Below are 115,343 nucleotides of genomic sequence, written 5' to 3' on the forward strand. Positions count from 1 at the left end.
TCGTCTTCACCTTCACCCAGTCGGCCGTCCTCGGCGGCGCCCGCTCGCTGACCGACAACATCGGACTCGTCCGCGCCCTGCACTTCCCGCGCGCCTGCCTGCCGATCGCCGCCACCCTGCTCCAGCTCCGGCAGCTCCTGCTCTCGCTCGGCGTGCTCTCGGTCATCGTGGTCGCCGAGGGCATCCCGGTCACCACCCGCTGGCTGCTCGCCGTCCCCGCGCTGGCCCTCCAGTCGCTCTTCAACGCGGGACTGGCCCTGGGCCTGGCCCGCGTCGGCGCCAGGACCACCGACTTCGCCCAGGTGCTGCCCTTCGTGCTGCGGACCTGGATGTACGTCTCCGGGGTCTTCTACGACCTCTCCCGGTTCACCGTCGGCGCGCCGCACGCCGTCGCGATGATGCTCAACGTCAACCCCGCCCTGGTATATGTCGGTCTGATGCGTTTCGCACTGATCGACAGCGTCACCCGCGAACAGCTCCCGCCGCACATCTGGCCGCTCGCGGTCGGCTGGGCGGCCGTGGCCGCCTGCGCCGGGTACGCGTTCTTCTGGTCGTCGGAGGAGGAGTACGGCCGTGGCTGAACCAACGGACGAGGCAACGCAGGAGACCGCGCTGAACGCCGTCCCGAACAGCGCCAGGGGCCTGGCCCCCGAGCTGGCTGCCGCCCTGGACCCGAAGATCGCCCCCGAGGTCGCCCCGCGCCTCGTCCGGCCCCTGGTGCCCACCGTCATCGTCGACGGACTGCACGTCGTCTACCGCATCTACGGCGCGGGCGCCGGCCGGGGCAACGCGACCTCCGCCCTGCACCGGCTGGTCTCCCGCAAGGCGTCGCCGAACGTCCACACCGTGCACGCGGTCAGGGGCGTCACCTTCACGGCCTACCGCGGTGAGGCGATCGGCATCATCGGCTCCAACGGCTCGGGCAAGTCCACCCTGCTCAAGGCCATCGCGGGCCTGCTCCCCGCCGACCGCGGCCGGGTCTACACCGACGGCCAGCCGTCCCTGCTCGGCGTCAACGCCGCCCTGCTCAACGACCTGACCGGCGAGCGCAACGTCATCCTCGGCGGCCTGGCCATGGGCATGTCCCAGGAGGAGGTGCGCGAGCGGTACGACGGCATCGTCGAGTTCTCCGGGATCAACGAGAAGGACGACTTCATCTCGCTGCCGATGCGGACGTACTCCTCCGGCATGGCCGCCCGGCTGCGGTTCTCGATCGCGGCGGCCAAGAACCACGACGTGCTGATGATCGACGAGGCGCTGGCCACCGGCGACCGCGCCTTCCAGAAGCGTTCGGAGGACCGGATCAGGGAACTGCGCAAGGAGGCGGGCACCGTCTTCCTCGTCAGCCACAACAACAGCTCCATCCGCGACACCTGCGACCGCGTGATCTGGCTGGAGAAGGGTGAGCTGTTGATGGACGGCCCGACCGAAGAGGTCGTCGCCGCCTACGAGGAGCACAGCGGCGGAAGCTGAACCGCTGGTCGCGGCACATGTCGATGCCGTCTGGGCTTGAAGTACGGAGCCCGCTCCTGCATCCCCTCCAGGGAGATCACCGCGCCGGGGCGGCTTTCGAGCGGCCCGTACCCGGCGCGGGTGCGGGGACACCGGTACCCGGACGGCTCGCGGTCACGAGCCGATGTGGTGCCGGCCACTGCGTTCACAGCGCAGTGCGCCACGATTCTCTGCGTCGTCGGCACATTGTCGGGTGTATCCGGGACCAGGAAGCACCTCAAGCCGTCCGTCGCGGTCGCGGCATGTGCGGTCGCGACCGTAACGCTCGCCGCCTGCGGTTCCGGCTCAGGCTCCGGCTCAAGGCGAGCGCAGGCCCGACCTCGTACGTCTTCGGCGGCACGTTCAACGTCGGGCTCAACGACGACCCGGGCAGCCTCTCGCCGCTCACCGGGGTCTCGCTCGTGCAGCGCCAGCTCGTGCCGTACGCCTATGAATCGCTCGTCTACACCTCGGGGGACGGCCAGTCCCTGCCGTGGCTCGCGCAGAGCTGGACACAGACCCCCACCTCCGTGACGTACACCCTCAAGGACGGCGTCCCCTGTTCCGACGGCAGCACGTTCACGGCCGCGACGGCCGCGAACAACATCACCTACCAGGCGGACGCCAAGCACGGCACCTTCTGGCACGGCTCCGACGGCCAGGTGGGCGCGGTCCTGGCAGCCGTCGCCGAGGCGGGTGTGGCCCGCGACCGGATCGCCCTGCACTTCCACGACACCTACGGCCACGCCCTGGCCAACGTGCACGCGGGACTGCTCGCCGGGGTCACGACCTTCGACGCCTCGGTCGGCGGCATCGACGGCTGCCCGCGGGCGGTCAGGGCTGGCGGGCGGTCAGTACTGGTAGAAACCCGCGCCCGTCTTGCGGCCGAGGCGGCCCGCGTCGACCATCCGCTGAAGGATCGGCGGCGCCGCGTACAACGGCTCCTTGTACTCCGAGTACATCGAGTCGGCGATGGCGGCGACGGTGTCGAGGCCGATCAGGTCCGACAGTTTGAGCGGGCCCATCGGGTGCGCGCAGCCCAGCTCCATGCCGTTGTCGATGTCCTCGCGGGTCGCGATGCCCGACTCGAACATCCGGATCGCGGAGAGCAGATACGGCACCAGGAGCGCGTTGACGACGAAGCCGGAGCGGTCCTGGGCGCGGATGGCGTGCTTGCCGAGCACGTCGGTGACCAGCGCCTCGGTCCGCTTGAGGGTGTCGCTGCCGGTGGTGAGCGCCGGGATCAGCTCGACCAGGCGCTGCACCGGGGCGGGGTTGAAGAAGTGGATGCCGATGACCTGGTCGGGCCGGGAGGTCGCCACGGCGAGCTTGACCAGCGGGATCGAGGAGGTGTTGGAGGCCAGGATCGCGTCCTGCCTGCTCACCACCTGGTCGAGCACCCGGAAGATGTCGATCTTGACCTGCTCGTTCTCCACCACGGCCTCGATGACCAGGTCGCGGTCGGCGAACTCGCCCAGGTCGGTGGTGAAGGTCAGCCGGCCCAGCGTCTCGTCGCGCTCAGCCTCGGTGATCTTGCCGCGCTCAGCGGCCTTGCCGAGCGAGTTCGTCAGCCGGGTGCGGCCCAGCTCCAGGGCCTCACCGGTGGTCTCCGCGACCCGGACGTCGAGCCCGGCTTTCGCACACACCTCCGCGATGCCCGCCCCCATCTGGCCCGCGCCGACCACTCCGACGCGCTGGATGTCACTCACTCGTCAGCCCCTGCCGCTTCCGTGCACCGCTTCCGTGTACCGGACAGACGTTACCTGTGTCCGGTACGCGCGGGACCGGCCGGGTGCCGGTCCCGCGCGTACCCGAAGGAGCCGGGGTCAGCCCACGGAGCAGGCGGAACCGTTGAGCGAGAAGGCGGCGGGGGAGGTGTTCGTCCCCGGCGCGCCACCGGTGAAGCCGAAGGTCGCGGAGCCGCCCGCGGGCAGCACCGCCGCGTAGCTCGGCGCCGTGACCGTCACGGCCGCGCCGCTTTGCGTGTAGTCCGCGCTCCACAGCGACGTGATGGTCTGGCCGCCGGCGAAGGACCAGGTCAGCTTCCAGTTGGAGATCGCCGCCGAGCCGTTGTTCTTGACCGTGACCGACGTCTGGAAGCCGCCGGGCCAGGAATTGGTGACGTCGTACGCCACCGAGCAGGCGCCGGAGCCGGGCGGTGTGGTCGGCGGGGTGGTGGGAGGCGTGGTGGGCGGGGTCGTCGGAGGTGTGGGCGGGGTCGTCGGGGGAGTGGTCGGCGGAGTCGTACCGCCGGAGCCGTCCGAGGTGTCGCCGTAGATGATGCCGCGGCCGTTGGTCGCGATGTAGACGCGGCCGTAGACCCGGGGGTCGCCGGTGATCGCGGTGTTGGTCACGCCGTACTGGTGGGCGTTGTCGTTGATCCGCACCCAGTTCGCGCCCGCGTCGGTGGAGCGGAAGATGCCGCGGACGCCGCCGATCTTCGCGCTGGTGTAGAGCGCCTGGTAGGTCGCGCCGGGGGCGGCCTTGCCGAAGCCGATGGTGTCGGCCTCCTGCACGTTGGCCAGCTTGGTGAAGCTCGCGCCGGAGTTGGTGGAGTGCCACAGGCCGTACGCGCCGCCCGTGCTGCCGCCCGCCACCCACACGTCGCCCTCGGCGCCGGGCAGCGCCTTGAGCTTGGCCGCCTCAGCGGGCAGCCCGGTGGCCGCCGTCGCGGCGAAGGTCGCTCCGCCGTCGGTGCTCACGTAGAACTTGCCGCCGTAGACGCCGTAGAACTTCTTCGGGTTGACCCGGTCGGAGCCGATGGCCGCGCCGGTCGGGATGCCGGTGGAGTCGGACCAGGAACCGCCGAAGCCGACCGAGTACTTGACGCCGGTACCGGACGGGGCCCACAGGAAGCGGCTGCCGTCGGCCGCCGCGGCGACCGTACCGCCGCCGCTGACCCCGGACGGGTCGGTGCCCGCGAACCAGTTGGCGCCGTTGTCGGTGGAGAAGGCGACATGCGCGCCGCTGTCCGCGTTGCCGACCCTGACCATGGTGTTCGCGTTGGTGGCCGCGAAGTCCAGGCTCGTGGTGGTGGTGAAGTTGGGCTGGGTGAACATCATCGGGGGCACGGCGGTGAGGTCGGTGTGCCGGAAGCCGCCGATGTCACCGAGCGCGCTGATCAGCGGCGCGCCGGTCGGCGGGCTGATCAGGTCCTGGACCGACGTCTCCTCCAGGCCCTTGGCGTTGGGCTTGACGGTGAACTTCGCCCCGGTGTCCCAGTTGGTGAGGTTGTCGGTGCCGTAGACGGTGGCCCCGGTGCCGTACCACATGCGGTTGGAGTTGAACGGGTCGATCTCCAGCGACTCGGTCATCCAGCCGAGCTTGGGAGTCTCCTCCGGCGGCGACGGGTTGGCGCCCCAGCTCAGCCACGGCGACGAGGAGACGTCCATGGTGTAGCGGTCGGCGCGGTTGGGGTAACTGGTGAAGTCCCAGGCCCGCGTCCAGGTCGCGCCGCTGTCGGTGCTGCGGAAGATCTGGGTGTCGGCCCACCACGAGCTGTAGCCGGTGACCATGATCGTGCCGGGGTGCTGCCGGTCGACGGTCATACCGCTGTAGCCGAAGTACGTGTCCGCGTCCGACATCGGGCTGATGTTGGTCCACGCGCCGGTCGCGGTCGCGTACCGCCAGACCTGGCCCTTGGCGCCGTCGTACGGGCCGCCGGTGTCGCTGGTGGCGAGGTAGAGGTAGCCGTTCACCGCGTCCAGCACGCCCTTGTGCGCGATGTACCCGGTGGGCTGGCCCGCCAGCCGGGACCAGGTGGCGCCGCCGTCGGTCGAGCGGTAGACGGTGTTGGCCTTGTCGGCCACGCCCACGTAAATGGTCTGCGTGGTGGAGCCCTTGGTGCCGGTGCGCGGGTCGAAGGTCACCCACACATCGCCCTGGTTGTCGCTCTGGTAGCCGCTGCTGTCGGACGGATCGGCCACGTAGTTGCCGACGTTGGGGAAGGCGGTGACCTTCGCCCAGGTGACGCCGGAGTCGGTGCTGCGCCACAGCCCGTTGCCACTGGGCGCGGCGAAGTACAGGACGCTGTCCTTGTTGGGGTCGATGGCCAGCCGCTCGCCCATGCCGCGGCCCGGCATGTTGCCGCCGAGTTTGAACGGCAGCGCGGTCGCCGCCCAGGTCGCGCCGCGGTCGGAAGAGCGCAGGATGGCACCGTTGTTGGGGTCCCAGGAGTTGGTGTACATGCCGACGGCCGCGTAGACCTTGTCGGGTGCGAGCGCGTCGGTGGCGAGGCTGACCACGCCGTTCCTGTTCCAGTCGGTCCAGCCCACCGAATCCAGCAGCGGCGTCCAGGACTTGGTGGCCTCGTTCCAGCGGTAGGCGCCGCCGATGTCGGTCCGCGCGTAGGCGAGGTTCTTCTCCGACTGGTTGAAGACGATGCCGGGCACGAAGCCGCCGCCGTCGATCCTGACGTTCTTCCAGGAGTACGTGTCCGCGACGGCGGCCGGTGCGGCGGTGGCCGGGGCCGCGGTGGCCGTGGCGGTGACCGCGGCGACCGCGGAGGCGCCGCCTATCAGGGACAGGGCCGCGACGAGCGCGGCGAGTGGTCTGCGGAGCATGGAAAGGCGTCCTCTCCGTACGGACGCGGGCCGCGCCGGGCCCGCGCGTGCGGGTGGTGGGGGGATGGACGGTGGCGCTATACATAGGAGGTGTGGGAGCGCTCCCAGGATGTTAGCGCCCGCGCCGACGCCCGAGAAGGGGTCGTCAACGCTCCGTCCCGGCGGGGGCCGCGCGAGGGAATGGACCGAACGGCGGGTTGCCCCGGCGCGGGAAGTCACCCATCATCGGCGGATCATGACGGATGATCAGGAGGCACGGATGGACCGGCTCACCCGCAGGACCTTCACTGTCGCGGCGGCGGGCGCGCTGGCCGCCGTCATCCCCGGTTCGGCGGCGCGGGCGGCCGAACCGTCCCGCGCCCCCCAGGGCGCACCGGGTCCCGCGGGCCACGGCGGACCCGGTGGTCACGGCCGCGACCTGCGCGGCATGTGGATCGCCTCGGTCGCCAACACCGACTGGCCCTCGGCCCCCGGACTCCCCGCCGACCAGCAACGTCAGGAATTGCTCGACCTGTTGGACACCGCGGTCGAACGGGGGCTCAACGCGGTGGTGTTCCAGGTCCGGCCGACCGCCGACGCCTTCTGGCCGTCGGCGTACGAACCCTGGTCGCGGTACCTGACGGGCACTCAGGGGCAGGACCCCGGCTGGGACCCGCTGGGCACCGCGGTGCGCGAGGCGCACCGCCGCGGCCTGGAGCTGCACGCCTGGTTCAACCCGTACCGCGTCTCGATGGACACCGACGTCACCAAGCTCGCCCCCACCCACCCGGCCCGCCTCCACCCCGAGTGGATCGTGCCCTTCGGCGGCAAGCTCTACTACAACCCCGGGCTGCCCGAGGTCCGACGTTTCGTGCAGGACGCGATGCTGGACGCCGTCCGCCGCTACCCCATCGACGCCGTCCACTGGGACGACTACTTCTACCCGTACCCGGTCGCCGGCCAGGTCTTCGACGACGACGCCGCCTACGCGCGGTACGGCGTCGGATTCCCCGACCGTGACGCCTGGCGGCGGGACAACACCGACCGCCTGGTGCGCGAGACCGCCGCCAGGATCAAGCGGATCCGGCCGAGCACCCAGTTCGGCATCAGCCCCTTCGGCGTCTGGCGCAACGCCGCCACCGACCCGCTCGGCTCGGCCACCACCGCGGGCGTCCAGACCTACGACGACCTGCACGCGGACACCCGCAAGTGGGTCAGGGAGCAGTGGATCGACTACATCGTTCCCCAGGTCTACTGGAACATCGGCTTCGCGGCGGCCGACTACGCGGCCCTCGTCCCCTGGTGGTCCGACGTCGTCCGTGGCACCAATGTGCGCCTCTACATCGGCGAGGCCCTGTACAAGGTCGGCGTCGCGGGCCAGCCCGACGCCTGGCAGGACCCGGCCGAACTGACCCGCCACCTCGACTTCTGCGCCCGCTACCCGCAGGTCCGCGGCAACATCTACTTCTCCGCCTCGCAGGTCGTCGCCGACCCCTTGGGCGCGATGAGCCTGGTCTCCGCCCGCTACCACCACCGCGGACGCCGCTGACGGCAGGCGGTCGGTCATTCCTGGCCGGCTACGTTCGAGCTGCCTGGTGTCAGCCGCCCCACGGCAGAAGGCTGGATCAGGCGATGCGGGGCCGCGCCGCAGCGCCCGTCCGGCTCACCAGGGTCGGACGACGGCGTCGGTGTCCAACGTCACCGACCCGTCGCGAGCCAGCGTCTGGCCGCTGACGGTCACGCCGGTGTTCACCGTGATCGATGTCGCGGCAAGAACCCTGCCGGCGAAGGCGGTGTCCGTGCCGAGGGTGGCGGAACTCCCGACCTGCCAGATGACGTTGCGGGCCGAGGCGCCACCGGTGAGCAGGACACGGCTCGCGGTCGCGGTCGTCAAGGTCGATCCGATCTGGAAGACCCACTGGGCGTTGCGGTCGCCTAGGGCGTCCAGGGTGACCGTGCCGGTGAGCCCGAGGGAAGAGGCGGCGTTGTAGACGCCGGGAGACAGCGTCAGGCCGCCGATGTCCTCAGGGAGACCGGCGTCCGGGATCCGGCCGGCCGCGGTGGCGTATGTCGCGACGAGGTCGGAGTGGGCCTGGACGGCATCCGGGTCCGAGACGTGGACGCTTCCGTGCACCTGGCCGGGCGGGAATCCGGTGACCGCGACTCCGGGGCTCACTCCGAGGTCGCCGGTGACGCCGGTGAGGCCGGTGTTCGTGACGGTCTGTCCGCCCAGTACGGCGAAGCGTCCCAGGTAGGTGTATGCGTCCACGGCGGTGGTGGTGCCGCCGAGGGTGGTGACGGAGACGTTTGCCGGACCGAGCGCGCCGGCGGGGACGAGGGCGTCTATCTCGGTTTCCGAGGCGACGCGGTAGGAGAGGGCGGGGGTGCCGCCGAAGGTGACGCCGGTGGCGTACGAGAACGCCGTCCCGCTGATGACGACGAGATTGCCGCCGTCCACAGGGCCGGAGTCGGGGGTGACGACGGCGATGGCGGGCGGGGCGAGATAGGTGTAGGTGGCCCCGGACGCGGTTCCGCCCCTGGCGCGCACGACGACCGCGACCGGGCCGGCCGCGAGCGCCGCGGGGACGGTCACGGTGAGTCGGCCGTCGGAGTCGGCGGTGAACACGGCTGCCTGCGTGCCGAAGAGGACTTCGGTGGTGGTGAACAGGCCGATGCCGGCCAGGATCACCGTGTTGCCTCCCGCCAACGGGCCTGCGGGAGGCGGAAGGACGCGGAACGAGGGCGGGCCCAGGTAGTAGAACGTGCCGACGACCCCCGTTCCGCCTGGGGTCGTCACCGAGACGGGGACGGGACCTTGACCGGACGGCGTGACGGTGGCGGTGGTGGAGTCGCTGACGACTGTGAAGCCAGCGGCCGCGCGGGAGCCGTAGCGCACTGCGGTGGTTGCGGTGAAGTGGGTGCCGGTGAGGGTCACCGCATCGCCGCCGCCGGTGGATCCCTGGTTCGGTGAGACCGGCATGGGGACTCCTTGGCTCCGTCGGGGAGACGGACGGGGAGCGATACGGGCCGACTGCCTGCGCACGGCCGTCGCACCTGTTCGTCAAACGAAGTAGCCCACCGGCAGGGGAGTGTGGCAAGGGCCACGGAGCTGCTTCACCCGAAAGGGTAGGAGTGCGGGGATCGATGGGGCCAGCGGGGGCGCACGGACCGCTTACTTCCGCTTGTGGTGGTGTTGACGTGCTCCCCCCACACGCGTTTTCTGCGCTCGGCCGAATGGCTTGCGTACTGTCGGAAACCTTGTGATCACACTACCTGGATGGGTTACTCAGGGTGTCCGTTCCGACGGATATGCGGACTTTCGAACGGATGCGAACGAGCCGCGTTCCTCGGCGTCAATTCACGCCGATATACCGCGTTCTTCGATGCGATGGCCCTGCGGACCCCGCAGGCGGCCGACACCGCCGTGCGGGATTCGAAGCAGAGCCAACGCATACCACCTGGCCAGTGGACACGAGAACCGATTCGCGTCAGTCGAGATGTCCGCGAACTCGACAACCCATCGCTGCCTGCAATGTACCGCATTGCCGGCCAGGAGGTATCTCTCATGCCCATCAGTCCGAACCAAGGATCCAGTGGCGGCGGCACGCTCGTCACCATCACCGGTACGGGTCTCGCCGGCACCACCGCGGTGCGCTTCGGCACCCGGCCCGCCACCGCCGTCACCAACGTCTCGCCCACCCAGGTCACCGCCGTCTCACCCTCCGGCAACGGGGCCGTCGGCGTTACCGTGACCACCCCTGGTGGAACGAGCAACCCCATCCCCTTCTACTACGTCGGGGCCCCGTTCAAGCAGTCGCTGAGCCCGACCTCCGGCTCGACGGCGGGCGGCGGGACGGTGACCATCAACGGCACCGGCCTGTCCACCGCCAGCGGCGTCGCCTTCGGCGCCAACAGCGCGGTCCCGACCGTCGTGTCCGACGGCCAGATCACCGTTGCCGCACCCGCGGGTGCGGCGGGCGCGGTAGGAGTCAGCGTCACCACGGCGGGCGGCACGAACAACGGCCTGTCGTACACCTATGTCGCCGCACCGACGGTGACGACGGTCACCCCCGCGGCAGGGCCGGCTTCGGGCGGCACCACCGTGACCGTGGCCGGCACCGGCCTCACCAGCACGAACGAGGTCACCTTCGACGGGAACCCGGCGCCCTTCACCGTGCTGTCCGACACTGCGGTGTCGGCGGTCACACCCCCTGGTGCGGCGGGCGCCGTCGATGTCGTCCTGACCAACGACGCGGGCAGCGCGACCGCCGTGGGCGCGTACACCTACGTCGCGGGGCCCGGCATCTGACCGCCCCTCAGGGGACAGCCCGAGCCAGTGATCGTCGTCCCACCCGCAGCGGCCACGCCGGCCACACAGGTGGCGTGCCCGCCTCACAAGCCCCCGGTCCGGGAATCACCCCCCGGGCCGGGGGCCGACTCGCCTGACCGGCCGCCACACCCCAGGCCCGACCGCGAGCGTCCCTCCCGGCCCGAACGCCGTGCGTGCGGCGAACGGCGATCGGGCGGATCCGATCAGCATCCCCCGCCCCTCTCGGGGCGGAGCCGCACCCTACGGAGACACCGTGGAAAACAGTGATCGCACAGCACAAACGACACGGCCCAGTGTCGCGGCCGCCGTTCCCGTCCTCAGTTCGGTCGTTCCCAACACCGGTCCCGCTGCGGGCAGTAGCACGGTCACCTTGAACGGCAGCAGTTTCACCGGGGCCACGGCGGTCAGCTTCGGCGCCAGCGCCGCCCTCACCTACGCGGTCGACACCTCGGCGAAGATCACCGCGGTGACCCCGCCCGGCACCGGCGCCGTCGCGGTCACCGTGAGGACGCCCAGCGGCACCAGCAATTCGGTCACTTACACCTACGCGAGCACGCCCTCCCTCAATTCCGTCTCGCCCAGCCAGGGTCCGTCGTCGGGGGGTACCAGCGTGATCCTCGCCGGCGCCGGTCTGTCCGGGGCCACGGGGGTCGCTTTCGGAGTCAATGCCGCCACGGGTTTCACGGTCAACTCCGCGACGCAGATCACCGCCGTCGCTCCGGCCGGAACGGGAGCGGTGCCCGTCACCGTCACCACCGTCGGCGGCACCAGCAACGCGGTGGTCTACAGCTATGTGGCGGGACCGGTCCTCAGCGCCCTCGCCCCGGCTCAGGGCCCCACGGACGCCGGCGCCGGCGTCACCCTCACCGGCACCGGGCTGACCACCACCAGCACCGTGTCCTTCGGTGCCGCGCCCGCCGCTTTCACAGTGCTGTCCGACACCACCGCCGTCGCGCAGGCGCCGGCAGGACCGGCGGGGCCGGTCTCCGTCACCGTCACCACCTCTGGCGGTGTCAGTAACTCCCGTACCTACACGCGTGTCTCGCCCCCCGGCATCTAGGGACGGCGGCTCCGGCGCCCGCAGTGGGACCGGAGAGGGCCGCCTGGAGCAGTGGGGGGCGGCCGCCTCCGCCCACCCGGGTGAACTCTTCGGTCGGATCGGTCGATCGGAGCCGCCGCGCCGCGTGGCAGCGGTATCGGCTCCTTACTGTGGCGCTCCCGGGGCACCGCGGCCCCGGCAGCGATCGATCAAGGAGTCGAACAGTGACACGTTGGAAAGATCGGACGGCCAGGATTCTGGTCGCGTCCGCCGCCTGTGCTGCCGTGGTGGCCGGCGCGTCCCCCGCTGCGGCGGCGGATGTGTCGTCGACCACGGTCCAGGCGTCGCCTTCCACCGCGACGGTCGGGCAGTCCGTCAATCTGACGGCGACGGTGACCTGCCCGAGCGATCCCAGCCCCGGCCTGGGCATGACGTTCTTCGACGCCGGGGACATCCTGGCCACCGTGCCCGTCAGCGCCACGGGTGTCGCCAGCTTTACAGCGAGCCTGACCACCGTGGGTACCCACACCATCACCGCCGCCTACAACGGCAACGACAACTGCGGCGCGTCGAACGCCGTGACGACGGTCGTGATGTCGGCGGTACCGGTCACCCCGACGCAGCCGGGTGGCGGGTTCTGCCTCCTCACCTGCGGCGGCCTGATCAACTTCAGCGCCGGCAACATCCACAACGAGATCAACATCAACTCCTGGAACCGATGAGCACCGGCGTTCCCCGGTCCGGCGACCTCGGGACGCGATCCGTTCGATAGGACCTCTGCGGCGCCACACCTCCGATGCGGTGTGGGCGCCGTGGTGCGCGCGGCCGAGACGCGTGATGAGATCAGCGACGCGCTTACGGCGGTCACCCTCGCGACGCTCCAGCGACAGCTTCGGCTCGCCCGCGTCTCACGGCGAGGGTTCGAGCACATTGCGTATGCGGGTGGCGATGTGCAGGTTGAGGCGCGTCTCGACGTCACCGAGGTCGTGGCCGGTGATCTCGCAGATGCGCTGGAGGCGGTAGCGGACGGTGCTGCGGTGGATGAGGAGGGCCTCGGAGGTCGCGTCGTAGCTGCCGCCGCTCTCCAGATAGCGCGAGAGCGTCGTCACCAGCTCGGTGCGGTGGCGGGAGTCGTAGTCCAGCAGGCGTCCCAGCCATTCGCGGACGAATCGGTCGGCTTCCCTTTCGCCTTCGCCGGTGCCCATCATGCGGCACAGGCCCAGCTCCTCGAAGCCGGTGCTGCCGTACGGGTCCTGGGAACCGCGGCGGACGGCGAGGGCGCGGACGGCCTCGCCGTAGGAGCGCGGCAGATCGTCGACGACCTCGCAGCGGCCGCCGATGCCGATGGCTCCGGCCCCGGTGCCGAGCTCCTCCGAGACGGCCCTGTACAGCTCGCCTTCCGGGGCGCCCCGGTCTCCCCGGGACTCAAGGACGACCGTGGCAGAGCCACGGGAGCCGACGAGTACGTCCAGGCGCAGCCGCCGGGCCGCCCGCGCCACCGCGTCGCCGAGCGCGGCCCTGCCGACCGTCCCGGACCACTCCAGTACGGCGACCCCGTACGGCCGGTGCAGGTCGTGGCCGAGGACCGCTGCCTGGGCGAAGTCGTCGTCGGTCGTCTCGCCCGAAATCAGCCGGTCGACCAGGTCGTGGCGCAGCAGGGGCTCCAGCTCGGCCAGCCTGCGCTCGTGCGAGAGCGCGGGGGCCAGCACCAGGGCGGCCTGTTCGAGCGCTGAGCAGTCCGTTTCCGTCGCCCGCCGGTCGGGGTCGACCAGCGCGGCCACGCCGAGCACTTCCCCGGCCATTTCGATGGGGACGAGCAGCCGGTCCCCGTCGCGGACGGCGCCGGGATGGTGGCGCGCGTCACGGATCAGGGCCTTCCGGTCCCGGTGTCCCTGGGCCGGGCGCGGCCCACTTCCAGGCCGCCCGCAGGGTTCGCCCCCGCCGTGACCCGCCCAGGACCGCGGGTTGCCGAAGCGGTCCTCGGTGAGGACCGCGAATCCCGTATGGTCGTGCAGGGCCTGCAGGACTCCCGTCTCACCGCTGCCAGAGGCAGCGGCCCGGGAGAGCGCGTGGTCAGCGGCAAGTCGTGCGGCCATGGCGGAGACGCTCGCGCCGGGGTCGGCAGCCGGCGAGAGGCCCTCTGCCGTCGGCGGCCCTGCGACCTCCGGCCAATTCCGTGAGCGGGCGCCGACCGGCTCTCCCCGGCGCCCGCTGAGGCGTGCCAGGGCGATCCCGGTCTGCTGTGCGAGCAGATCCGTCAGCGCGGTTTCGTCAGTCGAGGGCGTGGTCGCGCCCCCGACGACGAGATAGCCGAGGCAGTCGTCCCGGTATCGCAGCGCGATGGCCCGCGCCCACCGTCCGTCCGCCCGGTGCAGACTCCGGCTGCGGCCGTCGAGAGCGTCGATCCGCCGGTCGAGCCGATCGGCGGCCACCATCTCAGCGGCTGCTTCGGCCGGGGCTCGGCCGTTGGGGTCCACACCGGGCTCCCGCGCCACGGTGCTCCCCGGTCGGGCGTCGGCGGAGGCAGCCACCGGGCGTGGAGGGCAGCGCCGCGCCGAACCATTGTGGACGGCGTATGCCGCTTCGGCGACGAAGGGGCCGGTGGCGGCGACCGCCGCCATGGCACCCCACAGCACCTCTCGCTCGTCGTCGCCGTCGAGCATGACCGTCACCAGCCGTAGCAGCGCGTGACGTGCGGCCCCCGGCTGCGGCATGGGGTGAGGCGTGTCGGCGGTCGGAAACGGAAGAGCGTCCATCGCAGGTCCATTCGCGGCTCGAATCAGCCCCCTCTCAACGTACGCCGCTCGGCACGGGCCCTCACCTGCGAGCCGTCGCCGCCCCCCGTCCTCGGGGACCGGAAAGGCGGCGCGGATTGGTCATCCCGGGGCGAGGAAGTCCACCGCGTACCGCGTAAGGCTCGCAGACTGTGCGGGTCCGGCGCCGTGCGCCCGGCAGCCCGCCGGCCGGTTTCCGCCTCGCGACGGAGGAGATTCTTATGGCGAAGGCAGTAGGCATCGACCTCGGTACCACCAACTCGGTCATCGCCGTCTGGGAGGGCGGTGAGCCCACCGTCGTCCCGAACGCGGAGGGGGCCAGAACGACCCCGTCGGTGGTCGCCTTCTCCGATGACGGCCAGCGGCTGGTCGGACAGCTCGCGCGTCGGCAGTCGATCCTCAACCCCAAAGGCACCATCACCTCCGCGAAGCGGTTCATCGGACGTCGCTACGACGAGATCTCCGACGAGGCCAAAGCGGTTTCCTTCGACGTGGTCGAGGGGCCCGGCGGGGTGGCCCGCTTCGAGGTGAGCGGAAAGCAGTACGCGCCGGAGGAGATCAGCGCGCAGGTGCTGCGCAAGCTCGCCGACGACGCCGGGAAGTCGCTCGGCGAGAAGGTGACAGAGGCGGTCATCACCGTACCGGCGTACTTCAACGACGCCCAGCGCCAGGCCACCAAGGACGCCGGGAAGATCGCCGGCCTCGAAGTCCTGCGGATCATCAATGAACCGACAGCCGCGGCGCTGGCCTACGGGCTGGACAAGAAGGGCCACGAGACGGTCATGGTCTTCGACCTCGGCGGCGGCACGTTCGACGTGAGCCTGCTGGACGTCGGCGACGGCGTCGTGGAGGTCCGCGCCACTGCGGGCGACTCCCATTTGGGCGGCGACGACTTCGACCGCCGACTGGTGGACCACTTGGCGGACGGCTTCCAGACGTCCGAAGGCATCGACCTGCGTAAGGACCCGCAGGCTCTGCAGCGCCTGTTCGAGGCGGCCGAGAAGGCGAAGACGGAGCTGAGTTCGGTCACCCAGACCCAGGTGAGCCTGCCCTTCATCACGGCGGACGCCTCCGGGCCCAAGCACCTCACCGAGACCGTCCGCCGCTCCACCTTCGAGCAGATCACCTCGGACCTGGTGGAGCGCTGCCTGGAACCGGTCAGGACGGCGATGAGCGACGCCAAGGTCACCGACAACGACATCGACGAGGTCATCCTCGTCGGCGGCTCGACCCGCATACCGGCCGTGCAGAACCTGGTCCGCCGGCTGACCGGCGGCAGGGACCCGAACATGAGCGTCAACCCCGACGAGGTGGTGGCGCTGGGCGCCGCCATCCAGGCAGGCGTGCTCAAGGGCGAGGTCAAGGACGTCCTGCTCCTGGACGTCACCCCCCTGTCGCTGGGCGTCGAGACGGCCGGCGGCGTGATGACCAAGATCATCGATCGGAACACCACCATCCCCGCCCGCCGGTCCGAGACCTTCTCCACCGCCGAGGACAACCAGCCGGCCGTGGACATCGTCGTGCTTCAGGGCGAACGTGAACTGGCAGCCGACAACCGCGTGCTGGGCCGCTTCCGGCTGGAGAACCTGCGGCCGGCCCGGCGTGGGGAGACCCAGATCGAGGTCACCTTCGACATCGACGCCAACGGCATCCTCAAGGTCAGCGCCAAGGACCGGGACACCGGCGCCGAGCAGTCGATCACCATCAGCGAGGGCTCCAACCTCGACCCGTCCGAGGTCGAGCGGATGATCAACGAGGCCGAGAACAACCGCACCAGTGACCTGGCCCTGCGCGAGGCCATCGACGCCCGCAACGATCTCGACGCCGCCGCCTATCAGGTGGAGCGCCGGCTGGACGACCTCGGCGACGCCGCACCGGAGCACGAGCGCGCCCGCGCCCAACTGCTCACCGACGAGGCGCGTACCGCGGTCAAGGAGGAGGCTCCGGCGGAACGGTCCCGCAGCCTGACCTCCGAGCTCCAGCAGATCCACGCGGCGCTGGCCGCCCACGCCGCTGAACCGGGCGGAGCCGGGGGCGGAGCCCAGCCCGGCCAGGGTCCCGAGGGCGGCTCCCCAAGGGGCGACGACGACGTCATCGACGCCGAATTCGACAAGAGCTGAGGCGGCGACATGTCGGACCAGGAACAGACGCGTCCCGCCGAGGACCGCTCCCCGCCCGAGTCCGAGCGGACGTCGCCCGAGCGGAGTGCCGCCCCGCGGACGACCCCGCAGGGCGGGGAAGCCAGGGAGCAGGAGGCGGAATCCACACGCCGCGGCCCCGGGGCGGAGGAGCTGGAGGACCGGTGGCGGCGAGCCCTCGCCGACCTCGACAATCTCCGTAAGCGCTACGCCCGTGAGCTTCCCCGGGAACGGGAGGCCGAGCGGGCCAAGGTGGCCGCTGCGTTCCTCCCGGTCGTCGACAACCTGGAACTGGCCCTCGCCCACGCGGGCGCCGACGACCGCGGCGCGATCGTCAGCGGAGTCCGGGCGGTACGCGACCAGGCCGTCGAGGTGCTGCGAAATCTCGGCTACCCCCGCTACGAGGAGACCGGCGTCCCCTTCCACCCCGAGCAGCACGAGGTGGTGTCCGTGGTGGATGAACCTGACACACCTGCGGGCACCGTCGTCCAGGTGCTGCGGCCCGGTTACGGCGACCCCGGCCACCAGCTGCGGCCGGCCGCGGTAGCGGTCAGCCGCAAGCAGGAGTGAGGCCGCCATGGCAGAGGACTACTACGAGGTGCTCGGCGTCCCGCGCAGCGCCGACGCGGCCGAGATCCAGCAGGCGTTCCGTACCCTGGCTCGCCGCTACCACCCGGACGTCAACCGCGATCCGGCCGCAGAGGAGCGCTTCAAGCAGATCAACGAGGCGTACAGCGTGCTCTCCGACCCCGGCACCCGGTCGCGCTACGACCGTTTCGGCCCGGACTTCCGGCAGATCCCGGAGGACTACGACGAGCGCGTCGCGGCCGGCCAGGGCTTCGGCGGCGCAGCCGGCGCGTACCGCGGCAGTCCCTTCGCAGGCACCCGAGGCGCCGACCGGGCAGGCGCCCGGACCTGGACCGAGACCGACTTCGACGCCTCTGGCGTGGACTTCGAGGATCTCTTCGGAGGCATGTTCGGCGGCCGGGCGGGCGGCGCCGGGCGGGGCAGCCCGATCCCCGGCGCGGACCAGGAGGCCGAACTCACCCTCAGCGTGGAGGAGGCGTACCGCGGCGGCCGACGGAAGATCACGCTCGGCGGGCCCGGCGGGGAGCGAAGTTACGACGTCACCATCCCGGCGGGCGTCGTCGACGGGCAGCGCATCCGGCTCGCGGGGGAGGGCGGCCGGGGCCGCGGCGCGGGTTCCGCCGGGGATCTCTATCTGGTGGTCCGTATCGCCCGCCATCCCCGCTACCGGCTCGTCGGGCACGACGTCCACGTCGATCTGCCGGTCACCGCCTGGGAGGCCGCGCTGGGGGCGACGGTGCCGGTCTCCGGTCCGGGCGGGACGGTCAAGGCGCATGTGCCGCCCGGTACCTCCACCGGCCGGCGGTTGCGGCTGCGCGGCGAGGGGATGCCACGCCCCAAAGGTTCGCCAGGCCACCTCTATGCCGAAATCAAGGTGATGGTGCCGCCCTCGCCCAGCCCGCGTGAACGTGAGTTGTTCGAGGAACTGGCCGCGGTCTCCTCCTTCGACCCGAGGAAGCAGACATGAGAGCCGAACACCGTTCTCCCGCCGAAGGCGCCGGACAGCCCGGCGCCAGGGCTGCTTATCCGCTGGTGCGCGTCTACCGGACCAGTACCAGCCCTTATCAGCTCTCCATGGCCGCAGTGGCCGGCCGCAGCGGACTGCCGCCCGAACTCATCAGGCGCTTCGTGGCTCTCGGGCTGGTCGACGCCGAGCGTGACGCCCGGGGCCGGCTGTGGTTCCGGGCGAGCGCGCCGTCGGCCCTCGCCCGAGTGCAGCGGCTGCGGGACGGACTGTGTCTCAACTACGCGGCCATCGGCGTCGTCCTGGACATGCTCGACCGCATCGAACGCCTGGAAACCGCACTGCGGCGCAGCGAACGAGCCGCCAAGGAGCCCACACCATGGACATGAATCGCCTCACCCAGAAATCCCAGGAAGCGCTCCAGGAAGCGCAGAGCGCCGCGGTCCGTATGGGCCACACCGAGGTCGACGGGGAGCACCTGCTGCTGGCCCTGCTCGATCAGCGGGATGGCCTGACCACCCGTCTGCTGGCCGACGCCGGCGCCGACCCGGCCGCCCTGCGGGCCGCGGTCGAGGCCGATCTCGTCAAACGCCCCCGCACGACGGGTCCGGGCGCAGCCCCCGGCCAGGTGATGGTGACCCGGCGGTTGGCCCGGCTGCTCGACAGCGCCGAGCAGGAGGCCAAGCGGCTCAAGGACGAGTACGTCTCCACCGAGCACATGGTGCTGGCACTGGTGGACGAGGGGTCGACCACCGCGGCCGGCCGGCGGCTCGGCGAACAGGGCGTCACCAAGGACTCCTTCCTCACCGCCCTCACCACGGTGCGCGGGAACCAACGGGTCACCTCCGCCACTCCTGAGGAAGCCTACGAGGCCCTGGAGAAGTACGGGCGCGACCTCGTCGTCGAGGCCCGCGCCGGCCGCCTCGACCCGGTGATCGGCCGGGACGCCGAGATCCGCCGGGTGGTCCAGATCCTCAGCCGCAAGAGCAAGAACAACCCCGTCCTGATCGGCGAACCGGGCGTCGGCAAGACCGCCATCGTCGAGGGTCTGGCCCAGCGGATCGTGCGCGGCGACGTGCCCGAAGGGCTGCGGGACAAGACGGTGTTCTCGCTCGACATGGGGTCGCTGGTGGCCGGGGCGAAATACCGCGGCGAGTTCGAGGAGCGCCTCAAGGCCGTTCTGTCGGAGGTCAAAGGCGCCGAGGGCCGGATCCTGCTGTTCGTGGACGAGCTGCACACCGTCGTCGGAGCCGGCGCCGCCGAGGGCGCGATGGACGCGGGCAACATGCTCAAGCCGATGCTGGCCCGCGGCGAGCTGCACATGATCGGGGCCACCACGCTGGACGAGTACCGCAAGCACATCGAGTCCGACGCCGCCCTGGAGCGCCGCTTCCAGACCGTCCAGGTGGACGAGCCGACCGTCGAGGACGCCATCTCCATCCTGCGCGGCATCCGCGAGCGACTGGAGATCTTCCACGGCGTCAAGATCCAGGACAACGCCCTGGTCGCCGCGGCCACCCTCAGCCACCGTTACATCAGCGACCGCTTCCTCCCGGACAAGGCCATCGACCTGGTCGACGAGGCCTGCGCCCGGCTGCGGACCGAGATCGACTCCATGCCCGCCGAACTCGACGAACTCACCCGGCGGGCGACCCGTCTGGAGATCGAGGAGGCCGCGCTGGACCAGGAGACCGACCCGGCCAGCCGCGCCCGCCTGGAGGACCTGCGGCGTGAACTGGCCGACCTGCGCGGTGAGGTGGACGCCAAGCACGCCCAGTGGGAGGCCGAGCGCCAGGCCATCCGCAAGGTCCAGGAACTGCGCCAGGATTTGGAACGCGCCCGGCAGGAGGCTGAGCAGGCCGAACGCGCCTACGACCTCAACCGGGCCGCCCAGCTGCGCTACGGAACCGTCAGCGAACTGGAGCGCCGGCTGACCGCCGAGGAGGAACAGCTCGCCAACAAGCAGGGGGAGAGCCGACTGCTGCGCGAGGTGGTGACCGCCGAGGAGATCGCCGAGATCGTCTCGGCCTGGACCGGTATCCCCGTCACCCGCCTTCAGGAGGGCGAACGGCAGAAGCTGCTCAAGCTGGACGAGATCCTGCGCGAGCGGGTCGTGGGCCAGGATGAGGCCGTCCAGCTCGTCGCCGACGCGGTGATACGGGCCCGCTCCGGGGTACGCGACCCGCGGCGGCCGATCGGCTCGTTCATCTTCCTCGGCCCGACCGGTGTCGGGAAGACCGAGCTGGCCAAGACGCTGGCCGCGGCGCTGTTCGACAGCGAGAGCAACATGATCCGCCTGGACATGAGCGAGTACCAGGAACGCCACACCGTCAGCCGCCTGGTCGGCGCGCCCCCCGGATACGTGGGCTACGAGGAGGGCGGCCAGCTCACCGAGGCGGTACGCCGCAAGCCGTACTCCGTCGTCCTGTTCGACGAGATCGAGAAGGCGCACGCCGACGTCTTCAACACGTTGCTCCAGGTGCTGGACGACGGCCGGATCACCGACGCGCAGGGACGTACCGTCGACTTCCGCAACACCGTGATCATCATGACCTCCAACCTCGGGTCGCAGTACCTGCTCCAGGACGCCACCCAGGCCGGAGAGATCAAGCCCGAGGCGCGGGCGCTGGTGATGACCGAGCTCAACGGCCATTTCCGCCCCGAGTTCCTCAACCGCGTCGACGACATCGTCCTCTTCCACCCGCTCGGCATCGCGCAGATCGAGCGCATCGTCGACCTGCTCCTCGACGAACTGCGCGACCGCCTCTCCGAGCAGCGCGTCACGCTCGTCCTCACCGAGCCGGCCCGCCACCTGATCGCGGCCGAGGGCTACGACCCGGTCTACGGAGCCAGGCCGCTGCGCCGCTTCATCTCGCACGAGGTCGAGACCAGGATCGGCCGTGCGTTGCTGAGCGGCGAGGCACGCGAAGGCGTGACCATCGTGGTCGACGCCGTAGGCGGCGAACTGACCGTCTCTGTCCAGGACCAGCCGCAGGAGCCGTGATGAGCACCTCTCAGGAAGGCCGCAACGACCGCCCGGCCCGTAACGGCACCACGGGCGCGCAGGCCCGGGTACGGACCGTCGTCTGCGCCAACTGCGGCCGGACCAACCGCGTACCCGCCGCGGCGGACGGCAGTCCGCGCTGCGGAAACTGCCGGGCGCCGCTGCCGTGGATCGCCGAAGCGGGCGACGCCGACTTCGGTGAGGTCGCCGAGCAGGCGAGCCTGCCCGTGCTGGTCGACCTGTGGGCCACCTGGTGCGGCCCCTGCCGGATGGTGAGCCCAGCCCTCGAACAGGTCGCCGAGGACCTCGTGGGCCGGATCAAGCTCGTGAAGGTCGACATCGACAAGTCACCGGCCCTGGCCCGACGGTTCGAGGTCCAGGCCGTCCCCACCCTGCTGATCCTCGACCACGGCAGGCCCGTCGCCCGCCAGACCGGCGCCGCGCCCGCGAACGCGCTCCGCCAGTGGGTGAACGAGTCGCTGTCGACGTCCCCCGGACCGGCCGATCCCGCGACCAGGAGGCCGTGATGACCACTCTTCCCGACCCGCACCTGTCCATGGTCCGGCCCGTGACGCCCAGGACACCGCAGGGCTGTGAGGACTGCCTGCGCATGGGGACTCCGTGGGTGCACCTGCGCCTGTGCCTGACCTGCGGACACGTCGGATGCTGCGACTCCTCACCGATGCGGCACGCCCGTGCCCACGCGGCAGCGGACGCGCACCCGATCGTGCGGTCGTTCCAGCCCGGCGAGGACTGGCGGTGGTGTTTCGTCCACGAGTCGATGGTCTGAGTCGGGCGGGCTCCCACGGCGCCTCCAGCACCGCGTCCGCCGCTGTTCTCCTCCTCTGCCGTACGCGTCCACCGCTGTTCCTGACGAAGGAAGGAACCGTCGTGATGCCGCCCCTGACCCCGACCGCCGACGTTCACGACGCCTACCCGCGCCTGACGGACGACCAGATGGCGCTCCTGGACCCCGCCGGACAGGTGCGGCAGGTCAGGGAGGGGGAACACCTCTTCCGGGCGGGCGAACGCACTGAACAGTTCTTCGTCGTCCTCAGCGGCACGGTGGCCGTGGTCGAAGGCCAAGGCGACCAGGAGCAGGTCGTCCAGTTGCACGGTCCGCACAGCTTCCTGGGCGAACTCGGCTTGCTGGAGGGCCAGACCGCCTTCCTCAGCGCGGTGGTGAGAACACCGGGCGAGGTACTGGCGGTGGGCTCGGCCGCCCTGCGCGATCTGCTCAGCCGCGAACCCGCGCTCGGCGACGTGATCCTTCGCGCCTACCTGCTGCGCCGTACGATGCTGGCCGACGCGGGCACGGGCTTCCGCATCATCGGCTCCGCCTTCTCCTCCGACACCCGGCGGCTGCTGGAGTTCGCCGCCCGCAACCGCCTCCCGCACCGCTGGTTCGATCTGGAGAAGGACACCGAGGCCGAGGCGCTGCTCACGCGTCTTGGGATCGCTCCGGAGGAGACCCCGATCGTCGTCTGGAACGACTACCGGGTGCTGCGCAATCCCTCCAACGCCGCGCTCGCCCGGGTCATCGGGCTGCGCGCCGAGACCGCCGCGAAGGCCGTCTGCGACCTGGCGGTGGTCGGCGCGGGACCCGGTGGCCTGGCCGCCGCGGTGTACGGCGCCTCCGAGGGACTCTCCACCGTCGTGCTGGACGCCGTGGCGACCGGCGGCCAGGCCGGCACCTCCTCCCGGATCGAGACCTACCTCGGTTTCCCCGCCGGGATCTCCGGCATGGAGCTCGCCGAACGCGCCGTCGTACAGGCCAACCGGTTCGGCGCCCGGATCGACGTCCCCGCCGAGGCCACCGGCCTCGAACAGCGCGACGGGAACAGCGTGGTGCGGCTCGCCGACGGCGGCACGGTCACCGCCACCAACGTCGTGGTCGCCACCGGCGCGCGCTACCGGCGGCTGACCGCCCCCGGCGTCGAGCGGTTCAAAGGACTCGGGGTGCACTACGCCGCCACCGTCTGGGAGGCACGGACCTGTCGCCTCGATCCGGTGGCCGTCGTCGGCGGCGGCAACTCCGCCGGCCAAGCAGCCCTGTTCCTGGCACGCGAGTCGCCCGCCGTCCACCTTCTGGTCCGCGGCGAAGACCTGGAACACAGCATGTCCCGCTACCTGATCGACCGGATCGAGCGGCACTCCCGGATCCATGTCCGGCCGCATACCGAAGTCCGCGAGGTGACCGGCGAGGACCGGGTCGAATCCCTCGTCGTCGAGGACAACCGCACCCGCGAGCAGCAGGCGCTGGCGGTCCGCGCCCTGTTCGTGTTCATCGGCGCGCGCCCCGCCACGTCCTGGCTCGCCGACGCCGTCACCCTGGACCGGCGCGGCTTCATTCCTACCGGGCAGGACGTGGTCCACCTGACAGCGGACCTCTGGAATCCCCTCGCCCGCACCCCGCTCGCCCTGGAGACGGGCCTGCCGGGCGTCTTCGCCGTCGGTGACGTCCGCAGCGGCTCGGTCAAACGGGTCGCCTCCGCCGTCGGTGAGGGCGCCATGGCCGTCCGCCTGGCACACGAGCACCTCGGTGAAGTGGGGCGACCTGCCATGCGGTGACGTCAGCCCCGTCCGCTGAAGCGGAACAGATCGTCCCGTTGCCGCTCGTGTCACCAGGACTCGGCCTGTCGGATCAGCATGATCACCTCTGTGAAGAACCAGACGGAGAACACCAGACACGCAAGCCACAGCCCCCACATGACCCAGCGGACGGCGTGCCGTATACGCAAAAGCGGTCCTCGGCTCCCGGGCCTTGACCGCCGCGGACAGCTCGGATCTCCCACCGCTGATTCCCGTTCCCGTCCCGTTCGCCGTCGGCCCGCACCCCTTTGGAGGCGGTGTGACGCAGGGCGCTTTGGCGGGCGTGACACCGTACCGACGATCTCGACGCCGTAGTTGTTCCGTCCGGGCAGATTGTGGACTGTGATGATGATCAGTGTCCACAACCTCCCCGGACGGAACAACAACCTTGTAGCGGCGGCCTCCGATGGCCGTCAGGGCACGATGCGGTCGTTCACGCCGCCGGTCGCTCGTGCCACCACTCCGGGATGGCCCCGAGATGTCCGCTCACGGGCGGGAGTCCCGTGTGCTGCTGCCGCCCGCTGCGGGACATCTCCTCACAGCAACTCGCCGCACCCCACGTCAACTCACGTCAACTGGCGCCAAGGCGACGTCAGCGAGGACCCGTACCGCCTTCCTCCACCACCGCCACCTCGCCCGCCGGCACGGCGACGACTCCCGGCGCGCGGGCGCCGGACAGGAGGTCGGTCCCCGTGGCGGCCACATGCGCGGTCGCCCCGGTGTGGTTGACGGCGAAGAGCCAGGACCGCTCTCCGGAAGGCCCGCTTCTGCGGATGACCTCCACACCGTCGCCGGCCCCCTGGGGCGCGGGCGCGCAACCGGCCTGCGCGGCCCACCGGGGAAGCAGGCGCAGGAGGGACGGGACGTCGGGGCGGGTCGCGAGATAGCGGACGTTTCCGCGGCGCAGGACCGCCGGGCCACCGGCCGCGGGTCCGTCGGTGAAGCGGCACTCCACCTCGGTCCCGGCGTCCGGGACGACCCGCTCGGCCCATACGTTCCCGGTCGAGCCGTCGTCCAGGGCGACGGTTGCTCCGGCCGTGAGCGGCAGGTACTCGTCCACGGTCAGGCCGAGCAGATCGCGGAGCGCTCCGGGGTACGGTCCGGGATGGACGCGGTCGTCGGGGTCCACCACGCCGCTGAAGGGACCGACGACGAGGTGGCCGCCGCCTTCGACGTACGCCTCCAGGGCGCGCGCCGTCGAAGCGGACAGCGCGTACAGCGAGGGCACGAGCAGGAGCCGGTGCGCACCGGGGGCCGGGGCGGGGACGATGTCGCAGCCCAGACCGGCGGTCCACAGCGCGCGATGCCAGGTGCGGAGCGCGTCGCCGCAGGTCAGGTCCGAGCTCGGCCGGTCGGGCAGCTCCAGAGCCCACATCGCCTCGTAGTCCAGGAGCAGCGCGATCGGGGCCGGCGGGCAGGTGCTCTCGGCGACGTCGGCCAGACGCGACACGGCGTTGCCGAGGGCGCTGGCCTCCCGCCAGACCCGGGTGTCCTCGCCGCCGTGCGGGAGCATCGCCGAGTGCCATTTCTCCGGGCCGTACGCGGACTGCCGCCACTGGAAGAACAGCGTTCCGTCGGCGCCGCGGGCGAGGTGCGTCAGGGTGTTGCGGGCCATCTCGCCCGGGACTTTGGCGATGTTGCGGTGCTGCCACTGCACCCCGGAGGTGGAGTGCTCCATGAGCAGCCAGGGCCGGCCGCCGGCCAGGCCGCGGGTGAGGTCGGCGGCGAACGCGAGCTCGGCGGCGCGGTGCGGATCCTCGGACCCGAGGTAGTGGTCGTTGGAGACGATGTCGACCTCCCGCGCCCAGCGCCAGTAGTCGCTCCAACGCAGCGCGCTCGCCATGAAGTTGGTGGTGACCGGACGGCCGGGGGAGTGGGCGCGCACGATGTCGCGCTCGGCCCGGAAGCAGGCCAGGTGTTCGGCGTCGCTGAACCGGTAGAAGTCCAGCCACAGGGCGGGCGGGAGGCGGCTGGTACTGGTACGCGGCGGGGTCACCTGGCTCCAGTCGCTGTAGGTCATGCCCCAGACGCCGGTGCCCCAGCGGTCGTTGAGGGCGTCCAGGTCGTCGCCGTACGTGGTGCGCAGCCAGGTGCGGAACGCCGTCGCGGAGGTCTCGCACCAGCAGTGCGCGTTCCCGTTGGCGTACTCGTTGTTGACGTGCCACATCACGACCGCGGGATGGTCGCCGTAGCGCTCGGCGAGGCGGCGGGTGACGATCGCGGCGCGCTCCCGGTAGAGCGGTGAGGACGGGCAGTACGCCTGCCGCGAGCCGGGCGCCAGCCGCCGTCCGTCGGCGGTCACGGGAAGCGACTCCGGGTGGGCGTGCGAGAACCACAGGGGCGGAGCGGCCGTCGGCGTGGCCAGGTCGACGGCGATGCCCGACGCGTGCAGCAGCTCGACGGCCTCGTCGAGGCCGGAGAAGTCGAAGGCGTCCCGCCGGGGCTCGATCCAGGACCAGGCGAAGACGCCGAGCGAGACCAGATTGACCCCCGCCTCGCGCATCAGGCGGACGTCGTCCTTCCACGTCGCCGCGTCCCACTGCTCGGGGTTGTAGTCGGCGCCGTATGCGGGGCGCGGAACACGGCCCCAGACGGAATGCTGCCGGTCGGGTCGCGACATGCGCGGGCTCCTGAATCCTGGAATACGAAAAGGCGGTGGGGAATGCGACGACGAGTGGGACGAGAGGACGGACGAGAACGGGGACGAGAGCGAGGACGCGTGAGGGCGCGCGAGGGCTCGGTGGGCGAGCGGGGCCGGTGGAGGCACCGGTCCGGCCCCGCTCGGGTCAGGGGCGTACCGGGTGTCCCGTCCCTCACCATTGAGCGGCGAATGCGCTCGGCGACGAGCGGACGAGGCACCTGGAAAGCAATGCGAAAGGCGCCGGGGAAAGCGTCGTGAAAACGCGCGGCACACGTCGTGTCCGGGCGCCGAACGCGAGTGAAAGCGCGGCCGACCCTGCCTGGCCATGACGTCAGGCGCCGGTGAAGTGCGTCGGCCGGTGCGCCAACTTAGAGCGATCACCCAGGGGTGTCAACGCCCGGCGGCGGTCATCCCCGGCGCGCCCGTCGGCCGTACGGGACGGTGGCCGCGAACGTCCCGGGTGACGTCCCGGGGAGCCGTTCCGCCGTGTCCCAGGCGCCGTTCAGGTGGCTGGAAAATCTTCCCGTCACAGTCTTGACCCCTCCCGGCAACGTGCGTACGTTTCCGGATCATACGTAGAAGCAGAGGCCATGACAGCTCAGCCACTCGTGCTCATACGTATGTGCACCCCATTTTGTGCGCTGTATCGCCACTCACGAGGAGCAGGAGTCAGCCATGCCCACCAGAAGAGCCTTTATCGCTCGCGCCGCCGGGGCGGCCCTCGTCATACCGCTGGGGGCGAGCGCGTGTAAGAGCGGTACGGCCGCCACGGGCGGCGCGGGCAAGGGCTCGGGCACGCTGGTCTTCGGGAAGACCGACGGCGGGACGACCTTCATCCGCAACTACAACGTCTTCGGCCCCGCCATCCAGAAGTCGCCCAACGCCGAGATGATCTATGAGCCGTTGGCGCGGGTCGACTACAGCGACGGCGCGAAGGTCAAGCCGTGGCTGGCCAAGAGCCTGGAGTTCGACCCGACGGGCACCACGCTCACCGTGAAGCTGCGCGACGACGTGACCTTCTCCGACGGCAAGCCCATGACCGCCGACGACGTGCTCTTCTCGCTGAACCTCCCGCTGAAGGACCCCAGTTTCAACCTCGGCGGCACCACGTACGACCGCGTCGCCAAGGTGGATTCCTCGACCGTCACGGTGCACTGGCCGCACGCCGCCTTCAGCGAGCTGAGCCAACTCGCCTCCATCCAGGTCCCCGTGGTGCCCGCGCACATCTGGCAGGGCAAGAACATCAAGAGCTGGTCCAACCCGGACCCGGTCGGCACCGGCCCCTTCACCCTGGACCGGTTCGCGCCCCAGCAGATCACCCTGCGCGCGCGGACCGACTACTGGGGCGGCCGGTTCGCCGTGAAGCAGATCAAGATCATTCCGACCAACGGAGACGCCCTGCGGGCGCAGTTGGTGCGCGGCGACGTGGACTGGGCGCTGGCGGCCTGGGGCAACGCCGAGCAGGAGTACACCGCCAAGGATCCCAAGCACAACCTCTACCAGAAGTACGCGACCGGCGGCGCCTACTCCCTCTTCTACAACACCGCGAAGGCGCCCTTCGACAACGTCCACGTACGGCGGGCGCTGGCGATGACGATTCCCCGCAAGGACATCGTCACCACCCTTGAGCGCCCCGGCACCGAGGCCGGCCCGACGGGGCTGGTGGACCAGATCTACGGGGACGTCATCCTGCCCGAGTACCGGGGCAAGGTGCAGCAGGTCGACGCCGAGGCGGCCAAGAGGGAACTCGCCCTCAGCGGCTACGAGGTCAAGGGCGGCAAGCTCGTCAAGGACGGCAAGTCCTACGCTCCGAAGCTCTCGTTCAACCAGGACTTCGGGTGGGACCCCTACGCGAACATGATGGTCCGCAGTTGGCAGGAGCACCTGGGGATCAAGGTCAAGTCGGTCGGCGCGCCCGGGGCCAACCTCTACGAGCAGCAGCAGACCGGCGAGTTCGACCTCACCATCAGCACCTCGGGCGGAGCGGGCGTCGCCGGTGTCTACAGCGCCCTGAGCAGCCGGGCGTTGCGGCCGCTCGGGCAGACGGCCGCCACCAACTTCGGCCGGTGGAAGGACGCGCCGACCGACGCCGCGATCACCGACCTGCTGTCGTCGGCCGACCCGACCGTCACCAAGAGCGCGGGCGGGAAGCTGCAACGGATCGTCGCCGAGCAGGTGCCGTACAGCCCGATCTACAACAGCTACTGGTTCGTCCTGATCAACGCCAAGCGCTGGAGCGGCTGGCCCACCCCCGAGCACTTCTCCTACGTGCCCTTCCCCGGCAACGGTCCCGACGCCACCCTCACCCTGCTCAACCTGAAGCAGGCCACCACGTGACCGCGATCGCCGCCTCCGCCGTACCGGCGGCCGGCCGGTTCCGGATTCCGCGCCGCTGGGGGTTCCTGCTGCGCCGACTGGGCTTCTACCTGGCCGCCACCTGGTCGGCGATCACCCTGAACTTCTTCCTGCCGCGGATGATGCCCGGCGACCCGTCGGCCGCGATCGTCGAGAAGCTCCAGACCGTCAGCGGTCAGCAGATGTCGCCGAGCGCCATGGAGTCCATCCAGAAGGTGTTCGGCAATCCGAACGCCGGTATCGGCCGTCAATACCTGGACTATCTCAGCCAGTTGGCGCACCTCAATCTGGGCGTTTCGATCAGCAACTACCCCACCCCGGTCACCAGCCTGCTCCGGCAGGGCCTGCCCTGGACCATGCTGCTGGTCGGCGTCACCACCGTGATCGCGTTCGTCCTGGGCACCGGCATCGGCGCGATGGCGGGCTGGAAGGCGGGCAGCCGGTTCGACACGATCGTCAGCCCGCTCACCACGTTCGTCTCGGCGGTCCCCTACTTCTGGATGGCGCTGATCGGCCTGTGGCTCTTCGCCTTCCAACTGGACTGGTTCCCGCTGGCCGGCGGATACGACGCCGACCTGACGATCGGCTTCTCGCCGTCGTTCGTCCTGAGCGTGCTGCACTACGGAGTGCTCCCGGCGGCGACCATCGTCTTCTCGGCCTTCGGCGGCTGGCTGCTGGGCATGCGCAACATGACCGTCACCACGGTCCGTGAGGACTACGTCCTGCTCGCCCAGGCCAAGGGCCTGTCCGGCCGCCGGGTGATGCTCCGCTACGCCGCCCGCAACGCGGTCCTGCCGAACTTCACCGGCTTCACCCTGGCACTCGGCCACGTCGTCGGCGGCGCCCTGCTCACCGAGGTCGTCTTCAACTACCCGGGTATCGGCTATCTGCTCTACACCTCTCTCCAACAGCGCGACTACCCGGTGATGCAGGGCGTGTTCTTCCTCATCACCCTCACCGTGCTGCTGGCCAACCTCCTGGCGGACTCCGTGTACGTGCTGCTCGACCCGCGCATCAGAGAAGGGGGGTGACCGGCCGTGCGTACCCTGTTCCTCCGCAGTTGGAAAGTCCGCATCGGCCTGGGCATCCTCGTCTTCTTCCTCCTGCTCGCCGTGTTCGGCCCCTGGCTGACGCACAGCCTGCTCGGCCTGGACCCGCGCGCCAACGACACCACCGCCATCTCCCGGTCGCCCGGCGGCGGACATCCGCTGGGCACCAACCAGTTCGGGCAGGACATGCTCGCCCAGGTCGTGGCCGGTGCCCGCGGCTCGATGTACGTCGGCGTGCTCGGCGCGGTGGTCGGCACGGCGATCGCCATCCTGGTCGGCGTACCGGCCGGGTTCTACGGCGGCAAGATCGACGGCGCCCTGAACTTCCTGACGAATCTCTTCCTCGTCATGCCGACGCTGCCGCTCATCATGATCGTGGCCGGTTACCTCCAGGGCACGGGGCTCACCACGATCGCCCTGATCATCGGCTTCTTCGGCTGGTCGGGCGGCGCGCGCACGCTGCGCGCCCAGGCCATGAGCATTGCCAACCGCGACTTCGTACGCGCCATGCGGATGCTCGGCGAGCGCGGGCGCCGACTGGTCTTCGCCGAAGTGCTGCCGCACCTGACCGGCCTCATCGCGTCGATGTTCCTGCACGCGATGATCGGCGCCGTCATGGCCGAGGCGGGACTGGCCTTCCTCGGCATCTCCGACTCCTCGTCGATCAGTTGGGGGACGATGATCCAGGGAGCGCAGCAGCAGAGCGCGGTCCTGCGCGGCCTGTGGTGGTGGTTCGTGCCGCCCGGCCTGTGCATCGCCCTGATCGGCACCGCGGCGGCGCTGGTCAACTTCGGCATCGACGAACTGGCCAACCCCAAACTGCGTGTCGCCCGCCCGGTGTCCACCCGGCGCACCAGGCAACTGGCGCGGACGGGAGGCGCGGCCTGATGACCGTCCGCACAGAGCCGAAGCACCGGCCGCTGATCCCCGCGGGACAGACCGTCCTCGAAGTCCGCGGCCTGACCGTCGAATACGCCACCGGAGCCGATCCGGTGCGCGCCTGCTCCGACATCTCCTTCACCCTGCGCCGAGGGGAGATCCTCGGCGTCGCCGGAGAGTCCGGCTCGGGGAAATCCACGCTGATCACCGCCCTGACCCGGCTCCAGCGCCCGCCGGCCGTCACCACCGCGGGCGAGATCCTCTTCCACGGCAGGGACGGCGCGCCGCCGGTCGACCTCGCCGCGCTCGACGGCAAGCAGATGCGCCGCTACCGGTGGACGGCCCTGTCCATCGTGCTCCAGTCCGCGATGGACGCGCTGAACCCGGTGATGCGCATCGGCGCCCAGTTCGCCGACGTCCTGCGCGCCCACGACCGCGCGCTGAACAAGCGGGCCGCCTGGGCCCGGGCTGCCGAACTGCTCGGCCTGGTCGGCATCTCCGAGGACCGGATCCGCGACTACCCGCACCAGTTGTCCGGTGGGATGCGTCAGCGGGCCGCCATCGCCCTGGCCCTGGCCTGCGGGCCGGAGTTGGTGGTGATGGACGAGCCCACGACCGCCGTCGACGTGGTCATGCAGCGGCAGATCCTCGCCCAAGTGCTGCGCCTGCGCAAGGAATTGGGCTTCGCCGTCGTCTTCGTCACCCACGACCTGTCGCTGCTGCTGGAACTGGCCGACCGTATCGCCGTGATGTACGCGGGCCGCATCGTCGAGGTGGGCGAGGCCGCGGCCATCTACGGGGCGCCCAAGCACCCCTACACCCAGGGGCTGCGCGACTCCTTCCCGCCGCTGCACGCCCCGCTGCGCGATCTGCACGGCATCCCCGGCACACCCTCCGACCTGCGCCGTCTGCCGTCGGGCTGCCCGTTCCACCCGCGCTGCGCGCGGCGGACGGACGGGTGCGACGAGCGGCTGCCGCTGCTGCTGCCGGTGGGCCCCGAGCCGGGACACGAAGCGGCGTGCCTGCTCAACGAGACCGACGGCGACAACGGAGGCGAGACCCGATGAGCAAGCACATGACCGAGGCCGTATCCGCTCCGGACGAAGAGGCCCGCACGCCCGACGTGGCGCACGAGGCGCCGTCGTATGTACTGGAGGCCCTGGACGTCTCCAAGCACTTCACCGCCCGCGGCGCGCTCGGCCGTACCTCCGTCGTCCGCGCGGTCGAGGACGCCACGGTCCGGCTGAAGCCCGGTCAGATCCTGGCGCTGGTGGGGGAGAGCGGCAGTGGGAAGACCACGCTCGCACGGATGCTGGCCCGCTTCCACGAACCGACGCGGGGCGAGATCCTGCTGCGCGGCGAGCCGGTGAGCCGCAGCAGGCGAGGGCGGCGCGCCTACCACTCCGAGGTCCAGATGATCTTCCAGGACCCCTTCGGCTCACTGAATCCGATGCACCGGGTCCGCTACAACCTCGACCGGGCGCTGCGGCTGCACCACCCGCACCTGTCCGCGGCCGAACGCGAGCAGCGGATGACGCTGCTGCTGGAGAAGGTCAGCCTCACCCCGGCCGCCGAATTCGCCGCGAAGTTCCCGCACGAGCTGTCCGGGGGCCAGCGCCAGCGCGTCGTCATCGCCCGCGCGCTCGCCGTGGAACCCAAGGTGCTGCTCGGGGACGAGCCGATCTCCATGCTCGACGTCTCGATCCGGCTGGAGATGCTCAATCTGCTCCAGCGGCTGCGCGCCGAGGACGGCCTGGCGCTGCTGTACATCACGCACGACATCGCCAGCGCCCGTTACCTGTGCGACGAGATCGCCGTGATGTACGCAGGGCAGATGGTGGAGTCGGGACCGAAGGAGGACGTCATCGCGTCCCCGCAGCACCCGTACACCAAGCTGCTCATCGAATCCTCGCCCGACCCCGAGCGCGGTGTCGGCGACCGCGAGGCGTTCTTCGCGGGCGCCGACGAACTGGGCGAGCCGCCCAGCCTGATCGACCCGCCGGAGGGCTGCCGCTTCCACCCCCGCTGCCCGTTCGCGATGAAGGAGTGCGCCGAGCAGGCCCCACCGGTCACCGACCTCGGCGACGGGCACTGGGCGAAGTGCTGGCTGCACGCCAAGGGCCGGGCCGGGGTGATGGCCGGCACGACACACGCCGCGGCGACCACCGCCCGCCGGGAAGCACTCCAGGGGGCGTGATGACAGGACAACGACGCGGCAGGGCGCCCAACCAGGCGGACGTGGCACGGCTCGCCGGAGTGTCCCAGTCGGCGGTGTCCCGGGTGATCAGCGGTGACGCGGCGACCGCGCGGATCTCGGAGGAGACCCGGCGGAGGGTCTTCGACGCGGTGAAGGAGTTGGGCTACGTCGCCAACCCCGCCGCCCGGGCGATGCGCAATCAGCGCAACAACCTGCTGGGCGTGCACACCTTCGAGCGGGTCTTCCCGCACGCACGCGAGGACTTCTACTTCGAGTTCCTGCTCGGCATCGAGGAGCGCGCGGAGGAGACCGGCTTCGACCTGGTGCTGTTCACCTCCACCGGGGCCGGCGGCGACGGCGAGCGCAAGATCTACCGGGGCGGCACGAACCGGCTGAATCTGGCCGACGGCAGCATCCTGCTCGGTGTGGCGACCGACCGCGGTGAGCTGGCCCGGCTCTGGTACGAGGGGTACACCTTCGTGCACATCGGCCGCCGCGAGGTGCCAGGCGCGGAGATCCCGCAGATCATCCCCGACTACCGGTCGGCCAGCGGACAGATCGTCGAGCGCCTCGCGGACCACGGCCACCGGCGGTTCGGCTACGTGCGCGACTGGCTGGAACTGGAACCGTACGCCGACCGCCGCACCGGCTACGCCGAGGCCATCGCGCGGCTCGGGCTGACGGACACCTCCCCGGGCCACCTCGGCGCGGCCGACCTCGACCAGACATGGCTGGACGAGGTGGCGGACGGCGGCGCGACCGCCATCGTGGTGGAGAGCGTACGGCTCGCGGAGTCTCTGCGTGACGGCCTCGCGAGCCGGGGCCGCAAGATCCCCGAGGACGTCTCCGTCGCCGTACTGGAAGGGGCTTCCGCGGACCTCGCCGGTCAGTGGGCCTCGCTGGAGATCCCCCGCAAGGAGATCGGCCGGATCGCCGTGGACCAGCTGCACGCGATGCTCGACGACCCCGGCAAGCGGGCCGAGAGCGTCCTGGTGCCGTGCCCGCTGGTCCCCGGCGCCACCATCGCGGCGGTGAGCTGACAGGAGCGGCCGCACAGCACGCATCTCACGACAGCGGGCGGCGTCCGTCGATCACGGCTGCCCTGAAGACACCCGGCACGACCACCGAGCCGGAACCGACCGTTCCGACCGGCAGAGACCGGTGACAAGGAGTACTTGGGCACATGGCAGAGATACGAACAGAGATCCTCGTGGTCGGCGGTGGGCTGGGCGGCGTCGCGGCCGCGCTCACGGCGGCGCGGCTCGGCCGTACGGTGGTGCTCACCGAGCCCACCGACTGGCTCGGCGGGCAGCTCACCGCCCAGGCCGTGCCACCCGACGAGCACCCCTGGATCGAAGGCCCCGCCTGCCCACCCGGCTACGCCGACCTGCGCAGACGCGTGCGCGACTACTACCGCCGCAACTACCCGCTCACGCCCGAGGCGGCGCGGGACCCCCGACTCGATCCGGGTCTCGGCATCGTCAGCCGGATGTGTCACGAACCGCGGGTGGCCGCGGCCGTCATCGAGGAGATGCTGGCCCCCTGGCGGGCCTCCGGCGCGATCACCGTGCTGACGGGGTACGAGCCCGTCGCCGCGCATACCGAGGGCGACCGCGTCGAGGCGGTCACCCTGGCCGGACGGTACGACGACCGTCGGATCACCGTCCACGCCTCCTACGTCGCGGACGCCACCGAACTCGGCGACCTGCTGGAACTGGCCGGTGTGGAACACGTCATCGGCGCCGAGGGCCGCGACGAGACCGGGGAGCCCCACGCGCCCGACACCGCCGACCCCCTCGACCAGCAGGCCGTGTCCTGGTGCTTCGCCCTGGAACACCGGCCGGGCGAGGACCACGTCATCGACCGGCCGGACACCTACGACCACTGGCTCACCACCACCGCGCCCTTCTGGCCGGGACCGCAGCTCTCCCTCACCGACGTCGTTCCGATCACCCTCGAAGAGCGCACCTGGACGCTGATGGGCGCCGACCAGAGCGCGGGGGAGCACTTCGACCTGTGGCAGTTCCGGCGCGTCCTGGCCCGCGAGCAGTTCGTGCCCGGAGCCTTCGCCTCGGACCTCACCGTCGTCAACTGGCCCCAGATCGACTACTGGGAGGCGCCGCTGCTCGGTGTGAGCGCCGAGGCCCGGCAGGCGGCCCTCGCCGCCAGCCGCGACCTGTCGCTGTCCTTCCTGCACTGGCTCCAGACCGAGGCCCCGCGCCCCGACGGCGGTACCGGCTACCCCGGCCTGCGCCCGCGCCCCGATGTCACCGGCACCGCGGACGGCCTGGCCAAGACGCCGTACATCCGCGAATCCCGCCGCATCAAGGCGGAGTTCACCGTCCTCGAACAGCACGTCGGAGTCCAGGCGCGGCCCGAGGGCGCGGGCAGCGAGGTCTTCCACGACAGCGTCGGCCTCGGCAGCTACCGCATCGACCTGCACCCCTCCACCACCGGCCGGACCTACATCGACATCGACTCCTACCCGTTCCAGATCCCGCTGGGCGCGCTGATCCCGGTCCGGGTGGACAATCTGCTGCCCGCCAACAAGAACATCGGCACCACTCACATCACCAACGGCTGCTACCGCCTGCACCCCGTGGAGTGGGCCATCGGCGAGGCCGTCGGCGCTCTGGCCGGATTCTGCCTGGACCGGGCGCTGCCGCCGCGCAAGGTCCGATCCGACCAGGCGCAACTGGCCGACTACCAAAGGCTGCTGAGCCGTACCCTCGGCATTTCGCTGGCCTGGCCCGAGGCGGTCAGGACCCGGACGGAGGACCGATGAACCAGAGAGAGCCCACGATGCCGAACCCGGCGCGCGCCGACGAGCACGAGACCCGTATCGCCGACCTGCTCGGCCGGATGACGGTCGAGGAGAAGTTCGGGCAGTTGCAGCAGCTCGCCTGGGCCTGGAACACCGGCCCCGGCGGGGGCAGTACCGGCGCGGTCGAGGCCGCGGCGCGCAAGGGCCTGCTCGGCTCGGTGCTCAACGTGGTCGGCGCCGCGAACAGCAACGCCGTTCAGCGCATCGCGGTGGAGGAGTCCCGGCTCGGCATTCCGCTGGTCTTCGGCCTGGACGTGATCCACGGATTCCACACCACGTTCCCCATTCCGCTGGCCCAGGCGGCGGCCTTCGACCCGGCCGTGACGCGGACCGACGGCGAGGTCTCGGCGGCCGAGGCCCGGTCCAACGGCATCCACTGGACGTTCTCGCCGATGGTGGACGTCACCCACGAGCCCCGGTGGGGCAGGATCGCCGAGAGCCCCGGCGAGGACCCGTATCTGGCCGCGCGCTACGCGGTGGCCAAGGTGCACGGGTACCAGGGGGACGACCTGTCCGCGCCGGACCGGGTTGCCGCCTGCGCCAAGCACTTCGCGGCGTACGGCGGCGCGGAGGGCGGGCGCGACTACAACACGGTGGACGTCTCGGAGCAGCGGCTGCGCAACCTCTATCTGCCGCCGTTCGAGGCCGCCGTCGAGGCGGGAGCGGCCACCGTCATGGCCGCCTTCAACACCGTCAGCGGCGTTCCCGCGCACGCCAACCCCCGTACGCTGACCGGCGTTCTGAAGGACGGCTGGGGGTTCGACGGGGTCGTGGTCAGCGACTGGACGGGGGTCCAGGAGCTGATCGCGCACGGGAGCGCGGCCGACGAGGCCGACGCCGGGCGGCTGGCGCTGTCGGCGGGTGTGGACCTGGAGATGGTGTCCACCACCTTCGTCGACCACGGCCCGGCCCTGCTGGAGCGCGGCGAGTTGAGCCAGGAGCGGCTGGACGACGCCGTGGCACGCGTCCTGCGGCTGAAGCTGCGGCTCGGTCTGTTCGAGCGGCCGTACGTCGAGGAGTCCGTCGAGATCACCGCCCCGAGCGTCGGCGCACGGGCCGCCGCCCGCGAGGTGGCGGGCCGCTGCATGGTGCTGCTGAAGAACGACGGGGGAGCGCTGCCGCTGGACGCGACCGTCATCGGGACGCTCGCCGTCCTCGGCCCGTTCGCGGACAGCGGCGATCTGCTGGGAACGTGGGCGCTGCCCGGAGCGCCCGAGGCCGTCCCGGTCCTGAGGAGCCTGCGCGAAGCCCTCCCGCACGCCGTCGTCACCCACGTCCCGGGCGTCCCCGCGGACGGCTCCGACGTCTCCGGTCTTCCGGAGGCCGTCGCGACGGCCGCGACCGCCGACGCCGTCGTCCTGGTGGTGGGTGAGCCCTCCGAGATCAGCGGGGAGGCGGCGGTCCGCAGCGACCTGGGACTTCCCGGCCGCCAGGAGGAGTTGATCAGGGCGGTCGCCGCGACGGGCACGCCGTGCGTGGTGGTGCTCGTGGGCGGGCGGCCGTTGACGATCGGGGACTGGGCGGACCAGGTGCAAGCGGTCGTCATGGCCTGGCACCCCGGTATCGAGGCGGGCCCGGCCATCGCCGACGTGCTCACCGGGGCCGTCGTCCCGGGCGGCAAGCTCCCCGTGACCTTTCCGCGGACGGTCGGCCAGATCCCGCTGTACTACAACCACGAGCGCACCGGCCGCCCCTACGACCCGGCCGTGCCGGAGGAGAAGTACGTCTCGAAGTACCTCGACGTCCAGGACGGCCCGCGATTCCCCTTCGGCCACGGCCTGAGCTACACCGACTTCGCCCTCGACGAGCCGACGCTCAGCCGCGAGCGGATCACGGTGCGCGAACTCCTGGCGGGCGAGACGGTCGAGATCACCGTCGGCGTCCGCAACACCGGCGACCGTGAAGGGGAGGAGGTCGTCCAGCTCTACATCCAGGACCCCGTGGCCGCCATCGCCCAGCCGGTCCGCCGCCTACGGGGCTTCGACCGGGTCCGGCTGGCCGCAGGGGAGGAGCGGACGGTCCGCTTCACACTCGGCGCCGACGACGTCGGCTTCTGGACGAACGACCCGGCCGGTGTCTTCACCGTGGAGCCGGGCGAGATCCACGTCCACACCGGCAACAGCTCGCGCACCCAAGCGCGCCGGACCTTCCGGATCACCTGACCAACGCGATACCCGACCAACGCGATACCTGACCAACGCGATACCCGACCAACGCGATACCCGACCATCCGGATACCTGGCCTCCCGGATCACCTGACCGTCCGGATACCTGACCAGAGCCTCCGCGCAGAGGCGTACCGCCCGCGCGGGCACATCACCTCGACCCACGGAAAGGAGCGCGCACGAGGTCCCGTGGAGCCGGATCCGGGATCCGCGACGCCGTGAACGTCGCGGCCCGGAAGCGCACACGGACTGCCCGGCGCCGCGCCGGTACACGCCGGACGCGGCCGGCCGAGGCATGCCCCCACCACGATTCATCGACTGCGTGCCTGTGCGTCGACATACGCACGCAGTGAGGGAGAACCATGAGAGCAAAGGCGCTCACACTCGCGATCGTACCCGTCGTCCTCGGCTGCCTGCCCGCGACAACGGTCGCGGCACACGCCGCGACGGCGACGTACTACGTCTCGCCGAGCGGCAGCGACAGCAACACCGGACTGTCACCCGCCCAGGCATGGAAGACCGTCGCGAAGGTCAACGGCTCCACCTTCCCCCAGGGAAGCTCCGTCTCCTTCGAAGGCGGGCAGACCTTCACCGGCTGCCTGACCTTCAACTCCGTCAACGTGCCCTCGTCGTCCGCGTCCACGCCGTTCGTGGTGAACTCCTACGGCACCGGGCAGGCCACCCTCTCCTCGAACTGCACCGGCGACTACTCAGCGGCCGTGACGGCCGACAACGTCAACGGCTTCCAGTTGACCGGGCTGAAAGTGGTCAACGGCTCCACGACCGCGGCCGGCGTCCTGCTGGAGAACCAGAACGGCACGGCCGCCACCCAGGGGCTGGTGGTGTCCGGCTCCGACATCTCCGGATTCTCCACACCCGCCGGAAGCAGCAGCTCGTTCGGCGGGGAGATCATGATCCTCGGCTACGCGGTCAACGGGCACAGCGGACCCCTGAACGACGTCCAGATCCGTAACAACAAGCTGCACGGCGCGAGCGTGACCTCACCGGACGGGCCCGGCATCTACGGCTGGGGCTCCGGGGAGAACATCACCGGCGTCACGGTCGAGGGCAACACGGTCTACAACCTCGGCATGCCCGCGAAGGAGACGGGTGCGGGCATCACCGGCAACGGCTGGGACGGCGCGGTGATCCAGCACAACGTGATCCACGACGTGGGCGCGAACGTGACCTCGTGCGGCGGCGCGAGCGGCATCGAGACGTACACCTCGAACAACGTCACCATCAGGTACAACGAGGTCTACAACGTGCAGCCGTACCCGGCGTTCACGGCCGGGTGCGACTGGGACGGCATCGACCTCGACGGCGGCACGACGAACTCGGTGGTCGAGTACAACTACACCCACCACAACGCCGGCAGCGGCCTGCTCGCCTACACCTCGACCGTCGACTCCAAGGTGTGGGGTCCCAACACCTACCGCTACAACATCTCCGAGAACGACGACTGGGCCAAGATCCAGGGCGGCCTGATGACCGTCGTGCCCAACGCGCCGAAGAACGCGCTGTCGGTCTACGGGAACACCTTCTTCACCAACGTCGCCCAGAGCACCAAGTCCACGGCCAGCGCCTGCTTCAACTTCGGCTACAGCGCGGGCACCTGGGCCGGCGGCTCACTGATCGCGGACAACATCTGCGACATGGGCAACAGGGACCAGTACGGTCACCCCGGCCAGTTCTACTACAACGTCTACGGCCAGACCGGCATGACGCTGTCGCACAACCTGTACTACGCGGCGAGCTCCCCGGCCTGGCGCTGGGGCGGCACGACCTACAGCACCTTCGCCGCGTGGCAGGCCGCGGGAGTGGAGACCGGACCGGTCTTCGGCGACCCGCTGTTCACCTCGCCCGGCACCGGCGGCACCTGCGCCTGGACGCCGTCCTCCGGCGCGGGACCGCAGCCGTGCCCGCAGGCGTACACGCTCGCGTCCGGTTCCCCGGCCGCGGGTTCGGGAGTCGCCGTCTCCGGCAACGGGGGCGTGGACTACTACCAGAACGCGATCCCCGGCACCCCCAACATCGGCGCCGACGCCGGTTAGCACCCTGCCCCGCACCTGCCGGGGCGGCCCGTCGCACGCGATGAGCGGCGGGCCGCCCCGGCGCGGCGAAGTGACCAGCGCACGGCCCGAACTGACGCCACCTCACCCAGCAGATTCTTAAGGAGCGCTGAAACGGCATGACCGCACCGCGCACTCTCCTCACCACCGAACCCGCCCGCGACAGCCGGGACTTCCGCACCGAGCGGCTCAGCGCCGACCTGGTGATCGTCGGCGGCGGAATGGCCGGTACGTGTGCGGCCGTGACCGCCGCGCGGGCCGGGGCGCGGGTCGTCCTGGTCCAGGACCGGCCCGTGCTGGGCGGCAACGCCTCCAGCGAGATACGGCTCTGGGTGCTGGGCGCGACCGCGCACATGTTCAACAACAACCGCTGGTCACGCGAGGGCGGCGTGCTCGACGAGATCCTCGTGGAGAACATGTTCCGCAACCCCGAGGGCAACGCCGTGCTGTTCGACACCGTGCTGCTGGAGAAGGCGGTCGCCGAGCCGGGCATCACACTCCTGCTGAACACGGCGGCGACGGCGGTGTCCAAGGACGGCGACCGGATCGCCTCGGTGACCGCCTTCTGCGCCCAGAACTCCACGCGCTACGAGCTGACGGCCCCGGTGTTCTGCGACGCGTCGGGCGACGGCGTCCTCGGCTACCTGGCCGGCGCCGCCTACCGGATGGGCGCGGAGTCCACGGAGGAGTTCGGCGAACTGTTCGCGCCCGAGGAGTCCTACGGCGGCCTGCTCGGCCAGTCGATCTACTTCTACAGCAAGGACGTCGGACGGCCGGTGACCTTTGTGCCGCCCAGCTACGCGCTGGACGACATCACCGAGATCCCCCGCTGGCGCAGCTTCGACACCACGGTCCAGGGCTGTCGGCTGTGGTGGATCGAGTACGGCGGCCGTCTCGACACCGTGCACGACACGGAGGAGATCAAGTGGGAGCTCTGGAAGGTGGTCTACGGCGTCTGGAACCACCTGAAGAACTCCGGCGACTTCCCCGAGGCGAAGACCCTGACGCTGGAGTGGGCCGGGCTGATTCCCGGCAAGCGGGAGAGCCGCCGGTTCGAGGGCCTGTACATGCTCCGCCAGCAGGACATCGTCGACCAGCGCCCCCACGCCGACGCCGTCGCCTCCGGCGGGTGGTCCCTCGACCTGCACCCGGCCGACGGCGTGTTCAGCGAGCACGCCGGGAGCAACCACCTGCACGCGCGCGGGGTCTACCAGGTGCCCTACCGCTGCCTGGTCAGCCGTGACGTGAGCAATCTGCTGCTGGCGGGCCGGATCATCAGCGTCTCGCACGTCGCGTTCGCCTCGACCAGGGTGATGGCCACCTGCGCCCAGATCGGGCAGGCCGCCGGGATGGCCGCCGCCATATGCGCGCGTGACGGCGTACTCCCGGCGGAGCTGACGAAACCCGACCGGATGCTCGCCCTTCAGCGTGAACTCCTGCGTGCCGGGCAGCACATCCCCGACCTGGGGCTCGACGATCCGGACGACCTCGTCGGGCAGGCCGCGCTCACCGCGTCGAGCGAGCTGACCGTGGGGTCGCTCCCCGACGACGGTCCCGCGACGCCGCTCGACCACTCGCGCGCCCAACTGCTGCCGCTGGACGCGGGGGAGCTGCCGAGGATGACGCTGACGGTCGACGTGGCCGCGTCCACCACCTTGCGGGTGGAGCTCCGTACCGGCAACCGGCCGGAGGACTACACCCCCGATGTGGTGCTGGCCGCGCGGGAGTTCAGTCTCGACGCCGGCGCCGGGCAGCGGATCGAGGTCGACGTCGAGGCGGTCGTCGACCGGCCGCGGTACGTCTTCCTGACGCTGATCCGCAACGACGACGTGTCGGTGCGGACCACCACCCGGCGCGTCACCGGCCTGCTCTCGGTCCGGCACACGGGCACACAGGAGGCGGACGACGCCGTCGGCAAGCCGCGCGTGGAGTTCTGGACCCCCGAACGGCGCCCCGGCGGACACAACTTCGCCCTGACGATCGACCCTCCGCTCAGGGCGTGGAGCGTGGAGGGCGTCCGCAACGGCCACGACCGGCCCACGGCGCAGCCAAACTCGTGGGCCGCCGCGTACGACGACCGCCGTCCCACCGTCCGCCTGCGCTGGCCGGAACCCCGACGCATCGGCCGACTCCACCTGACCTTCGACACCGACGTCGACCACGCCATGGAGTCCGTCCTCTGGGACCACCAGGAGCGCGCGGTGCCGTTCTGCGTACGCGATTACGTCGTCCGCGCCGGGGACCGCGTGGTCGCAGAACGCGCCGACAACCACCAGACCCACAACGTCATCACCTTCGACACCCCCCTCGAAACGGACGACCTGTCCGTCGAGGTGCTGTCCACGCACGGCGCCGCCCCCGCCGCGCTCTTCGCCGTCCGCTGCTACGCGGCACCGTCGTGACGCCACCGCGGGGAGGTCGGCGTTCTACCGCGCGCGGTGCCGGAGGACGCGGAGCTGGGACATCAGCAGGCGGATCAGCGGCGTGCGGTTGCGGTGGCTGTTCTCGTAGCGCAGCACCGTTTCCAGTTCTTCGCGCTGGAGGGAGGGGACGATTCCCTCGATCGTGAGCTTGGGCAGATGTTTGTAGTCCGCGATCGGCAGAGCGCCGGTGGGCGGCGAGCCGGTCTCGTCATCGAATATGTCCAACGAAGTCACCTCTTGGGTCACGTATGCGCGTGCCCGGAGGAGGACCGGAGAAACGGGTGTTCGAGTGGGGATCGTCACAGGGGCGTCTCCTCGGCGTGCGCGGGGCCCCACCCGCCGTCCGGGGCGGCGCGGCCCCGGACGGCGGGTGCGCCGTCGCTCCCGGTCAGCGTGCGAGCGCGGCCAGCCGGTCCCGTACTCCGGACATGTCCCAGCCCTGGGAGCGGTGGGAGATGAAGCGGTCGGGCCGGAGCAGGCACAGGCCGGGGCCGGTGGCCGCGAACGCCTGGTGGCAGGCGCCGTGCCGGTCACCGAGCAGCGACCGGTCGGGGTCGCCCTTCCCGTGGGTCCGGCTCACCGCGACGACGGTGCCGAAGTCCCCGAGCGCCTCGCGGCCCGCCCGCGTCACCTCGGCGATCCGCCGCTCGTCGTCCTCGTACCCGAGGAACACCAGCAGGGCGTGTTCGCTGCCGCGCAGCCGGTGCCGCAGCGTGGTGAAGCCCGTGCCGTCGTGGACGAACGCGTCGGGGGAGAGGTCGCCGGGGCCGGGGCCGCCCGCGCCGGACCTGCGGGCGCGGTCGACCTGCGGGCTGTGCTCGTAGTCGACGAAGAGTTCGGTGACGCCGAGGGCCAGCCGATGCCGTACGGGAGGGGTCCGGCTGATCAACCGCAGTGCCTGCGCTCGCAGCGTACGGGCGACCGGGGCGTGCGTCGTGGCCACCTTCGTGGCACGGGTCGTGGCGTGCAGCACCCGGTCCGCCACCGGACGGCGCTCCTGCTCATAGGAGTCCAACAGCCCCGCGCCTGCCCGCCCTTGCACGACCAGCGCGAGCTTCCAGGCCAGATTGTGCGCGTCCTGGAGGCCGACGTTCATGCCCTGTCCGCCGACCGGGCTGTGGGTGTGCGCGGCGTCCCCCGCCAGCAGGATCCGCCCCTGCCGGTAGTGCTCGGCCAGCGACTCGCGCACCTCGAATCCGCTCAGCCAGTCCACACGGGAGATCGCGCTGCCGCCGTCGGCGCCCGCGAGCGGGGTGCGCTCGGCGAGCAGCCGGTTGAGCATGTCCTCGTCCGGTTCCGGCGCGTCGGAGCCGGACGGGACGTCGGCGATGACGCGCCAGTGGCCGGGCTTGGGGAGCGGAAGCAGGACGAGGATGCCGTGGCCGCCCAGCCAGGGATGCAGCCGGTCCTGGGGAAGATCCCAGTCGGCCGCGACATCGGCGAGCAGGAATGCGCGGTGCAGATCCCGGTGGTCGCCGGCGAGCCCGGCCGTCCGCCGTACGGTGCTGTGCGCCCCGTCGCAGGCGATCAGCCAGTCGGCGCGGACCGTGCGCTCCGAGCCGTCGGGCATCCGTAGGGTCGCGGTGACGCCGTCCGCGTCCTGACGGCAGGTGGTCAGTTCGGTGCCGCGCTCGGCGACCGCGCCCTGCCGCCGCGCGGCCGTCTCCAGTAAATCCGCCACCTCCGGCTGCGGGAGGGAGAGCGCGAAGGGGAACGGCGAGCGGATGCCGTCCAGTTCGAGCGGGATGACGTCGTCCGGGCCGGGATGGACGTCGATACGGCGCAGGATGCGGCCGCGGTCGACCGCCTCCTCGGCGATCCCGAGGTCGTCGAGCACCTCCAGGGTGCGGGCTCCCACCACCAACGCCCTGCTCTGCGTGTTCTCTTCGGTGGACCGCTCGATCAGCCGGACCCGCACACCGCGCCGGATCAGCTCCTCGGCGACCAACAGCCCGGTGGGCCCCGCCCCGACCACCAGAACCTGGCAACTCGCGCCGCCGTCAACGGTGTTCGCTTCCATCGTTCCTCCGCGAGACCTCATGCGTGTCCTGCCGACACGGCCTGGCCCTCGCCTACCCCGTCCCGCTCTCCGCCCGCGCGGCAAATTCGGCCGGGGCTCGACGCGCCACCGCCGCCGGGTGGGCAGCCGGTCGAGCGGTCCTCGCGGATTGCCGGTTTCGGCCACCCCTGCCTCGCCATTTTCCGTTCATAGGGGTGGCGCTCGCCGGATTAGGGGTTACTGGCGAGTGCGGAGCCGAACTAGTTTCGAAACCGCATGCATGGCACTCCTTGGGCACGTTGGGCGGATTTGTACGAATTGGAGATGTGTGTGAACCGCGAGGCATGGTTCAGCCGCTATCACCCAGCTCCGCCCGGAAGTGAACCCCGCAGACTCGTCTGTTTTCCGCACGCCGGAGGCTCGGCAAGTTTTTACCTTCCCGTTTCCAGCGCGCTGCAACCGGATGTCGAAGTCGTCGGGGTGCAGTATCCGGGACGGCAGGAACGCAGGACCGAGCAACCGGTCCAGGACCTGCACGACCTGGCCGACCTGGCCGCCGAGGCGCTGGCCCCCATGGTCGACCGGAGGACCGCGTTCTTCGGCCACAGTATGGGCGCGGTCGTCGCCTACGAGGTGGCCCTGCGGCTGAAACGGAACCATGGGGTGGAGCCGACCCGGCTCTTCGTCTCCGGACGCCGCGCGCCCTCCGCCCACCGTCCGCTGCCCGATCCGGTCCACCGGCGGGACGACGCCGGCATCGTCGCCGAATTGCGCCGACTCGCCGGTACCCACGCGGATCTGCTCGCCGACGACGAGATCGTGCGCATGATCATGCCTGCGGTCCGCGGCGACTACCGGGCCATCGAGACCTACGCGCCGCGCCCGGCGCCGCCGCTGGACTGCCCGGTCACCGCGTTCGTCGGCGACTGCGACCCGCAGGTGGAGATCGCCGAAGCGGAGGCATGGGCGGGGCACACCACGGGCCCGTTCGACATCGAGGTCTTCCCCGGCGGCCACTTCTACCTGGTGCCCGAGGGGCCGGCGGTGATCGCCGGGGTACGCGACCGGCTCGGCGTGCCGGTGTGACCGATCCCGCGGTGACCGGACCGGCGGTGACCGGACCGGCGGTGGCCGACCCGGATGCGGCCGAGTCGGAGACGGCCGACTTCTTCCGCTCTCTTAACGCGCCGAGGTTGCCCAATCTTCCGAAAGCCGCGATAGAGTCGATTCGGCTTTCGGATACGGTGGGAGTTGGCTGTTTGGGATAGATGAGGATCATCTGTGCCGCGGGGTTCACACCCGCAGGCGCTTTGTTGCGTTCCTGGTGTCTTTTGGGTAATGCGAATTGAACGGTTTGAACGGGGGCTGTTCACTGTCGTGGAATTTATTCAGCGTGAAGCGCAGTTAAAGTTTTTGAGCAATTCCTTGCGGGATGTCATGTCCGGCAGCGGGAGAACGGTTCTGGTCGAGGGCGCGATCGCCTGCGGCAAGAGCCAGACCCTGGAATGGGTCATCGACGAGGCGACCAGGTCCGGGGTCACCCTGCTGTGCGCGGCGGGGTCGCCCGCCGAGGCCGGCACACCCCTGGGCGTCGTCTCCCAACTGATGGACGGCGTGCCGGCGTCGACCGCGCCACCGCTACCGCCCGACGGGGCCACCGACCAGGGAACCGGCAGGTTCGCCCGGCAACTCGCCGCGGCCGTGAAGGACATGGCCGAGCAGGCGCCGGTGGTCATCGCCGTCGACGACCTCCAGCACGTCGACGCCGAGTCGCTGCGGTGTCTGCTCCAGCTCGCCCGGCTGACCCGGCGCGGCCGCGTCCTGATGGTGCTCACCCAGCCGCTGCACGGCGGACCGCGGGACCCGCAGTTCGCCGTCGAGTTGCTGCGCCAGCCCGAGGTGCACCGGCTGCGGCTGCTGCCCCTGGACCAGGACGGTGTGGCCCAGATCCTGGCCGCGTATACCGACCTGCCCGCCGGAGCGGTCAACGCCGCGGAGCTGTACCGGCTGACCGGCGGCAATCCGCTGCTGCTGCGCGCGTGTCTCGAGGACTGCCACCGCGCGGTGGCCCACTGGCCGCCGGGCATCGCCCCGCCGCTCGCCGGGGAGCTGTTCGGACAGGCGCTGCTGACCTGCCTGCGCCGCGGAGGCGAGGACACCTGGGAGGTGGCCGCCGCCGTCGCGGTGCTGGGCGAGGCGGCCGACACCGAGTCCGTCGGGCGCGTCTCCGAGGCCACCTCCTGGAGCGTCGACGAGGCGTTGCAAGCACTGGAGTCCGCGGGCATCGTGGACGGCCCGCGCTTCCGCGACCCGGTGGCGCGGTCGGTGGTCCGCGACAGTCTGGACGCGGCCGAGAGCGGCCGGTTGCACCGCGAGGTCGCCGGTCTGCTCAGGGACCAGGGCGCACGCCCCTCGGCGGTGGCCGCGCACCTGCTCGCGGGGGGCGAGGTGCCCGGCTCGTGGGGAGCGGCCGTACTGCGGGAGGCCGCGGAGGCCGCGCTGCACGAGGACGACGCCCCGCTCGCCATCGACTACCTGGAGCTGGCCTGCGCCGGGTGCGACGACGAGCGGGTGCGTACGGACATCAGGCTGCGGCTGGCCGCGGTGCTGTGGCGGATCAACCCCGCCGCGGCCGAGGCCAGGCACCTGCCGGAACTGGTCGCCTCCGCCGCCACCACCCGGCTGCCCGCCCACACCGCCGCCGGTCTCGCCGACCTGCTGATCAGCCACGGCCGTTTCGAGGAGGCCCGCGCCATCCTCGGCGGCCTCAAGGCGAGGGCGTCGTCCGGCCAGTGGGGCGCGGCGCAGGCGGCGCTCGGTCAACTGACGCCCCTGGCCGGGCAGTGGTGCGGCGAGGGCGGCGACCCGGGGTTGCAGGACCACCCGATATCCGCGGAAGCGGTGGCGCATCCGTCCCCCGACGGGTCGCTGCGCTGCCCGGTCCTGTCGCCCGACACCGGCGTGGAGACCTCGGCCGAACGCTTTCTGCGGGTGTCCCCGCTGATGGACGTGACGCTGACGCCGATTGTCAACGCCGTGGTGTCGCTGTACTTCGGCGACCGGCTCGAAGCCGCCGACGACGCCTGCCGCAGATTCCAGGAGGAGGCCGACCGGCGGCGGGCGCCGGGCTGGCGGGCGGTGTTCGTCGGCCTGCGGGCCGACATCGCGCTGCGCGGTGGGCGGCTGGAGGCCGCCGCGGAGTACGCGCAGGAGTCGCTGAACAGCGTCTCCGCCCACAACGGCAGCTTCTTCGTCGGCGGTCCGCTGGCCGTGCTGATCCTCACGCACACGGCCGCGGGCGACTACACGGCCGCGGCGCGGCGGCTCAACCAGCCGATTCCCGACGCCCTGCTCAAGAGCGTCTACGGTCTCGGATACCTGCGGGCGCGCGGCCACTTCTACCTGGCCACCGGCCAACCCGAGGCCGCGCTGACCGACTTCAAGACCGCGGGACGCTTCGCCGTCCGCTGGGGCGTCGACCGACCGGTGCTGCTGCCCTGGCGCACCGACGCCGCGCAGGCCCTGTGCCGTCTCGAACAGCACGACCGCGCCGAGCGGTTGATCGTGGACCAGCTGCGGATGCCGGACGCGGTGCACCCGCGGGTGCGCGGTGTCACGCTGCGGCTGCGCGCGCAGAGCGTCGACCTCAAGCTCCGGCCGTCGCTGCTGGCCAGGGCGGTCGAGGACCTGCACCGGTCGGGCGACCGGCTCGAACTGGCCCGCACCGTGGGCGTGCTGGGCGAGACGTACCGCGAACTGGGAGAGACCACACGGTCGATCGCCGTCACCCGCCGGGCCCTGCACCTGGCCCGCGAGTGCGGCGCGGAACCGCTGTGCGCGGAGTCCGGGCAGCGGCTGCGTGAGGGCGAGCGGGAACGGGCCCAGGATCTCGCCCCGGCCGGCGCCGCGCTCGCAGAACCGGTCGCCGCCGACGCGCTGGGCGCGGAGGCCGAGGCGAAGCTCAGCGATTCCGAGAAGCGGGTCGCGGCCCTGGCGGCCTGCGGATACACCAACCGGGAGATCTCGGCGAAGCTGTTCGTGACGATCAGCACCGTCGAGCAGCACCTGACCCGGGTCTACCGCAAGCTCAACATCACCAGGCGGCACCAACTCCCGCTGGAAGTGCACATGCCGACCAACGAGATCGCCTGACCGCCGGGTCACAACGGGAGGACCGCTCATGCAGCAGATCATCGACGCCGTGCGCGCGGGTGCCGGAGCCGAGGACTTCCTCGCGCTCCCGGTGCCGGAGAGCTACCGCGGCGCGGCTGTGCTCCGCGAGGAGACCGACATGTTCGAGGGGCTGGAGACCCGCGAGAAGGACCCTGCCAAGTCCCTGCACACCATCGACGTCGCCACCCCGGAACCCGGCCCCGGTGAGGTGCTGCTCGCCGTGATGGCCAGCGCGATCAACTACAACACGGTCTGGAGCGCGATCTTCGAACCGCTGCCCACGTTCACCTTCCTCGACCGGTACGCGCGCAGCAGCCCCGAGGCGGCGCGCCACGCGCAGCCGTACCACGTCCTCGGCTCCGATGTCGCCGGGGTGGTCCTGCGCACGGGGCCCGGCGTGCGCAACTGGAAGCCGGGTGACCGGGTGGTCGCGCACTGCCTGAGCGTGGAGCTGGAGTCCGCCGACGGGCACGACGACACGATGCTCGACCCCGAGCAGCGGATCTGGGGCTTCGAGACGAACTTCGGCGGCCTCGCGGAGCTGACGCTCGTCAAGTCCAACCAGTTGATGCCCAAGCCCGCGCACCTCACGTGGGAGGAGGCCGCGTCGTCCGGGCTGGTGAACTCCACGGCCTACCGCCAGCTCGTCTCGCGCAACGGCGCCTCGCTCAAGCAGGGCGACGTGGTCCTGATCTGGGGCGCGGGCGGCGGCCTCGGCTCGTACGCCACCCAACTGGCCCTGAACGGCGGGGCGGTGCCGGTGTGCGTGGTCTCCGACCCGCGCAAGGCCGAGCTGGTGCGGGCCATGGGCGCGGAGCTGGTCATCGACCGGGCCGCGGAGGGCTACCGGTTCTGGAAGGACCCGCAGACGCCCGACCCGCGCGAGTGGAAGCGGTTCGGCGGCCGGATACGGGAGTTGACCGGCGGCGAGGACCCGGACATCGTGCTGGAGCACCCCGGCCGGGAGACCTTCGGCGCCAGCGTCTTCGTCACCCGCCGCGGCGGCACCGTCGTCACGTGCGCGTCCACCTCCGGATTCCGGCACGAGTACGACAACCGGTACCTGTGGATGTCGCTGAAGCGGATCGTCGGCTCGCACTTCGCCAATTACCGCGAGGCGTGGGAGGCCAACCGCCTCATCACCAAGGCGATGGTGCACCCGACGCTGTCGACGGTCTACCCGCTGGAGGCCACCGGGGAGGCGACCCGCGCCGTCCACCGCAACGAGCACAGCGGGAAGGTGGGCGTGCTGTGCCTGGCGCCCCAGGAGGGGCTCGGCGTGACCGACCCCGAGACGCGTGAGCGGCACCTGCCGGAGATCAACCGGTTCCGTACCCCGGTGGGCTGACAACGGCGGTGGCGCGCACCCGTCGCGGGTGCGCGCCACCGTGCCGCTCCGCCCGGCCAGGGGCGGTCAGCGGTCCGTCACTTCCGGTCGATGAGGGTGACGTCGGAGCTGCCGTACAGCGCCATCATCCGGTCGACCAGGCCGACTTCGTTGACGTGGATCGTCATCACGATGTTCACCCGGATCATCTTCTCCTCCGGGTCCTCCGGCGGGACCGGCGGCAGCAGGCCCGACTCGGTCATCGCGGGACCCGCCAGCGGCAGGTAGTTGAAGGTCGAGACCATCGGCACCGACGCCCACTGGCCGTCCTTGGACGCCACCGGCATGGCCGCGTCCTCGAAGGCGCCGGAGAAGACGGCGGCGGCGGCGCGCTGGCTGAGCGCGTGCAGGCCGTGCTGCTCGCCGTTGCCCACCGGGTCCTCGAAGGTGCAGTCCTCGGCGTAGAGCTGGAGCAGGCCCTCCACATTTCCGTCGTTGATCATCCGACAGTGTTCGAGAATGAGCCACTTGGCCCGTTTCTCGTCGGTCATCGTGGCTGCTCCGATGGTCGGGAGGGTGATGGGACGGGAAGTCGGGGGAGGGGTGGGACGGGAAGTCGGGAAGGCGTTCGGACGGCCGGGCGCAGGGCGAGGGCCGTGGGGACCTGAAGGGGAGGCCACGGCGGTCACGCGTGGACGACCGACACCGGCAGCGACTTCACTCCGAAGAAGTTCCGGTCGTAGAACTCCAGCGGCTCGCTGCGGTCGAGCCGCACGTCCTGGTAGTGGTCGAGGAGGAGATTGAGGGCCACTCGCCCCTCCAGCCGGGCCAGCGGCGCACCGATGCAGAAGTGGATGCCCTTGCCGAACGCGACGTGCGCGTTGGGCGTACGGGTGATGTCGAACCGGTCCGGCTCGTCGAACTGCCGCTCGTCGCGGTTGGCCGACGCCAGCCACGGGATGACGATCGACCGCTCGGGGATGACCACACCGCCGATCGGCACGTCCCGGGTGGTGTACCGGCCGGTGATGGTGAACGGCGGCCGGTAGCGCATCACTTCCTCCAGCGCGGCCGGGATCAGCGAGCGGTCGGCGCGCACCGCGGCGGCTGCCTCCGGGTGCTCCTCGAAGCACAGGATCGCGCTGCTCAGCATCATCGTCGTGGTGATGTGCCCGGCGATCAGCAACAGCCGGGCGAAGTTGACGGCCTCCTCCGACGACAGCGGCTCGCCGTCCACCTCGCTGGTGGCCATCTTGCTGAGCAGGTCGTCACCGGGACGGGATCGCCGCTCCTCCAGCATGCCGTCGAGGTAGTAGTCCATCTCCTCGATCGCGGTCCGCAGGCGCTCGTAGTTCTCCGGCAGGTCGATGCCGACGATCTTGGCGGCGATGATGCGGTCCGCCCAGTGCCGGAAGATCGGCCGGTCCTCGGCCGGTACGCCCAGCAGCTCGGCGATCACGATCACCGGCAGCGGATGGGTCAGATGCCGCACCAGGTCGAAACGGTCCATGCCGTCGGTGGCGCCGAGCAGTTCCTGGCCGATCTCGGCGATCCGCGGCTCCAGTTCGGCCACGGTGCGGGGCGTGAACACCCGGCTGATCCCGCGCCGCAGATGGTGGTGCTCGGGCGGATCGATCTGGGCCAGGTCACCGCGGGCGATCTCCGCCGCTTTCGGTGACACCGGGGTCGGGTCGGAGGAGAAGTCCTTCTGGTCCGACAGCACCCGCTGCACGTCCGCGTACCGCAGGACGTGCCAACTGCCGTTCTCGTCGCGGAACACCGGATGGTCGTCGCGCATCCGGCGCAGCCACGCGAACAGTTCAGCGCCGCCGTCGGCGGCCGACGGCGGGCTCAGCGACACAGCGGAATCGGTCACGCGAGACTCCCAGCGTATGACGCGCGGCGTGCGGATGCGGCCGTGGCCGGACACTTGTTTCACGCCGCGAATGAGGAATTATTCCGAATTTCATCGCCCGTGGACGGTAACAGCGTGCGGCAGCGGCTCAAACCCCGGAATAGGTATAGGGGGTGGGGGCCGTGTTTTAGGGGGTACCCCCGCGGGGGCAGGGGTCGTGCGGTCAATGACCCCGGTTGACTGGCCAGTTGAACGCTGATGGGATCGATTACCGGTCCACGTCCGTCCTGTCCGCAACCACGGATGACGGCGCGGAGGGCGACAATTCCGAGGCGATCGGGACGCGCACTCCGCATTCCACCGAGGTGGTGGAAAGTCTGGCGTTTTCGTGCGACCTGTATCACCCCCCGGGTCGTGGGATTCCGAAGGAGCTCTGACGTACTGGTGGCGGACACAAATGCCGACCGGAATTCGCTGAACGGACACGGCGGCGACCCCGCCGGGCCGGGCGAACCCATCGCCGTCATCGGGGTCTCCTGCCGACTGCCGGGAGCGGACGACCCGACGGCGTTCTGGGACCTGCTGCGCGGCGGCGCGGACGCCGTGACCGAACTCGCCGCCCCGCGCTGGCCCGTGCAGGGCGACGCGGACGCCGAGCCGGACGCCGATTCGGACATCGGTCCGGGCGGTCCGGGCGGTCCGGGCGGTCCAGGAGATCCGGGCGGTCCGGGCGCGGCCGGTCCGCAGCGCAGCGGCTTCCTGGACGCCGAGCGGATCGAGGGCTTCGACGCGGAGTTCTTCGGCGTCACGCCCCGCGAGGCCGCCCAGATGGACCCGCAGCAGCGGCTCGCGCTCGAACTGGGCTGGGAGGCGCTGGAGGACGCGGGCCTCGCCGCCCTGCACCCCGCCTCCAGGACCGGGGCCCCCGAGGCCGCCCCGGCGGAGCACCCGGGGAAGACGGCTCGACAGCCCGTCGCCTACGGGGTGTTCCTCGGCGTCATCGCCGACGACTACGCGACCCTCAGCGCCCGGTCAGGACCGGCCACCGCCCACACCCTCACCGGCCTGCACCGCAGCCTCGTCGCCAACCGTATCTCCTACGCGCTGGGCCTCAACGGGCCGAGCCTGACCGTCGACGCCGGCCAGTCCTCCTCGCTGGTCTCGGTCCACCTCGCCTGCGAGAGCCTGCGCTCCGGCGAGTCGGCGGTCGCCCTGGCCGGCGGCGTGAACCTCAACCTCGTCCCGGAGACCACCGAGCGGATCACCGCCTTCGGCGCGCTCTCTCCCGACGGCCGCTGTTACACCTTCGACGAGCGCGCCAACGGATACGTCCGCGGTGAGGGCGGCGCGGTCCTGGTCCTCAAGCGGCTGAGCGACGCCGTCGCCGACGGCGACCCGATCCGCTGCGTGCTGCTCGGCAGCGCCGTCAACAACGACGGCGGCGGCCCCGGCCTCACCAGCCCGCACCAGGCGGCGCAGGAGGACCTGCTGCGCAGCGCCTACCGGCAGGCCGGGGTCGCACCGGACGAGGTGCAGTACGTCGAACTGCACGGCACCGGCACCCGCGTCGGCGACCCGGTCGAGGCCCGCGCGCTCGGTACGGTGCTCGGCGCCGGCCGCGACCCGCGAGCGCCGCTGGCCGTCGGCTCGGTCAAGACGAACGTCGGCCACCTGGAAGGCGCCGCAGGCGTGACCGGCCTGCTCAAGCTCATCCTCAGCGTCCAGCACCGGGCACTTCCACCGAGCCTCAACTACCGCCGCCCGAACCCGGAGATCGCGCTGGCGGACCTCCGCCTGCGGGTGCAGACCGGGGACGAGGCGACCGCCTGGCCCGACGCCGACCGGCCGCTGCTGGGCGGTGTCTCCTCCTTCGGCATGGGAGGCACCAACTGCCATGTGGTGGTGGGCGAATGGGCCTCGGCCTCGGCCTCCGTCCTCCCCGACGCGGCTGCCCCCGGCGCCGCCCCCGCGACCCGGTCACCGCTCGGTGAACTCGACCTCGTGCCCTGGCCGGTGTCCGCGCGGTCCGCCGCAGCACTGCGTGGCCAGGCCGAACGCCTGCTCGCCGTCGCCGAAGCCGCCGATGCCGATGCCGACTCCGACTCCGACTCCGTCCTCGTCGCCGCCGACGGCCCGTCGAGCCTGCGCCCGGTCGGCCGGGCCCTCGCCCTCTCCCGGGCGGCGTTCGAGCACCGCGCTGTCGTCCTCGCGGCCGGACCCGCGGAGGCCCGTGACGCCGTCGGCATGCTCGCCACCGGCATGCCCGCGGCCGGTCTCGTGAGCGGCGCGGTGCGCGCCGGAGGCAGCCGGGTGGCCCTGGTGTTCCCGGGTCAGGGCTCGCAGTGGGCGGGCATGGCGATGGAACTGCTCGCCTCCTCCCCGGTGTTCGCGGCCCGGATGGGGGAGTGCGACACGGCGCTGGCCCCGTATCTCGGCGGCTCGGTGGTCGAGGCGATCCGGGAGGGCGCCCTGGACGATGTGGTCGTCGTCCAGTCGGCGCTGTGGGCGGTGATGGTGTCGCTGGCCGAGGTGTGGCGCGCCGCCGGTGTCGAGCCCGGCGCCGTCATCGGGCACAGCCAGGGCGAGATCGCCGCCGCCTGCGTCGCGGGCGCGCTGTCCGTCGAGGACGGGGCGAAGACGGTCGCGCTGCGGGCGAAGGTGATCGGCGCGTCGCTGTCGGGCCGCGGCGGGATGCTCTCGGTCGGGCTGCCCGTCGGCGCGGTCCTCGAACGCCTCACCCGCTGGGGCGACCGGCTGTGCGTCGGATCGGTCAACGGACCTTCGTCCACCGTGGTGTCGGGCGAGCTGGACGCGCTCGCCGAACTGCGCGCCGCCTGCGACGCCGAGGGCATCCGCGCCCGGCGCGTCGACATCGACTACGCGTCGCACTCGGTCCAGGTCGACGCGATCCGGGAGGAGGTGCTGGACGCCCTCGCCGGCGTCACCCCAGTGGCGTCCGACGTGCTCTTCTACTCCACGGTCACCGGCGGCCGGCTCGACACCCGGGAACTGGACGCCGCGTACTGGCTCGCCAACCTCCGCGGGCAGGTGCGGTTCGACGAGACCGTACGCGCGCTGCTGGCGGACGGGTTCGGCTACTTCGTGGAGGCCAGCGCGCACCCCGTGCTGGCGGTGGGCCTGGCCGAGACGTTCGAGGACGCCGGGTTCGACGCGGTGGCGCTCGGCACGCTGCGCAGGAACCAGGGCGGCCAGGCACGCTTCCTGACCTCGCTGGCCGAGGGTTGGGTACGTGGCCTGCCGGTCGACTGGCAGGCCGTCTTCGCCGACACGCCCCCGGCCCAAGTGGCCCTTCCCACCTACGCGTTCCAGCGCCGCCGCCACTGGCTGGACACCGCGACCGGCCGCCGTCGGCGACGCGCGGGAACCGCCGCCGTACCGGCCCGGCGCACCGTCCGGGACGCCGAGCACGACGAGGACCGGGACTTCGGTGCCGAACCGGCCGCCGCCGCCTCGTCGTTCGCCGCCCGACTGGCCGCGCTGCGCCCGGCCGAGCGGGATTCGACGCTGCTGCGCTTCGTTCTGGCGCACGCGGCGGCGGTCGCGGGACAGCCGTCGCCGGACGCGCTCGACCCCGAACAGACCTTCAAGAACCTCGGGTTCGACTCGCACCTGTCGGTCCAGCTCCGCAACCGGATCGCCGAGCAGGCCGAGGTGGCGATGCCCGCCACCGTCCTCTTCGACCAGCCCACGCCGTCCGCGCTCGCCCGCCACCTGCGCGCCGCCCTGCTCGACGCGGGACCCGCGGGGAACGACACCGCGGCGCCCCCCGCTGACCACCCGGACGCCGACGACTCCCCGATCGCCATCGTCGCCATGGCCTGCCGACTCCCTGGCGGCGTCGACTCGCCCGAGGCGCTGTGGGACGTCGTCGCGGACGGCCGGGACGTCATCGGCGACTTCCCCGACAACCGCGGCTGGGACATCGAGCGCCTCTACGACCCGCAGGCGCGGCGCGCGGCCACCAGCTACGTCCGGCACGGCGGATTCCTCGACGGCGCACCGGACTTCGACGCCGGGCTGTTCGGGATCTCGCCGCGCGAGGCCCTGGCCATGGACCCGCAGCAGCGGCTGCTGCTGGAGACCTCGTGGGAGGCGGTGGAGCGCGCCGGGATGGACCCGCTGTCCTTGCGCGGCACCCGCACCGGCGTCTTCTTCGGCGCGATGTTCCAGGAATACGGGCCGCAGCTCCAGTACGGCGCGGACGGCGTCGAGGGCCACCGGCTCACCGGCACCCTCACCAGCGTCGCCTCGGGACGGCTGGCCTACACCCTGGGCCTCGAGGGCCCTGCCGTCACCCTGGACACGGCCTGCTCGTCGTCCCTGGTCGCACTGCACTGGGCGGTACGGTCGCTGCGGTCGGGCGAGTGCACGATGGCGATCGCGGGCGGCGTCACGATCATGTCCACGCCCGGCATGTTCGTGGAGCTGAGCCGACAGGGGGCGCTGTCCCCCGACGGCCGCTGCAAGGCGTTCTCCGCCGCCGCCGACGGCACCGGCTGGTCCGAGGGCGTCGGCGTCCTCGTGGTCGAGCGGCTCTCCGACGCGCGCCGCAACGGCCACCAGGTGCTGGCCCTGATCCGCGGCTCGGCCACCAACCAGGACGGCGCGAGCAACGGCCTGACCGCGCCGCACGGCCCCTCGCAGGAGCGGGTGATCCGTGACGCGCTCGCCGACGCGCGGGTCGCCGCCGCCGACGTGGACGTGGTCGAGGCGCACGGCACCGGCACGACGCTCGGCGACCCGATCGAGGCGCAGGCGCTGCTGGCCACCTACGGGCGGAGCCGCCCCGAGGACCGGCCGCTCCGGCTCGGCTCGGTGAAGTCCAACATCGGGCACACCCAGGCCGCGGCGGGCATCGCGGGCGTGATCAAGATCGTGCAGGCCCTGCGCCACGAGGAACTGCCCCGCACCCTGCACGCCGACGTTCCCTCGCCGCACGTCGACTGGTCCGGCGCCGTCACGCTCCTCACCGAAGCGGTGGCGTGGAAGCGCGGGGACCGGCCGCGGCGCGCGGGCGTCTCGTCGTTCGGCATCAGCGGCACGAACGCGCACGTGATCCTGGAGGAGGCGGAGCCGGAGGCTCCCGCGAGCCCCCTGGCCGCGCCCGGCGCGTCCGAGGCCGAGGTCGAGGTCGAGGTCGAATCCGCATCCGCATCCGTACCCGCTTCCGTTTCCGCTTCCGAGGGTGGGGCCGGGGACCCGCGGGCGCTCCCGATCCTCACCGGCGCCCCCGCACCGTGGCCGGTGTCAGGACAGTCGGCCGCCGCGCTGCGCGCCCAGGCCGCCCGTATCCGCGACTGGACGGGCGAGGCCGGGGCAGACGGCCCAGCGAGTACGGGTGACGGCCGGGCCGCCACCGGCCATGCCCTGGCCACCGCCCGCGCCGTACTCGAACACCGGGCCGTCGTGCTCGCCGCCGACCCCGACGGGACCCGTGACGCGCTGACCGCCGTCGCCGTCGGCGCGCCCACCCCCCACGCCGTCGTCGGCGCGGCCGACCTGCGCGGCCGGACCGTGTTCGTCTTCCCCGGCCAGGGCTCCCAGTGGCGCGGCATGGCCGCCGAACTCCTCGACACCTCACCGGTGTTCGCCCGCCGCTTCGCCGAGTGCGAGCGGGAGACGGCCGCGTACGTCGACTGGTCGGCCACCGCTGTGCTGCGCGCCGCCCCGGACGCGCCGCCGCTCGACCGGATCGACGTACTCCAACCGGTGCTGTTCGCCGTCAACGTTTCCCTGGCCGCGATGTGGCGCGCCGCGGGCGTCGAGCCGGGCGCCGTCGTCGGCAGCAGCCAGGGCGAGATCGCCGCGGCCTGCGTCGCGGGCGCCCTCACCCTCGCCGACGCCGTCCGCGTCGTCGTCCTGCGCAGCGCGCTCTTCGGCGAGGAACTCGTCGGCAACGGCGCCGTCGCCTCGGTCGCGCTGAGCGCGCAGGCGCTGGAAGAGCGGCTGGCCGCGTGGGACGGCCGCCTTACCGCGGCCGGACGCAACGGACCCACCGCGCAGACCGTCGCCGGGGACGAGACCTCGCTCGCCGAATTCGTCGCCGCCTGCAAGGACGAGGGGATCAGGGCCCGCGTCATCGGCTCCACCGTCGCCTCGCACTGCGCCCAGGTCGACCCGCTGCGCGACCGCATCACGCAGATGTTCGCCGACGTCACGCCCGCCGCGGGCGATGTCCCGTTCTACTCGACCGTCACCGCAGGCGCGCTCGACGGACACGGGCTCGACGCCGACTACTGGTTCGAGAACGCCCGCAGGCCGGTCGACTTCGAGACCGCCGTCCACACCCTCCTCGACGACGGCTTCCGGTTCTTCGTCGAGATCAGCGCCCACCCCGTACTCACCCCCGCCATGCAGGAGACGTTCGAGTACGCCGGGACCGACGCCCTCGCCCTCGGCACGCTCCGCCGCGACGAAGGCGGCGCCGACCGCTTCCTCACCTCCGTCGCCGAAGGCTGGGTCCGCGGCCTGCCCGGCGTCGACTGGACCCGCCTGCTGCCCGCGACCGACGGGCGCCGCGTCCACCTGCCCACCTACGCCTTCCAACGGGCGCGGTACTGGCTGGAGTCGGCGGCGGGCGCGGGCGCGGGAACGGACGGCCTCGGCCTGTCCGCGACCGGGCACCCGATGCTGGGCGCGGCCGTACAACTTGCCGACACCGACACCCTGTTGCTCACCGGCCGGATCTCGCTGCGCACCCATCCGTGGCTGGCGGACCACGCCGCCCTTGACACGGTGCTGCTGCCCGGCGCGGCCTTCGCCGAACTGGCGCTGCACGCGGCCGAGTTGACCGGATGCGCCCAGGTCGAGGAACTCACCCTGGAAGCACCGCTGGTCCTCACGGGCCAGGACGGCGTCCACCTCCAACTCACCGTCGGCGCACCGGACACGACCGGCCGCCGCGAACTGCGAATCCACTCACGACCCGACCGCGCCGACGCGTACGACGACTCCGGAGCCGTCGACACCGGCCCCTGGGTCCGGCACGCCGCAGGCGTCCTCGCCTCCGAGGCGCCCGCCGCTCCCGAACCCCTCACCGCCTGGCCCCCGGCCGACGCCCGGCCGGTGCCCGTCGAGGAGTTCTACGCGGACCTGGACGCGACCGGTTACGGCTACGGTCCGGCCTTCCGCCGCGTCCGCGCCGCCTGGCGGTCGGGTCAGCACCTCTACGCCGACGTCGCTCTCGGCGACGAGCAGGCCACCGACGCCGGATCGTACGGCGTCCATCCCGCCCTGCTGGACGCCGCGTTGCACATTTCGCTGGCCCATGTCGACGGCCTGCGGCTGCCGTTCGCCTGGCGCGGGCTCGCTCTGCACGCCGTCCACGCCTCGGCGGTCCGCGTCCGCGTCACTCCCGACGGCCCGGACACCGTCGCCCTGACCCTCGCGGACGCCACCGGCGCGCCCGTCGCGTCCATCGAGGCGCTCACCCTGCTGCCCATAGGCGAGACGCAGTTGAGCCCGGCGGGAGGCCCCGCCAACACCCCCGCGGACCAGGCGCTCTTCCGGCTCGACTGGCAGCCCGCCGCGACCGCGGAGCCCGCGGCCGAATGGCTGGCCATCGGTCACGGCACGGGCGACGACGGCGTGCCCGACATCGCGGAACTGCTCGCCCGGATCGACGCGGGCGCCATCGAGGCGCCGCAGACGGCACTGGTACGGCTCGGCGGGTGGGGGCACGAGGAGCCGGGCGGCGCGAAGGGTCCGCTGGGCGACGGCGACGGCGACGGCGACCGCTACGGGAGCGGGGCGTCGGGCTACGAGGGCGGGCAGCCTGTCGGCGTGAACGGTGTCCTCGGCGACGGGAGTGGGACGGCGGGCCACGAGGGCGCGACGCCGACTCGTACGCCGGTCGACGCGGCACTGCCCGCCCGCGCCCACGCCGCGACCGCCGAGGCGCTGGCCGTGCTCAAGACCTGGCTCGGCGACGAGCGGCTGAGCACGTCGCGCCTGGTCGTGCTGACGCGCGGTGCGGTGGCGGCGGGAACCGACGAGGACGTCGCCGATCTGGCGACGGCACCCGTCTGGGGCCTGATCCGCAGCGCCCAGTCCGAGCACCCCGGCCGCCTCGTCCTGGTCGACACGGACGACACAGCGGCGTCCCGGGACGCACTGGCCGCGGCCGTCGCCACCGCCGTCGCGCGGGACGAGGCGCAGATCGCCTTGCGCGCGGGCGAGATACGGCTGCCCCGGCTGGTCCGCGCCACCCCCGGCGCCGCGTCCGAGGCGCCCGGCACCCCCGATGACCCGCACCGCACCGAGGCCGACCCGCACGGCACGGTCCTGATCACCGGCGGGACCGGCGCCCTCGGCTCGCTCCTGGCCGGTCACCTGGTCACCGAACACGGCGTCCGGCACCTCGTCCTGACCAGCCGCCGCGGACCCGACACGGACGGCGCCGCCGACCTCAGGGCCCGGCTCCGCGCCGACGGCGCGGAGACCGTCGACATCGTCGCCTGCGACGCGGCCGACCGGTCGTCTTTGGCCGCGCTGTTGGAGGCGATTCCCTCCGACCGGCCGCTGACGGGCGTGGTGCATGCGGCCGGTGTGCTCGACGACGGACTCGTGCTGTCCCTCACCGACGACCAACTGTCGCGCGTGCTGACGCCCAAGGTGGACGCGGCGGTGCATCTGCACGAGCTGACCCGGCACTTGGACCTGTCGCTGTTCGTGCTGTTCTCCTCCATCGCCGCGACCTTCGGCAACCCCGGCCAGGCCGACTACGCAGCCGCCAACGCCTTCCTCGACGCCCTCGCCACGCGCCGCCGCGCCGAGGGCCTGCCCGCGCACTCCCTCGCCTGGGGCCTGTGGGAAGAAGCCGGCAGCATGCGCGCCCACTTGGACGACGGCGACCTCGCCTGGCTGCGCGCCTCCGGCGTCCGGCCGCTGGCCGCCGACCTCGGCCTGGCCCTGTTCGACGCGGCCACCGCCACCGACACGTCGTGCCTCGTCCCCGTCTCGCTCGACCTGACCGCCCTACGCACCGAGGCCGCCCGCGGTTCCCTGCGGCCCGCCTTCCGCAGCCTGGTCCGCGCACGGCGCACCGCCGCGGCGGCCGCACCGGCCGACAGCGCCAGCGACCTGCGGCACCGCCTCACCGGCCTCGAACCGCAGGAACAGGACCGGCTCCTGCTCGATCTGATCCGTGAACAGGCCGCCGCCGTCCTCGCGTTGCCGACACCGGACACGATTTCCGCGCGCCGCAGCTTCAAGGAGTTCGGCTTCGACTCGCTGACCGCCCTGCAACTCCGCAACGCCCTCGCCACGTCCACCGGCCTCCGGCTCCCCGCCACCCTCGTCTTCGACTACCCGACGCCCCAGGCGCTCACCGGCTTCCTCCGCACCCTCGTGCTGGGCGCCGACATGCCGGGCCAGGCGGCGGCAACGGCCCCGGCCGACGCGGCAGGCCGGGCGTCCGCTCCGGACAGTGACACCGATCCGGTGGTGATTGTGGGGATGGCGTGTCGGTATCCGGGTGGTGTGGGTTCGCCTGAGGAGTTGTGGTCGCTGGTCGCTTCGGGTGGGGATGCGGTGTCGGGGTTCCCGGTGGACCGGGGGTGGGACATCGGGGAGTTGTTCGATCCGAATCCTGGTGTGGCGGGGCGGAGTTATGCGCGTGAGGGCGGGTTCCTTTATGGCGCGGGTGAGTTCGACGCGGGGTTCTTCGGGGTGTCTCCGCGTGAGGCGTTGTCGATGGATCCGCAGCAGCGGTTGCTGCTGGAGGCGTCGTGGGAGGTGTTGGAGCGGGCGGGTATTGATCCCGGTTCGCTGAAGGGCAGTTCGACGGGTGTCTTCACCGGCGTCATGCACCACGACTACGGCTCCACCGGCGACCGCCCCGAAGAACTGGAGGGCTACGCCGTCACCAGCACGCAGGGCAGCGTCGCCTCCGGCCGGGTCTCTTACACCTTCGGTTTCGAGGGCCCGGCGATGACGGTGGACACGGCGTGCTCGTCGTCGCTGGTCGCGATGCACCTGGCGGCGCAGGCCCTGCGGTCGGGGGAGTGCTCGCTCGCCCTGGCCGGCGGCGTCACCGTCATGGCGACCCCGTGGGTCTTCGTGGAGTTCAGCCGCCAGCGGGGCATGGCGCCCGACGGCCGGAGCAAGGCGTTCTCGGCTGCGGCGGACGGTGCCGGTTGGGGTGAGGGCGTCGGTGTGCTGTTGCTGGAGCGGCTGTCGGACGCGCGGCGCAATGGTCACCGGGTGCTGGCGGTGATGCGGGGCTCCGCGGTGAATCAGGACGGCGCGTCGAACGGGCTGACCGCGCCCAACGGTCCGTCGCAGGAGCGGGTGATCCGCGCCGCGTTGGACAGTGCCGGTCTGACGGCCGCCGATATCGACGTGGTCGAGGCGCACGGGACCGGCACGGCACTGGGCGACCCCATCGAGGCGCAGGCGCTGCTCGCGACGTACGGACAGGAGCGGGCCGGTGAACTGCCCCTGTGGCTGGGCTCGGTGAAGTCGAACATCGGGCACACGCAGGCCGCCGCCGGGGTCGCGGGCGTGATCAAGATGGTCCAGGCGATGCGCCACGGTGTGCTGCCGCGCACCCTCCACGTGGATGAGCCGACGCCGCACGTGGACTGGTCGAGCGGAGCCGTCGAATTGCTGACCGACTCCCAGGACTGGACCCCGGGCGACCGCCCGCGCCGGGCCGCCGTCTCGTCGTTCGGCATCAGCGGGACGAACGCGCACGTGATCCTGGAAGAGGCCGAGCCGTCGCGGACCTCCGAGCCCGAAGTCACGCCGGACGCAGGCCCGTTGGGGTCGCTGACGGTGGTGCCGTGGGTGGTGTCCGCGCGGTCGGCGGACGCGCTGCGCGGCCAGGCCGGACGCCTTGCGGCCTTCGTCGAGGCGGGGGGCGCGGAGAACTCCCCGGCGGACGTCGGCTTCTCCCTCGCGACGTCCCGCACCGCCTTGGAGCACCGGAGCGTGGTGCTGGCCCCGGACATCGCCGAGGCCGTCTCGGGGCTCGGCGCCCTGGCCGACGACGCCCCGGCCGCCCGCGTGGTGTCGGGCGCGACGGTGCGGGACCCCGGCCGGGTGGTGTTTGTTTTCCCTGGTCAGGGGTCGCAGTGGGTGGGGATGGCGTTGGGGTTGTTGGACTCTTCGCCGGTGTTCGGGGCGCGGTTGGCGGAGTGTGACGCGGCGTTGTTGCCTCATGTGGGGTCGTCGGTGGTGGAGGCGATCCGCGACGGGGCTTTGGACGATGTGGTGGTGGTTCAGGGTGCGTTGTGGGCGGTGATGGTGTCGCTGGCGGCGGTGTGGCGGTCGGTGGGTGTTGAGCCGGGTGCGGTGATCGGTCACAGCCAGGGCGAGATTGCCGCTGCTTGCGTGGCGGGTGCGTTGTCGGTGGAGGACGCGGCGCGTGTGGTGGCGTTGCGGGCGAAGGCGATTCGCGGGTCGTTGTCGGGCCGGGGCGGGATGGTGTCGGTCGCGCTGCCTGTGGAGGACGTACGTGAGCGGATCGCGCGGTGGGACGGTCGTATTTCCGTTGCGTCGGTGAACGGGCCTTCGTCCACGGTGGTTTCGGGTGAGCCCGGCGCGTTGGATGAGCTGCTGACGGCGTGTGAGGCCGGGGGCGTACGGGCGCGTCGTATCGATGTGGACTATGCCTCGCACTCGGTGCAGGTCGACGCGATACGTGACGAGGTCGTTGAGGCCCTGTCCGGCATCGAGCCGCAGTCCTCGCAGGTTCCGTTCTACTCCACGGTGACCGGCGGCCGTATCGACACGACCACGCTCGACGCCGAGTACTGGGTGACCAACCTCCGCCAGGAAGTCCGTTTCGACGAGACCGTCCGGGCCCTCCTCGCCGACGGCTTCACGTACTTCGTGGAGTCCAGCCCGCACCCCGTCCTCGCGGTCGGTCTGGCCGAGACGTTCGAGGACGCGGGATCGGACGCCGTCGCCCTGGGCACCCTCCGCCGGGACGAAGGCGGCCAGGAGCGCTTCCTGACGTCCCTCGCGGAGGGCTGGGTACGCGGCCTGCCCGTCGACTGGCGCTCCGTCTTCGCCGGAACCCCCGCCCACCACGTCGACCTGCCCACCTACGCCTTCCAACACGAGCGCTACTGGCTGACCGGTGAGGGCAGCCGCAGCGGCGATCCCAGCGGGCTCGGGCAGGAGGCCGTCGATCACCCGCTGTTGGGTGCGGTGGTGCGGCTGGCCGATTCGGATCAGGTCGTGTTCACGGGTCGGCTGTCGCTGGCGTCGCACGCGTGGCTGCGCGATCACCGGGTGGAGGGGACCGTGCTGGTGCCGGGCGCGGCCTTGGCCGAATGGGCGTTGCGCGCGGCGGACGAGGTCGGGTCCGGGCGGGTTGAGGAGCTGACGCTTCAGGTGCCGTTGGTGGTGCCGGAGGGCGGCGGCGTGCAGGTGCAGGTCTCCGTCGGCGCGCCCGACGGAGACGGGCGGCGCGAACTCGGCATCCACTCCCGCGCGGAGAGCGCCGCGCCGGGTGACCGGCCCTGGACGCGTAACGCCGCCGGCACGTTGCTCGACGACAGCCCTGACACCCCGGACACGCTCACCGCGTGGCCGCCGCCGGGAGCCGAGCCGGTGCCGGTCGACGGCTTCTACGAGCGGGCAGCGGCGGCAGGTTACGGCTACGGCCCTGCCTTCCAGGGCCTGCGGGCCGCATGGCGCGACGGCGACGAGCTCTACGCGGAAGTGGCGTTGCCGGAGTCCGCGGTCAAGGACGCGGCCCGGTTCGGCATCCACCCCGCCCTGCTCGACGCCGCGATCCAGGCCGTACTGCTGGAGCACCCTCACGGCTCGCCGGTCCGGCTGCCGTTCGTCTGGTCCGATGTCGTGCTGGGCGCGGTCGGCGCGACCTCCGTACGCGTACGGCTGCGAGCCTCGGGACCTGACACGGTGTCAGTGACGGTGACCGACACCGCAGGCACCCTGGTCCTGTCGGTGACGTCCCTCGTGCTGCGCGCGGTGTCGGGCGACCAGCTCCGCGGTACCGGCTCGGACACGGTCGACGGCCTGTTCCGGGTGGACTGGGTCCGCGCGATGCCCACGGAGAGCGACGCGGCGACGGCCGATTGCGTCCTCGTGCCGGGAACAGCGGGCCTCACTGCCCTGGCCGCCGCCTCAGAGCCGGTGCCGCCGCTGGTCGCCGTGGTCCTGCCCCCGGCCTCAGTCTCCGACGGCGTGCCGGGCGCGGTCGGCGACGCTGTCACCGGCGTGCTGAGCTTGGTTCAAAAGTGGCTGGCCCAGCAGAGTTTCGCTGATTCGCGGTTGGTCCTCGTCACCCGTGGCGCGGTGTCCACTCACAGCGGTGAGCCTGTCGCCGATCTCGTCCACGCCCCGGTGTGGGGCCTGGTGCGCAGCGCGCTCGCCGAGAACCCCGGGCGCCTGCTGCTGGTCGACACCGACCACGACGTGGAGACGGCCGCGGATCTCGGTGCGGTGCTCGGTGTCGCGGTGGCGGCTGGTGAGGCGCAGGTGGCGGTGCGTGGCGGTGAGGTGCTGGTGCCGAGGCTGGTGCGGGCGCCTGCCGGTGGCGGGGGGTTGGTGCCGCCCGCCGAGGGCGCGTGGCGACTGGTCGCCTCCGAAGGGACGCTCGACGGGCTCGCCCTGGCCCCCCACCCCGCTGCCGAGGCGCCGCTCGCCCCCGGCCAGATCCGGGTCGGGATCCGCGCGGCCGGTGTCAACTTCCGTGATGTCGTGGTCAGTCTGGGCATGGTCGGCACCGAGGAGTCGCTCGGCTGCGAGGGTGCGGGTGTCGTGGTCGAGGTCGGGCCCGGTGTCGCGGGTGTTGTGGTGGGTGACCGGGTGATGGGTCTGCTGCCGGAGTCGTTCGGGCCGTTGGCGGTGGTGGACGAGCGGTTGGTCGTCCGGGTGCCGGAGGGCTGGAGTTTCGAGCAGGCCGCCGCCGTCCCCGCGGTGTTCCTCACGGCGTGGATCGGTCTCGTCGACCTTGGCGAACTGCGTTCCGGGCAGCGGGTGTTGATCCACGCGGCGACCGGTGGTGTGGGGATGGCGGCCACGCAGTTGGCCCGGCACTGGGGTGCCGAGGTCTTCGGGACCGCCAGCGAGGGCAAGTGGGACACCCTCCGGGACATGGGCTTCGACGCGGAGCACATCGCGTCCTCCAGGACCCTGGCCTTCGAGGACGCCTTCATGACCGCCACCGGGGGCGACGGAGTCGACGTCGTACTGGACTGCCTGGCACGGGAGTTCGTGGACGCGTCGTTGCGGTTGCTGCCGCGCGGCGGCCGGTTCCTGGAGATGGGCAAGACCGACATCCGCGACCCGGAGGCCGTCGCCGCCGAGCACCCCGGTGTGACCTACCGGGCCTACGACCTGGCGAAGGCGGACCCGCAGCGAGTCGGCGAGATCCTGCGGGAGTTGGCGGGGTTGTTCGCGGAGGGTGTGCTGGAGCCGTTGCCGGTGCGGGTGTGGGACGTACGTCGGGCGGACGAGGCGTTGCGGTTCATGTCGCAGGCGCGGCATGTCGGCAAGGTCGTGCTGCGTCTTCCGCGTGCGGTCGATGCCGCGAGTGCGGTGGTGATCACGGGTGGTACGGGTCTGCTGGGCGGCTTGGTCGCCCGGCATCTGGTGTCCTCGTACGGGGTCCGGGATCTGGTGCTGGCCAGCCGACGAGGGAAGGACGCTCCCGGAGCCGCCGAGTTGGTGGCGGAGTTGGAGGCGGGGGGCGCGCGGGTCGAGGTCGTGGCGTGTGATGTCGCGGTCCGGGACGAGGCGGCCGGGCTGCTCGCGCGCTTTGGCGGGGAACGGCCGTTGGGCGGTGTGGTGCACTGCGCGGGCGCGCTGGACGATGCGCTGATCGGTGGCCTGGACGAAGGCCGGGTGCGCGCGGTGTTGGGCGCGAAGGTGGATGGCGCGTGGCATCTGCATGAGCTGACCCGGGACTTGGACCTGTCGCTGTTCGTGCTGTTCTCGTCTCTCGCGGGCGTGGTGGGCACGGCGGGGCAGGCGAACTACGCGGCGGCGAACACGTTCCTGGACGCTCTGGCCGGTGTGCGCCGTACGAGCGGGGCGGCGGGTGTGTCGATGGCATGGGGACACTGGGCCACCGACTCGGAGCTGACGGGCTCTCTCGGCGAGGTGGACCGGGCACGCCTGGCCCGTAGCGGCGTGGTGCCGATGAGCGTCGAGCAGGGAATCGGGCTGTTCGACGCGGCCGTCGGCTGGGACGTACCGCTCGCCGTCACCGCCCGCCTCGCGCCCGAGACGGCGGACGAACAGACCGCGGGAGAAGCCTTCCGCGCTCTCGCGCGCGGCCTGACGAGCCGTACTCCGCAGCGCCGTGCCGCCAAAGCCGTTGTCCCTGCGGAGCGTTCGGGCGGCGCGGACCTGGCCGCGCGCCTCGCCGCGCTCGGCGCCGCCGAGCGCAGCGCCGTACTCGTCGACATGGTGCGTACCAACGTCGCGGCGGTGCTCGGCCACGGATCGTCGGCCGCCGTCGATCCGGCGCGCGCGTTCAAAGAGTTGGGCTTCGACTCGCTCACCGGAGTCGAGCTGCGCAACCGCCTCGGCACCGCCACCGGACAGCGGCTCGCGGCCACCGTGGTCTTCGACCACCCCACCCCCGACGCGCTCGCCGCGCACCTGCTCGGCACGCTGCTGCCCGACGAACAATCGCCGGGTGCCGATGAACTCCTGGCCGAACTGGCGGCGTTGGAGACCCAGCTCGCCACCGTCGCGGCCGAGGACGTGGACGCGGACCAGCGCGCCGCGGTCGGCCGCCGGCTGGAGGCACTGCTCGCTCTCTGGCGCGGCTCCGGCACCGAGACCGGCTCAGGCACACGCGAGACCGGTGCCGCCGACCGGCTGAAGTCGGCATCCGCCGACGAGGTGCTGGATTTCATCAACAACGAGCTCGGGATCTCCTGAGCGGCCACGCCCGGCGCGGCGGCACGAGCGCCGGGCGGGCCACACGACGCAGGACATCCCGTAACCGCTCGGAGGAGGAACGCCTCGGATGACGAACGACGACAAGCTGGTCGGCTACCTGAAGCGCGTGGCGGCCGACCTGCACCAGACCCGGCAGGAGTTGCAGGAGGTCAAGGACCGGGAGAGCGAGCCGATCGCGATCGTCGGCATGGCCTGCCGGTTCCCCGGTCACGTCGGCACACCCGAGGACTTCTGGCGGCTGCTCGACACCGGCGGCGACGCCATCGCCGACTTCCCGGCCGACCGAGGTTGGGACACCGAGGCCCTCTACGACGCGGACCCCGACGCGCCCGGCAAGACGTACCTCCTCAAAGGCGGATTCCTCGACGGGGCAGGGGACTTCGACGCTGAGCTGTTCGGCGTCTCGCCGCGTGAGGCCCTGGGCATGGACCCGCAGCAGCGGCTCGTCCTGGAGTCGTCGTGGGAGGTGCTGGAGCGCGCCGGTATCGACCCCAGCTCGCTCAAGGGCACCAAGACCGGCGTGTTCGTGGGCGCCGCGGGGACCGGCTACCTCACCACCATGCAGCAGGTGCCCGAAGGCGTCGAGGGCTACACCGGCACCGGCTCCTTCATCAGCGTCATCTCCGGCCGCGTCTCGTACTCCCTGGGCCTCGAAGGCCCCGCGCTGACCGTCGACACCGCGTGCTCGTCGTCGCTCGTGGCCCTGCACCTGGCCGTCCAGTCCCTGCGCAACGGCGAATCCACGCTCGCGCTGGTCGGCGGTGTGGCCGTGATGCCCACGCCGTGGGTCTTCGTCGACTTCAGCCGACAGCGCGGCCTCGCGCCCGACGGCCGCTGCAAGGCGTTCGCCGCCGGGGCCGACGGCACCGCCTGGTCCGAGGGCGTCGGCATGCTCCTTGTCGAACGGCTCTCCGACGCACGCCGCAACGGCCACAACGTCCTCGCGGTGGTGCGCGGTTCAGCCCTCAACCAGGACGGCGCGAGCAACGGCCTCACCGCGCCGAACGGCCCTTCCCAGCAGCGCGTCATCCGCGCGGCCCTCGCCAACGCCGGTCTGACCGGGGACGAGGTGGACGCGGTCGAGGCGCACGGTACGGGCACGACGCTCGGCGACCCGATCGAGGCGCAGGCGCTGCTCGCCACGTACGGCAAGGGCCGCACGGGAGGCCGCCCGCTGTGGCTCGGGTCGGTCAAGTCGAACCTGGGCCACACCGCGCACACCGCCGGTATGGCCGGTGTCATCAAGATGGTGCTGGCCCTCCAGGAGGAGAAGCTGCCGCGCACCCTGCACGTCGACGCGCCCACCTCGAACGTCGACTGGTCCGCGGGCGCGGTCCGTCTGCTGGAACAGCCGGTCGACTGGAAGCGCGGGGACCGCCCGCGCCGGGCCGGCGTGTCCTCTTTCGGCATCAGCGGGACGAACGCCCACGTGATCCTGGAAGACGCACCCCAGGCCGACGAACCCGCGTCCGTGGACGAAACACCGTCAGCCCAGGGCCCGTTGGGCGAACTGACAGCGGTGCCGTGGGTGGTGTCCGGGCGGTCCGCCGCCGCGCTGCGCGGCCAGGCCGCGAGGCTCGCCGCCTTTGCGGCCGACTCGAACGAGCTGCCCGCCCCGGTGCACATCGGGCGCGCACTTGCCGCCTCCCGCGCGGCACTTGAGCACCGCGCGGTGGCCGTCGCCGACGACGTCAAGGAAATGGTGCCAGGGCTGGCGGCCCTGTCGGAGGGAGTTGCGGCCTCCGGTGTGGTGTCCGGCGTGGTGCGTCCGGGCGCGGGTCGGGTGGTGTTTGTCTTCCCTGGTCAGGGGTCACAGTGGTCGGGGATGGCGTTGGGGTTGTTGGACTCCTCGCCGGTGTTCGCGGCGCGGTTGGCGGAGTGTGACGCGGCCCTGTTGCCTTACGTCGGTTCGTCGGTGGTGGAGGCGATCCGTGAGGGCGCTCTGGATGACGTGGTGGTGGTTCAGGGTGCGTTGTGGGCGGTGATGGTGTCGCTGGCTGCGGTGTGGCGTGCTGCCGGTGTCGAGCCGGGTGCGGTGATCGGTCACAGTCAAGGTGAGATCGCGGCGGCCTGCGTGGCGGGTGCTCTTTCCGTGGAGGATGCGGCGCGTGTGGTGGCGTTGCGCGCGAAGGCCATTCGCGGGACCTTGTCCGGCAACGGCGGGATGGTGTCCGTCGCGCTGCCCGCGCAGGACGTACGTGAGCGGATCGCGCGCTGGGACGGTCGTATTTCCGTTGCGTCGGTGAATGGGCCCTCGTCCACGGTGGTCTCGGGTGAACCCCAAGCACTCGCTGAGCTGCTGACCTCATGCGAGGCCGAGGGCGTACGGGCGCGTCGTATCGATGTGGACTATGCCTCGCACTCGGCGCAGGTGGACGCCATACGCGACGAGGTCGTTGAGGCTCTGTCCGGCATCGAACCGGCAACCTCCGATGTCCCGTTCTACTCCACGGTGACCGGCGGCCGTATCGACACGACCACGCTCGACGCCGAGTACTGGGTGACCAACCTCCGCCAGGAAGTCCGCTTCGACGAGACCGTCCGAGCCCTCCTCGCCGACGGCTTCACGTACTTCGTGGAGTCCAGCCCGCACCCCGTCCTCGCGGTCGGTCTGGCCGAGACGTTCGAGGACGCGGGATCGGACGCCGTCGCACTCGGCACGCTTCGCCGGGACGAAGGCGGCCAGGAACGCTTCCTGACCTCCCTCGCCGAAGGATGGGTACGCGGCCTGCCCGTCGACTGGCGGTCCGTCTTCGCGGGAACCCCCGCCCGCCGCGTGGACCTGCCCACGTACGCCTTCCAGCACCAGCGTTACTGGCTGGAGTCCGGCTCGCTCGGCAGCGCGGACGCCTCGTCGCTGGGGCTCGGGGCGGCCGACCATCCGCTGCTGGGCGCGGCCGTGCAACTCGCCGACGATAACGCCCTGTTGCTGACCGGCCGGATCTCCCTGCGTACGCACGCGTGGCTGGCCGACCACGCCGTGAACGACACCGTGCTGCTGCCCGGCGCGGCCTTCGTGGAACTCGCCTTGCGTGCCGGTGAGGAGATCCGCGCCGAGCAGATCGATGAGCTGATCCTTGAGGCGCCGCTGGTGATCCCCGAGGGCGGTGCCGTCCAGCTCCAGGTGGCGGTGGGCGGCCCGGACGCCGACGGACGCCGCGAGGTCACGATTCACTCGCGCGGCGAGGACGGCATCGCGGACGACGAACGGTGGATACGACACGCAGTCGGCGTCCTCAGTACGGAACGGCCCGCTGAAAGCGCCGGGTTGACCGACTGGCCGCCCGCCGGTGCCCGGCCGGTCCCGGTCGAGGACTTCTACGCCCGGGTGGCGACGGCGGGTTACGGCTACGGTCCGACGTTCCGGGGCCTGCGCGCCGCGTGGCGGCACGGCGACGATGTGTACGCCGAGGTCACGCTGCCCGACGCGGCAGCCAAGGACGCCGAACGCTTCGCCCTCCACCCCGCCCTGCTCGACGCGGTCCTGCACGCCGTGTCCCTGCTCGACGGCGGTACGCCGGAGTCGGCGCCGCTGCGGCTGCCCTACGCGTGGGAAGGCGTGGCGCTGTCCGCCGTCGGCGCGAGTCGGCTGCGGCTACGGGTCCGCCCGCTGGACGGCGGTGCCGTCGCGCTGACGCTCGCCGACGCGGCAGGGGCCCCGGTCGCGGAGGTGCAGTCCGTCGTCCTGCGCGAGACCACCCCCGAACAGCTCCGGCAGGCCGACGGCACCGCCGGCCGGGACGGCCTCTTCGCCCTGGACTGGACGCCGCTGCCCGTTTCCGCCGGGGGCGCCGTCGCCGCGCCGGGACCGGTCCTCACCCTGGGCGGCGGCCAGGACGTCACGGATGTCGCCGCGCTGCTGGCGGGCCTGGACGCGGGCACCCTGGAACCGCCCGCCCATGTGATCACCCGGCTGGGTCCCGTGAACACCCGGTCGGAGGTCGACAGTGAGCTGCCGTCGCGGGTGCGCACCGCCGTCACCGACGCGCTCGCCCTCGTCCAGGCATGGCTCGCCGACGAACGGCTGAACGCCTCGCGGCTGGTCGTCGTCACCAACCGGGCGGTCTCCACCGGGCCGGACGACGAAGTGGCGGACCTCGTGCACGCACCCGTGTGGGGGCTGCTGCGGACCGCGCAGTCCGAGGCGCCGGACCGCTTCCTCCTGGTCGACACCGAAGACACCGACGGCACCGACGACACCGCCGGCACCCGTGGCACCACTGCCGCTTCCGGCACCCTGGCCGCCGCTGTCGCCTCCGCCGTCGGCGTCGGCGAACCGCAGATCGCGATACGCGACGGCGTGCTCCTCGCGCCCCGTTTCGCCCGCGTCGCTCCGGCCGGGCCCACGCCGGTGCCGCTGCGCGACGACGGGACCGTGCTCATCACCGGCGGAACCGGCACCCTCGGACGGCTCTTCGCCGAGCATCTGGTCTCGGCGCACGGGGTGCGGCATCTGCTGCTGGTCGGCCGCCGGGGCCGGGCGGCCACGGGCGCGCCGGAGTTGGAGCGGCGCTTGCTGGACGCGGGCGCGTCGAGCGTCGAGATCGCGGCTTGCGACGTGGCCGATCGGTCGTCGTTGGCCGCGCTGTTGGAGGCGATTCCCTCCGACCGACCGCTGACGGGTGTGGTGCACGCGGCCGGTGTGCTCGACGACGGAGTGGTGTCGGCACTGACGGCCGATCAGGTGGCCCGAGTCCTCGCGCCGAAGGTGGACGCGGCGGTGCATCTGCACGAGCTGACCCGGCACTTGGACCTGTCGCTGTTCGCGCTGTTCTCCTCGATCGCCGGTGTACTCGGCAACCCGGGCCAGGCCGGTTACGCGGCGGCCAACGTCTTCCTGGACGCCCTCGCCACGCGCCGCCGCGCCGAGGGACTGCCGGTCACCGACCTGATCTGGGGCTACTGGTCAGAGGCCAGCGAGCTGACGGCCCACCTCGGCGACGCCGACGTGGCCCGCTACCTGCGAATGGGCGTCACGCGGATGTCGCCCGAGCAGGGCCTGGCACTCTTCGACGCCGCCGCGTCCGCCGACGGCGGCTCCGGGGTCCACGTCGTCAGCCGCCTCGACCTGCGCGCCCTGCGCAGCGCGGGCCGCGCGGGCGAACCCGTCCTCCCGGTCTACCGGGGTCTGGTCCGCAGCCGACCGCGCCGCGCCACCGACGTCGGCGGCGACTCCGGCAGCCTCCTGCGCGCCCTCACCGGCCTGACCGAGGAGGACCAACTCCGCTATCTGCTCGACCTGGTCCGAGGCCGCGCCGCGACAGTCCTCGGATACGCCGACCCGTCCGCCGTCGAACCCGCCCGCAGTTTCAAGGAGTTCGGCTTCGACTCGCTGACCGGCCTGCAACTGCGCAACGCGCTCGCGGGCGCGACGGGCCTGCGCCTTCCTGCGACGCTTGTCTTCGACTATCCGACGCCACGGGCGTTGGCCGGTTTCCTCCGCACGCTGGTGCTCGGTGACGAGCGCACCGGTCAGGTCGCCGGCCGTAGGGGTACGACGGGTCCCCTGTCGGCGCGTGACGCGGCCGATCCGGTGGTGATTGTGGGGATGGCGTGTCGGTATCCGGGTGGTGTGGGTTCGCCTGAGGAGTTGTGGTCGCTGGTTGCTTCGGGTGGGGATGCGGTGTCGGGGTTCCCGGTGGACCGGGGGTGGGACATCGAGGGGTTGTTCGATCCGATTCCTGGTGTGGCGGGGCGGAGTTATGCGCGTGAGGGTGGATTCCTTTATGGCGCGGGTGAGTTCGACGCGGGGTTCTTCGGGGTGTCTCCGCGTGAGGCGTTGTCGATGGATCCGCAGCAGCGGTTGCTGCTGGAGGCGTCGTGGGAGGTGTTGGAGCGGGCGGGTATTGATCCCGGTTCGCTGAAGGGCAGTTCGACGGGTGTCTTCACCGGCGTCATGCACCACGACTACGCCGTGGGCGCCGATGCCACGGCCAACGACACCGAGGGCTACGCCCTGATGGGCTCGTCTCCGGCCGCCGTCTCCGGCCGCGTCTCGTACACCTTCGGTTTCGAGGGCCCGGCGATGACGGTGGACACGGCGTGCTCGTCGTCGCTGGTCGCGATGCATCTGGCGGCGCAGGCCCTGCGGTCGGGGGAGTGCTCGCTCGCCCTGGCCGGAGGCGTCACGGTGATGTCCACGCCCACTCTTTTCGTGGAGTTCAGCCGCCAGCGGGGCATGGCGCCCGACGGCCGGAGCAAGGCGTTCTCGGCTGCGGCGGACGGTGCCGGTTGGGGTGAGGGCGTCGGTGTGCTGTTGTTGGAGCGGCTGTCGGACGCGCGGCGCAATGGTCACCGGGTGCTGGCGGTGATGCGGGGTTCCGCGGTGAATCAGGACGGTGCGTCGAACGGGCTGACCGCGCCCAACGGTCCGTCGCAGGAGCGGGTGATCCGGGCCGCGTTGGACAGCGCGGGGCTGACGGCCGCCGACATCGACGTGGTCGAGGCGCACGGTACGGGGACCACGCTCGGGGACCCGATCGAGGCGCAGGCGCTGCTGGCCACCTATGGCCAAGAGCGTGGCGGCGAGGACCCGTTGTGGCTGGGCTCGGTGAAGTCGAACATCGGGCACACGCAGGCCGCCGCCGGGGTCGCGGGCGTCATCAAGATGGTCGAGGCGATGCGCCACGAGGTGCTGCCCAAGAGCCTTTACGCGGACGAGCCGACGCCGCACGTCGACTGGTCGAGCGGCGCCGTCGAATTGCTCGCCGAGGCGATGCCGTGGACAGCCGACACCCACCCGCGCCGCGCGGGGATCTCGGCCTTCGGGGCGAGCGGGACGAACGCGCACGTGATCCTGGAGGAGCCGGGGGGAGACGCTGCGGCCGACACCTCTGCGGCGCCGGAGCGCGAGCCCGAAGTCAGCCCGGACGCAGGCCCGTTGGGTTCGCTGACGGTGGTGCCGTGGGTGGTGTCCGCGCGGTCGGCGGACGCGCTGCGCGGCCAGGCCGAACGCCTGGCGGCCTTCGCAGGGACGGACGACGCACCTGCTCTCACCTCGGTCGGCCGCGAACTGGCCCTCTCCCGAGCGGCGTTGCCCCACCGGAGCGTGGTCCTGGCCGCCGACGCCGAACATGCCCAGGACGTCCTCGGCGCGCTCGCCGAAGGAGCCCCGGCCGCCCGACTCGTCAGCGGCGCGATGCGATCGGGCGACGGCAGAGTGGCGTTCGTCTTCCCCGGTCAGGGGTCGCAGTGGGCGGGGATGGCGATGGAGTTGTTGGACTCCTCGCCGGTGTTCGGGGCGCGGTTGGCGGAGTGTGACGCGGCGCTGCGTCCTTACGTCGGGTCGTCGGTGGTGGAGGCGATCCGTGAGGGCGCTCTGGATGACGTGGTGGTGGTTCAGGGTGCGTTGTGGGCGGTGATGGTGTCGCTGGCTGCGGTGTGGCGGTCGGTGGGTGTTGAGCCGGGTGCGGTGATCGGTCACAGCCAGGGTGAGATCGCGGCGGCCTGCGTGGCGGGTGCTCTTTCCGTGGAGGATGCGGCGCGTGTGGTGGCGTTGCGGGCGAAGGCGATTCGCGGGTCGTTGTCGGGCCGGGGTGGGATGGTGTCGGTCGCGCTGCCTGTGGAGGACGTACGGGAGCGGATCGCGCGGTGGGACGGTCGTATCTCCGTTGCGTCGGTGAACGGGCCCTCGTCCACAGTGGTCTCGGGTGAACCCCAAGCACTCGCTGAGCTGCTGACCTCATGCGAGGCCGGGGGCGTACGGGCGCGTCGTATCGATGTGGACTACGCGTCGCACTCGGTGCAGGTGGATGCCATCCGTGACGAGGTCGTTGAGGCCCTGTCGGGTATCGAGCCGCAGTCCTCGCAGGTGCCGTTCTACTCCACGGTGACCGGCGGGCGTATCGACACGACCACGCTGGACGCGGCGTATTGGGTGACCAACCTCCGCCAGGAAGTCCGCTTCGACGAGACCGTCCGAGCCCTCCTCTCCGACGGCTTCGGGTACTTCATCGAGTCCAGCCCGCGCCCCGTCCTCGCGGTCGGTCTCGCCGAGACCTTCGAGGACGCGGCATCGGACGCCGTCGCCCTGGGCACCCTCCGCCGCGAAGAGGGCGGCCAGGAACGCTTCCTCACCTCCCTCGCCGAAGGATGGGTACGCGGCCTCCCCGTCGACTGGCGCTCCGTCTTCGCCGGTACGCCGGATTCGACGGGCGCCGGGCAACTCGCCCTGCCGACGTACGCCTTCCAGCACGAGCACTACTGGCTGACCGCCGACGCCGCGCGCGCCGGGGACCCGAGCGGGCTCGGGCAGGCCGCGGCGGACCACCCTCTGCTCGGCGCGGTGGTGCGGCTGGCCGGTTCGGATCAGGTCGTGTTCACGGGTCGGCTGTCGCTGGCGTCGCACGCGTGGCTGGGCGATCACCGGGTGGAGGGGACCGTCCTGGTCCCCGGTGCCGCGCTGGCGGAGTGGGCGCTGCGGGCCGCTGACGAGGTCGGGGCCGGGTGCGTAGAGGAGTTGACGCTTCAGGCGCCGCTCGTCGTTCCGGAGAGCGGCGGCGTGCAGGTGCAGGTCTCCGTCGGTGCGCCCGACGCTGACGGGCGGCGCGAACTCGGCCTCCACTCACGGCCCGAAGGGGCGGGGGAGTCGGCGCCCTGGGCTCTGCACGCGGTCGGCACTCTCGCGGTCGCGTCCGACACCGCCGAGATGACCGAGGACTTGACGGCGTGGCCGCCGCCCGGGGCCGTGCCGGTACCGGTCGAGGACTTCTACGCCGAGGTGAGCGCGTCCGGTTACGGCTACGGTCCGGCGTTCCAAGGGCTGCGCGCCGCGTGGCGGCGCGGCGACGACGTCTACGCCGAGGCCGCGCTGCCGGACGAACTCCACCAGGACGCGGTCAAGTTCGGCATCCACCCGGCCCTGCTCGACGCAGCCCTGCACGGGATCGTCCTGTTGCGCGGCGGCTCGCCCGCCGAACTCACCGATCTACGCCTGCCGTTCGCCTGGACCAACGTGGTGCTCGGCGCGGTCGGCGCGACCTCCGTACGCGTATGTCTGCGGCCTGCGGGCGAGGACGCCGCCTCGGTGCTCCTGGCCGATGCGGAGGGGGCACCCGTCGTATCGGTGGCATCGATCGCGCTGCGCACGGCGACCGCCGACCAGATCCGCGTCGCCGCCGCGAGTGCGGCAGGCACGGCCGACGGCCTGTACCGCGTGGACTGGGTGCCGGCCGCGCTGTCCGCCGACGGCGGCGCGCCCGACGAATGCGTGTTCCTGGAACGGCTCTCCGACATCGACGCGGCACAGCCGGTTCCGCCGCTGGTCGGCGTGGTCCTGCCTCCGGCCTCGGTCTCCGGCGATGTGCCGGGTGCGGTGGCGGACGCGGTGACCGGCGCGCTGAGTCTGGTCCAGGAGTGGCTGGCCGAGGAGCGGTTCGCTGATTCGCGGTTGGTCCTCATCACCCGTGGCGCGGTGGCCACCCACGCTGGTGAATCCGTCGTCGATCTGGTCCAGGCTCCGGTGTGGGGCCTGGTGCGCAGCGCGCTCGCCGAGAACCCCGGGCGCTTCCTGCTGATCGACTCCGACGCCGATGTCGACGCCCACCTCGCGTCGGGACAGGCCGCGGTGCGTGACGTGCTCGCCTACGCCGTCGGTGTCGCGGTGGCGGCGGGTGAGGCGCAGGTGGCGGTGCGTGGTGGTGAGGTGCTGGTGCCGAGGCTGGTGCGGGCGCCTGCCGGTGGCGGGGGTTTGGTGCCGCCAGCCGAGGGCGCGTGGCGACTGGTCGCCTCCGGCGACGGCACGCTCGACGGACTGTCCGTCGAGCCCAACCCGGCCGCCGAGGCGCCGCTCGTCGCCGGTCAGGTGAGGGTCGACGTCCGTGCCGCGGGAGTCAACTTCCGCGATGTGCTGATCAATCTGGGCATGTACCCCGACCCGGACGCGTACCTCGGAACCGAGGGTGCGGGTGTCGTGGTCGAGGTCGGGCCCGGTGTCGCTGGTGTGGCGGTGGGTGACCGGGTGATGGGTCTGCTGCCGGAGTCGTTCGGTCCGTTGGCGGTGGTGGACGAGCGGTTGGTCGTCCGGGTGCCGGCGGGCTGGAGTTTCGAGCAGGCCGCCGCCGTCCCCGTCGTCTTCATGACCGCCTGGTTCGGCTTGGCCGATCTCGGCGAACTGCGTTCCGGGCAGCGGGTGTTGATCCACGCCGCTGCCGGTGGTGTGGGGATGGCGGCCACGCAGTTGGCCCGGCACTGGGGTGCCGAGGTCTTCGGGACCGCCAGCGAGGGCAAGTGGGACACCCTCCGGCAGGCCGGTCTCGCCGAGGACCACATCGCCTCATCTCGCACCCTCGACTTCGAGGACGCGTTCCGGCAGGCCACCGATGGGCACGGCATGGACGTCGTCCTCAACTCGCTGGCGCGGGAGTTCGTGGACGCGTCGCTGCGGTTGCTGCCGCGCGGCGGCCGGTTCCTGGAGATGGGCAAGACCGACATCCGCGACCCGCAGGCCGTAGCCGCCGAGCACCCCGGCGTCACCTACCACCCATATGCCCTCACCGACATCTCTCCGGACCGACTCGGCGAGATCCTGCGGGAGTTGGCGGAGTTGTTCGCGGAGGGTGTGCTGGAGCCGTTGCCGGTGCGGGTGTGGGATGTGCGTCGCGCCGGCGAGGCGTTGCGGTTCATGTCGCAGGCGCGGCACGTCGGCAAGGTCGTGCTGCGTCTTCCGCGTGCGGTCGATGCCGCGAGTGCGGTGGTGATCACGGGTGGTACGGGTCTGCTGGGCGGGCTGGTGGCCCGGCATCTGGTGGCCTCGTACGGAGTGCGCGATGTCGTACTGGCGGGTCGGCGTGGTGCGAGCGCGCCTGGTGCGGATGCGCTGGTGGCGGAGTTGGAGGCGGCGGGTGCGCGGGTCGAGGTCGTGGCGTGTGATGTCGCGGTCCGGGACGAGGCGGCCGGGCTGCTCGCGCGCTTTGGCGGGGAACGGCCGTTGGGCGGTGTGGTGCACTGCGCGGGCGCGCTGGACGACGGTCTGGTGCCGGACCTGGACGCGGAACGTATACGGGGTGTGCTGGGCGCGAAGGTGGATGGCGCGTGGCATCTGCATGAGCTGACCCGGGACTTGGACCTGTCGCTGTTCGTGCTGTTCTCGTCGCTCGCGGGCGTGGTGGGCACGGCGGGGCAGGCGAACTACGCGGCGGCGAACACGTTCCTGGACGCTCTGGCCGGTGTGCGCCGTACGAGCGGGGCGGCGGGTGTGTCCATGGCATGGGGACACTGGGCCACCGACTCGGAGTTGACCGGTTCGCTCGATGAGGTCGACCGGGCACGCCTGGCCCGTTCCGGCGTGGTGCCGATGAGCGTCGAGCAGGGGATCGGCCTGTTCGACGCGGCCGTCGGCTGGGACGTACCGCTCGCCGTCACCGCGCGTCTGACGCCCGGCGACGCCCAGAGCACCGGGGAAGCCTTCCACGCCCTCACCCGCGAACTGACCACCCCGTCCGTCCGCAAGTCCCGCGCCGTGGCGAGCAGTTCGACCCGTGCCGACTCCTCGGCCCTGGTCCGGCGGCTCTCCGCGCTGTCGCCCGCCGAACGGACCGAGGCCCTGCGCGACATCGTACGCACGCACGTCGCGGCGGTGCTCGGCCACGGGTCGCCGGCCGCCGTCGACCCGGAGCGCGCGTTCAAGGAGCTGGGCTTCGACTCGCTGACCGGTGTCGAGCTGCGCAACCGCCTCGGTGCCGCGATCGGGCAGCGGCTCGCGGCCACGGTGGTCTTCGACCACCCCACCCCCGACGCCCTCGCCGCGCATCTGGAGGACGAACTGGGCCTCGGCGCGGCATCCGCCGAAGACCGTGCCCCGGCCGGAGCCCTTCCGACGGCGGCCGGGCTCGACGACGATCCCGTCGCCGTCGTCGCCATGACCTGCCGCTTCCCGGGCGGTGCCGATTCGCCCGAGCAGTTGTGGGACCTGGTGGCGTCGGGCACCGACGCGATCTCCGGGTTCCCCACCGACCGGGGTTGGGACCTCGCGGACCTGTACGACCCGGATCCGGCCAGGTCGGGCAAGAGCTACGCCCAGCAGGGCGGTTTCGTGCGCGGCGCGACGGACTTCGACGCCGAGCTGTTCGGCATCTCGCCGCGCGAGGCGCTGGCGATGGACCCGCAGCAGCGGCTTGTACTCGAGGCGGCCTGGGAGGCCGTGGAACGCGCCGGGATCGATGTGGCCACGCTGCGCGGCAGCCGTACCGGTGTGTTCATCGGCGCGGTCGGCACCGGCTACGGCCAGGACCCCGACCTTCAGCAGCGCGTTGAGGGGTACTCGGTCACCGGGAACGTGCTGAGCGTCATCTCCGGCCGCGTCTCGTACGTCCTCGGCCTCGAAGGACCGGCGATGACGGTGGACACGGCCTGCTCGTCGTCGCTGGTCGCCCTGCACCTGGCGGCTCAGGCGCTGCGGGCGGGGGAGTGCTCGCTGGCCCTGGTCGGCGGGGTGACGGTGATGCCGAGCCCGTTCGGCTTCGTGGAGTTCAGCCGCCAGCGCGTGCTGTCGCCCGATGGCCGGTGCAGGGCGTTCGCCGCGGACGCCGACGGTACCGGCTTCTCGGAAGGCGTCGGCATGCTGGTGGTCGAGCGGCTGTCGGAGGCCCGCCGCAACGGCCACCGCGTCCTCGCCGTCATGCGCGGCTCCGCCGTCAACCAGGACGGCGCGAGCAACGGCCTCACCGCGCCGAACGGCCCCTCCCAGCAGCGCGTCATCCGCGCTGCGCTCGCCAACGCCGGTCTGACCGGCGACGAGGTCGACGCGGTCGAGGCGCACGGCACCGGCACCAACCTCGGGGACCCGATCGAGGCGCAGGCGCTGCTCGCCACCTACGGCAGGGACCACGCGCGGGACCAGCCGCTGTGGCTGGGCTCCATCAAGTCCAACATCGGCCACACGCAGGCCGCGGCCGGTGTCGCGGGTCTGATCAAGATGGTCATGGCGATGGGCCACGGCATGCTGCCCAGCACCCTGCACGCCGAGGAGCCCTCGCCCGAGGTGGACTGGTCCTCCGGCCGGCTCCGGCTGCTCAACGCGGCGACGCCGTGGCCCGATCGGGGCCGCCCGCGCCGCGCCGCGGTCTCCTCGTTCGGCATCAGCGGGACGAACGCGCACGTGATCCTGGAAGAGCCGCCCGCGGAGCCGCTTGAGGCGGTCGAACTGGCCGGTCCTGGCTCCGGGTTCGGAGAGGGGGCAGAACCCGCTACGTCCGACGCGCCCGCCGCCTCGGCCCCGGCCGCCGTCGTGGGTGACCCGCCCGGCACCGTCGTCCCCTGGGTGCTCTCCGCCAAGTCCGCGGCGGCGCTGCGCGCGCAGGCCGGACGCCTCGCGGACTTCGTGGCCGACCGGCCCGACACCACGGACGCCGAGATCGGGCACGCGCTGGCGACCACCAGGACCGTCCTGGAACAGCGGGCCGTCGTCCTGGCGGGTGACCGCGCGCAGGCCGCCGCCGCCCTCGGCGGGCTCGCCGACGGTACGCCGACCGCAGGGGCGGTCACCGGCGCCGCCGACGTACGCGGCAGGGTGGCCTTCGTCTTCCCCGGACAGGGCTCGCAGTGGAAGGGCATGGGGGCCGAACTCCTCGACACCTCAGCGGTGTTCGCCGAGCGGTTCGCCCAGTGCGACGCGGCGCTCCGCGTCCACCTGGACTGGTCGGTCACCGACGTCGTGCGCGGGATCCCCGGCGCGCCCTCGCCGGACCTGATCGAGGTTCTGCAACCCGTGCTGTTCGCCGTCAACGTCTCCCTGGTCGAGCTGTGGCGGTCGGTCGGTGTCGAACCCGCCGCCGTCGTCGGCAGCAGCCAAGGGGAGATAGCCGCCGCGCTGGTGGCGGGGGCGCTCACGATGGGAGACGCCGCCGAGATCATCGCGCTGCGCAGCGCCCTGTTCGCCGCCGAACTCGTCGGCAACGGCGCGGTCGCCTCAGTGGCGCTGCCCGTCGCCGAGGTCGAGACGCGAACAGCCGTGTGGAGCGGGCGGCTTGACATCGCCGGACGCAACGGCCCGACCGCCGTCACCGTGGCCGGTGACACCGAGGCGCTGACGGAGTTCGTCGCGGCCTGCGAGGCCGACGGCGTCCGAGCCCGCGTCGTCGGGTCGACCGTGGCCTCCCACTGCGCCCAGGTCGAACCGCTGCGCGAGCGGATCATGGAACTGTTCGCGCACATCACACCGCGCCGCGCCACCGTCCCGTTCTACTCGACCGTCACCGGCGGCCTCGTCGACACGACGACCCTCGACAACGCGTACTGGTACCTCAACGCCCGCCGCCCGGTGGACTTCCAGGCCGCGGTACTGGCCATGGAGAGCGACGGCTTCCGGTTCTTCGTCGAGGCCAGCGCGCACCCGGTGCTCACCACCGCCATGGCCGCGACCTTCGAGGACGCCGAACGCGACGGCGTCGCGGTCGGCACGCTGCGCCGTGACGAAGGCGGCATGGCGCGCTTCACCACCTCCGTGGCCGAGGGCTTCGTCCGCGGTCTGCCCGGCGTCGACTGGCGCCCCCTGGCCCCCGGTTCGGGCGGTACGCCGCTGGCCCTGCCCACGTACGCCTTCCAACGCCGCCGCTTCTGGCTGGACGATCTGCGGGACCGTACCGCGCCCACCACCAGCGGTACGGGCGACCTCGCGGACGCCGGATTCTGGGCCGCCGTCGAACGCGGCGACCTGGAGCACCTGGCCGGGGAACTCGAACTCGGGTCCGGAGAGGACGAGTTGGCGACGGTCCTGCCCGCCCTGTCGTCCTGGCGCCGCCGCAGCCTGGACCGTACGGCCCTGGACCGCTGGCGTTACGGCATCGCCTGGCGCGCCCTGGACACCGCGAACGCCCGTGCGCCGCGCGGGCGGTGGACGATCCTCAGCTTCCCGGACGAGCCGTGGGCCGCCGCGGCGGGCGACGCGCTCGCCGCCGCGGGCACCACGGTCACCCACATCGAGATCCCCGCAGACCGGACCGACCGGGCGGCCCTCGCCGAACTCCTCCGGACGGTCGAGGCGGACGGCGTGCTGTCCCTCCTCGCCCTCGGGGACTCCGAGACCGGCCGTCAGGGGGCGGACGGGTCCGAGACGGGTGTGCCGGAGACGGGCGGCCAGGTGGCAGGCGGTTCCGAGGCGCGCGGCACCTCTACGGGTGGCACCGCTACGGGTGGCTCCGCTATGGGCGGTGCCGAGGAGGTTGCCGCGCACGAGGTGCCCGGGGCGTCCGCCGTCGACGGCACCGGCCCTGCGGTCTCCGACGCCAGCGCGCCCGGCCACGCCCCCGTCGGCTCCACCGCGCTCCGGGGCCACGACCCCGCCGGGCGCGAGGCCCCGGAACCGGCTGCCGCCGGTCTCTCCCCGGCCGCCCGCGCCACCCTCGCCCTCGCCCAGGCCGCCGCCGACGCCGAACTGACCGGGCGGCTGTGGGCCGCCACTGCGGAGGGCGTCAGGACGGCACCCGGCGACGCGGGGCCCCGCTCCGGCCAGGCCGAGGTCTGGGGCCTGGGCCGGGCCATCGCGCTGGAGCAGCCCCGCCAGTGGGGCGGCCTGGTCGACCTGCCGTCCCGGCCCGACCCGGCCGCCGCCGTCCGGCTCGCCGCCGTCCTCGGCGGACTGCCCGGCCCTGACGGGACCGCCGACCCGGCAGCCGCCGACGCTCAGACCGTGGACCCCGCGTCCGGCGGCTCCGCGTCCGCCGTCGAGGACCAGGTCGCGGTACGGGCCTCCGGAGTCCACGGGCGGCGGCTCATCCGTACGCCTCTCGGGGCCGCGCACCCCGCACGAGCCGCCGCGTGGCGGCCCGACGGCACCGTTCTGATCACCGGGGGAACGGGCGGGATCGGCGCGCGCGTCGCCCGCAGGCTCGCCGCCGAAGGCGCCCCGCACCTGCTGCTCGCGGGCCGCCGCGGCCCCGACGCGCCCGGCGCGGCCGAACTGCGCGCGGAGTTGGAGGCGGCGGGCGCCGCCGTCACGTTCGCCGCGTGCGACGTCGCCGACCGGTCCGAGGTGGCCGCGCTCCTCGCGGGCGTCCCCGCCGACCGGCCGCTGAGCGCGGTCTTCCACGCGGCCGGCGCCCCGCAGACCTACCTGGCCGCCACCGACACCACCGACGAGGACATCACCCGCATCGCCTCGGGCAAGATCGATGGCGCCCGCCACCTGGACGACCTCCTCGGCGACACACCGCTCGACGCCTTCGTGCTCTTCTCCTCCAACGCCGGGGTGTGGGGCAGCGGAGGGCAGGCCGTCTACGCCGCCGCCAACGCCCACCTCGACGCGCTCGCCGAGCGGCGCCGCGCGCTCGGCCGTACCGCGACCTCACTGGCCTGGGGCGCCTGGGGCGGCGGCGGCATGATGGAGGCCGAGGGCGCGGCCGCCTACATGGAGAGCCGCGGCGTACTGGCCATGGATCCCGAACGCGCCGCCACCGCACTGCTCCAGGCCGTCGCGCACGAAGAGACGTTCGTCGCCGTCGCCGATGTCGACTGGGAACGGTTCGTCCTCGGCTTCACCGCGCTGCGCCCCAGCCCGCTGCTCGCCGAACTCCCCGAGGTACAAGCGGCGTTGCGCACCGAGACCGATCAGGCCGACTCCGCCGCCCCGACCACCGCGGGCGCCGAATTCGCCGCCCAGTTGGCGACGCTCTCCGAGCCCGACCAGCTCAAGAACGTCCTCGACCTGGTACGTGACCAAGCAGCCAGCGTCCTCCAGCACGCCGACAACTCCTCGGTACGGGCGGGCCGCACGTTCAAGGATCTCGGCTTCGACTCGCTGACCGCCGTCGAACTGCGCAACCGCCTGTCCACCGCGACCGGCCTGAAGCTGCCCGCGAGCGTGGTGTTCGACCACCCCACGCCCACCGCGCTCGCCCAGCACCTGCGGACCCGCTTCACCACCGGCGCCGCGTCCGCGGCGACCGGTCCCGTGAGCACCGGCGGGACCGGCACCGGATCCGTCCTGGACGAGCTGGACGCCCTCGCGGGCGCGGTCGCCGCTCTGCCCGCGGACGGTGAGGAGACCGCCGAAGTCGTCGGCCGCCTGGAGGAACTGCTGTGGCAGGTACGGCAACGACGCGACGGCCGGGGCGAGATCGAGTCGGCCACCGCGGAGGAGATGTTCGACCTGCTGGACCGCGAACTCGGCAACCCCTGATCCGCCGCACGCGGACGGGACATTCCTGAACCGGAGAGCCTGGAGTCGAAAAGGATGGCAATGGCGGAGAACGAGGCGAAACTGCTCGCGTACCTGAAGCGGGTGACCGGCGACCTGCGCGAGACCCAGCAGCGGCTCCGCGACGCCACCGCCGCCAGGAACGAGCCGATCGCGGTCGTCGGCATGGCCTGCCGCTACCCCGGCGGCGTCGAAACCCCCGACGACCTGTGGCAGTTGGTCGCCGAGGGCGGCGACGCCATCACCCCGTTCCCCAAGGACCGGGGCTGGGACATCGACGACCGCTACGACGAGGACGCCGCGCGGCCCGGCAGCAACTACGTGCGGGGCGGCGGATTCCTCACCGGAGCAACCGAGTTCGACGCGTCGTTCTTCGGTATCTCCCCCCGTGAAGCCCTCGGCATGGACCCGCAGCAACGGCTCCTCCTGCCCTGCACATGGGAACTCTTCGAACGGGCCGGCATCGACCCGCTGTCCGTCAAGGGCAGCCCCACCGGCACGTTCATCGGCTTCAGCTCCGCCGACTACGGCTGGGAGCTCCCCGCCATCCCCGAGGAGGTCGAGGGCTACTACGCGACGGGCAACTTCGCCAGCGTGATGTCCGGCCGCGTCGCCTACACCTTCGGGCTCGAAGGCCCGGCGATCAGCGTCGACACGGCCTGCTCGTCGTCGCTGGTCGCCATGCACCTGGCCGCCGGGGCACTGCGCAGCCGCGAATGCTCCCTGGCCGTCGCCGGCGGAGTGACCGTCATGTCCACCGCCATCGGCTACCCCGAGTTCAGCCGGCAGCGCGCCCTGTCCCCTGACGGTCGCTGCCGCGCCTTCGCGGCCTCCGCCGACGGCTTCGGCCCCGCCGAGGGCCTGGGCCTGCTCCTGCTGGAACGGCTGTCGGACGCCCGGCGCAACGGCCACCGCGTCCTGGCCCTGATCCGCGGCTCCGCGGTCAACCAGGACGGTGCCAGCAACGGCCTCACCGCCCCCAACGGCCCCTCCCAGGAACGCGTCATCCGCGCCGCGCTGCGCAGCGCCAGGATCGCCGCCACCGACGTGGACGTGGTCGAGGCGCACGGCACCGGCACCTCCCTGGGCGACCCGATCGAGGCGACCGCCCTGCTCAACACCTACGGCGCGGGACGCGACGGCCAACGGCCGCTGTGGCTCGGCTCGGTGAAGTCCAACATCGGCCACACCTCGGCCGCGGCGGGTGTGGCGGGCGTGATCAAGATGGTGCAGGCCATGCGGCACGGAGTCCTGCCGAGAACCCTGCATGTCGACGAGCCGACGCCGCACGTGGACTGGTCCGGTGGCGGGGTGGAGTTGCTGACCGAGGAGCGGGAGTGGGTCAGGGGTGACGGACGTGCGCGGCGGGCAGGTGTGTCGGCCTTCGGGATCAGCGGGACGAACGCGCACCTGATCCTGGAGGAGGCCGGTGAGCCGACGGACGACGCGCGCGGGGCCGGCGGTGCGGCCGGCTCGGCGGACGCGGGCGATTCGGGAGACTCGGGCGACCGGGCCGATACGCCGGAGGCCCGGTCGGAACCCGCGAACGGGCCGCTCGGGCCGCTGGGGTCCGCTGTCCCGTGGCCGGTGTCCGCGCGGTCCGCCGCCGCACTGCGCGACCAGGCCGAGCGGCTGCTGGAGTACACGTTGGGCGGCCACGGCCCGGCCGCGCCGGAGATCGGCCTCGCCCTGGCGACGACCCGCGCCGCGTGGGAACACCGCGCGGTCGTGCTGGACCTGGACCATCCCTCGGCCCTCGGCGCCCTCGCCTCAGGCACCCCCACAGGTGCCACCGTCACGGGCCTGGCGACGGTGGACGACACCGACGGCCGACCGGCCGACCACGTGGTCTTCGTCTTTCCGGGTCAGGGGTCGCAGTGGGCGGGGATGGCGATGGAGCTGCTTGCTTCAGCTCCGGTGTTCGGGGCGCGGCTGGCTGAGTGTGACGCGGCGCTGCGTCCTTATGTCGGGTCGTCGGTGGTGGAGGCGATCCGTGGCGGGGCTCTGGATGACGTGGTGGTGGTTCAGGGTGCGTTGTGGGCGGTGATGGTGTCGCTTGCCGAGGTGTGGCGGTCGGTGGGTGTTGAGCCGGGTGCGGTGATCGGTCACAGTCAGGGCGAGATTGCCGCTGCTTGCGTGGCGGGTGCGTTGTCGGTGGAGGATGCGGCGCGTGTGGTGGCGTTGCGGGCGAAGGCGATTCGCGGGTCGTTGTCGGGCCGGGGTGGGATGGTGTCGGTCGCGCTGCCTGTGGAGGACGTACGGGAGCGGATCGCGCGGTGGGACGGTCGTATTTCCGTTGCGTCGGTGAATGGGCCCTCGTCCACGGTGGTCTCGGGTGAACCCCAAGCACTCGCTGAGCTGCTGACCTCATGCGAGGCCGGGGGCGTACGGGCGCGTCGTATCGATGTGGACTATGCCTCGCACTCGGTGCAGGTCGACGCGATACGTGACGAGGTCGTTGAGGCCCTGTCCGGCATCGAGCCGCAGTCCTCGCAGGTTCCGTTCTACTCCACGGTGACCGGCGGCCGTATCGACACGACCACGCTCGACGCCGAGTACTGGGTGACCAACCTCCGCCAGGAAGTCCGCTTCGACGAGACCGTCCGGGCCCTCCTCGCCGACGACTTCACGTACTTCGTGGAGTCCAGCCCGCACCCCGTCCTCGCGGTCGGTCTGGCCGAGACGTTCGAGGACGCGGGATCGGACGCCGTCGCACTCGGCACCCTCCGCCGGGACGAAGGCGGCCAGGAACGCTTCCTGACCTCCCTCGCCGAAGGATGGGTACGCGGCCTGCCCGTCGACTGGCGCTCCGTCTTCGCCGGAACCCCCGCCCACCACGTCGACCTGCCCACGTACGCCTTTCAACCGCGCCGCTACTGGCTGGACATCGACCGCTCCGGCCCCGCCGTCCGCACGACGGCGCGGACCGATGTGCTGGACGACGGTCCCGACGTCGACCCGGGCGCGCTGACCGTGCGGCTGGCGGGACTCGACCGCGAGGAGCGGGAGCGCGTACTGCTCGACCTGCTGCGCGTGGAGGTGGCGACGGTGCTGCGGCACGCCACTCCGGACGACGTCGCGGCCGAACGGGCATTCAAGGAGCTGGGCTTCGACTCGCTGACCGCCGTCGAGCTGCGCAAGCGGCTGAGCGCGGCGACCGGATTGAAGCTCCCGGCGACTGTCGTCTTCTCCTACCCGACGCCGATCAGCCTGGTCCGCTTCCTGCTGGACGAGATGGAAAGTACGCCGGTCGACGGTGAACACGCCGACGTCTTGAACGAGTTGGACGGGATCGCCACGCGGCTCGGCGGTATCTCGCCGGACGGCGAGACGCGTGAGCGGATCACCCGGCGTCTGGAGTCGCTGCTCTGGGCGTGGCGCGGAGACGCGGCAACCGGTGCGGAGGCGGGCGCCGACACCGGCGGAATCGCGCTGGACACCGCGTCGGACGACGAGATGTTCGCGCTGATCGACAAACAGTTGGGCACAGGCTGAGCCGCTCCGGTCACCGCTGTCGGACAAACGTCGCAGATCGTCGAAGGAGCGAGGGGAATGGCCACCGGTAACACGGAGGAGAGGCTTCGGGAGTACCTGAAGCGGGTGATGGCCGACTTGGGCGTCACGAAGCAGCGGCTGCGGGAGGCCGAGGCCGCCGCCCAGGAGCCGATCGCGATTGTCGGCATGGCCTGCCGCTACCCGGGCGGTGTGCGATCGCCCGAGGATCTGTGGCGGTTGGTGGACGGCGAGCGTGACGCCATCGGCCCGTTCCCCGACGACCGCGGCTGGGACCTGGCCGGACTCTTCGACCCCGACCCGGAGAGCCGTGGCACCAGTTACGTCACCGAGGGCGGATTCCTCGACGGCGCGGCCGACTTCGACCCCGCGTTCTTCGGCATCACCCCGCGCGAGGCGCTCGGCATGGACCCGCAGCAGCGGCTCATGCTGGAGATCTCCTGGGAGGCGTTCGAGCGTGCGGGCATCGACCCGCGCGCCGTGCGCGAGGAACGGGTCGGCGTCTACACCGGAATCGTCGCCAACGGATACGTGTCGCGGCTGCGGCGCACGCCCGAGCCGGTCGAGGGCTACGTCATCACCGGCACCATGTCGAGCGTCGCCGCCGGGCGGATCGCGTACACGTTCGGTTTCCAAGGGCCCGCGCTCAGCGTCGAGACGGCGTGCTCGTCGTCGCTGGTGGCCCTGCACCTGGCCGTGCAGGCGCTGCGTTCCGGCGACTGCACGATGGCACTCGCGGGCGGCGTCGCGGTCATGCCGACTCCGGACGCCTTCGTGGAGTTCAGCCGCCAGCGCGGCCTGGCGCCCGACGGCCGGATCAAGGCGTTCGCCGCCGCCGCTGACGGCACCAACTGGGCCGAGGGCGCGGGCGCGTTGCTCGTCGAGCGGCTGTCGGACGCACGCCGCAAAGGCCACCGTGTCCTGGCCGTCGTCCGTGGCACCGCGCTCAACCAGGACGGTGCCAGCAACGGACTGTCCGCCCCCAACAACCTCGCTCAGGAACGGGTGATACGCGACGCGCTCGCCGACGCCCGCCTCAGCGCCGCGGACGTGGACGTGGTCGAGGCGCACGGCACCGGCACGACGCTCGGTGACCCCATCGAGGCGCAAGCGCTGCTCGCGACGTACGGGCGGGAGCGGACCGGCGAACGGCCCTTGTGGCTGGGCTCGGTGAAGTCCAACATCGGGCACTCAGGACCCGCTGCGGGCGTGGCGGGCGTGATCAAGATGGTCCAGGCCATGCGGCACGGAGTCCTGCCGAGGACCCTGCATGTCGACGAGCCGACGCCGCATGTGGAGTGGTCCGGCGGCGGGGTGGAGCTGCTGGCGGAGGCGCGCGAGTGGGTCCGGGGCGAGGGACGTACGCGGCGGGCGGGCGTGTCGGCCTTCGGGATCAGCGGGACGAACGCACACGTGATCCTGGAGGAGCCGCAAGCCGCAAGCGAGGACATCGCCGAACTCGGCCCCGCCGAGGGCCCGTTGGGCTCGCTCACCGTCGTTCCGTGGCCGGTGTCCGCACGGTCGGCCGCAGGGCTGCGCGGGCAGGCGGACCGGTTGGCCACCGACCTGGCCGCTACCGCCGCAGCCGCGGACATCGGCCTCTCGCTGGCCACCACCCGCTCCGCGATGGAGCACCGCGCGGTGGTCCTGGTCGCGAGCAGCACACAGGCCCTGGACGTACTCGGCGCGCTCGCGGCGGACACGCCCGCCCCCGGCCTGGTCAGCGGAGCGGTTCGCTCCGACGCGGGCCGGGTGGTGTTTGTCTTCCCCGGTCAGGGGTCGCAGTGGGCGGGGATGGCGTTGGGGTTGTTGGACTCCTCGCCGGTGTTCGGGGCGCGGTTGGCTGAGTGTGACGCGGCCCTGTTGCCTCATGTGGGGTCGTCGGTGGTGGAGGCGATCCGCGAGGGTGCTCTGGATGACGTGGTGGTTGTTCAGGGGGCGTTGTGGGCGGTGATGGTGTCGCTGGCGGCGGTGTGGCGTGCTGCCGGTGTTGAGCCGGGTGCGGTGATCGGTCACAGTCAGGGCGAGATTGCCGCCGCTTGCGTGGCGGGTGCTCTTTCCGTGGAGGATGCGGCGCGTGTGGTGGCGTTGCGGGCGAAAGCCATACGCGGGACCTTGTCCGGCAACGGCGGGATGGTGTCCGTCGCGCTGCCCGCGCAGGACGTACGTGAGCGGATCGCGCGCTGGGACGGTCGTATCTCCGTCGCGTCGGTGAACGGGCCTTCGTCCACAGTGGTCTCGGGTGAACCCGGCGCGTTGGATGAGCTACTGACGGCGTGTGAGGCCGAGGGCGTACGGGCGCGTCGTATCGATGTGGACTACGCGTCGCACTCGGCGCAGGTGGATGCCATACGTGACGAGGTCGTCCAGGCCCTGTCCGGCATCGAACCGGCAACCTCCGAGGTGCCGTTCTACTCGACGGTGACCGGCGGCCGTATCGACACGACCACGCTCGACGCCGAGTACTGGGTGACGAACCTCCGCCAGGAAGTCCGTTTCGACGAGACCGTCCGAGCCCTCCTCTCAGACGGCTTCGGGTACTTCATCGAGTCCAGCCCCCACCCCGTCCTCGCCGTCGGTCTCGCCGAGACCTTCGAGGACGCGGGCTCCGACGCGGTCGCACTCGGCACCCTTCGCCGGGACGAAGGCGGCCAGGAACGCTTCCTGACCTCCCTCGCCGAAGGATGGGTACGCGGCCTCCCCGTCGACTGGCGCTCCGTCTTCGCGGGAACCCCGGCCCACCACGTAGACCTCCCCACCTACGCCTTCCAGCGGCAGCGCTACTGGCTGGAGGACGACGATCCCGAGCGGGCAGCGGCGGGCGGCGCGGCGAGCGCCGGGGTGCCCGATGTCGTGGAGGAGGCCTTCTGGGCGGCCGTGGACGGCGGAGACGCCGACACGGTGGCCGGTGAGCTGGGCGTCATCACCGATCTGCCGCTGCGCGAGGCGCTGCCCGCGCTGTCCACGTGGCGCAGGCGCCGCCGTGAGGCGTCGGCGGTCGACGGCTGGCGGTACCGGATCGGCTGGCGGCCGGTCGTGTCCCCGGCGCAGGTACGGCTCACCGGTCGCTGGCTGCTGGTGCTGCCCCCGGCCGACCGGTGTCCCGCCGAATGGGCCGACCTCGCCGCCGCGGCCCTGACCGGCCACGGCGCCCAGGTCGAACGGCTGCACCTCGACGCGACCATTACAGCGGGAAGCGCCGACGCCCTCGCCGCAGAGCTGCGGTCCCGCACCGACGGCGACACGACCGAGCGGACCACCCCCCTCACCGGCGTCCTGTCCCTGCTCGCGCTGGACGAGACGCCCGACCCCGAGCACCCGGCGGTCACGGAGGGCCTGGCCGCCACCGTTTCCCTGGTCCAGGCCCTGGTGGCGGTGGCCGAGGAGTCCGGGACGCAGCCGACGCTGTGGTGCGCCACCCGTGGCGCGGTGTCGGTGGCGGCGGGGGACAGGACGGTCTCGGCGGCGCAGGCGCAGATCTGGGGCCTCGGCCGGGTGGTGGCGCTGGAGCACCCACTGCTGTGGGGCGGGCTGCTGGACCTTCCGGCCGCGCCGCTCGCGGACCTGTCCGAGGAGGCGGTGGCCCGCGCCGGCCGTACCCTCGCCGCCGCCCTCGCCGGGATCGCCGACGAGGACCATGTGGCGCTGCGCCCGGACCTCGGCGGGCTGCTGGGCCGCCGTCTGCTGCGGCCCCCGGCCGCCGACTCGGCCGCCGTCCGTACGTGGCTGCCCGAGGACACCGTGCTGGTCACGGGCGGTACCGGCGGGATCGGCGCGCACATCGCCCGCTGGCTGGCCGCCGGGGGAGCGCCGCATCTGGTGCTGGTCAGCCGTCGCGGGGCGGACGCGCCGGGCGCCGCCGCCCTGGAGAAGGAGCTGGTGCAGGCCGGGGCACGGATCACCTTCGCCGCGTGCGATGTGGCGGACCGCGACGCGCTCGCCGCCGTACTCGCCGCGATCCCGGCGGAGGAACCGCTGTCGGCCGTGTTCCACGCCGCGGCCGTCCTGGACGACAGCGTGGTGGCGCATCTGACCCGTGATCAGATGGAACGGGTGCTGCGCGTCAAGGCCGGCGCCGCGGTGCATCTGCACGAGTTGACGCGGGACATGAACTTGTCGGCGTTCGTGCTCTGTTCGTCCTTCGGAGCGACCTTCGGCATGCCGGGGCTCGGCAACTACGCGCCAGGCAACGCGTTCCTGGACGCGCTGGCCGAGCGCCGCCGCGCCGAGGGACTTCCCGCCACCTCCGTGGCATGGGGTACGTGGGCCGGTACCGGTATGGCCGCGGGGGACGTCGGTGCCCGAGGCCGCCTGGAGGGCATCCACGAGATGACGCCCGCGCTGGCCGTGACCGCCCTCCAACAGGCGCTCGACCGCGACGAGACCGCCCCGGTGGTCATCGACCTGCGCTGGGAGCGGTTCGCGCCCGTCTTCCACGCCAAGCGCCCGACCGCGCTGTTCGCGGAGATCCCCGAGGCGGTCGCCGCGCTGCGGTCCGGTGCGGCGGGCGACACGGAGGCAGCGGGGACCGGAGCGGCCGCCGCAGGGGAACTGCGCTCCCGGCTGGCGGGCCGCCCGGCGGCGGAACAGGAGCGCGAGCTGGTCGAGTTGGTGCGCGGGCACGCCGCCGCGGTCACCAGCCACGTGACCCTCGACGGCGCCACGGGGGAATCCGTCGACCAGGACCGGCCGTTCCGCGAGCTGGGCTTCGACTCCCTCATGGCGGTCGAACTGCGCAACCGGATCGGTACGGCGACCGGCCTGGCCCTGCCGTCGACGCTCGTCTTCGACTATCCGACGGTCGCGGTCCTCGCCCGCCACCTGCGCGAGGAACTGGGCCTCGGCGGCGAGGACACCGCCGGGACGCCGGGCCTGGCCGAACTCGACCGACTGGAAAGCGCTTTGGCGGCCGGGCTGCCCGAGGGACCGGCCCGCGCGAAATTCGTCAAGCGCCTTGAGCGCCTGCTGTGGAAGGTCGGCGACGACGAGGCCGCGGACGACGAGGCACCCGAAGACCACGGCGGGAGCGCGACGGACGAGGACGCGCTGGGCGCCGCGAGCAACGAGGAGATCTTCGCCCTGATCGACCGTGAGCTGGGCACGTGATGACCCGCTCGTTCTCTGGAAACCCCGCCCGCAGGTCCCCACGATCCCCGGAGTGCACGCGATGACGAACCAGGCCCCGTCCACCGACGAGAAGAAGCTCCGCGACTACCTCAACAAGGTCATGACCGACCTGAGGCGCACGCAGCGGCGGCTGCGGACGGTCGAGGCGCAGAGCCACGAACCCGTCGCGGTCATCGGCATGGCCTGCCGCTATCCCGGCGGTGTCACCTCCCCCGAGGACCTGTGGGACCTCGTCGCGGGGGAGGGGGACGCGATGACCGGCTTCCCCGGCGACCGTGGCTGGGAGACCGACGACCTGAGGCTGTTCGACCCCGAGGGCGTCGAACTCGCCTGCGAGGGCGGCTTCGTGGACGGCGCCGCCGACTTCGACGCCGAGCTGTTCGGCATCTCGCCGCGCGAGGCGCTGGCCATGGACCCGCAGCAGCGGCTGGTCCTGGAGTCCGCGTACGAGGCGTTCGAGCGGGCCGGTATCGCACCCGCCGACCTGCGCGGCAGCCGTACCGGCGTGTTCGTCGGCGCGTCCTACACCGGGTACGGCGCCGATGTCGCGCGGATACCCGAGGGCCTTGAGGGCTACACGATGACCGGGTCGGCCAACAGCGTGGTCTCCGGCCGTGTGTCCTACGCCTTCGGCCTGGAGGGCCCGGCGCTGACGGTGGACACCGCGTGCTCGTCGTCGCTGGTCGCCCTGCACCTGGCCGTGCGGTCGCTGCGCGACGGCGAGTCCGAACTCGCCCTGGCCGGAGGCGCGATGGTGATGCCGAGCCCGATGGAGTTCATCGAGTTCAGCCGCCAGCAGATGCTCGCGCCCAACGCCCGGTGCAAGGCGTTCGCCGCCGCCGCGGACGGCACCAGCTTCTCCGAGGGCGCGGGCCTGGTGCTGTTGGAGCGGCTGTCGGACGCCCGGCGCAACGGCCACCGCGTGCTGGCCGTGGTCCGCGGCACCGCGGTCAACCAGGACGGCGCGAGCAACGGCCTGACCGCCCCCAACGGCCCCTCGCAGCGCCGGGTGATCGAGGCCGCGCTCGCCGACGCCCGGCTGACCGGCGACGAGGTCGACGCGGTCGAGGCGCACGGTACGGGCACGACGCTCGGCGACCCGATCGAAGCGCAGGCACTGCTCGCCACCTACGGCAAGGACCGCCCCGCCGACCGGCCGCTGTGGCTCGGTTCGGTCAAGTCGAACATCGGGCACGCGCAGGCCGCCGCGGGTGTCGCGGGCGTGATCAAGATGGTGCAGGCCATGCGGTACGGACTGCTGCCGCGCACCCTGCACGTGGACGCGCCGACCCCCCAGGTCGACTGGTCCAGCGGTACCGTCGAGCTGCTGACCGAGGCCAGGCAGTGGCCGACCGCCGATGACCGGCCGCGCCGCGCGGGCGTCTCCGCCTTCGGCATCAGCGGCACCAACGCGCATGTCGTCCTGGAAGCCGCCACCGACTTCGCCGAGCCGGACGAGGCCGAATCCGCGCTGGACGAAGGCCCGTTGGGCCCGCTGAACGCCGTCCCGTGGCCCGTGTCGGGCCGGTCCGCCGCCGCCCTGCGCGCCCAGGCCCGCCGACTGAGCGGATACGCGGGCGACTCCGACGCCCCGGAACTCGCCTCCATCGGCCGGGCGCTCGCCCTCACCCGCGCCGAGCACGAGCACCGCGCCGTCACCGTCGCCACCGACACCAAGTCGGCGCTCAGCGCGCTCGGTTCGCTGTCGGAGGGCGTCCCGGCGCCGGGTCTGGTGTCCGGTGTGGTGCGTCCGGGTTCCGGCCGTGTGGTTTTCGTGTTCCCTGGTCAGGGGTCGCAGTGGGTGGGGATGGCGATGGAGTTGCTTGCCTCGTCTCCGGTGTTCGGGGCGCGGTTGGCTGAGTGTGACGCGGCGCTGTTGCCTTACGTGGGGTCGTCGGTGGTGGAGGCGATCCGCGAGGGTGCTCTGGATGACGTGGTGGTGGTTCAGGGTGCGTTGTGGGCGGTGATGGTGTCGCTGGCGGCGGTGTGGCGTGCTGCCGGTGTCGAGCCGGGTGCGGTGATCGGTCACAGCCAGGGCGAGATTGCCGCCGCTTGCGTGGCGGGTGCTCTTTCCGTGGAGGACGCGGCGCGTGTGGTGGCGTTGCGGGCGAAGGCCATTCGCGGGTCGTTGTCGGGTCGGGGCGGGATGGTGTCGGTGGCGCTGCCCGCGCAGGACGTACGTGAGCTGATCGCGCGCTGGGACGGCCGGATCGGTGTGGCTTCGGTGAACGGGCCTTCGTCCACGGTGGTTTCGGGTGAGCCGGAGACGTTGGACGACGTTCTCGCCGCATGCGAGGCGGGGGGCGTACGGGCGCGTCGTATCGATGTGGACTACGCGTCGCACTCGGCACAGGTGGATGCCATCCGCGATGAGGTCGTTGAGGCCCTGTCGGGCATCGAGCCGCAGTCGTCGCAGATCCCGTTCTACTCCACGGTGACCGGCGGCAAGCTCGACACCACCGCGCTGGACGCTGCGTATTGGGTGACCAACCTCCGTCAGGAGGTCCGTTTCGACGAGACCGTCCGGGCCCTGCTCTCCGACGGCTTCGGGTACTTCATCGAGTCCAGCCCGCACCCGGTTCTCGCAGTCGGTCTCGCGGAGACCTTCGAGGACGCGGCCTCCGACGCCGTCGCCCTGGGCACCCTCCGCCGCGAAGAGGGCGGCCAGGAACGCTTCCTCACCTCCCTCGCCGAAGGATGGGTACGCGGCCTGCCCGTCGACTGGCGGTCCGTCTTCGCCGGTGCCCCCGCCCACCACGTAGACCTCCCCACCTACGCCTTCCAGCACCAGCGCTACTGGCTGGAGGGCGACGCCGCGCGCGCCGGGGACCCGAGCGGGCTCGGGCAGGAGGCCGTCGATCACCCGCTGCTGTCGGCCGCGGTCCGCGTCGCCGGCGAGGACCGGATCGTGCTGACGGGCCGCCTCTCGCTGCGCACCCACCCGTGGCTGGCCGACCACAGTCTGCACGACCGTCCCGTGCTGCCCGGCGCCGTCTTCGCCGAACTCGCCCTCTACGCGGGCGAGATGGCGGGCTGCGGCCGGATCGAGACGCTGGAGCCGACCGTACCGCTCGCGCTGCGGGGAAAGGCCGCGGTGCACGTCCAGGTGTCCGTGGGCGCGCCCGACGAGGACGGGGGCCGCCCGCTGGCCGTGTACGCCCGCGCCGAGGACGCCGAGCCGGACGCGCCATGGGTCCGGCATGCCACCGGCGTCCTCGTACCCGAGGAACCGGACGCGTCCGGCCCGGCCGACGAACTCGAAGGCTCCGTCTGGCCGCCCAGCGGCGCGCAGCCCGTCAGCCTCGCCTACTTCCACCGCCGGATGGCCGACCTGGGCCAGGCGTACGGCCCGGCGTTCGAGGGCCTGCGCAAGCTGTGGCGGGTCGGCCGCGAGTACTACGCCGAGATCCGGCTGCCCGAGGAACACGCCCGCGACGCCGCCCGGTTCTGCCTTCATCCGGCTCTGCTGGACGCCGCTCTGCAACCCGCTTTGGTCAACCGGAACCTGAACGCCCAGTGGACGCGGTGGTCCGGCTTCTCGCTGCGCGCCGCCGGGGCGACCGCGCTCCGCGCCCACCTGCGTCCGACCGGCCAACCCGACGAGTTCACCGCGACGTTCACCGATCCCGACGGCCGCCCGGTCGCCGTCCTGGACGCCGGGCTGCCGCAGCCGGTGACCGCCGACGAGGTGAACCACTCGGCCGCCGGCCGGCCGGACAGCCTCCACCGCGTGGAGTGGGCGCCGGTTCCCGTCTCCGGCCAGAGCGCCGACTGGCTGCTGCTCGGCCCGGTCGACGACCGGCTCACCGAAGCCCTGGAGGAGTCCGGGGCGTACCCGCAGGCGTACGACGATCTCGGCGCGCTCACCGAAGCTCTCGACGCGGGGCTTCCCGCGCCCGAACTCGTCGCCGTCAGCGACGGGTTCGGTCCGCACGAGCGGGACGACGCCTCGGCCGCCCGTGCCGCCACCGTCGACCTCCTCGCCACGGTGCAGAGCTGGCTCGCCGAGGACCGGCTGGCACCGTCCCGACTGGTCGTCTTCACCCGGCACGCGGTCGCTGCCCGCGCCGAGGACCGGATCGGCGACCTCGTCGGCGCCGCGCTGTGGGGTCTGATCCGTTCGGCGCAGGCCGCGCACCCCGGCCGGTTCGTCCTGGTCGACGTGGACGACGACTTGGGCTCGCTGGCGCTCTTCCCCACCTCCGTACCCGCCGCTGTCGGCTCCGGCGAACCCCAACTCGCCCTGCGCGCGGGCACGGTCATGGTGCCCCGGCTCGCCCGTGCCACGTCGTCGGCGGCAGGCGGCACCCCATGGCGGCCCGACGGCACCGTCCTGATCACCGGCGGCACCGGCGCCCTCGGCGGCCTGATCGCCCGTCACCTGGTCCAGCGGCAGGGCGTACGTCATCTGCTGTTGGTCGGCCGCCGTGGCGAAGAGGCCCCCGGCGCGGCCGAGTTGCGGGATGAGCTCGTCGGGTCGGGTGCCGCGACCGTGACCGTCGCCGCGTGTGACGCCGCGGACCGTGACGCGCTCGCCGCCGTCCTGGCGACCGTCCCCGAGGAACGCCCGCTGACCGCCGTCCTGCACTGCGCGGGCGTGCTGTCCGACGCCTCGCTGGAACGGCTCACCGCGCAGGACATCGACCGGGTCTTCGCGCCCAAGGCCGACGCCGCCCTCAATCTGCACGACCTCACGCGCGACGCCGACCTGTCCGCGTTCGTGCTGTTCTCCTCCGCCTCCGGCGTCCTCGGCAGCATCGCCCAGGCCAACTACGCCGCCGCCAACGCCTTCGTCGACGCCCTCGCCCGGCAGCGGCGCGACCTCGGGCTGCCGGGTCAGTCCCTCGCCTGGGGCCTGTGGGCGCAGAGCAGCGCGATGGGCGCCGACGCCGACGCGGCCAAGGTCGCGCGGGCCGGGGTCCTGCCGCTGTCCGCGCGCCAGGGCACCGACCTGTTCGACGCGGCCGTCACCGATGGCGAGAGCCTGCTCGTCCCCATCCGGCTCGACACCGACGCGCTGCGCGTACGGGCCGCGTCCGGCACGCTCCCCGACCTCCTGCGCGGCCTCGTCCAGGCCGCCGCACCGGCCAGGCGCAAGGTGGAGGCACCGCGCGCGGAGAGCGCGGCGGCCGACTGGTCGGCCCGGCTCGCCGGGCTGTCGCAGGCCGAACAACTGCACAGGCTGGAGGAGTTGATCCGCGGCCATGTCGCCTCGGTGCTCGGCCACGGCTCGCCCGAGGCCATCGAGACCGACCGGGCCTTCAAGGAGCTGGGCTTCGACTCCCTGACCGCGCTGGAGCTGCGCAACCGGCTCCAGGCTTCCATCGGTGTCCAGTTGCCCGCCAGCATCGCCTTCGACCACCCGACCATGACCGCCGCGGCCCGATTTATCCGCGGCCAACTCGCTCCGGGCGAAGCCGCCGAGACCGTCCCGGCCCTCGCCGAACTGGACCGCCTGGAATCGGTGCTGCTGGACCTGCCGGCCGCCGACGACGAGCTGCGGCGGAAGGTCACCGCGCGGCTGCACGCCCTGGCCTCCAAATTGCAGGACGCGCAGGACCCCGGCGCCGCCCGGTCCGCCGGCAAGGCCGAGGACGACCTCGATCTCGAAGCGGCCACCGATTCCGAGCTGCTCGCCATGCTCGACGACGAACTCGACACCCCGTGACGGCGCCCACCGTACGGCTGTGACCTCACCGAACCCGAACACGAATAGGTGTGACTCCTGATGGACACCACGGTCAGCAGCGCCGGCGCCGGCCAGGTCGGCGAGGACAAGCTCCGCGAGTACCTCAAGCGCGCCACCGCCGACCTGCGCAAGGCGCGGCGCCGGGTCCGCGAGCTGGAGGACCCGCAGCCCATCGCGATCGTGGCGATGGCCTGCCGCTACCCGGGCGGCGTCGAAACCCCCGACGACCTGTGGCAGTTGGTCGCCGAGGACGGCGACGCCATCACCCCGTTCCCCGTCAACCGCGGCTGGGACCTGGACAGCCTCTACGACGCCGACCCCGACGCCGAGGGCAAGAACTACGTGCGCGAGGGCGGATTCCTGCACGACGCCGACCAGTTCGACGCCGACTTCTTCAGCGTCAACGCCCGCGAGGCCCTGATCATGGACCCGCAGCAGCGGCTCATGCTGGAGATCTCCTGGGAGGTGCTGGAGCGCGCGGGCATCGACCCGCTGTCCGTCAAGGGCAGCCGCGGCGGTGTGTTCGTCGGCGCCGCCACCGTCGACTACGTCACCGGCAACCACAAGGTGCCCGAGGGCCTTGAGGGCTACATCGGGGTCGGCTCCTTCGCCAGCGTCGTCTCCGGCCGCGTCTCCTACAGCCTCGGCCTGGAGGGCCCCGCGCTCACCGTCGACACCGCGTGCTCGTCGTCGCTGGTCGCGATGCACCTGGCGGTGCAGGCGCTGCGGTCGGGTGAGTGCTCCTTCGCGCTCGCAGGCGGTGTCGCGGTCATGCCGACACCGCAGGGCTTCATCGCGTTCAGCAGGCAGCGCGCCCTCGCGCCCGACGGCCGCTGCAAGTCCTTCGCCGGGGCGGCCGACGGCTTCGGCCCGTCCGAGGGCGCGGGCGTGCTGCTGCTGGAGCGGCTGTCGGACGCGCGGCGCCAGGGCCACCAAGTGCTCGCCGTGCTCCGCGGCTCGGCCCTCAACCAGGACGGCGCCAGCAACGGGCTCACCGCCCCCAACGGCCCGTCCCAGGAGCGCGTCATTCGCGACGCCCTCGCCGACGCACGCCTGTCCGTCGACCAGGTGGACGCTGTCGAGGCCCACGGCACGGGCACCCGGCTCGGCGACCCCATCGAGGCCCAGGCCCTGCTCGCGACCTACGGGCGGAACCGCGCCGACAGCGACGCCCTCAAGCTCGGCTCCATCAAGTCCAACATCGGCCACACCGCCCACGCGGCGGGCGTGGCGGGCGTCATCAAGATGGTCCAGGCGATGCGGAACGGACTGCTGCCGCGCACCCTCCACGTCGACGAGCCGTCCCCCTTCATCGACTGGTCCAGCGGCGGAGTCGAACTTCTCACCGAGCCGCTCGAATGGAAGCGCGCCGACCGGCCGCGCCGGGCCGCCGTGTCCTCCTTCGGGATCAGCGGGACGAACGCGCACGTGATCCTGGAGGAGCCGGAGCACGACGGCGCGCAGGCCGTCTCGGAACCCGAAGTCGGCCCGGACAGAAGCCCGTTGGGGCCGCTGACGGTCGTCCCGTGGCTGGTGTCCGGGCGGTCGGCCGCCGCTCTGCGCGAGCAGGCCGAACGGCTCGCGCACCACGTCGGCGACAGCTCCCGCCCGGCCGACGTCGGGCTGTCGCTCGCCACGTCACGGGCCGCCCTGGAGCACCGCGGCGTGGCCCTCGCTACGGAGGCGCACCAGGCGCGGGGCCTGCTGGGGTCTGTCGCGGAGGGAGTCCCGGCGCCGGGTGTGGTGTCCGGTGTGGTGCGTCCGGGTTCCGGCCGGGTGGTTTTCGTCTTCCCTGGTCAGGGGTCGCAGTGGGCGGGGATGGCGATGGAGTTGCTTGCTTCCTCGCCGGTGTTCGCGGCGCGGTTGGCTGAGTGTGACGCGGCGCTGCGTCCTTATGTCGGGTCGTCGGTGGTGGAGGCGATCCGGGAGGGCGTCCTGGATGACGTGGTGGTGGTTCAGGGTGCGTTGTGGGCGGTGATGGTGTCGCTGGCGGCGGTGTGGCGTGCTGCCGGTGTTGAGCCGGGTGCGGTGATCGGTCACAGTCAGGGCGAGATTGCCGCTGCTTGCGTGGCGGGTGCTCTTTCCGTGGAGGATGCGGCGCGTGTGGTGGCGTTGCGCGCGAGGGCCATTCGCGGGACCTTGTCGGGCCGGGGTGGGATGGTGTCCGTCGCCCTCCCGGCGGAAGCGGTGCGGGAGCAGATCGGGCGTTTCGGGGGGCGGATATCCGTCGCCTCAGTGAACGGCCCGTCGTCCACGGTCGTCTCCGGTGAGCCGGAGGCGTTGGAGGACCTCCTCGCCGGATGCGAGGCCGAGGGCGTACGGGCGCGCCGTATCGATGTCGACTACGCATCGCACTCGGCGCAGGTGGACGCCATACGTGACGAGGTCGTTGAGGCTCTGTCCGGGATCGAACCGACCTCGTCCGATGTCCCGTTCTACTCGACGGTGACCGGCGGCAAGCTCGACACCACCGCGCTGGACGCCGACTACTGGGTGACCAACCTCCGTCAGGAGGTCCGTTTCGACGAGACCGTCCGGGCCCTACTCTCCGACGGCTTCGGCTACTTCATCGAGTCCAGCCCGCACCCCGTCCTCGCCGTCGGTCTCGCCGAGACCTTCGAGGACGCGGCATCGGACGCTGTCGCGCTCGGCACGCTCCGTCGCGAAGAGGGCGGCCAGGAACGCTTCCTCACCTCCCTCGCGGAGGGTTGGGTACGCGGCCTGCTCGTCGACTGGCGGTCCGTCTTCGCCGCAACCTCCGCCCACCGGGTGGACCTGCCCACGTACGCCTTCCAGCGCCAGCACTACTGGCTCGCCGAAGGCTACAAGAACTCCGGCGACGCCTCCGACCTCGGTCTTGAAGCCGCCGGACACCCGTTGCTGGGGGCCGCGTTGCCGGTCGCGGGCGCGGACCGGCTGCTGCTGACCGGGCGGCTGTCGACCGCCACCCACCCCTGGCTGGCCGACCACCGGGTGGGCGGCCGACTGCTGCTGCCCGGTACCGCTTTCGTGGAGCTGGCGCTGCACGCCGCCGACCTCGCGGGCTGCGGCACGGTGGCGGAACTGACCCTCGGCAGCCCGCTGGTGCTGCCCGAACGGGGCAACGTCCAGGTGCAGTTGTCCGTCTCCGCGCCCGACGAGCGGGGCCGCCGCGAGTTGGAGGTGCACGCCCGGCCCGAGGGCGGCGAGACCCCCGCGGAGTGGACGCGGCACGCCACCGCGACGCTCGCGCCCGCCGCCGACGCGGCGGACGGCGGTGCCGACGCCGCGCTGGGCGGGACCGCGTGGCCGCCGCCGGGCGCCGTGGCCGCCGACACCGAGGGGATGTACGAGCGGGCGCGGGAGTCCGTCTACGCCTTCGGCCCGGCCTTCCAGGGGCTGCGCTCTGCGTGGCGGCTCGGCGACGCCGTCTACGCCGAGGCCGCGCTGCCGGTCGAACTCCACCAGGACGCGGGCAGGTTCGGCGTCCACCCGGCACTGCTGGACGCGGCGCTGCACGCCACCGGCTTCGGCGACTTCCTCGATTCCTCGGCCACCTATCTGCCGTTCGCCTGGCGTGACGTGACGCTGCACGCGGTCGGTGCCGGGGCCGTGCGGGTGCGGGTGACGGCGGCCGAGGGACAGGACAGCCTGCGGCTGACGCTCGCCGACGCGGACGGCGCCCCGGTGCTGTCCGTGGGCTCGCTGGTGATGCGGCCGGTCAGCGCGGCTCAGTTGGACGCGGCGGGTCCGGACGCCGACGCGGACATCAAGGACGCGCTGTTCCAACTCGACTGGCAGCGGCTCCCGTTGGACGCGGGCGCGCCGACCGGCGCGGGCTGGGCCGTACTCGGCGACGACGTCCACGGTCTGCTGCCCGCGCTGCGCGCGGTGGACGCCGTGGCCGAAGTCCGCACCGGCCCCGTTGAGTTGGCCGCCGCGATCGCCGAGGGCGCGCCCGCGCCCGGCCTGGCCCTGCTGTCGTTCGGTACGCCGAAGCCCGGCGACGACCTCGCGGCCACCACCCGTGACGTCGTCACCGACGCGCTCGCCCTGCTCCAGGAGTGGCTGGCCGACGACCGGCTGCGGGGCACCCGGCTGGCGCTGGTGACCAGGCGGGCGGTCGCCGCGGCCGAGGACGAGGATGTCGAGGACCTGGCGCACGCAGCGCTCTGGGGGCTGCTGCGGTCGGCGCAGGCCGAGAACCCGGGCCGGTTCCTGCTGCTCGACCTCGACGGCCGCGACGAGTCGCGGCTGCGCGTCGGCGCCGCCCTCAACAGCGCGGTCGCCGCCGACGAGCAGCAGATCGCGCTGCGCGTCGGGGCGGCCACCGTGCCGCGCCTCGCCCCGACCGACACCACCCGCCTGCTGCGCCCGCCGGCCGGCGCCGCGGCCTGGCGGCTCGACACCACCGCGCCCGGCACCCTGGACGCTCTCGCGCTGATCGCGCACCCCGAGGCGCTGGCACCGCTGGAGGAGGGGCAGGTGCGCGTGTCGGTCCGCGCGGCCGGTGTGAACTTCCGTGACGTGCTGGTGAGTCTCGGCATGGTGCCGGGCCAGGCGCGGCTCGGCAGTGAGGGCGCGGGCCTGATCACCGAGGTCGGGCCCGGCGTCACCGAGTTGGCTGTCGGAGACCGGGTGATGGGTCTGCTGCACGACCCGTTCGGACCGTACTCGGTCACCGACCAGCGGCTGGTGGTGCGGATACCGCGCGGCCTGTCCTTCGAGCAGGCGGCGGGCGTGCCCGCGGTGTTCCTGACCGCCTGGTTCGGGCTCGCGGACCTCGCGGGCCTCGTCGAGGGACAGCGCCTGCTGGTGCACGCCGCGACCGGCGGCGTCGGCATGGCCGCGGCCCAACTCGCCCGCTACTGGGGCGCGGAGGTCTTCGCCACGGCCAGCGAGGGCAAGTGGGACACGCTCCACCGGATGGGCTTCGAGGAGTCCCGCATCGCCTCCAGCCGCACCCTGGAGTTCGAGGAGAAGTTCCTCGCGGCCACCCACGGGCACGGCGTGGACGTCGTACTCAACTCGCTGGCGCAGGAGTTCATCGACGCCTCACTGCGGCTGCTGCCCGAGGGCGGCACATTCCTGGAGCTGGGCAAGACCGATCCGCGCGACGCGGACACGGTCGCCGCCGACCACCCCGGGGTGGCGTACCGCCGCTACGACCTGATCGACGCGGGCGCCGACCGGATCGCGGAGATCCTCGGCAAGCTCGTCGCGCTCTTCGAACGCCGGATCCTGCGCCCGCTGCCCGTCCGCACCTGGGACGTGCGCCGCGCGCCCGAGGCGTTCCGGCTGATGAGCCAGGCCAAGCACACCGGCAAGCTGGTGCTGACCGTGCCCAAGCCGCTCGACGCGGACGGCACCGTGCTGGTCACCGGAGGCACCGGCACCCTCGGCTCGATCGCCGCCCGGCACATGGTCACCGCATGGGGCGTGCGGCACCTGCTGCTGACCAGCCGCCGCGGTCCCGACGCCCCCGGCGCCGTACAGCTGCGCGCGGAGCTACTGGAGTCGGGCGCCGAGAGCGTCACCGTCACCGCGTGCGACGCGGCGGACCGCGACGCGCTCGCCGCCGTACTGAGCGCCGTCCCGGCCGACCGCCCGCTGACCGCCGTCGTGCACACCGCCGGTGTCCTGGACGACGGGATGGTCGGCTCGCTGACCTCGGAACAGGTCGACCGGGTGCTGCGGCCCAAGGTGGACGCCGTGGTCAACCTCGCCGACCTGACGAGGGAGTTGGACCTGGCCGAGGTCGTGCTGTACTCGGCGGGCGCCGGTGTGCTCGGCAACCCGGGACAGGCCAACTACGCCGCCGCGAACGCGTTCCTGGACGCGTACGCGCACCATCGCCGCGCTCACGGGCAGCCCGCGCTCTCCCTGGCCTGGGGCTACTGGTCGGAGGTCAGCGAGCTGACCGGGCGGCTGGACGAGCAGCAGGTCGCCCGGATGACCGGCTCCGGTGTGCTGCCGATCGACGCCCGGCGCGGCATGGCCCTGCTCGACGCGGCGCGCGGCACGGGCACGGCCCTGGCCGTCCCGACCCGGCTGCACCTGCCGACGCTGCGCGACCAGGCCGGGCAGGCGCCGGTGCCCGGCATGCTGCGCGCACTGGTCGCCGGCGGCAGGCCCGCGGGACGCCGAGCCGCCGCCCGCTCCACCGCCCCGGTGGAGGCGCGCTCGCTCGCCGCGAAACTGGCCGGACGGCCCGCGGCCGAGCAGCGCGAGCACCTGCTCGATCTGGTCCGCTCGCACGCCTCCGCGGTGCTCGGGCTCAGCGGCACCGACCCGGTCGGCCCGTCGCGGGCCTTCAAGGACCTGGGCGTCGACTCGCTCACCGCGGTGGAGCTGCGCAACCGGCTCAACGCCGCGACCGGCCTGACACTCCCCAGCACCCTGGTCTTCGACTGCCCGTCCCCCTCCGCGCTCGCCGCCCGGCTCCACGAAGAGCTGGTGGAGGGCTCCGCCGATGTCGCGGGACCCCCTTCGGCCGACTCCGAGGAGGCCAGGATCCGCGGACTGCTGGCCACCGTCCCCTTCGCCCGGCTCCGCGCCGCCGGCGTCCTGGACACGCTGCTGCGGCTGGCCGACACACCCGACGCGCCCGAGGAACCCGAGGCGCGGGAGGAGCGGCGCGAGGCCATCGCCGACATGGACGTCGACGATCTGGTGCGCGCCGCGCTGGGCGAGCGGTGACGGCGTGCGCCCGGTACGTACGGCAGCGGTCGGTACGGCAGCGGTTCGTACAGCAGCGGTCGGTGCGGCACCGGACCGTACGGACCGGGTTCGCCCCTCGACCCGCGGTACGGAGCCGGACCGCGGGGCACCTGGGGCCGCGGCAGGAGCGGTACCGGTTCTGAACGCCCGAGCACCCGCCCGGAGCCGGCCGACGCGAGAGCCGAGCCCGGGGCCCCGGCCCACCGGGGATCACGACACGCGGCGCGAGCGGCGCCGGGCCCCACGGAAGTCCCAGCAGAAACGGAGTCACTGATGGCCATGGAGACCGGACGCATCGTCGAGGCGCTGCGCGCGGCCCTCACCGAGACGGAACGGCTGCGCGAGGAGAACCAGCGGCTGCTGTCGGCGGCCACCGAGCCCCTGGCCGTCGTCGGGATGGCCTGTCGCTTCCCCGGCGGCGCGGACACCCCGGAGAAGCTGTGGGAGGCACTGGAGTCCGGCCGGGACATGATGACCGACATCCCGGACGACCGCGGGTGGGACCTGGGCATGCTGCTCGGCGACGGCGACACCCCCGGCGCCTCGATCGCCCGGCAGGGCGGCTTCCTCACCGACCTGCCGCGCTTCGACGCCGAGTTCTTCGGCATCTCGCCGCGCGAGGCGCTGGCCATGGACCCGCAGCAGCGGCTCGCCCTGGAGGTGTCCTGGGCCGCGGTCGAGAACGCCAGGATCGACCCGCACTCCCTGAAGGGCAGTGCGACCGGCGTCTTCCTCGGCGTCTCCTACGCGGGCTACGGCACCGACGCCGAGGAGCTGCCGCCGCAGATCATGGGCTACCAGCTCACCGGCAACGCCAGCAGCGTGGCGTCCGGCCGGATCGCGTACGTCATGGGTCTGGAGGGGCCCGCGGTCTCCATCGACACCGCCTGCTCCTCGTCGCTGGTCGCGCTGCACCAGGCGTCGCAGGCGCTGCGCTCGGGCGACTGCGCCATGGCCCTGGTCGGCGGCGCCAGCGTGATGCCCACCCCCACCCTCTTCATCGAGTTCACCCATCAGCGCGGACTCGCCGCCGACGGCCGCATCAAGGCGTTCGCCGCCGCCGCCGACGGATTCGCCTGGGCCGAGGGCGCCGGCGCGATCGTCGTGGAACGCCTGTCGGACGCCCGGCGCAACGGCCACCGGGTGCACGCGGTGATCCGCGGCTCCGCGATCAACCAGGACGGTGCCAGCAACGGCCTGGCCGCGCCCAGCAGCCGCGCGCAGGCCAAGGTGATCCGCGCCGCGCTGCGCAACGCCGGGCTGTCCGCGCACGAGGTCGACATCGTGGAGGCGCACGGCTCCGGCACGACGCTCGGCGACCCCATCGAGGCCAGCGCGCTGCTGGCCACGTACGGTCAGGAGCGGCCCGCCGACCAGCCGCTCCGGCTCGGTTCCATCAAGTCCAACTTCGGGCACACCGGGGCCGCCGCGGGCATCGCCGGGGTGCTCAAGATGGTGCTGGCGATCAGCAACGGCGCGATGCCGAAGTCCCTGCACATCGACGCCCCGACGCCCGCTGTCGACTGGGACTCCGGGGCGGTGCGGCTGCTCACCGAGACCATCACGTGGCCCGAGGCCAAGCCCGCCGACGAGTCGGGGCACCAGCCGCGACCGCGCCGCGGCGCCGTGTCCGGCTTCGGTATCAGCGGCACCAATGTGCACGCGATCTTCGAACAGGCCCCCGCGGAACTCGCGGATCCGGCCCCGCCGACCGGCGTGCGCGCTCCTTCGGCCGTCGGCGAAGGGACCGTCGGTGAAAGGACCGTCGGAGAAGGGGCCGCCGATGCCGTAGCCGCTCCGGCCGTGCCCGTCCTGCTGCCCGTCTCGGGTGACGGCAGCCGCGCGCTGCGCGCCCAGGCCGCCCGGCTCGCGGACCACCTCGCCGACCGGCCCGAGCTCGCGGTGGCCGACGTCGGCTACTCCCTCGCCACCACCCGCGCGGAACTCACCGCCCGCGGCACGGTCCTGGCCGCCGACCGCGAGGAGGCGCTGCGCGGACTGCGCGCCCTGGCCGACGGCGTGCCCGACCCGGACGCGGCCGTCGGGCCGCCGTCCGCGAGCGGTCGCCCGGCCTTCCTCTTCACCGGCCAGGGCGCACAGCGCGCGGGCGCGGGACAGGAGCTGTACGCCACCTACCCGGCGTACGCGGCGGCCTTCGACGCCGCCTGCGCGGCGCTGGACCCGCACCTCGAACGCCCCTTGCGCGAGCTGGCGTTCGCGGCGCCCGGATCACCGGACGCGGCCCTGCTGGACGAGACCCGGTACACCCAGCCGGTGACCTTCGCCGTCCAGGTCGCGCTGTACCGGCTGCTGGAATCGTGGGGCGTGCGGCCCGGCCACCTCATCGGCCACTCGGTGGGCGAGCTGTCCGCCGCGCACCTGGCCGGGGTGCTGTCGCTGCCCGAGGCGGCCGAACTGGTCGCCGCGCGCGGGCGGTTGATGGGCGACCTGCCGTCCGGCGGCGCGATGGCCGCGATCCAGGCGTCCGAGGCCGAACTGGCGCCGATGCTCGCCGGACGCGACCACGAGGTGTCGCTCGGCGCGGTCAACGGCCCCCGGGCCGTGGTCGTCTCCGGGGACGAGGCCGCGGTGGACGAACTCGTCGCGCACTGGGCCGCGCAGGGCCGCAAGACCCGGCGGCTGGCGATCAGCATCGCCTCCCACTCCACGCGGATGGACCCGATCCTGGACGCCTTCAGGGACCTGGCCGCGACGATGACCTTCGCCGAACCGGAGATCCCCGTGCTCTCCAACGTCACCGGCACGATCGCCGGGCCCGGCGAGCTGACCTCACCGGACTACTGGGCCCGCCACATCCGTTCGGCCGTCCGCTTCCTCGACGGCATGCGGACGATGGCCGCCGCCGGTGTGACCACCTACGTCGAGCTGGGTCCCGACTCCGCGCTCAGCTCCATGGCGCGCGACAGCCTGGGGGAGGCCGCCGCGGGCGCCGTCGTCGTCCCGGCGCTGCGCCGCGACCGGCCGGAGGCCCGCACGCTGCTCGCCGCGGTCGCCGCGGTGCAGACCCGCGGCGTCCGGCCCGACTGGGAGGCGGTGTTCGCGGGCACCGGCGCCCGCGTCGTCGACCTGCCCACCTATGCGTTCCAAGGCGCCGGTTACTGGCTCGGCGCTACGGGCGCGATGCACCGGACCGCCGCCGCCCCGGCCCCTTCCGTCAGCCCCGTGCCCGCCGCGGAACCGGCGGCGCGTCAGGAGTCCGGCACCTTCCGGGAACGGCTCGCCGGGCTCGGCCCCGACGAGCGGCCCGCCGAACTGCTGGGCGTGGTACGGCTCCAGGTCGCCCGGGTGCTCGGTCACCCGTCGGGCGAGCACGTCGACCCGGACCGCGAACTGTCCACCCTCGGCTTCGACTCGCTGTCCGCCGTCGAACTGTCCACCACGCTCAGCGCCGTCACCGGCATCGCGCTGCCCAGCACCCTGGTCTTCGACCACGCCAGCGTCGACGCGCTCGCCGCCCACCTCGACCGCGAACTCGGCGACGCCGTCACGGGATCCGCCGCACCGGCGGCACCCGCCGTACGCTCGGCCGAGGGCCTGAGCGGCCTGTTCGAACGCGCCGTGGAACTCGGACGGGGCGAGGAGGCGCACGACCTGCTCGCCCGGTTCGCCGACTACCGCGCCCAGTTCACCACCACCGCCGAACTGACCCGCCCCCTGCGGACGGTGAAGCTCGCCGACGGCCCGGACGAGCCGCTCCTGATCTGCTTCCCGACCTTCATCTGGCGGCAGAACTTCCACCAGTACGCGCGGTTCGCCGCCGGCCTCGGCGGACGGCGCGCCACCACCGTCGTGGGCCTGCCCGGCTTCGTGTCCGGGGAGGAACTGCCCTTCTCCGTCGACTCGTTGACCGAGGCGCTGGCACAGGCGGCCCAACAGGCCGCCGGGGGACGGCGGTTCGCGGTCCTCGGCTACTCCGGCGGCGGCAACATCGCCGCCGTCACCGCGGCCCGGCTGGCGGCGGACGGACACGCCCCGGCCGGACTCGTACTCATCGACACGCCGACCTGGGGCGGCGGGCACGGGCTCGGCGCCGACTGGACGGACACCTTGCAGAACTCGCTGCGCGAGCGCCGGGAGGTCGTGGAGACCTCCGCCGACGACGCGGGCGAGGCATGGCTCACCGCCCGCGCCCGCTACGCCGGGTTCGACTACGGCCTCGACGCCCTCACCGCGCCCACGCTGCTGGTGCGGGCGAGCGAACCGATCGGCGGCCACCAGGGCGGTGCGGCCGAGGGCTGGCGGGTCGACTGGGCGCTGCCGCACGACACCGTCGACGTGCCGGGCGACCACTTCTCGATGATCGAGGCCGAGCACGCCGCGGCCACCGCGGCGGCCGTGGACGGCTGGCTGTCCGCCCTCGACCCCGACTGACGGGCCCGCGGCGCCGGCCGGAAGGACCTCCGGCCGACGCCGCGCCCGGACCCCGATCCGGCGCGGCGGCTCCGCGCGGGCGCTACGGCAGACCTGGCCGAACCCGGCATCCCGTGGCCCCGCGCGGGCGCCACAGGAACCTGCCCGCACCCGACATCCACCCCCCTACGCCCACCGCTCCATCCGTCGTCGCCGAACCGGCCCGGCGGCGCTGAGGAGGAAACCATGACCGCCTGGGACCTGAAGACCGGTCCGTGGATCACCCGTTACACGCCCGCGGCACCCGGTCCCGGCGCGGTGCAGCTCGTCTGCCTGCCGCACGCCGGGGGATCGGCGACCTTCTTCAAGCCGTTGAGCGCGCACATGCCGCCGGGCGTGGAGGTGCTGGCTGCCCAGTACCCCGGTCGGCAGGAGCGGCGCAACGAGCCCTGCACCGAGGACATCGGACGCCTCGCCGACGCCGTCGCCGACGCGCTCGGGCACCTCCCCGACACCGCTCCGCTGGCGCTCTTCGGACACAGCATGGGCGCCCTGGTCGGCTGGGAGGTGGCCCGCCGCCTGGAGGCGGGCGGCAGGAGCCGCCCCGTGGCGCTGATCGCTTCCGGGCGGGGAGCGCCCGCCGTGCACCGCAACGCGCACCTCGGCCGCCGCAGCGACGCCGAACTCGTCGCCGACCTCACCGCGTTGAGCGGCACCGAGGGCGCACTGCTCGCGGACCCGGGCATCCTCGCCATGGTGCTGCCGGTGCTGCGCGGCGACTACCGCGCGCTGGACGCCTTCGCCTACCGTCCCGGCGTACCGCTGCGCTGCCCGATCAGCGTGTTCCTCGGCGAGGACGACCCCTGGGCGCGCGGTGCGGACGCCGAGGGGTGGCGCCGGGAGACCACGGGCGGGACGTCCTTCCGACGCTTCCCCGGCGGCCACTTCTATCTGGCCGAGCAGTGGCCCGCCGTGGCCACGGCCGTCGCCGCCTGCCTCGGCCGGGTCCCCGCGTCATGAGCCGGCCGTCTGCCGGGAGAGGCCGGGCCGCCCAGGACCCGCCGCCAGGCCCGGCAGCGGACCGCGGTCGCCGCCCGTACGCGCGACGACCGGCCCAGGCCGAAGCCCCGGCATGAGCCCCGGCCGAGGTCCCCGCCCGGAGGCGTACCCCAGGACATCCATCAGGAAAGGAACGTGAGAGGACACCATGGTCGGAACATCCACGGGGCACATGGGACCAACCGGATCCACCGGACCCGTCGCCGGAGGCCGCGCCGTCGTGCTCGGCGCGGGCATGGCCGGAATGCTGGCGGCCGTCGCGCTGCTGCGCCACGTCGACACCGTCACCGTCCTGGACCGGGACCGGCTGCCCGAGGGGCCCGAACCGCGCCGCGGAGTCCCGCAGGCCAAGCACACGCACGTCCTGTGGTCCGGCGGCGCGCGGCTCATGGAGTCGCTGCTGCCCGGCACCGTCGACCGACTGCTCGCCGACGGCGCCCACCGGATCCGGCTGCCCGAGGACCTGGTCTCGCTCACCGCCTACGGCTGGCAACAGCGCATGCCCGAGACGCAGTTCATGATCGCGGCCAGCCGGCCGCTGCTCGACTGGACCGTGCGGGACCAGGCGCTGCGCGACAAACGGATCACCGTGCTCGCCGACACCGACATCATCGGCCTGCGCGGCGACGCCGACCGGATCACCGGCGTCACCTACAAGCCGCGTACGGGCGGCGGGATGTCGGTCGTCGAGGCGGACATCGTCGTGGACGCCACCGGCCGCGGCTCCCCGATGAAGCGCTGGCTCGGCGTGTTGGGGCTGCCGCCCGTCCAGGAGGACGTCATCGACTCGGGTATGGCCTACGCCACCCGCATCTTCGCCGCACCCGAGGGCGCCCGCGGTCCTTTCCCGCTGGTCAGCGTCTACGCCGACCACCGCGCCGGGGTGCCGGGCCGCAACGGCATCCTGCTGCCGATCGAGCGGGGACGCTGGATGGTCACCCTCTCCGGGACCCGCGGCGCCGAACCGCCCGGCGACGAGGACGGATTCCGCGACTACCTGGACTCCCTGCGCCACCCGCTGATCTCGCAACTGCTCCGCCACGCCGAGCCGTTGACCCCCGTCCAGGCATCCCGCTCGACGGCCAACCGCCGGCTCTTCTACGAGCGCCTGGTGCGCTGGCCCGACGGGCTCGCGGTCGTCGGCGACGCCGTCGCCGCCTTCAATCCGGTCTACGGACACGGCATGAGCAGCGCCGCGCTGGCCGCCGCCGCCCTCGACCGGACGCTGTCCGAGTGCGGCGGCCTGGTCCCCGGCGCGGCGCAGGCCGTGCAGCGCGCGGTCGGCGCGGTCGTCGACACGCCCTGGATCCTCGCCACGTCGCAGGACGTCTGCTACCCCGACGTGCAGACCAGGTCCGAGGACCCGCGGCTGACCCGCTACGCCGCCGAACGCCGCCGCCAGGCGGACACGATCGGCGAGGCGGCGCTGCTCGACCCCGTCGTCTGCTCCGCCGCGCTGCTGGTCAACACGCTGTCGGGCGAGGCCGACGCGCTCGGCGCGCCGGACGTCCAGGCCGCGCTCGCCGCCGTCGTCGGCACGGTCGCGCCCGCGGAACCCACCCTGACCGCCGCCGAGTGGTGCGCGGTGACCGCCGACGACCGTGCGGAAGCCGTATCTTGACGTTACATTGATGACTGAAACGAGTAGCGGGTACAGCAACAACGAGAAGGTTCCGTACGATGGCAGACATGACCGGTCCGGGTCCTGACCCCACACCCCAACCCCTCGGCCCGGGCGGGGAGTCGAGGCCGGGCCCGGACGTCGAGGCGTGGATGGAACGCGTCACGTCCTGGTTCATGAGCCAGGCCGGGTGGCCGCCGATCATGGGGCGGACGGTGGCCTGGCTCATGGTCAGCGAGCCGCCGGCCCAGACCCCCGCGCAGATCGCGCAGGCGGTCCAGGCCAGCCGGGCGTCCCTGACCACCACGCTGAAACTGCTGACCGAGGCGCGGATGGTGCAGGCCGTCACCCGGGCCGGTCAGCGCTCGACCTACTACCAGATCACCGAGGACGCGTGGTCGGGCGTGCTCAAACGACGGCTGGAGAGTCTGACGTCCTTCGTGGACATCACCGGCGAGGGGCTGGCGCTGTTCCCGGAGGACTCGGAACGGGCCGGGCGCGTGCGGGCGGCCCACCGGCTGTTCGCCTGGCTCGACTCCGAGGCCGACCCCATGTGGAAGCGCTGGGACGCGGTGAACACCGACGGCCCGGCCGATGTCCCCGAGACCTAGGAGCGGCGGAATGAGCAGCACGGAGACCAGGAAATGGTGGGCACTCGGGGCGATCGGGTTAAGCCTGCTGGCCGTCGGCGTCGACTCGACCATCCTCAACGTCGCCGTCCCCACGATCAGCAGTGACCTCGGCGCCTCGACCAGCCAACTCCAGTGGATCGTCGACAGTTTCACGCTGGTCCTGGCCGCGGTCCTGCTGCCCGCGGGCCTGATGGGCGACAAATACGGCCGCAAGAAATTCCTGCTCGCCTCGCTGATCCTGTTCGGCGTGGCCTCGCTCGCCTGCGCCTACTCCAACACGGCGACCGAACTGATCGCCTCCCGCGCGCTGTTGGGCCTGGCGGGCGCCTTCCTCGTGCCGCTGAGCACATCGGTGCTGCTCAACATCTTCGAGAGCGAGGAGGAGCGAACCAAGGCCATCACTGTCGTGGCGATCTCCACCATGCTCGGCCTGCCGCTCGGCCCGATCGTCGGCGGCGCGCTGCTCAACCACTTCTGGTGGGGCTCGGTCTTCCTGGTCAACGTGCCGCTCGTGGCGCTCGGCAGCTTCGCGGTCGCGAAGCTGGTCCCCGAGTCCCGCGGCAGTGCGGGCATCGGCATCGACTACGTCGGCGTGCTCATCTCCAGCCTCGGCCTGACGGCGATCACGTACGGCACGATCGAGGCCGGTGTACGCGGCTGGGGCGACACCGTGGTGGTGCTGGCGATCGTCGGCGGCGCGCTGGCCCTGGTGCTGTTCACCTTCTGGGAGCGCCGGGTCACCGCCGCCGGCGGCAGTCCGCTGGTGGACCTCGAACTGTTCCGCAGCCGCGGCTTCGTGTGGGGCTCGGTCCTCGCCACCGTCGTCAGCTTCGCGATGTTCGGCCTGATCTTCGCCCTCCCGCAGTACTACCAGGCGGTGCTCGGGACCGACGCGCTCGGCACCGGCCTGCGGCTGCTGCCGCTGATCGGCGGCCTGCTGGTCGGCGCCAGCGTCGTCAACAAGCTCCCCGCGCAGCTCGGTCCGCGCGCCGTACCGGCGCTCGGGTTCGTGCTGATGGGCGTCGGGCTGTTCATCGGCATGGCCACCTCGACCACGTCGGGCTACGGGTTCATCGCCATCTGGCTCACGATCATCGGCGCCGGACTCGGCATGTCCCTGACCCGGACGATGGCGGCGGCCCTCAACTCGCTGTCCAAGGAACGCAGCGGCGTCGGGTCGGCGTTCACCCAGGCGGTACGGCAGGTCGGCGGTGCGATCGGAGTGGCCGTGCTCGGCTCCGCGGCCAACTCCACGTACCGCGGCCACCTGGACCTCGGGCAGTCGCCCCAGCAGATCCAGGACGCCGCCGGGCGCAGCCCCGCGGCGGGCGTCGCCGTGGCGGCCAAACTCAAGAGCCAGGCCGTTCTCGACGCCGTCCGCGACGCGTTCGTCGTCGCGATGCACACCGTGCTGCTGGCCTGCGGCGTCATCGTCGTCGTCGCGGCCGTCCTGGCCCTGGTGTTCCTGCCCAAGCGCGCCGCCCTGCCGCAGGACAGCGATGACACGGCGGCGTCCGCCGCCTCCGAGGGCGGAGACCCGGGCGGCCCGCCGCCCGGCCGTGCCTCCGGCTCCCTCGCCTGACGCCTGACGCCTGACGCCTGACGCCTGACGCCTGACGCCTGACGCCCGTCGGCCGCCGGAACGGCCCGCCGCCGAGCCCTCAAGGTGCGGCGGCCGGGCCCCGGCTCAGGGGTCAGTTCAGCGACGACCGCGCGATGGGGAAGTCGAAGTAGGTGTCCGGGTAGGGCTCGTTGTCGAGGGTGTAGTGCCACCACTCGACCGGCAGGTTGGTGAAACCGGCGGCTTCCATCGCGTTCTTGAGGGTCAGCCGATTGGCCAGTTGGACGCCGGTGATCCGCGGGTCCAGGGTGTTCGCGAGGGTGTCGAAGCAGTCGAAGCCGGTCCCCATGTCGATCGAGTTGTCGGGGAAGCGGTCGGCCCGGGCGCCGTAGCACGGGGTCAGCGGCTCGCCGGGGACGTAGGCGCGGGTCTTGGCGGCCGGAAGTCTGACGATGGTGAGGTCCATCGTGCTGCCGCGGCTGTGACCCGACTTCGCCGCGATGTAGCCGTCGGTGAACAGATCGGCCTTGTTCTCGTCCGGGTAGAACTCGCCTTTCATCTTCTGGTCGTTCAGATCCTCCGCCCAGCGGACGAAGTGGTCGACAGCG

General features: G+C 72.3%; 48 protein-coding genes (2 of these 48 cut by a window edge). 38 read left to right on the top strand and 10 right to left on the bottom strand.

Annotated elements, in window-relative coordinates:
* On the top strand, positions 1-581 hold the 3' portion of the coding sequence (locus ACFZBB_RS30405; protein ID WP_391129054.1) for an ABC transporter permease. It extends 382 nt beyond the left edge of the window; the window shows 581 of its 963 coding nt (coding positions 383-963); its start codon lies off the left edge, out of view; its stop codon occupies positions 579-581.
* Between the two features lie 136 nt (positions 582-717).
* Positions 718-1,473: an ATP-binding cassette domain-containing protein gene (locus tag ACFZBB_RS30410; protein ID WP_391129235.1), complete on the top strand. Its 756-nt coding sequence runs from the start codon at positions 718-720 to the stop codon at positions 1,471-1,473.
* Positions 1,474-2,342: 869 nt separating this feature from the next.
* Here the strand turns inward: ACFZBB_RS30410 and ACFZBB_RS30415 are convergent.
* Positions 2,343-3,200 carry a 3-hydroxybutyryl-CoA dehydrogenase gene (locus ACFZBB_RS30415; RefSeq protein ID WP_355332800.1) on the bottom strand — a complete coding sequence of 286 codons (858 nt, stop codon included), beginning with the start codon at positions 3,198-3,200 and terminating at the stop codon, positions 2,343-2,345.
* Between the two features lie 117 nt (positions 3,201-3,317).
* The gene (locus ACFZBB_RS30420) at positions 3,318-6,053 is read right to left on the bottom strand and encodes a cellulose binding domain-containing protein (RefSeq protein ID WP_391129056.1); all 2,736 of its coding nucleotides are present in this window, start codon (positions 6,051-6,053) and stop codon (positions 3,318-3,320) included.
* Between the two features lie 259 nt (positions 6,054-6,312).
* Between ACFZBB_RS30420 and ACFZBB_RS30425 the strand changes: the two genes are divergently transcribed.
* Positions 6,313-7,581, top strand: a complete 1,269-nt coding sequence (locus tag ACFZBB_RS30425; RefSeq protein WP_391129238.1) for a family 10 glycosylhydrolase — start codon at positions 6,313-6,315, stop codon at positions 7,579-7,581.
* A gap of 114 nt (positions 7,582-7,695) precedes the next feature.
* On the opposite strand, the gene ACFZBB_RS30430 is transcribed toward ACFZBB_RS30425, so the two are convergent.
* On the bottom strand, positions 7,696-9,012 hold the full coding sequence (locus ACFZBB_RS30430; protein ID WP_391129059.1) for an ice-binding family protein: 1,317 nt from the start codon (positions 9,010-9,012) through the stop codon (positions 7,696-7,698).
* Positions 9,013-9,597: 585 nt separating this feature from the next.
* On the opposite strand from ACFZBB_RS30430, the gene ACFZBB_RS30435 reads away from it, so the two are divergent.
* From ACFZBB_RS30435 to ACFZBB_RS30445, 3 genes are all read left to right on the top strand, one after another.
* Positions 9,598-10,341, top strand: a complete 744-nt coding sequence (locus tag ACFZBB_RS30435) for an IPT/TIG domain-containing protein (protein ID WP_391129062.1) — start codon at positions 9,598-9,600, stop codon at positions 10,339-10,341.
* Positions 10,342-10,615: 274 nt separating this feature from the next.
* Positions 10,616-11,422, top strand: coding sequence for an IPT/TIG domain-containing protein (locus tag ACFZBB_RS30440; protein ID WP_391129066.1), 807 nt, complete (start codon positions 10,616-10,618; stop codon positions 11,420-11,422).
* A gap of 203 nt (positions 11,423-11,625) precedes the next feature.
* Positions 11,626-12,123: an Ig-like domain repeat protein gene (locus tag ACFZBB_RS30445; RefSeq protein WP_391129069.1), complete on the top strand. Its 498-nt coding sequence runs from the start codon at positions 11,626-11,628 to the stop codon at positions 12,121-12,123.
* A 186-nt stretch (positions 12,124-12,309) separates the two neighbouring features.
* Here the strand turns inward: ACFZBB_RS30445 and ACFZBB_RS30450 are convergent, their stop codons facing one another.
* Positions 12,310-14,157 carry a helix-turn-helix domain-containing protein gene (locus ACFZBB_RS30450; protein ID WP_391129072.1) on the bottom strand — a complete coding sequence of 616 codons (1,848 nt, stop codon included), beginning with the start codon at positions 14,155-14,157 and terminating at the stop codon, positions 12,310-12,312.
* A 239-nt stretch (positions 14,158-14,396) separates the two neighbouring features.
* Here ACFZBB_RS30450 and dnaK point away from each other — a divergent pair, with 239 nt between their 5' ends.
* The 8 genes from dnaK (at position 14,397) to ACFZBB_RS30490 (ending at position 23,440) form a co-directional block, all read left to right on the top strand.
* Complete coding sequence (dnaK, locus tag ACFZBB_RS30455) at positions 14,397-16,295, top strand: molecular chaperone DnaK (protein WP_391129075.1); 1,899 nt, start codon at positions 14,397-14,399, stop codon at positions 16,293-16,295.
* 9 nt (positions 16,296-16,304) lie between these two features.
* Positions 16,305-16,883 carry a nucleotide exchange factor GrpE gene (locus ACFZBB_RS30460; RefSeq protein WP_391129078.1) on the top strand — a complete coding sequence of 193 codons (579 nt, stop codon included), beginning with the start codon at positions 16,305-16,307 and terminating at the stop codon, positions 16,881-16,883.
* 7 nt (positions 16,884-16,890) lie between these two features.
* Positions 16,891-17,868, top strand: a complete 978-nt coding sequence (locus tag ACFZBB_RS30465) for a DnaJ C-terminal domain-containing protein (RefSeq protein WP_391129081.1) — start codon at positions 16,891-16,893, stop codon at positions 17,866-17,868.
* Positions 17,865-18,254, top strand: coding sequence for a chaperone modulator CbpM (locus tag ACFZBB_RS30470; RefSeq protein ID WP_391129084.1), 390 nt, complete (start codon positions 17,865-17,867; stop codon positions 18,252-18,254). The genes ACFZBB_RS30465 and ACFZBB_RS30470 overlap by 4 nt, the downstream gene beginning before the upstream one ends.
* Positions 18,245-20,869, top strand: a complete 2,625-nt coding sequence (gene clpB, locus ACFZBB_RS30475) for an ATP-dependent chaperone ClpB (protein ID WP_391129087.1) — start codon at positions 18,245-18,247, stop codon at positions 20,867-20,869. The genes ACFZBB_RS30470 and clpB overlap by 10 nt, the downstream gene beginning before the upstream one ends.
* Complete coding sequence (trxA, locus tag ACFZBB_RS30480; protein WP_391129090.1) at positions 20,869-21,396, top strand: thioredoxin; 528 nt, start codon at positions 20,869-20,871, stop codon at positions 21,394-21,396. Before clpB ends, trxA begins: the two co-directional genes overlap by 1 nt.
* A complete protein-coding gene (locus ACFZBB_RS30485) occupies positions 21,396-21,659 on the top strand; it encodes a UBP-type zinc finger domain-containing protein (protein WP_391129092.1) in 264 nt (87 codons plus the stop codon). Before trxA ends, ACFZBB_RS30485 begins: the two co-directional genes overlap by 1 nt.
* Before the next feature lie 104 nt (positions 21,660-21,763).
* Positions 21,764-23,440 (top strand): FAD-dependent oxidoreductase, encoded by a 1,677-nt coding sequence (locus ACFZBB_RS30490; protein ID WP_391129095.1) that lies wholly within the window; start codon positions 21,764-21,766, stop codon positions 23,438-23,440.
* Positions 23,441-24,053: 613 nt separating this feature from the next.
* Here the strand turns inward: ACFZBB_RS30490 and ACFZBB_RS30495 are convergent.
* A complete protein-coding gene (locus ACFZBB_RS30495; RefSeq protein ID WP_391129098.1) occupies positions 24,054-26,081 on the bottom strand; it encodes a beta-galactosidase in 2,028 nt (675 codons plus the stop codon).
* A gap of 696 nt (positions 26,082-26,777) precedes the next feature.
* Here ACFZBB_RS30495 and ACFZBB_RS30500 point away from each other — a divergent pair.
* The 10 genes from ACFZBB_RS30500 to ACFZBB_RS30545 all read left to right on the top strand — a co-directional run bounded on the left by ACFZBB_RS30500 (position 26,778) and on the right by ACFZBB_RS30545 (position 42,045).
* Positions 26,778-28,439, top strand: coding sequence for an ABC transporter substrate-binding protein (locus tag ACFZBB_RS30500; protein ID WP_391129101.1), 1,662 nt, complete (start codon positions 26,778-26,780; stop codon positions 28,437-28,439).
* 5 nt (positions 28,440-28,444) lie between these two features.
* Positions 28,445-29,488 (top strand): ABC transporter permease subunit, encoded by a 1,044-nt coding sequence (locus tag ACFZBB_RS30505; RefSeq protein WP_391129240.1) that lies wholly within the window; start codon positions 28,445-28,447, stop codon positions 29,486-29,488.
* Positions 29,489-29,494: 6 nt separating this feature from the next.
* Positions 29,495-30,394, top strand: coding sequence for an ABC transporter permease subunit (locus tag ACFZBB_RS30510; RefSeq protein WP_391129104.1), 900 nt, complete (start codon positions 29,495-29,497; stop codon positions 30,392-30,394).
* Positions 30,394-31,452 carry an oligopeptide/dipeptide ABC transporter ATP-binding protein gene (locus ACFZBB_RS30515; protein WP_391129107.1) on the top strand — a complete coding sequence of 353 codons (1,059 nt, stop codon included), beginning with the start codon at positions 30,394-30,396 and terminating at the stop codon, positions 31,450-31,452. Before ACFZBB_RS30510 ends, ACFZBB_RS30515 begins: the two co-directional genes overlap by 1 nt.
* The gene (locus ACFZBB_RS30520; protein WP_391129110.1) at positions 31,449-32,582 is read left to right on the top strand and encodes an oligopeptide/dipeptide ABC transporter ATP-binding protein; all 1,134 of its coding nucleotides are present in this window, start codon (positions 31,449-31,451) and stop codon (positions 32,580-32,582) included. The genes ACFZBB_RS30515 and ACFZBB_RS30520 overlap by 4 nt, the downstream gene beginning before the upstream one ends.
* A complete protein-coding gene (locus ACFZBB_RS30525) occupies positions 32,582-33,622 on the top strand; it encodes a substrate-binding domain-containing protein (protein WP_391129112.1) in 1,041 nt (346 codons plus the stop codon). The genes ACFZBB_RS30520 and ACFZBB_RS30525 overlap by 1 nt, the downstream gene beginning before the upstream one ends.
* Positions 33,623-33,765: 143 nt before the next feature.
* A complete protein-coding gene (locus ACFZBB_RS30530; RefSeq protein ID WP_391129116.1) occupies positions 33,766-35,367 on the top strand; it encodes an FAD-dependent oxidoreductase in 1,602 nt (533 codons plus the stop codon).
* Positions 35,364-37,568 (top strand): glycoside hydrolase family 3 N-terminal domain-containing protein, encoded by a 2,205-nt coding sequence (locus tag ACFZBB_RS30535; RefSeq protein ID WP_391129119.1) that lies wholly within the window; start codon positions 35,364-35,366, stop codon positions 37,566-37,568. Before ACFZBB_RS30530 ends, ACFZBB_RS30535 begins: the two co-directional genes overlap by 4 nt.
* 365 nt (positions 37,569-37,933) lie before the next feature.
* A complete protein-coding gene (locus ACFZBB_RS30540; protein ID WP_391129122.1) occupies positions 37,934-39,625 on the top strand; it encodes a right-handed parallel beta-helix repeat-containing protein in 1,692 nt (563 codons plus the stop codon).
* Between the two features lie 137 nt (positions 39,626-39,762).
* The gene (locus ACFZBB_RS30545; protein ID WP_391129125.1) at positions 39,763-42,045 is read left to right on the top strand and encodes an FAD-dependent oxidoreductase; all 2,283 of its coding nucleotides are present in this window, start codon (positions 39,763-39,765) and stop codon (positions 42,043-42,045) included.
* 24 nt (positions 42,046-42,069) lie between these two features.
* Here ACFZBB_RS30545 and ACFZBB_RS30550 read toward each other — a convergent pair whose 3' ends face one another.
* Both ACFZBB_RS30550 and ACFZBB_RS30555 read right to left on the bottom strand, forming a co-directional pair.
* Positions 42,070-42,291, bottom strand: a complete 222-nt coding sequence (locus tag ACFZBB_RS30550) for a hypothetical protein (protein ID WP_355332750.1) — start codon at positions 42,289-42,291, stop codon at positions 42,070-42,072.
* A 163-nt stretch (positions 42,292-42,454) separates the two neighbouring features.
* Positions 42,455-44,086 carry an FAD-dependent monooxygenase gene (locus tag ACFZBB_RS30555; protein WP_391129128.1) on the bottom strand — a complete coding sequence of 544 codons (1,632 nt, stop codon included), beginning with the start codon at positions 44,084-44,086 and terminating at the stop codon, positions 42,455-42,457.
* 303 nt (positions 44,087-44,389) lie between these two features.
* On the opposite strand from ACFZBB_RS30555, the gene ACFZBB_RS30560 reads away from it, so the two are divergent.
* The 3 genes from ACFZBB_RS30560 (at position 44,390) to ccrA (ending at position 49,586) form a co-directional block, all read left to right on the top strand.
* Positions 44,390-45,151, top strand: a complete 762-nt coding sequence (locus ACFZBB_RS30560) for an alpha/beta fold hydrolase (protein ID WP_391129132.1) — start codon at positions 44,390-44,392, stop codon at positions 45,149-45,151.
* 252 nt (positions 45,152-45,403) lie between these two features.
* On the top strand, positions 45,404-48,217 hold the full coding sequence (locus tag ACFZBB_RS30565; protein WP_391129134.1) for an AAA family ATPase: 2,814 nt from the start codon (positions 45,404-45,406) through the stop codon (positions 48,215-48,217).
* A 28-nt stretch (positions 48,218-48,245) separates the two neighbouring features.
* Positions 48,246-49,586: a crotonyl-CoA carboxylase/reductase gene (gene ccrA, locus ACFZBB_RS30570; protein WP_391129138.1), complete on the top strand. Its 1,341-nt coding sequence runs from the start codon at positions 48,246-48,248 to the stop codon at positions 49,584-49,586.
* 77 nt (positions 49,587-49,663) lie between these two features.
* Here ccrA and ACFZBB_RS30575 read toward each other — a convergent pair whose 3' ends face one another.
* Both ACFZBB_RS30575 and ACFZBB_RS30580 read right to left on the bottom strand, forming a co-directional pair.
* Positions 49,664-50,116 carry a nuclear transport factor 2 family protein gene (locus ACFZBB_RS30575; protein WP_391129141.1) on the bottom strand — a complete coding sequence of 151 codons (453 nt, stop codon included), beginning with the start codon at positions 50,114-50,116 and terminating at the stop codon, positions 49,664-49,666.
* Positions 50,117-50,250: 134 nt separating this feature from the next.
* Positions 50,251-51,441, bottom strand: coding sequence for a cytochrome P450 (locus tag ACFZBB_RS30580; protein ID WP_391129145.1), 1,191 nt, complete (start codon positions 51,439-51,441; stop codon positions 50,251-50,253).
* Positions 51,442-51,864: 423 nt separating this feature from the next.
* On the opposite strand from ACFZBB_RS30580, the gene ACFZBB_RS30585 reads away from it, so the two are divergent.
* From ACFZBB_RS30585 to ACFZBB_RS30635, 11 genes are all read left to right on the top strand, one after another.
* Positions 51,865-67,311, top strand: a complete 15,447-nt coding sequence (locus tag ACFZBB_RS30585) for an SDR family NAD(P)-dependent oxidoreductase (RefSeq protein WP_391129148.1) — start codon at positions 51,865-51,867, stop codon at positions 67,309-67,311.
* Between the two features lie 88 nt (positions 67,312-67,399).
* A complete protein-coding gene (locus tag ACFZBB_RS30590) occupies positions 67,400-84,445 on the top strand; it encodes an SDR family NAD(P)-dependent oxidoreductase (RefSeq protein WP_391129151.1) in 17,046 nt (5,681 codons plus the stop codon).
* A gap of 60 nt (positions 84,446-84,505) precedes the next feature.
* Positions 84,506-87,958: an acyltransferase domain-containing protein gene (locus tag ACFZBB_RS30595; protein ID WP_391129155.1), complete on the top strand. Its 3,453-nt coding sequence runs from the start codon at positions 84,506-84,508 to the stop codon at positions 87,956-87,958.
* Positions 87,959-88,063: 105 nt separating this feature from the next.
* Entirely contained in the window at positions 88,064-93,082 is a 5,019-nt protein-coding gene (locus ACFZBB_RS30600; RefSeq protein ID WP_391129243.1) for a type I polyketide synthase, read from the top strand.
* Positions 93,083-93,143: 61 nt separating this feature from the next.
* Entirely contained in the window at positions 93,144-98,771 is a 5,628-nt protein-coding gene (locus ACFZBB_RS30605) for an SDR family NAD(P)-dependent oxidoreductase (protein ID WP_391129158.1), read from the top strand.
* Between the two features lie 60 nt (positions 98,772-98,831).
* On the top strand, positions 98,832-105,470 hold the full coding sequence (locus ACFZBB_RS30610) for an SDR family NAD(P)-dependent oxidoreductase (protein WP_391129162.1): 6,639 nt from the start codon (positions 98,832-98,834) through the stop codon (positions 105,468-105,470).
* A gap of 294 nt (positions 105,471-105,764) precedes the next feature.
* The gene (locus tag ACFZBB_RS30615; protein WP_391129164.1) at positions 105,765-109,883 is read left to right on the top strand and encodes a beta-ketoacyl synthase N-terminal-like domain-containing protein; all 4,119 of its coding nucleotides are present in this window, start codon (positions 105,765-105,767) and stop codon (positions 109,881-109,883) included.
* A gap of 225 nt (positions 109,884-110,108) precedes the next feature.
* Positions 110,109-110,882, top strand: coding sequence for an alpha/beta fold hydrolase (locus ACFZBB_RS30620; protein WP_391129167.1), 774 nt, complete (start codon positions 110,109-110,111; stop codon positions 110,880-110,882).
* Between the two features lie 211 nt (positions 110,883-111,093).
* Positions 111,094-112,542, top strand: coding sequence for an FAD-dependent oxidoreductase (locus ACFZBB_RS30625; RefSeq protein WP_391129170.1), 1,449 nt, complete (start codon positions 111,094-111,096; stop codon positions 112,540-112,542).
* Positions 112,543-112,601: 59 nt separating this feature from the next.
* Positions 112,602-113,153 (top strand): GbsR/MarR family transcriptional regulator, encoded by a 552-nt coding sequence (locus ACFZBB_RS30630; protein WP_391129173.1) that lies wholly within the window; start codon positions 112,602-112,604, stop codon positions 113,151-113,153.
* Between the two features lie 10 nt (positions 113,154-113,163).
* Positions 113,164-114,756 (top strand): DHA2 family efflux MFS transporter permease subunit, encoded by a 1,593-nt coding sequence (locus tag ACFZBB_RS30635; RefSeq protein ID WP_391129175.1) that lies wholly within the window; start codon positions 113,164-113,166, stop codon positions 114,754-114,756.
* Positions 114,757-114,868: 112 nt separating this feature from the next.
* Here ACFZBB_RS30635 and ACFZBB_RS30640 read toward each other — a convergent pair whose 3' ends face one another.
* Positions 114,869-115,343 carry the 3' portion of a M15 family metallopeptidase gene (locus ACFZBB_RS30640; RefSeq protein WP_391129178.1) on the bottom strand. 332 nt of this gene lie beyond the right edge of the window, so only the last 475 of its 807 coding nucleotides appear in the window; the start codon falls outside the window, past its right edge; it ends in the stop codon at positions 114,869-114,871.

The sequence above is a fragment of the Streptomyces sp. NPDC008139 genome (assembly GCF_042957025.1).
Lineage (GTDB): Bacteria > Actinomycetota > Actinomycetes > Streptomycetales > Streptomycetaceae > Actinacidiphila.

Coding starts and splice junctions, on each gene's coding strand:
- ACFZBB_RS30615 (WP_391129164.1), top strand. CDS start 105,765: ATGGCCATGGAGACCGGACGCATCGTCGAGGCGCTGCGCGCGGCCCTC.
- ACFZBB_RS30630 (WP_391129173.1), top strand. CDS start 112,602: ATGGCAGACATGACCGGTCCGGGTCCTGACCCCACACCCCAACCCCTC.
- ACFZBB_RS30635 (WP_391129175.1), top strand. CDS start 113,164: ATGAGCAGCACGGAGACCAGGAAATGGTGGGCACTCGGGGCGATCGGG.
- ACFZBB_RS30540 (WP_391129122.1), top strand. CDS start 37,934: ATGAGAGCAAAGGCGCTCACACTCGCGATCGTACCCGTCGTCCTCGGC.
- trxA (WP_391129090.1), top strand. CDS start 20,869: ATGAGCACCTCTCAGGAAGGCCGCAACGACCGCCCGGCCCGTAACGGC.
- ACFZBB_RS30420 (WP_391129056.1), bottom strand. CDS start 6,053: ATGCTCCGCAGACCACTCGCCGCGCTCGTCGCGGCCCTGTCCCTGATA.
- ACFZBB_RS30430 (WP_391129059.1), bottom strand. CDS start 9,012: ATGCCGGTCTCACCGAACCAGGGATCCACCGGCGGCGGCGATGCGGTG.
- ACFZBB_RS30450 (WP_391129072.1), bottom strand. CDS start 14,157: ATGGACGCTCTTCCGTTTCCGACCGCCGACACGCCTCACCCCATGCCG.
- ACFZBB_RS30560 (WP_391129132.1), top strand. CDS start 44,390: ATGTGTGTGAACCGCGAGGCATGGTTCAGCCGCTATCACCCAGCTCCG.
- ACFZBB_RS30605 (WP_391129158.1), top strand. CDS start 93,144: ATGACGAACCAGGCCCCGTCCACCGACGAGAAGAAGCTCCGCGACTAC.
- ACFZBB_RS30460 (WP_391129078.1), top strand. CDS start 16,305: ATGTCGGACCAGGAACAGACGCGTCCCGCCGAGGACCGCTCCCCGCCC.
- ACFZBB_RS30435 (WP_391129062.1), top strand. CDS start 9,598: ATGCCCATCAGTCCGAACCAAGGATCCAGTGGCGGCGGCACGCTCGTC.
- ACFZBB_RS30500 (WP_391129101.1), top strand. CDS start 26,778: ATGCCCACCAGAAGAGCCTTTATCGCTCGCGCCGCCGGGGCGGCCCTC.
- ccrA (WP_391129138.1), top strand. CDS start 48,246: ATGCAGCAGATCATCGACGCCGTGCGCGCGGGTGCCGGAGCCGAGGAC.
- ACFZBB_RS30620 (WP_391129167.1), top strand. CDS start 110,109: ATGACCGCCTGGGACCTGAAGACCGGTCCGTGGATCACCCGTTACACG.
- dnaK (WP_391129075.1), top strand. CDS start 14,397: ATGGCGAAGGCAGTAGGCATCGACCTCGGTACCACCAACTCGGTCATC.
- ACFZBB_RS30535 (WP_391129119.1), top strand. CDS start 35,364: ATGAACCAGAGAGAGCCCACGATGCCGAACCCGGCGCGCGCCGACGAG.
- ACFZBB_RS30490 (WP_391129095.1), top strand. CDS start 21,764: ATGCCGCCCCTGACCCCGACCGCCGACGTTCACGACGCCTACCCGCGC.
- ACFZBB_RS30530 (WP_391129116.1), top strand. CDS start 33,766: ATGGCAGAGATACGAACAGAGATCCTCGTGGTCGGCGGTGGGCTGGGC.
- clpB (WP_391129087.1), top strand. CDS start 18,245: ATGGACATGAATCGCCTCACCCAGAAATCCCAGGAAGCGCTCCAGGAA.
- ACFZBB_RS30575 (WP_391129141.1), bottom strand. CDS start 50,116: ATGACCGACGAGAAACGGGCCAAGTGGCTCATTCTCGAACACTGTCGG.
- ACFZBB_RS30465 (WP_391129081.1), top strand. CDS start 16,891: ATGGCAGAGGACTACTACGAGGTGCTCGGCGTCCCGCGCAGCGCCGAC.
- ACFZBB_RS30590 (WP_391129151.1), top strand. CDS start 67,400: ATGACGAACGACGACAAGCTGGTCGGCTACCTGAAGCGCGTGGCGGCC.
- ACFZBB_RS30595 (WP_391129155.1), top strand. CDS start 84,506: ATGGCGGAGAACGAGGCGAAACTGCTCGCGTACCTGAAGCGGGTGACC.
- ACFZBB_RS30610 (WP_391129162.1), top strand. CDS start 98,832: ATGGACACCACGGTCAGCAGCGCCGGCGCCGGCCAGGTCGGCGAGGAC.
- ACFZBB_RS30495 (WP_391129098.1), bottom strand. CDS start 26,081: ATGTCGCGACCCGACCGGCAGCATTCCGTCTGGGGCCGTGTTCCGCGC.
- ACFZBB_RS30555 (WP_391129128.1), bottom strand. CDS start 44,086: ATGGAAGCGAACACCGTTGACGGCGGCGCGAGTTGCCAGGTTCTGGTG.
- ACFZBB_RS30515 (WP_391129107.1), top strand. CDS start 30,394: ATGACCGTCCGCACAGAGCCGAAGCACCGGCCGCTGATCCCCGCGGGA.
- ACFZBB_RS30520 (WP_391129110.1), top strand. CDS start 31,449: ATGAGCAAGCACATGACCGAGGCCGTATCCGCTCCGGACGAAGAGGCC.
- ACFZBB_RS30545 (WP_391129125.1), top strand. CDS start 39,763: ATGACCGCACCGCGCACTCTCCTCACCACCGAACCCGCCCGCGACAGC.
- ACFZBB_RS30625 (WP_391129170.1), top strand. CDS start 111,094: ATGGGACCAACCGGATCCACCGGACCCGTCGCCGGAGGCCGCGCCGTC.
- ACFZBB_RS30565 (WP_391129134.1), top strand. CDS start 45,404: ATGCGAATTGAACGGTTTGAACGGGGGCTGTTCACTGTCGTGGAATTT.
- ACFZBB_RS30470 (WP_391129084.1), top strand. CDS start 17,865: ATGAGAGCCGAACACCGTTCTCCCGCCGAAGGCGCCGGACAGCCCGGC.
- ACFZBB_RS30485 (WP_391129092.1), top strand. CDS start 21,396: ATGACCACTCTTCCCGACCCGCACCTGTCCATGGTCCGGCCCGTGACG.
- ACFZBB_RS30425 (WP_391129238.1), top strand. CDS start 6,313: ATGGACCGGCTCACCCGCAGGACCTTCACTGTCGCGGCGGCGGGCGCG.
- ACFZBB_RS30525 (WP_391129112.1), top strand. CDS start 32,582: ATGACAGGACAACGACGCGGCAGGGCGCCCAACCAGGCGGACGTGGCA.